General features: G+C 72.3%; 85 protein-coding genes, 1 tRNA gene and 3 pseudogenes (1 of these 89 running past the window's edge). 46 read left to right on the forward strand and 43 right to left on the reverse strand.

Going from position 1 to position 85,621, the window contains the following annotated elements; translation table 11 throughout:
* Positions 1-608 carry the 5' portion of a cytochrome P450 gene (locus B100_RS0120885; protein ID WP_024886365.1) on the reverse strand. Its footprint begins 607 nt before the window's first position, so 608 of the gene's 1,215 nt are visible here — the first part of the coding sequence; its start codon is at positions 606-608; the stop codon falls past the left edge of the window.
* A gap of 104 nt (positions 609-712) precedes the next feature.
* Between B100_RS0120885 and B100_RS34055 the strand changes: the two genes are divergently transcribed.
* The 3 genes from B100_RS34055 (at position 713) to B100_RS0120900 (ending at position 2,452) form a co-directional block, all read left to right on the forward strand.
* The gene (locus B100_RS34055) at positions 713-1,513 is read left to right on the forward strand and encodes a TetR/AcrR family transcriptional regulator (RefSeq protein ID WP_024886366.1); all 801 of its coding nucleotides are present in this window, start codon (positions 713-715) and stop codon (positions 1,511-1,513) included.
* 116 nt (positions 1,514-1,629) lie between these two features.
* Positions 1,630-2,010, forward strand: a complete 381-nt coding sequence (locus B100_RS0120895; protein ID WP_024886367.1) for a MerR family transcriptional regulator — start codon at positions 1,630-1,632, stop codon at positions 2,008-2,010.
* Between the two features lie 238 nt (positions 2,011-2,248).
* Complete coding sequence (locus B100_RS0120900; protein WP_004985680.1) at positions 2,249-2,452, forward strand: cold-shock protein; 204 nt, start codon at positions 2,249-2,251, stop codon at positions 2,450-2,452.
* Positions 2,453-2,587: 135 nt separating this feature from the next.
* Here the strand turns inward: B100_RS0120900 and B100_RS0120905 are convergent, their stop codons facing one another.
* Positions 2,588-3,475 (reverse strand): serine hydrolase, encoded by an 888-nt coding sequence (locus B100_RS0120905; protein ID WP_024886368.1) that lies wholly within the window; start codon positions 3,473-3,475, stop codon positions 2,588-2,590.
* Complete coding sequence (locus tag B100_RS0120910; RefSeq protein ID WP_486585666.1) at positions 3,472-4,410, reverse strand: LysR family transcriptional regulator; 939 nt, start codon at positions 4,408-4,410, stop codon at positions 3,472-3,474. The genes B100_RS0120905 and B100_RS0120910 overlap by 4 nt, the downstream gene beginning before the upstream one ends.
* Positions 4,411-4,525: 115 nt before the next feature.
* Here B100_RS0120910 and B100_RS0120915 point away from each other — a divergent pair, with 115 nt between their 5' ends.
* Positions 4,526-6,154, forward strand: a complete 1,629-nt coding sequence (locus tag B100_RS0120915) for a penicillin-binding transpeptidase domain-containing protein (RefSeq protein ID WP_024886370.1) — start codon at positions 4,526-4,528, stop codon at positions 6,152-6,154.
* A 33-nt stretch (positions 6,155-6,187) separates the two neighbouring features.
* Positions 6,188-7,108: a class A beta-lactamase gene (gene bla / locus B100_RS0120920; RefSeq protein ID WP_024886371.1), complete on the forward strand. Its 921-nt coding sequence runs from the start codon at positions 6,188-6,190 to the stop codon at positions 7,106-7,108.
* Positions 7,109-7,129: 21 nt separating this feature from the next.
* Here the strand turns inward: bla and B100_RS0120925 are convergent, their stop codons facing one another.
* Together B100_RS0120925 and B100_RS0120930 are read right to left on the reverse strand one after the other, a co-directional pair.
* Entirely contained in the window at positions 7,130-7,450 is a 321-nt protein-coding gene (locus tag B100_RS0120925; protein ID WP_024886372.1) for an antibiotic biosynthesis monooxygenase family protein, read from the reverse strand.
* A gap of 76 nt (positions 7,451-7,526) precedes the next feature.
* Positions 7,527-8,552 (reverse strand): SCO2400 family protein, encoded by a 1,026-nt coding sequence (locus B100_RS0120930; protein ID WP_024886373.1) that lies wholly within the window; start codon positions 8,550-8,552, stop codon positions 7,527-7,529.
* Between the two features lie 309 nt (positions 8,553-8,861).
* Between B100_RS0120930 and B100_RS0120935 the strand changes: the two genes are divergently transcribed.
* The 8 genes from B100_RS0120935 (at position 8,862) to B100_RS0120970 (ending at position 16,973) form a co-directional block, all read left to right on the forward strand.
* Complete coding sequence (locus B100_RS0120935; RefSeq protein ID WP_024886374.1) at positions 8,862-9,998, forward strand: substrate-binding domain-containing protein; 1,137 nt, start codon at positions 8,862-8,864, stop codon at positions 9,996-9,998.
* Between the two features lie 97 nt (positions 9,999-10,095).
* Positions 10,096-10,314 carry a DUF4287 domain-containing protein gene (locus B100_RS0120940; RefSeq protein ID WP_024886375.1) on the forward strand — a complete coding sequence of 73 codons (219 nt, stop codon included), beginning with the start codon at positions 10,096-10,098 and terminating at the stop codon, positions 10,312-10,314.
* A gap of 135 nt (positions 10,315-10,449) precedes the next feature.
* Positions 10,450-11,397, forward strand: a complete 948-nt coding sequence (locus tag B100_RS0120945) for an RNA polymerase sigma-70 factor (protein WP_024886376.1) — start codon at positions 10,450-10,452, stop codon at positions 11,395-11,397.
* A 98-nt stretch (positions 11,398-11,495) separates the two neighbouring features.
* Complete coding sequence (locus tag B100_RS0120950) at positions 11,496-12,707, forward strand: FAD-dependent oxidoreductase (RefSeq protein ID WP_024886377.1); 1,212 nt, start codon at positions 11,496-11,498, stop codon at positions 12,705-12,707.
* Between the two features lie 106 nt (positions 12,708-12,813).
* Positions 12,814-13,431 carry a GNAT family N-acetyltransferase gene (locus B100_RS34060; protein ID WP_486585667.1) on the forward strand — a complete coding sequence of 206 codons (618 nt, stop codon included), beginning with the start codon at positions 12,814-12,816 and terminating at the stop codon, positions 13,429-13,431.
* Positions 13,428-15,824: a histidine kinase gene (locus B100_RS0120960; protein ID WP_024886379.1), complete on the forward strand. Its 2,397-nt coding sequence runs from the start codon at positions 13,428-13,430 to the stop codon at positions 15,822-15,824. Before B100_RS34060 ends, B100_RS0120960 begins: the two co-directional genes overlap by 4 nt.
* Entirely contained in the window at positions 15,821-16,501 is a 681-nt protein-coding gene (locus B100_RS0120965; protein WP_024886380.1) for a response regulator transcription factor, read from the forward strand. Before B100_RS0120960 ends, B100_RS0120965 begins: the two co-directional genes overlap by 4 nt.
* Before the next feature lie 109 nt (positions 16,502-16,610).
* A complete protein-coding gene (locus B100_RS0120970; RefSeq protein WP_486585668.1) occupies positions 16,611-16,973 on the forward strand; it encodes an SCO4225 family membrane protein in 363 nt (120 codons plus the stop codon).
* 22 nt (positions 16,974-16,995) lie between these two features.
* Here the strand turns inward: B100_RS0120970 and B100_RS0120975 are convergent, their stop codons facing one another.
* A complete protein-coding gene (locus B100_RS0120975; protein ID WP_024886382.1) occupies positions 16,996-19,089 on the reverse strand; it encodes a SpoIIE family protein phosphatase in 2,094 nt (697 codons plus the stop codon).
* Between the two features lie 75 nt (positions 19,090-19,164).
* On the reverse strand, positions 19,165-21,204 hold the full coding sequence (locus B100_RS0120980; RefSeq protein WP_037723197.1) for a SpoIIE family protein phosphatase: 2,040 nt from the start codon (positions 21,202-21,204) through the stop codon (positions 19,165-19,167).
* Positions 21,205-21,575: 371 nt separating this feature from the next.
* Here B100_RS0120980 and B100_RS0120985 point away from each other — a divergent pair, with 371 nt between their 5' ends.
* The 3 genes from B100_RS0120985 (at position 21,576) to B100_RS0120995 (ending at position 23,575) form a co-directional block, all read left to right on the forward strand.
* On the forward strand, positions 21,576-22,184 hold the full coding sequence (locus B100_RS0120985; RefSeq protein WP_024886384.1) for a hypothetical protein: 609 nt from the start codon (positions 21,576-21,578) through the stop codon (positions 22,182-22,184).
* A gap of 78 nt (positions 22,185-22,262) precedes the next feature.
* Positions 22,263-22,817 (forward strand): SigE family RNA polymerase sigma factor, encoded by a 555-nt coding sequence (locus B100_RS0120990; protein WP_024886385.1) that lies wholly within the window; start codon positions 22,263-22,265, stop codon positions 22,815-22,817.
* On the forward strand, positions 22,814-23,575 hold the full coding sequence (locus B100_RS0120995; RefSeq protein ID WP_024886386.1) for a hypothetical protein: 762 nt from the start codon (positions 22,814-22,816) through the stop codon (positions 23,573-23,575). The genes B100_RS0120990 and B100_RS0120995 overlap by 4 nt, the downstream gene beginning before the upstream one ends.
* Before the next feature lie 116 nt (positions 23,576-23,691).
* Here B100_RS0120995 and B100_RS0121000 read toward each other — a convergent pair whose 3' ends face one another.
* The 3 genes from B100_RS0121000 to B100_RS0121010 all read right to left on the reverse strand — a co-directional run bounded on the left by B100_RS0121000 (position 23,692) and on the right by B100_RS0121010 (position 25,590).
* Positions 23,692-24,276, reverse strand: coding sequence for a TerD family protein (locus tag B100_RS0121000; RefSeq protein ID WP_024886387.1), 585 nt, complete (start codon positions 24,274-24,276; stop codon positions 23,692-23,694).
* A gap of 103 nt (positions 24,277-24,379) precedes the next feature.
* Positions 24,380-25,153, reverse strand: coding sequence for a polysaccharide deacetylase family protein (locus B100_RS0121005; RefSeq protein ID WP_024886388.1), 774 nt, complete (start codon positions 25,151-25,153; stop codon positions 24,380-24,382).
* A gap of 266 nt (positions 25,154-25,419) precedes the next feature.
* Positions 25,420-25,590, reverse strand: coding sequence for a hypothetical protein (locus B100_RS0121010; RefSeq protein WP_006134603.1), 171 nt, complete (start codon positions 25,588-25,590; stop codon positions 25,420-25,422).
* A gap of 137 nt (positions 25,591-25,727) precedes the next feature.
* Between B100_RS0121010 and B100_RS35715 the strand changes: the two genes are divergently transcribed.
* The gene (locus B100_RS35715) at positions 25,728-25,901 is read left to right on the forward strand and encodes a CsbD family protein (protein WP_078541056.1); all 174 of its coding nucleotides are present in this window, start codon (positions 25,728-25,730) and stop codon (positions 25,899-25,901) included.
* Between the two features lie 67 nt (positions 25,902-25,968).
* Here B100_RS35715 and B100_RS0121020 read toward each other — a convergent pair whose 3' ends face one another.
* Entirely contained in the window at positions 25,969-26,703 is a 735-nt protein-coding gene (locus B100_RS0121020; RefSeq protein WP_024886389.1) for a hypothetical protein, read from the reverse strand.
* 159 nt (positions 26,704-26,862) lie between these two features.
* Here B100_RS0121020 and B100_RS0121025 point away from each other — a divergent pair, with 159 nt between their 5' ends.
* A complete protein-coding gene (locus B100_RS0121025; RefSeq protein ID WP_024886390.1) occupies positions 26,863-27,426 on the forward strand; it encodes a DM13 domain-containing protein in 564 nt (187 codons plus the stop codon).
* Between the two features lie 29 nt (positions 27,427-27,455).
* Here B100_RS0121025 and B100_RS0121030 read toward each other — a convergent pair whose 3' ends face one another.
* Complete coding sequence (locus tag B100_RS0121030) at positions 27,456-28,340, reverse strand: DUF3152 domain-containing protein (protein WP_078541058.1); 885 nt, start codon at positions 28,338-28,340, stop codon at positions 27,456-27,458.
* Between the two features lie 163 nt (positions 28,341-28,503).
* Here B100_RS0121030 and B100_RS0121035 point away from each other — a divergent pair, with 163 nt between their 5' ends.
* The 3 genes from B100_RS0121035 (at position 28,504) to B100_RS0121045 (ending at position 31,402) form a co-directional block, all read left to right on the forward strand.
* Positions 28,504-29,202, forward strand: coding sequence for a response regulator transcription factor (locus tag B100_RS0121035; RefSeq protein ID WP_024886392.1), 699 nt, complete (start codon positions 28,504-28,506; stop codon positions 29,200-29,202).
* A 182-nt stretch (positions 29,203-29,384) separates the two neighbouring features.
* Positions 29,385-30,782 carry a sensor histidine kinase gene (locus B100_RS0121040; protein ID WP_486585672.1) on the forward strand — a complete coding sequence of 466 codons (1,398 nt, stop codon included), beginning with the start codon at positions 29,385-29,387 and terminating at the stop codon, positions 30,780-30,782.
* A complete protein-coding gene (locus B100_RS0121045; protein ID WP_024886394.1) occupies positions 30,779-31,402 on the forward strand; it encodes a hypothetical protein in 624 nt (207 codons plus the stop codon). The genes B100_RS0121040 and B100_RS0121045 overlap by 4 nt, the downstream gene beginning before the upstream one ends.
* A 227-nt stretch (positions 31,403-31,629) precedes the next feature.
* Here B100_RS0121045 and B100_RS0121050 read toward each other — a convergent pair whose 3' ends face one another.
* Together B100_RS0121050 and B100_RS0121055 are read right to left on the reverse strand one after the other, a co-directional pair.
* On the reverse strand, positions 31,630-31,890 hold the full coding sequence (locus B100_RS0121050; protein WP_024886395.1) for a hypothetical protein: 261 nt from the start codon (positions 31,888-31,890) through the stop codon (positions 31,630-31,632).
* Between the two features lie 119 nt (positions 31,891-32,009).
* Positions 32,010-32,228, reverse strand: a complete 219-nt coding sequence (locus B100_RS0121055) for a hypothetical protein (protein ID WP_024886396.1) — start codon at positions 32,226-32,228, stop codon at positions 32,010-32,012.
* A gap of 342 nt (positions 32,229-32,570) precedes the next feature.
* Between B100_RS0121055 and B100_RS0121060 the strand changes: the two genes are divergently transcribed.
* On the forward strand, positions 32,571-33,074 hold the full coding sequence (locus B100_RS0121060) for a lamin tail domain-containing protein (protein WP_024886397.1): 504 nt from the start codon (positions 32,571-32,573) through the stop codon (positions 33,072-33,074).
* Between the two features lie 279 nt (positions 33,075-33,353).
* Here the strand turns inward: B100_RS0121060 and B100_RS0121065 are convergent, their stop codons facing one another.
* From B100_RS0121065 to B100_RS0121085, 4 genes and pseudogenes are all read right to left on the reverse strand, one after another.
* Positions 33,354-34,187 (reverse strand): PIG-L family deacetylase, encoded by an 834-nt coding sequence (locus tag B100_RS0121065; RefSeq protein WP_024886398.1) that lies wholly within the window; start codon positions 34,185-34,187, stop codon positions 33,354-33,356.
* Between the two features lie 491 nt (positions 34,188-34,678).
* Positions 34,679-34,990: a hypothetical protein gene (locus tag B100_RS0121070; protein WP_024886399.1), complete on the reverse strand. Its 312-nt coding sequence runs from the start codon at positions 34,988-34,990 to the stop codon at positions 34,679-34,681.
* 51 nt (positions 34,991-35,041) lie between these two features.
* Positions 35,042-35,503 (reverse strand): annotated as a pseudogene (locus B100_RS0121075) (Uma2 family endonuclease); the annotation flags it as partial.
* Between the two features lie 126 nt (positions 35,504-35,629).
* Positions 35,630-36,439 carry a GntR family transcriptional regulator gene (locus B100_RS0121085; protein ID WP_024886401.1) on the reverse strand — a complete coding sequence of 270 codons (810 nt, stop codon included), beginning with the start codon at positions 36,437-36,439 and terminating at the stop codon, positions 35,630-35,632.
* A gap of 80 nt (positions 36,440-36,519) precedes the next feature.
* On the opposite strand from B100_RS0121085, the pseudogene B100_RS37660 reads away from it, so the two are divergent.
* From B100_RS37660 to B100_RS37670, 4 genes and pseudogenes are all read left to right on the forward strand, one after another.
* Positions 36,520-36,797 (forward strand): annotated as a pseudogene (locus B100_RS37660) (hypothetical protein).
* Between the two features lie 511 nt (positions 36,798-37,308).
* Positions 37,309-37,569 (forward strand): hypothetical protein, encoded by a 261-nt coding sequence (locus B100_RS37665; RefSeq protein ID WP_404129290.1) that lies wholly within the window; start codon positions 37,309-37,311, stop codon positions 37,567-37,569.
* Complete coding sequence (locus B100_RS0121100) at positions 37,538-38,263, forward strand: GntR family transcriptional regulator (protein WP_024886403.1); 726 nt, start codon at positions 37,538-37,540, stop codon at positions 38,261-38,263. Before B100_RS37665 ends, B100_RS0121100 begins: the two co-directional genes overlap by 32 nt.
* Positions 38,260-38,562, forward strand: coding sequence for a hypothetical protein (locus tag B100_RS37670; RefSeq protein ID WP_024886404.1), 303 nt, complete (start codon positions 38,260-38,262; stop codon positions 38,560-38,562). The genes B100_RS0121100 and B100_RS37670 overlap by 4 nt, the downstream gene beginning before the upstream one ends.
* 115 nt (positions 38,563-38,677) lie before the next feature.
* On the opposite strand, the pseudogene B100_RS35725 reads toward B100_RS37670, so the two are convergent.
* Positions 38,678-39,589: pseudogene (locus tag B100_RS35725) on the reverse strand (IS5 family transposase).
* A 36-nt stretch (positions 39,590-39,625) separates the two neighbouring features.
* Between B100_RS35725 and B100_RS0121120 the strand changes: the two are divergent.
* Positions 39,626-40,255, forward strand: coding sequence for a class I SAM-dependent methyltransferase (locus B100_RS0121120; protein ID WP_024886407.1), 630 nt, complete (start codon positions 39,626-39,628; stop codon positions 40,253-40,255).
* 132 nt (positions 40,256-40,387) lie between these two features.
* Here B100_RS0121120 and B100_RS0121125 read toward each other — a convergent pair whose 3' ends face one another.
* Entirely contained in the window at positions 40,388-40,714 is a 327-nt protein-coding gene (locus tag B100_RS0121125) for a hypothetical protein (RefSeq protein ID WP_486585669.1), read from the reverse strand.
* 1,183 nt (positions 40,715-41,897) lie between these two features.
* Between B100_RS0121125 and B100_RS0121130 the strand changes: the two genes are divergently transcribed.
* The 3 genes from B100_RS0121130 to B100_RS35735 all read left to right on the forward strand — a co-directional run bounded on the left by B100_RS0121130 (position 41,898) and on the right by B100_RS35735 (position 45,037).
* Complete coding sequence (locus B100_RS0121130) at positions 41,898-42,419, forward strand: toll/interleukin-1 receptor domain-containing protein (RefSeq protein WP_404129301.1); 522 nt, start codon at positions 41,898-41,900, stop codon at positions 42,417-42,419.
* A 698-nt stretch (positions 42,420-43,117) separates the two neighbouring features.
* The gene (locus B100_RS35730; RefSeq protein ID WP_078541062.1) at positions 43,118-44,578 is read left to right on the forward strand and encodes a toll/interleukin-1 receptor domain-containing protein; all 1,461 of its coding nucleotides are present in this window, start codon (positions 43,118-43,120) and stop codon (positions 44,576-44,578) included.
* Positions 44,579-44,617: 39 nt separating this feature from the next.
* Complete coding sequence (locus B100_RS35735; protein WP_024886410.1) at positions 44,618-45,037, forward strand: HIT domain-containing protein; 420 nt, start codon at positions 44,618-44,620, stop codon at positions 45,035-45,037.
* Here B100_RS35735 and B100_RS35740 read toward each other — a convergent pair.
* From B100_RS35740 to B100_RS0121160, 3 genes are all read right to left on the reverse strand, one after another.
* Positions 45,027-45,473 (reverse strand): hypothetical protein, encoded by a 447-nt coding sequence (locus tag B100_RS35740; protein ID WP_078541066.1) that lies wholly within the window; start codon positions 45,471-45,473, stop codon positions 45,027-45,029. The two genes, B100_RS35735 and B100_RS35740, sit on opposite strands and share 11 nt — an antisense overlap.
* Positions 45,474-45,586: 113 nt before the next feature.
* Complete coding sequence (locus B100_RS35745; RefSeq protein ID WP_078541064.1) at positions 45,587-46,528, reverse strand: toll/interleukin-1 receptor domain-containing protein; 942 nt, start codon at positions 46,526-46,528, stop codon at positions 45,587-45,589.
* A 390-nt stretch (positions 46,529-46,918) separates the two neighbouring features.
* Positions 46,919-47,383, reverse strand: a complete 465-nt coding sequence (locus tag B100_RS0121160) for an NUDIX hydrolase (RefSeq protein WP_024886412.1) — start codon at positions 47,381-47,383, stop codon at positions 46,919-46,921.
* Between the two features lie 18 nt (positions 47,384-47,401).
* Here B100_RS0121160 and B100_RS0121165 point away from each other — a divergent pair, with 18 nt between their 5' ends.
* The 10 genes from B100_RS0121165 to B100_RS0121210 all read left to right on the forward strand — a co-directional run bounded on the left by B100_RS0121165 (position 47,402) and on the right by B100_RS0121210 (position 54,352).
* Entirely contained in the window at positions 47,402-48,181 is a 780-nt protein-coding gene (locus B100_RS0121165; RefSeq protein WP_024886413.1) for a GntR family transcriptional regulator, read from the forward strand.
* Between the two features lie 139 nt (positions 48,182-48,320).
* Entirely contained in the window at positions 48,321-48,677 is a 357-nt protein-coding gene (locus B100_RS0121170) for an SCO3933 family regulatory protein (protein ID WP_024886414.1), read from the forward strand.
* Between the two features lie 3 nt (positions 48,678-48,680).
* On the forward strand, positions 48,681-50,036 hold the full coding sequence (locus tag B100_RS0121175) for an FtsK/SpoIIIE domain-containing protein (protein ID WP_024886415.1): 1,356 nt from the start codon (positions 48,681-48,683) through the stop codon (positions 50,034-50,036).
* Between the two features lie 80 nt (positions 50,037-50,116).
* The gene (locus B100_RS0121180) at positions 50,117-50,782 is read left to right on the forward strand and encodes a DUF2637 domain-containing protein (protein ID WP_024886416.1); all 666 of its coding nucleotides are present in this window, start codon (positions 50,117-50,119) and stop codon (positions 50,780-50,782) included.
* Positions 50,783-50,803: 21 nt separating this feature from the next.
* On the forward strand, positions 50,804-50,995 hold the full coding sequence (locus B100_RS0121185; protein WP_024886417.1) for a mobile element transfer protein: 192 nt from the start codon (positions 50,804-50,806) through the stop codon (positions 50,993-50,995).
* A gap of 12 nt (positions 50,996-51,007) precedes the next feature.
* Positions 51,008-51,163, forward strand: a complete 156-nt coding sequence (locus tag B100_RS36545) for a hypothetical protein (protein WP_106967052.1) — start codon at positions 51,008-51,010, stop codon at positions 51,161-51,163.
* 12 nt (positions 51,164-51,175) lie between these two features.
* Positions 51,176-51,487 (forward strand): hypothetical protein, encoded by a 312-nt coding sequence (locus B100_RS0121195; protein WP_024886418.1) that lies wholly within the window; start codon positions 51,176-51,178, stop codon positions 51,485-51,487.
* Positions 51,488-51,576: 89 nt separating this feature from the next.
* Positions 51,577-52,974 (forward strand): replication initiator protein RepSA, encoded by a 1,398-nt coding sequence (repSA, locus tag B100_RS0121200; protein WP_024886419.1) that lies wholly within the window; start codon positions 51,577-51,579, stop codon positions 52,972-52,974.
* Between the two features lie 2 nt (positions 52,975-52,976).
* Positions 52,977-53,186 carry an excisionase family DNA-binding protein gene (locus B100_RS0121205; protein ID WP_037723170.1) on the forward strand — a complete coding sequence of 70 codons (210 nt, stop codon included), beginning with the start codon at positions 52,977-52,979 and terminating at the stop codon, positions 53,184-53,186.
* Entirely contained in the window at positions 53,186-54,352 is a 1,167-nt protein-coding gene (locus B100_RS0121210) for a tyrosine-type recombinase/integrase (protein ID WP_024886421.1), read from the forward strand. The genes B100_RS0121205 and B100_RS0121210 overlap by 1 nt, the downstream gene beginning before the upstream one ends.
* Before the next feature lie 79 nt (positions 54,353-54,431).
* Here the strand turns inward: B100_RS0121210 and B100_RS0121215 are convergent.
* Positions 54,432-54,505, reverse strand: a tRNA-Gly gene (locus tag B100_RS0121215).
* Between the two features lie 268 nt (positions 54,506-54,773).
* Between B100_RS0121215 and B100_RS37265 the strand changes: the two genes are divergently transcribed.
* The 3 genes from B100_RS37265 (at position 54,774) to B100_RS0121230 (ending at position 56,149) form a co-directional block, all read left to right on the forward strand.
* Positions 54,774-54,932, forward strand: coding sequence for a hypothetical protein (locus tag B100_RS37265; RefSeq protein WP_167534416.1), 159 nt, complete (start codon positions 54,774-54,776; stop codon positions 54,930-54,932).
* Between the two features lie 135 nt (positions 54,933-55,067).
* On the forward strand, positions 55,068-55,643 hold the full coding sequence (dcd, locus tag B100_RS0121225) for a dCTP deaminase (protein ID WP_024886422.1): 576 nt from the start codon (positions 55,068-55,070) through the stop codon (positions 55,641-55,643).
* Complete coding sequence (locus B100_RS0121230; protein ID WP_024886423.1) at positions 55,640-56,149, forward strand: phosphoribosyltransferase; 510 nt, start codon at positions 55,640-55,642, stop codon at positions 56,147-56,149. Before dcd ends, B100_RS0121230 begins: the two co-directional genes overlap by 4 nt.
* 11 nt (positions 56,150-56,160) lie before the next feature.
* On the opposite strand, the gene B100_RS0121235 is transcribed toward B100_RS0121230, so the two are convergent.
* Positions 56,161-57,066 (reverse strand): NADP-dependent oxidoreductase, encoded by a 906-nt coding sequence (locus B100_RS0121235; RefSeq protein WP_024886424.1) that lies wholly within the window; start codon positions 57,064-57,066, stop codon positions 56,161-56,163.
* 121 nt (positions 57,067-57,187) lie between these two features.
* On the opposite strand from B100_RS0121235, the gene B100_RS0121240 reads away from it, so the two are divergent.
* Positions 57,188-57,556, forward strand: a complete 369-nt coding sequence (locus B100_RS0121240; protein WP_024886425.1) for a MerR family transcriptional regulator — start codon at positions 57,188-57,190, stop codon at positions 57,554-57,556.
* A gap of 113 nt (positions 57,557-57,669) precedes the next feature.
* Here the strand turns inward: B100_RS0121240 and B100_RS0121245 are convergent, their stop codons facing one another.
* The 14 genes from B100_RS0121245 to B100_RS0121315 form a co-directional block, all read right to left on the reverse strand.
* Positions 57,670-60,906 (reverse strand): FG-GAP-like repeat-containing protein, encoded by a 3,237-nt coding sequence (locus B100_RS0121245; protein ID WP_024886426.1) that lies wholly within the window; start codon positions 60,904-60,906, stop codon positions 57,670-57,672.
* Positions 60,907-61,062: 156 nt separating this feature from the next.
* A complete protein-coding gene (locus B100_RS0121250; RefSeq protein WP_064751479.1) occupies positions 61,063-62,079 on the reverse strand; it encodes a YIP1 family protein in 1,017 nt (338 codons plus the stop codon).
* A 95-nt stretch (positions 62,080-62,174) separates the two neighbouring features.
* Positions 62,175-63,563: an NADase-type glycan-binding domain-containing protein gene (locus B100_RS0121255; RefSeq protein ID WP_024886428.1), complete on the reverse strand. Its 1,389-nt coding sequence runs from the start codon at positions 63,561-63,563 to the stop codon at positions 62,175-62,177.
* On the reverse strand, positions 63,560-64,156 hold the full coding sequence (locus B100_RS0121260; protein WP_024886429.1) for a phage tail protein: 597 nt from the start codon (positions 64,154-64,156) through the stop codon (positions 63,560-63,562). The genes B100_RS0121255 and B100_RS0121260 overlap by 4 nt, the downstream gene beginning before the upstream one ends.
* Positions 64,153-66,111, reverse strand: a complete 1,959-nt coding sequence (locus tag B100_RS0121265) for a putative baseplate assembly protein (RefSeq protein ID WP_024886430.1) — start codon at positions 66,109-66,111, stop codon at positions 64,153-64,155. The genes B100_RS0121260 and B100_RS0121265 overlap by 4 nt, the downstream gene beginning before the upstream one ends.
* Positions 66,111-66,569: a GPW/gp25 family protein gene (locus tag B100_RS0121270; RefSeq protein WP_024886431.1), complete on the reverse strand. Its 459-nt coding sequence runs from the start codon at positions 66,567-66,569 to the stop codon at positions 66,111-66,113. Before B100_RS0121270 ends, B100_RS0121265 begins: the two co-directional genes overlap by 1 nt.
* A complete protein-coding gene (locus tag B100_RS0121275; RefSeq protein WP_024886432.1) occupies positions 66,569-68,479 on the reverse strand; it encodes a VgrG-related protein in 1,911 nt (636 codons plus the stop codon). Before B100_RS0121275 ends, B100_RS0121270 begins: the two co-directional genes overlap by 1 nt.
* Positions 68,479-69,216: a LysM peptidoglycan-binding domain-containing protein gene (locus B100_RS0121280; protein ID WP_024886433.1), complete on the reverse strand. Its 738-nt coding sequence runs from the start codon at positions 69,214-69,216 to the stop codon at positions 68,479-68,481. The genes B100_RS0121275 and B100_RS0121280 overlap by 1 nt, the downstream gene beginning before the upstream one ends.
* Before the next feature lie 73 nt (positions 69,217-69,289).
* Complete coding sequence (locus tag B100_RS0121285) at positions 69,290-69,715, reverse strand: phage tail protein (RefSeq protein ID WP_024886434.1); 426 nt, start codon at positions 69,713-69,715, stop codon at positions 69,290-69,292.
* Between the two features lie 52 nt (positions 69,716-69,767).
* The gene (locus B100_RS36985) at positions 69,768-70,700 is read right to left on the reverse strand and encodes a hypothetical protein (RefSeq protein WP_158686733.1); all 933 of its coding nucleotides are present in this window, start codon (positions 70,698-70,700) and stop codon (positions 69,768-69,770) included.
* A 2,487-nt stretch (positions 70,701-73,187) separates the two neighbouring features.
* Positions 73,188-73,346 carry a DUF6760 family protein gene (locus B100_RS37270; RefSeq protein WP_199785271.1) on the reverse strand — a complete coding sequence of 53 codons (159 nt, stop codon included), beginning with the start codon at positions 73,344-73,346 and terminating at the stop codon, positions 73,188-73,190.
* The gene (locus B100_RS0121305) at positions 73,343-73,897 is read right to left on the reverse strand and encodes a hypothetical protein (protein ID WP_024886437.1); all 555 of its coding nucleotides are present in this window, start codon (positions 73,895-73,897) and stop codon (positions 73,343-73,345) included. The genes B100_RS37270 and B100_RS0121305 overlap by 4 nt, the downstream gene beginning before the upstream one ends.
* Positions 73,897-74,340: a phage tail protein gene (locus tag B100_RS0121310; RefSeq protein ID WP_024886438.1), complete on the reverse strand. Its 444-nt coding sequence runs from the start codon at positions 74,338-74,340 to the stop codon at positions 73,897-73,899. The genes B100_RS0121305 and B100_RS0121310 overlap by 1 nt, the downstream gene beginning before the upstream one ends.
* A gap of 66 nt (positions 74,341-74,406) precedes the next feature.
* Positions 74,407-75,996 carry a phage tail sheath subtilisin-like domain-containing protein gene (locus B100_RS0121315; RefSeq protein ID WP_024886439.1) on the reverse strand — a complete coding sequence of 530 codons (1,590 nt, stop codon included), beginning with the start codon at positions 75,994-75,996 and terminating at the stop codon, positions 74,407-74,409.
* An 809-nt stretch (positions 75,997-76,805) separates the two neighbouring features.
* On the opposite strand from B100_RS0121315, the gene B100_RS0121320 reads away from it, so the two are divergent.
* Entirely contained in the window at positions 76,806-78,200 is a 1,395-nt protein-coding gene (locus B100_RS0121320) for a ricin-type beta-trefoil lectin domain protein (protein WP_024886440.1), read from the forward strand.
* 30 nt (positions 78,201-78,230) lie between these two features.
* On the opposite strand, the gene B100_RS0121325 is transcribed toward B100_RS0121320, so the two are convergent.
* From B100_RS0121325 to B100_RS0121335, 3 genes are all read right to left on the reverse strand, one after another.
* Entirely contained in the window at positions 78,231-80,282 is a 2,052-nt protein-coding gene (locus B100_RS0121325; RefSeq protein ID WP_024886441.1) for an AAA family ATPase, read from the reverse strand.
* Entirely contained in the window at positions 80,279-80,923 is a 645-nt protein-coding gene (locus tag B100_RS0121330) for a Pvc16 family protein (RefSeq protein ID WP_024886442.1), read from the reverse strand. The genes B100_RS0121325 and B100_RS0121330 overlap by 4 nt, the downstream gene beginning before the upstream one ends.
* A 154-nt stretch (positions 80,924-81,077) precedes the next feature.
* Positions 81,078-81,824 carry a helix-turn-helix transcriptional regulator gene (locus tag B100_RS0121335; RefSeq protein ID WP_486585670.1) on the reverse strand — a complete coding sequence of 249 codons (747 nt, stop codon included), beginning with the start codon at positions 81,822-81,824 and terminating at the stop codon, positions 81,078-81,080.
* 314 nt (positions 81,825-82,138) lie between these two features.
* Between B100_RS0121335 and B100_RS34085 the strand changes: the two genes are divergently transcribed.
* Entirely contained in the window at positions 82,139-85,081 is a 2,943-nt protein-coding gene (locus tag B100_RS34085) for an AAA family ATPase (protein WP_051490029.1), read from the forward strand.
* Positions 85,082-85,276: 195 nt separating this feature from the next.
* Here the strand turns inward: B100_RS34085 and B100_RS34090 are convergent.
* A partial coding sequence (locus B100_RS34090) for a heterodisulfide reductase-related iron-sulfur binding cluster (RefSeq protein WP_486585671.1) occupies positions 85,277-85,621 on the reverse strand: 345 nt, incomplete at its 5' end.

Here is an 85,621-nt window from a genome sequence, read left to right on the forward strand (position 1 = left end):
AGGGAGCCGTCGGGCGTACGGGCCTTCCGGGCGATCAGTTCGGTGAGGTAGCCGGCGAGCGCGGCGGCCGACGCGGCGGCGGCCTCCTCGCCGGTTGGCATGACCAGCTCGTTCGACCAGGTGTGGAAGGCCTCGCGGTCGGCCACGGGCACGCCGAGCAGGTCGCAGATCACGGTGACCGGCAGCGGCAGCGCGTACGCGCGCACCAGGTCGGCGGTGCCCGTCCGGGGCAGCCGGTCCAGCAGGTCGCGGGCCACGGCCTCGACGCCGGGCCGCAGGGCGGCGATCCGGCCCGGGGTGAAACGGCCCGCGACCAGCCCGCGCAGCCGGGTGTGGTGCGGCGGGTCGCTCTGCAGCATGTTGCGGCCCACGGCGTGCCCGCCGTCGGTCTCCCAGCCGGCCGAGTGCCGTAGGTCGTTGCGCAGCCGGGGATCGGTCAGCGCGGTGCGCACCGCGTCCCGCGTCACCACCAGCCAGGCGTCCCCGCTCCCGGGGACGTGCACCCGGTGCACCGGTCCCTCGGCGCGCAGCGCCGCGAGGCGGGCGAAGGGGAAGGGGACCGGGGCCCACTCCTCGGGGTCCGGTTCCTTCGGGGCGTCGGCGCACATGGTGTGTCCTCTCTGCCAACCCTAAGCGGGGAGTACTCCCCACTTCTCGCCGGGACGATAACATCCGGGCCGGGGAGCGCTCCCCGGTTCGTACGGAGGACGCCATGACTGTCGGTGAAGAGCCCATCGCCCGCGACCGAACCGCCCCGGACCCCGCCGCGTCCGGCCCGGCCCCGGCCGCAGCCGCAGCCGCAGCCGCAGCCGCAGCCGCACCGCCCCCCGCGCCCCGGCTGCGGCGGGACGCGCGGCGCAACCGTGAGCGGCTGGTGGAGGCGGCGCACGTGGTCTTCGCCGAGCAGGGACTCGACGCGCCGCTGGATGTGATCGCGCGGCGGGCCGGGGTCGGCAACGCGACCCTCTACCGGCACTTCCCCACCCGGGCGGCCCTGGTCGACGCCGTCTTCCACGACCAGCTCGCGGAGACCATGTCCGCCGGTGACCGCGCCCGAGGCGCACCCGACGCCTGGACCGGTCTGACCGACTACCTCGGCACCGTCTTCGCCACTCTCGCGGCCGATCGCGGCACCAACGACCTCATGACCACCCGTTTGCCGGACGTCGAGACGCTCCGCGCCGTGCACGCGCACAACCGCGAGACCGTCGACGTCCTGCTGGAGCGGGCACGCGCCCAGGGCGTCGTCCGCCCCGACGTCACCACCGAGGACCTGCTCTTCGCCCTTGCCGCGCTGGGCCGCGCCGTGCCGGCCCTGACGGCGGCCACCGGTTCCGACGGCTGGCGCCGCCCCCTCGCGCTGTTCCTCGAAGGGCTCCGCGCCCCTGTCGGCACCCCGCCTCCGCTGCCCGGACGGGCCCTCGGCGAGAGCGAACTCGGAAGAGTCCTCGGAGAGATGGGACCGCACCGGACCCGGCCCGACGGCGGGGCCGCGACGGCGGACGCGACATGATCCAAGGACATCTGTACGCGCCACCACAGATTTTCCGCCGAGGCGACTAGAGTTTGGAGGTGGGGAACCCGTCCCCGTGGCGGACCGTGCCCACTGTGGTCCGCGGAAAGGTGCGTATGCCTTCGGAAAGTCAGCCGTACGTCGACGGCCGGCAGCCGGACCAGGACCGGCCCCCCGTCGCCGACCGGCTCGACGACGACCACTTCCCGGCCTACACCATGGGCAGGGCCGCCGAACTGGTCGGAGCCACACCCGCGTTTCTCCGTGCGCTCGGCGACGCGCGGCTGATCACCCCGATGCGGTCGGACGGCGGTCACCGCCGTTACTCGCGCCATCAGCTCAGGCTCGCCGCCCGCGCCCGTGAGCTGGTCGACCAGGGCACCCCGGTCGACGCCGCGTGCCGCATCGTGAGCCTCGAGGAGCAGCTGGAACGGGCCGAACAGATGAACGAGGACCTGCGTCGTCAGGGTGCGGACCCGGTTCACGGACACCGTTGAAAACCTGCCCCGGCCGGCACAGAATTTCCGCTCCGCTCGCGAGAAACTCTTATCGCTAAACACGCCGTCCGGGTTTATTCCAGTGATTTTCCTCGCTTGCCGCGAATCAATGCCGTGCTAGGCTGACGTCAGTTGCAGTTGTGGTTGCCAGTTTGCTACCGGGTCTCCGGGCAGGTGATCATCGCGACGATGTAGGGATTCGTAAAGTGCGATTCCCGCACTGTCTCAGGAGATAGATATGGCCACCGGTACCGTGAAGTGGTTCAACTCGGAAAAGGGCTTCGGCTTCATCGAGCAGGACGGCGGCGGCGCTGACGTGTTCGCCCACTACTCGAACATCGCCACCTCGGGCTTCCGTGAGCTCCAGGAAGGCCAGAAGGTGACCTTCGACGTCACCCAGGGCCAGAAGGGCCCGCAGGCGGAGAACATCGTTCCCGCCTAACCTGCACGCAGGTTTTGAAGAGCGGGTGTTCGCACGTTCCGTGCGGGCACCCGCTCTTCGTCGTTCTCCGGCCCTATTCCGCTTGGTTTCCCGCCGCGAGCACCGGGGCCACCGGCATCAGCGCGATCACCGCCGTCACCGCGCGCGGAACGCCCTCGCGCGCAGGGCGTCCACCGCGATCCGCGCCGCCGTGCCGATCACCGCGTCGGCCGCCGGAAGAGTGGCCGCGGTGTGGGCGGTCCGGGTGAACACGGCGACCGCGTAACGGCCCCCGTCCGGATACTCGACCACGCCCACCTCGTTGCGCAGGGTCGGCAGGCTGCCCGTCTTACCGGCGACATGGACGTCGTCGAAGGGAAAACCCGAGGCCAGACGGTGCGGCCACACCTGGAGCCCCATGATGCGCCGCATCGCGGCGCCGTGCTCCGGCAGTCCCGCCTCGTCCCGCCACACCGCCCCCAGCAGCCGCGTCATGTCCCGGGGCGTGCTGCGGTTGGCGCGGGCCGGGTCCAGCGCCCGCAGCCGGCTCACCACCCGCGGATCGGCGAGCGCCCGGGCGCCGTCCGGTCCGGCGTCCTCCTTCACGGTGGCGAGCATCTCGCCGAAGGAGTGCACGGCCAGCGTCCGGGTGAGTCCCAGCCGGGCCGTGGTGGCGTTCACGGTGTCCAGACCCACCCGGCGCAGCAGCAGGTCGGCGGCCGCGTTGTCGCTGACCGCCATCATCAGATAGGCGAGGTCGCGCAGGGACATCCGGGCCGCGTCCAGCATGGCGGCCACCCCCGTGGGCCCCGCCGTGCGCTCCCCCGGCACGGTCTCCACCTGCTCGGTGAGGTCCAGCTCGCCCCGCGCCGCCCGCTCGTGCAGGGCGACCAGCAGGCACAGCTTGTGGACGCTGGCGGTGCACACCGGCTGGTCGGCCCCGGCGTCCAGCTGCTCACCCGAGTCGATGTCGAGCGCGTGCAGCCAGCCGGTGACCCCGGCGTCGGCGAGGGCCGCGTGGATGCGGGCGACGGCGTCCGTCACAGCCAGTACTCCGATGCCGGTCGCAGGTGCAGGGGACGGTCCGGCACGTCGGGGACCGCGCCGGCGGCGGCGCGCAGGGCGTGCGTGGCCGCCTCGGCGAAGGCCTGTACGGCGGCGTCGCCGCGCCCCTTCGGCCAGGCCGCGGAGTGCCGCAGGGCCGGGGCCCCGCCGGTGAGCGGACGCCACACCACGTCCGCCTCCCCGTTGACCGGGTCCGCGGGGGCGGCGTCGCGCGGGCACAGGGCGACGGCCCCGGAGGACAGCACCAGGCCGCGGACGAAGCTGGTGCCCTGGCCGTGGCGTACGGCGGCGGGGGCGAAACCGCCCCGGGCGCAGGTGGTCAGCAGGTCGTCGTAGAGGGCCGGGGCGGCCGTGCGGGGGAAGAGGATCAGGTCGCGGCCGGCCAGCGCGGGCAGCGGGACCGCGTCGGAGCCGGCCGCCGGGGTGCCGGCCGGCAGCAGCACGCCCAGCTCCCGCCGCAGCACCGGGCCCAGCTCCAGACCGGTCACGTCGCACGGATGGTGGACGACACCGACGTCCAGGTCGTGGGTCGCGAGCCGTTCCAGCTGCTGGGCGGTGGACAGCTCGTGCAGCTCCAGTTCCAGACCGGCGTGGCGGTCGCCGAAGCCGGCCAGCAGCGCGGCGACGGTCTCGCCGGAGAGGTCCGGGGGCAGGGCGGCACGCAGCAGTCCCGTCTCGCCGTCACGCACCCGGCGGGCGGTGGCACGGAACGACTCGGTGCGGGCGAGGACCTCCCGCGCCTCGGCCAGCAGCAACCGTCCCGCCTCGGTGATCCGCACCTGGCGGCTGGTGCGCTCGAACAGCCGTACGCCCAGCTCCCGTTCCAGACGCTGGATGCGCTGCGACAGGGGCGGCTGGGCGATGCCGAGACGGGCCGCGGCTCGGCCGAAGTGTGACTCTTCTGCAACAGCCACGAAGCACTCCAGGTGCCGCACCAGGTCCACGACCAGTCATCATATCGAGTGTTGATCGCTCCATGATTGATAGCGGACTTGGACGGACGGCCGTCCGCGCTGCTGTGGTCGGGGCATGCACACGTATCCCGACCTTCCCCCTTCCCGTTCCCGTCGGCGTCCGCGCAAGGCGGTCAGGGCCGCCGTCGCCGTGACCGCGGTGGCCGCGGTCGCCGTGGGCGGCGCCTGGGCGGCCGGCCTCGGTCCCTTCGCGGGCGAGAGCGGACCCGACCCCGACGCGGTGGCCGAGGCGCGCGCGTTCCTCGCCGACTGGTCCGCCGGACGGCTCCCGGACGCCGCCGCCCGCACCACGAGACCCGACCGCGCGGAGGAGGTGCTGCGCAGCTTCACCGCCGGGCTCGACATCAAGAAGCCGGTGCTCACGGCCGGAAAGCCCGAGGAGGACGAGGAGTCCGACGGGCACGCCGTCACCGTGCCGTTCACCGCGCGGATGCCCGTCACCGGTCTCGGCACCTGGACCTACGCCGCCGAGTTGCCGCTGCGCGAGCGGGGCGGCGAGTGGAAGGTGGACTGGCGGCTGTCGGTGGTGCATCCGCGGCTCAGCGGGACGGACAAGTTCCGCCTGGAGCGGGAGGAGGCCGAACCGGTCCGGGCGGACGACCGCGACGGCCGGACCCTGTCCGCGGCCGAACACCCCTCCCTCGGCCCGGTCCTCGCCCAGCTGGCCCGCCGGGGCGGCGGCGGACCACGGGGGGCCGTGCAGCTCGTCGACCGGGTCACCGGGGAGGTCCGGCGCACCGAGGCCGCCTTCGGGTCCACCGACGTCAGCGAGGACGACGGCCCCCTGCGCACCACCCTCGACGCCCGCTGGCAGGCGGCAGCCGAACGGGCCTTGAAGAGCTCCGGCGGCAGGAACGCGGCGCTCGTCGCCCTGCGCGTCGACGACGGCGAGATCCTCGCCGTGGCCAACTCCCCCGCCACCGGCTTCAACCGGGCCGTCTCCGGCACCTACGCCCCCGGCTCCACCTGGAAGATCGTCACCAGCAGCGCCCTGCTGCTGAAGGGCGCGGTCGCACCGGACGACGTCGTGGACTGCCCCCGCTACCTCACCGTCGGCAAGCGGTTCCAGAACGTCGAGACCTCCGCTCACCCGGGCGCGACCTTCCGCAAGGCCTTCACCGAGTCCTGCAACACCGCCTTCATCGGCCTGCGCGGCAAGCTCGGCGACAGCGAACTCGGGGACGTCGCGAAGACGTACTTCGGCGTCGGCCAGACCTGGCACGTGGGTGTCCCCTCCTACGACGGGTCCGTGCCGGTGCCGCGGGACGCGACGGAGAAGGCCGCGTCGATGATCGGCCAGGGCCGGGTGCAGGCCAACCCACTGATCATGGCGTCGGTCACCGCGACGGCCGTGTCCGGCACCTTCCACCAGCCCGCCCTCGTCGCCGGCACGGAGGACGGCACCGAGACGCGGGCGCTGCCGCCCGGGGTCGTGTCCCAGCTCCGGACGCTCCTGCGGGCCACCGTCACCGAGGGCACCGCGCGCGCCCTGGCCCCGCTGGCCGGTGAGGTCGGCGGCAAGACCGGCACCGCCGAGGTCTCCGACGACCAGGAGAACAACGGCTGGATGGTCGCCCACCGCGACGGCGTCGCCGTGGCCTGCGTGGTCGAGGAGGGCGTCACCGGCGGCGGCTCGGCCGGACCGGTGCTCCACGCCCTGCTGTCCGCCGCACCCCGCTCCTGACCGACCCGCCCCCCACCCGGAAGGAACCCCCTCGTGACCGCACGCCCCTCCCGCCGCGCCCTGCTGCTGACCGCGGCCCTCGCCCCCGTCGCGGGCTGCGCCACCGACGCCCCGGACCGCGCACCGGGCCGCGGCGCCCCCGCGACCCCGACCCACACCGCCCCGGCGCCCGTCAGCCCCCGCAACCTCGCCGCCCTGGAGCGCGAGTTCGGTGCCCGGCTCGGGGTGTTCGCCGTCGACACCGGCACCGGCGCCACCGTCGTCCACCGGGCCGACGAACGCTTCGCGCTGCTCTCCACCTTCAAGACCCTCGCCGCGGCCGCCGTCCTGGAGCGCCGCCCGGGCGCCCGCATGGACGAGCGGATCACCTACGGCGAGGCCGACCTCGTGCCGTACTCCCCGGTCACCGAGAAGCACCTGGCGACGGGCATGACCATGCGTCAGGTGTGCGACGCGGCCGTGCGGTACAGCGACAACACGGCCGGCAACCTGATGCTGCGTGACCTCGGCGGACCGCGCGCCCTCACCGCCTACGTGCGCGGGCTCGGCGACCGGGTGACCCGGCTGGACCACACCGAGCCCGAGCTGAACAACAACCCGCCCGGCGACCCGCGCGACACCACCACGCCCCGGGTGATCGCCGCCGACTACCGCGCCCTGGTCGTCGGCGACGCCCTGCCGGGCGCCGGGCGCGCCCAGCTCACCGACTGGCTGGTGCGCAACACCACCGGAGACCGGCGCATCCGGGCCGGCGTGCCGCGCGGCTGGAAGGTGGGGGACAAGACCGGCAGCGGCGAGTGGGGCCGGGCCAACGACGCGGCGGTGCTGTGGCCCGGGAACGGCCGCTCCCCGCTGGTGCTGTCCGTTCTCACCGAACGCCCCGACCGCGACGCGGCCGCCGCCGACGAGCTGGTGGCGGAGGCGACGCGGCGGGTGCTGGACGTACTGGCGTGACGCGGGGACCGGCCTGACGGGTCAGTCCTGGCGGGGCGCCGCCTGCTGGACCACCTCGAAGGACCACAGGGTGGCGTCGGTGGCCGCCGGACGGGGCTTGTCGCCCTGCGCGCCCGTGTGGGCGGCCTGGCCCCGGCCGGCCATCCAGCGCTGGAAGTCCTCCTCGGTCCGCCAGCGCGTGTAGACGAGGTAGGTGTCGGTGCCCTCGACCGGGCGCAGCAGCTCGAACCACTCGAACCCGTCCGAGCCCTCCACCGCCCCGGCCCGTGCGGCGAACCGCTTCTCCAGGGTCTCGCGCTGGTCCTCGGGAACCGTGAGTACGTTGATCTTGACGACGCTCATGTCCCGATTGTCCCGCAGGCTCCGTGAGGTGCGCCGGGCGGGGCGGGCGTCCGGACGGCCCGCCCCGGGCGCGCGGTCAGCCGATGCAGAGCAGCAGCAGGCAGAGCCGGGGGTCCTCCGGCTCGGCGGACGGCGGGGGCGTGCCGGGCGCGGGCTGCGTGGCGCCGTTACCGTTGCCACCGTCGTCCGCGTCGCCGGTCCCGCTCCCGCTCCCGGTCCCGCCGTCGTCGGCGGACGGCGGGGGTGAGGTGGGGCGGGTGGTCGTGCCGGAACCGCCCGTGCCGGACGTCGCTCCGCCGCCGGTGCCCTGGCTCGTCTCCGAGCGGGAGCCCGAGCGGGAGACGGACCCCGGTGCCTCGGACCGGGACCCGGTGGGGACTTCGGTGGTGGCGGTGCCGTCGGTGTGGGTGCGCGACGGCGGTGCGGTGGTGGCCGGTGCGGAGGCACGGGCCGGGCCGCGGCGGTCGTCGGCCGCCGGGGGAGCGGTCGTACGGTCCGGGGAGGCGGCCGGGGCGGTGGGGGTGTCGTCCGCGGTGCCCGTGATGCCGCCCATGCCGCGCAGGTCGGGCGCGGTGGCGGCCTGGGCGCGCTCGCCGCCGTCCCGGTCGGTCGAGGCGAGGGTGATGCCGCCGCCGACGAGGGCCACGGCCGTGGCGACCAGGGCGCGCCGCTGGGTCTTTCGCCACCGGGCCAACTGCCGCCGCCGCGCCGCCCGTCCGGTACCGGACCCCGAGGGGGCGGTGAGCGGTGCGCCGTCCGCGGGGCCTGTCCCGGTCTGCCGCCCGGCGTCGGCGGACCGTGGGGGAGCGGCCGGCCGTTCGGCGGCGGAGCGTGCGGGAGCGGCCAGGGGGACGGGGCCGGTGGAGCGTGCGGGAGCGGCCACGGGGACGGGGCCGGTGGAGCGTTCCGGAGCGGTGAACCACCCCGCGTCCGCCTGCGGTTCGTCACCGGCGCGGGGGGCCGTGCCGGGCGTCGTCGCCGCCGGTCCCGGCACGGGGTGACCGCCCACCACGCCGGGCGCGATGTCGGGGGCGTAGGCGCCGCAACCCGGGCAGACCAGGGCGCCGTTGAGGTGCCGGCGACACGTGGAGCAGTAGTCCATCCGCTGACTTCCTGAGGTGTCGTACCGGGCGACCGTGCGGGGACGGGCGGCCCGGTCCGGGCAGGGGAACAGCCACGCTAGCCACGCCCACGGCCCGCTGTGTGCAGCCGGTGTGCCGCTCCTGCGCACATTCGCGGCGCGCCTGGGGAGAAGGTCGTGAGCACGCGTGCCGCACCACCGCACAACGGACACACTGCGAAGCGACGTCCTGGGCCCGGCCGGACGCCGGCCCCGACGCCGTACGGAGTGCCGCGTCGGCCGTCCAGCCGCACCCCCATGCCGCATGTCCGCCCGGAAGGCGCCCCCACGTTGAAGACCCGTACCACCGCCCCGGCCGCCGCACGCCGTCGCGCCCTCGCGCTGACCGCGTCGCTGTCGGCCCTCTCCCTCACCGCTTGCGGCGTCCTCGGCGCGAGCGGCGACGACGGCGCGGACGCGCGCGCCAAGGACTACGACATCACCGTGGGCCTGCTGCTGCCCGACCGGGACACGGCGCGCTTCGAGAAGTTCGACTACCCGCTCATCAAGGAGCGGATCGCCTCCGAGACCGACCGGCAGGGCAAGGTCGTCTACGCCAACGCCGGGGGCAGCAAGGAGAAGCAGAGCGAGCAGTTCCGGCGGATGGTCACCGACCAGGTCGACGTGATCCTCGTGGACGCGGTCGACGCGCGGGCCGTCGCGCCCGACGTGCGCCGGGCCAAGGAGGCGGGCATACCCGTCATCGCCTACGACCGGCTGGCCGAGGGCCCGATCGACGCCTACGTCTCGCACGACAACGAACTCGTCGGCCAGGTGCAGGGCCGCGCCCTGGTCAACGCGCTCGGCGAGAAGGCCGAGACCAGCAAGGTCGTCATGATGCACGGCGAGCCCGCCGACCCGAACACGAAGCTGTTCAAGAAGGGCGCGATGGGTGAGCTGGACGGCAACGTGGACATCGCCGCGTCGTTCGACACGAAGAAGTGGCTGCCCGAGGTCGCGGCGGCCAACATGCGCAAGGCGATCAAGAAGGTCGGCGCCGGCAACGTCGCCGCCGTCTACTCGGCGAACGACGGCATGGCCGGTGCGGTCATCCAGGAGCTCCAGGACGCGGGCGTCACCGAGCTGCCACCGGTGACCGGGCAGGACGCAGACCTCGCGGCGGTGCGGCGGATCGTCGACGGCACGCAGTACATGAGCGTGTACAAGTCCTTCCTGCTGGAGGCGACCGGGGCGGCCGACATGGCGGTGGCCAAGGTGCAGGAGCGGGCGATCCAGTTCGACGCCCTGGCCCGGGACGTGATCGACAGCGGCTCGCAGAAGGACATCCCGGCGATGCTGGTCCCGGTGGTCGCCCTCACCCCGGAGAACATCGAGGACACGGTGATCGCGGACGGCGTCTACACCGTCCGGGAGATCTGCGCCCCGGACTACGAGGACGACTGCGCGAGGATCGGCCTCACGCCCTGACCGTGACGCAGGTCACATCCGACCGTCGCTGACTTCCGGTCCTTCCCCCGGTCAACCCTCCTGACAGTGGCCGCACGCGATGGAAGGACCGGTCGTCATGAGCGCACAGGTGAAGGGCCCCGCCAGCTATTTCCCCTCGATCGAGAAGAAGTACGGCCGGCCCGTCGACGAGTGGAAGGACCTCATCCGCTCGTCGCCGCTGACCCGCCACATGGAGCTCGTCGCCTGGCTCAAGACCGAGCACGGGCTGGGACACGGCCACGCCAACGCCCTCGTCGCCCACACCCTCGCCGAGCGGACCGCCCCCCGGTCCTAGCCGGACGGTCCCCGGGACCTGGCCGGACGGTCCCCGGGACCTGGCCGGACGGGCCCCCGGCCTGGCCGGACACTTCCCCGTCCCCGGAGGCGTGTCCGGCGGACGGGAGGGCGGAGCGCGCCTAGGATCGGCGGCATGGCCCGGCGTACGAGCGACGTGAACCGTTTCCTGGCTGCCAAGCCGCGGCTGGAGGCCATCGCCTACCGGCTGCTCGGCTCCGCGAGCGAGGCGGAGGACTTGGTGCAGGAGACGTATCTGCGCTGGCAGGACGCCGATCCCGATCGGATCGAGGTGCCCGAGGCATGGCTGACGAAGGTGCTCACCAACCTCTGCCTCAACCAGCTGACCTCGGCCCGCGCCCGACGCGAGACGTACGTGGGGCAGTGGCTTCCGGAGCCGCTGCTCGCCGGTGACCCCATGCTCGGGCCGGCCGACACCGCCGAACAGCGGGAGTCGGTGTCGTACGCGATGCTCGTGCTCCTGGAGCGGCTCTCACCGGACGAGCGGGCGGTGTACGTGCTGCGGGAGGCGTTCGGCTACCCGCACAAGGAGATCGCCGAGATCCTCGACGTCAGCGAGGCCGCCAGCCAGCAGATCCTGCACCGGGCCAGGAAGCATGTGGCCGCGGGCAGGGCTCGCCGGGAGATCGACGGGACGGCCGCGCGGCGGATCGTCGACGAGTTCATCGCGGCCGCCACCAGCGGGCGGACCGAGCCACTGGTCGCGCTGCTCACGCAGGACGTCGTCGCGGTCGGCGACGGTGGCGGGAAGGTCCCGGCCCGCGCCAAGGGTTTCGCCGGCGCCAAGGCGGTGGCCACCTTCCTGCGCGGCATGTTCACCCCGGGCAGGGCCAAGCGTGAGTTGGTGGGCGGGTCGCCCGCGATGTACGCGGCGACCGCGAACGGCGAACCGGCGGTCGTGGCGGTACTCGACGGCCGGGTGATCGGCGTGATGTGCCTGGAGGCCACCGAGGACGGCATCGTCGCCGTGCGCAGCCAGGCCAACCCCGACAAGCTGGAGCGCGTGACGAAGCGGTGGGCCACCGTCGACCACGGGGAGCCGTTGCTGCGGGACGTCTACTGAGGCGCACATGTCTCATATGGCGCAGTTCGCACTTTTCTGTCAGGAATCGGCGGGCTGCCCGGTTCAAGGGGCGAACCAGTCGACGACAGGAGCCTGCCATGCAGCACCGCATCATCGTCCTCGGAGCCGGATACGCCGGAACCTTCGCGGCCGGACGTCTGGCCAGGCGGCTGCACCGTGACGACGTCTCCCTCACCCTCGTCAACGCCGAGCCCGACTTCGTGGAGCGGATCCGCAACCACGAGCTGGCGACCGGGCGGAACCTCCCCCACCGGCCGCTGGCCGATGTGCTCGGCGGGCCCGGCGTCGAATTGAAGGTCGCCAAGGTCACCGCCGTGGACGTCGACCGCAAGACCGTCGCCGTCGCTGATGCCGATGGCGCGGAGGAGCTGACGTACGACACCCTCGTGTACGCCCTCGGCAGCGGCTGGAACGACCAGGGTGTGCCCGGTGCCGCCGAGCACGCGTACGAGATCGCCGGCCGGGCCGGCGCGCTGAAGGTGCGCGAGCGACTCGCCGGCCTGGGCGCGGGCGCGCCCGTGGTCGTGGTCGGCGGAGGCCTCACCGGTCTGGAGGCCGCGACCGAGTTCGCCGAGTCCCGTCCGGACCTGAAGGTCACCCTCGCCGCCCGGGCCGGCCTCGGGGACTGGCTGTCGCCCAAGGGCGCCAGGCACGTGCGGGAGGTCTTCGGCCGGCTGGGCATCACCGCGCGGGAGAACGCCGACGTCACGGCCGTCGAGGACGGCCGCGTCGTCACCGCCGACGGGACGGTCCTGCCGTCCGCGCTCACCGTGTGGACCGCCGGGTTCGCCGTCCACCCGATCGTGAAGGCCACCACGCTGGAGGCCGGCGACGACGGCCGCATCGTGGTCGACGACACCATGCGGTCGGTCTCGCACCCGGACGTGTACGCCGTCGGCGACGCGGCCCTCGTGCGAGGTCCCGGCGACAAGCCGCTGCGGATGTCGTGCGCGACCGGCCAGCCCACCGCGTGGCAGGCCGCCGACGCGATCGCCGCGCGGCTGACCGGAGGGAAGCTGCCGCACGTGCCGCTGCGCTACTTCAACCAGTGCGTCTCGCTGGGGCGCAAGGACGGACTCATCCAGTACGTCACCGCCGACGACCGCGCGGTGAACGCCGCCCTGACCGGACGGCTCGCGGCGTTCCACAAGGAGCTGATCTGCAAGGGCGCGGTGTGGGGTGTGGCCCACCCGACCCTCGGCATGCCGACCCGCCGCCGCCGGATGCCGCGCCCGGAGACAGCGCCGTCCGCCCCGTCGGCGGAGCCGGCCCCGGAAACAGCGGCCTGACCGACGCCACCGCCTGCCGCGGTCCGCCGGGCCGGCCCGAGGGAAGTGCCCCCGGGTCGGCCCGGCGGTGCGGAGCCGGTGGGGCGGGTTCTGGCATCGGGCCGTGATGATCACTGTGCGGCCGGCGGTCGCGGCGGACCTGCCGGCGTTGCCGGCGCTCTACGGCGAGTTGAATCCGGACGACGCCCCTCTGCCCGAGGCCACCGCGGATGCCGTCTGGGAGGCCATGCCGACGCAGCGGGGACGGACGCTCCTGGTGGCCGACGCCGACGGGACCGTGGCCGGAACGGCGGACTGCCTGGTGTTGCCGAACCTCACGCGCGGCGGCCGGGCCGTCCTGTTCGTGGAGAACGTGGTGGTGGCGGGCGCCTTCCAGCGGCGTGGTGTCGGCCGCCGGCTGATGGAGGCCGCCGTCGACGTGGGTGAGGCGGCCGGCTGCTACAAGGTCCAGTTGCTGGCCGCGGACGAGGCGTACGTCCACACCTTCTACGAGGCGCCCGGTTTCCGGGCCCTGGCGAAGGGGTTCCGCGGGTACGTCCCCGAGGAGCACGGCCGTTGCGGTGGCGCACGCCGTGCAGTGACCCGGGGGTGCCCGCGCCGATCCCCGGCACCCCGTCAGGAACGGCGCCCGGCCGCCCCCTCTGCACCCAGGGATAGAGAGCGGAATCCCCCTCCGGCCGGAGGGGGAGGCGGGGGTCCCGGACCTAGCCTGGTCACGTCATGAAACACAACGACGACCGGCTGGTACCGGTCCTGCTGCTGTGCGCCCAGGCCCTGGTGTGGCCCGGGGCGGCACTGGTGCGCGGCGACGTCCCGTCCGCGTCCGCCCTGCTGGTGGCGGCCCTCGTCGCCGGTTCCGTCACCGGCGTGCTCACGCTGCGCCGCAGCCGTCCGGTGGCCGCGCTCGTCGTGGTCACCGCCGCCTGCGCGCTGGGCGCCGGTCCGCTGCCCGCCGGGGCGACGGCGGTGCTCGGGACCGCCGGTGTCGCGCTCGCCCTGTGGACGGTGGCGACCTGGCGCGACACCTTCACCACTCTGCTGTGCGGCACGTCCCTCGCCGTCTGGCAGCTGGTGCACGGTCTCACCCTGCACCGGCTGAGCGACCGCGACGGACTCGACCTCGTCCTCACCGCCCTGCTGTACGCCACGACGTGCGGGGCCGGTCTGTTCGCTCGCCGCTCCCGTCGTACCCGCCAGGCGAACGAACACCTGCTGCACCGCGCCGAGTCCGAACGCCACCGGCTCCCGGCCGTCGAACGGCGCCGTATGGAGCGGGAGTTGCACGACGTCAGCGCCCATCACCTGACGGCCGTGGTGGTCACCGCCGGTGCCGCCCTGGGCCTGCGCGAGACCCGGCCCGAACTCGCCGACGAGGCACTGCGGTTCGCCGTGGAGACCGGTCAGGAGGTCACTCGGGCGCTGGGCGGGGTACGGGCCCCCGCCCCCTCGGCCGTCGGCCTGCCGTCGCCCGAGGCACGGCTGCTCGGCCTGGTCGCCGGGTTCCGGCGGATCGGCCAGCCGGTCGACTGCGAGATCGACCCGCTGCCGGAGGGCGCCGTCGCGGACGCGGCGTACGGCATCGTGCGCGAGGCGCTCACCAACGGGGCGCGGTACGCGCCCGGCGCGCCGACGCGGGTGCGCTGCCGGTACGGCGACGACCGCACGGACGTCGTGGTCACCAGCGGCGCCCCGCTGTCCGGCACCCCGGCGCACGGCGCGGACCTCGGCGGCGGACGCGGCCAGGGGATCCTGCGCTCCCGTGCCCGGGAGGCCGGCGGCACCCTGACCACCGGTCCGACGGCGGACGGCGGCTGGGAGGTGCGGGCGGTCCTGCCCGGCCGGACCGCGGGGCCCGCCGACCGGCCGGGCGCGCGCGGCTACCGCGTGGCGCAGGTGACGGCCGCGGCCGGACTCGTCCTGCAACCGTTGCTGCCGGTGGTGGCGATCCGGGCGGAGGACATGGAACCGGGGTCGTCCGTGTCGGCGGGCGTGCTGTTCGCGCTGCTCGCGGCGGCCCAGGCGGTCACACTCCTGTGGCTGCGGCGGACCCCGCGCACGGCGTACGGCGCCCTCGCGGTGCTGGCCCTGCTGTGGCCGGTGGCGGCGGCGGCCGGTGACTACGGCGGGCCGGTCCTGCTGCCGTCCGCGCTGGGCGCGGTCGCCACGTGCGTGGCGCTTGCCGCGGACGGTGCGGTGCGGGCCGGTGGGGGCTGGTCGCACAGTTCCCCGCGCCCTTTCAGGGCGCCGGTCGGACAGCCAACCCAGGGGCGCGGGGAACTGCGCGAACGGTCACTACGGTCCCGCGGCCGCCCTCCCACCTTCCCGCACCCCCTCGCGGGGGCGATCGCGGTGCACACGGCCGCCGTCACCACTGCCGTGCTGGAGCGGGGAACCGGGCTGCCCGTCTGGGCGGTCGTCGTCGCAGCCCTCGCCGGGACGGTCCCGGTGACGTACGCGGCCCACCGCGTCGGTACCGCCCGCGGACGCCGCGTCCAGGATGCCCGCACCGCCCGGGACGGCCGCCTCGGCGCGCTGACCGGGGAGGCGGTCCGCGACGCGTGGGCCGAGCGCCGCCGGATCGCCGGCGGTCTGGAGACCACCGTGCTGGCCCGCACCGCCGACATGGTCGCGGAGGCGGAGGCGGGCAGGCTGGACGCGACGGCCGAGCGTGCCCGGGAGGCGCTGGCCGCGATGCGCGCGCTGCTCGACGCGGTCCGCGACGATGAGGGGCGGCCCGCGCTGCGCCCGCAGCCCACGCTCCAGGCGCTGGACCTGCTGGCCCGCCAGTGCCGGGCCACCGGCCGCGAGGTGAACATACGCCTCACCGGGCGGGTGCCCGAGCGGCTGCCCGCCGCCGTGGACCTGGCCGCCTACCACGCAGCCGAGACGGTGCTCGCCACCGGCGGTAAGCATTCCACGGCACTCGAAGTGGACTCCGTGGACGGTACGTTGACGATCACGGCCACCGGGGTTCCGTCCGCCGCCCACCCGGCCGTACGGGAGCGGCTCGCGGCGCGGGTCGAGGCCCTCGACGGCACCTTGACCACCGGACCGGCGGACACCGTCCGTCTCCTGCTGCCCCTTGCACGGGGCGACGGGAAGGAGAGGGAACGATGAGCCTCAAGGTGCTGGTCGCCGACGACCAGGGCATCGTGCGGGCGGGATTCGCCGCCGTGATCGACGCCGAGCAGGACATGACGGTCGTCGGTGAGGCCGCCGACGGGGCCGCCGCGGTGCGGCTCGCGGACCAACTAGCGCCGGACGTCGTCGTGATGGACGTACGGATGCCCGAACTGGACGGCATCGCCGCGACCCGGGTCATCACCGGCCGCCCGGACGCGCCCAGAGTGCTGGTGCTGACCACCTTCGACCTCGACGCCTACGTCTTCGACGCCCTGCGGGCGGGCGCCTCCGGCTTCCTGCTCAAGGACGTGTACGCCGCCGAACTGCTGCGCGGAATCCGGGTGGTGGCGGCGGGCGAGAGCGTCCTCGCGCCCTCGGCGACCCGCCGGCTCATCGGCCACTACGCGGCCGCGGGCGCCGCCCCAGGGGCGGCCGGGCGGATCCCTGAGCTGTCCGGCCTGACCGACCGCGAGCACGGCGTCCTGACCCTGATCGCCGCCGGACTGACCAACGCGGAGATCGCCGAGCAGCTCGGCATCACCGTCGGCACCGTGAAGTCCCACGTCAACGCGTTGCTGCGGAAGCTGGGGCTGCGGGACCGGGTGCAGGCGACGATCCTCGCCTACGACCTCGGCCTCGCCCGCCCGACCCCTCCGGGCTCCGCCGTGTGACCGGCCCCGCCCGGCCCGCCCGCGTCCGACCCGGCGCGTCCCGCACGCCTCCGAGACCCCCGCACCGCACCTGTCCTGTACCAGCCGTACCGAACTGAGAATCATGAACATGACCAGTATCAGCACCGCCGGCAGCGCCTCCGAGGAGCCCACCACCATGACCGGACGACCCGACCGCCCCCTCCTCGGCCGCCTGCGCCACCTCTACGGCGACGTCTTCGCCCTCCTGTACCTCGCGGTCTGCGGGGGCCTCACCGTGTGGGCGATCGCGGTCAGCACCGGGGAGACCGAGGACGCGTCCTTCGCGGGCGTCATACCGGTGCTCGCCACCGCCCCGGCCAGTCTCGTCCTGCTGGCCCTGCCGGGAGGCGGCATCGCGTCCTTCGTCCTCGCGGTCGTCGTGGGCGCGCTGGTCAACGCGGCCGTCGTCGGCTGGTGCTCGCGCCGCCTGCGCCGGGGCCCGGCGGCCTGAACCGGCCCGGGGTGCGGAACCCTCACACCCCGACGGTGTCGAAGGCGTCCATCGCGTCCAGGACGTCCCCCGCATCCTCACCGAGCCGCTGCTCGGACCAGATGGTCTTGTCCTGGCGGCCGTGCCGCACACCCCAGTGGGCGCTGAGCCGCATCACGATGTACAGGCCCCGCCCGCCCTCGTCCCCCGCCCGCGCGTGCCGCAGGTGGGGGCCGGCGCTGTTGGCGTCGGTCACCTCCGCCAGCAGGCGCTCCTGGTCGTGGATGAGCCGCAGCCGGACCGGCCCCTCGCCGTGCAGGATGGCGTTGGTGACGAGCTCGCTGACGATGATCTCGGTGGTGAAGGCGCGTTCGTCGAGGTGCCACGCGGTGAGCTGCTGGCCGACCAGCCGGCGTGCCGTGCCGACCACGGAGGCGTCCGCGGGCAGCGTCCAGTCCGCGACCTGGTGCGGCGGCAGGCAGTCGGTGCGCGCGAGCAGCAGCACGGCGTCGTCGTACCGGGAGGGCGCCATGCGGTAGACGGCCGTGTCGCACAGCTCCTGAAGGGGCCGGGACGGCGTCGCGAGCACGTGTTCCAGGTGGTGCACGGCGGTCGCCTCACCGTCCCCTTCGCGGTCGCCCTCGGTACCGAGGAGACCGTTGGTGCAGTGGGCGATCAAGCTGCCCGGCGGAAGCTGCACCACGGCGGGCTGGAACGCCGCCCCGCCCTTCGCCCCCAGGGACGGCCCGAGCGGGACGTCCACGGCGAGCGGTGCCCCGTCCGGGTCGACGAGGATCGGGGCAGGGTGCCCGGCTCGCATCATGGTGCACCGCCGGGAGACCGGGTCGTAGACGGTGACCGCGCAGGTCGCCAGGTACGGGTGCGCGTTGCCGGCCCGGGAGTCGGCGGCCGCGAGCTGTCCCGCGACCTCGTCCAGGTGGGTCAGCACCTCGTCGGTCTCCAGGTCCTGCAGAGCCAGGGTGCGCAGCGCGACGCGGAGCTGGCCCATGGTGGCCGCCGCCTCGATGCCGTGACCGGCGACGTCCCCGACCACCAGCGCCACCCGGGTCCCGGAGAGCGGGATGACGTCGAACCACGCCCCGCCCGCGCCCTCCGGCAGGTACACGTGCGCGGTCTCCACGGCCGACAGACGCGGGGTGGCCCCCGGCTGCAGCCGGCGCTGGAGGGCGGAGGCCACCGCGTGCTCGCGGCGGTAGCTGCGCGCGTTGTCCAGGTGCGCGGCCGCGGTGGCGGCGGCCTGCCGGGCCACGTCCAGGTCGGCCTCCTCGAAGGCGTCCACCCGGCTGCGGTACAGCGTCAGCAGCCCCAGCACACCGCCCCGCGCCGTGAGCGGCGCGACGATCATGGAGTGGACCGTCCGCCCCAGCAGCGGGGCGAAGCCGTCCGGGTCCGTCTTCAGCCAGGGGTCGTCCGGCGTGACCTGCACCAGGCGCGCGTGGGAGTCGTTGAGCGCCTGCGTGTACGGCGTCGGATAGGGGAAGGGGCGGCTGTCACCGGTCTCCCTCAGCGGCCGCACGCTGTCGGGCGCGGCGAAGGCCACCCGGCGCAGGGGGACGGACGTCGGCAGGGGCCCGGACGGCGGCGCGGCCCCGGCGGGGTCGTCGTCCGCCAGGTCGACGGCGGCCGCGTCGGTGAAGGCGGGTACCAGCGCGGTCATCAGGGCGTCCGCCGTGGCCTGCACGTCGAGCGTGGCGCCGACCGTGCGGTGCACCGTGCTGAGGACGTCGAGACGGTCCGCCGCGGCCTGCCGCTCGGTCACGTCCTCCACCACGCCCACCAGGCCGGGGCCGTTCCGCAGCGGGAACAGCGACACCTGCACGGCGAGCGTGCGGTGCGGCTCGGACGGCGAGCGCCCGCGGACGAGGCGGTCACGCAGCGGCTCGCCGGTGGTGAGCACCTCGTCGATCAGGTGGCCGATCTCGTGCGTCCCGAGGTCGGGGGCGAAATCCTCCACGTAGTGCCCGAGGACGGCTTCGGCGGGCAGGGCGCGCACCCCACGTCCGGAGGGGTTGTAGCGGGTCACCTTGCGGTCGCCGTCGAGCAGGAACAAGCCCTGGGGTGAGCCGGCGAACAGCGCGTCCAGCACCGCGGCGTCGTCGACGGGACCGTCCGTCACCGCTTACTCCCTTCGGGGGCTCCCCTACTCACTTTCTCGCATCACCCGCGCACGGCAACTCGGCCGGTGTCCCGGTCACCGGGCGCGGAGGACGAGCAACGCCACGTCGTCACTGCGGTGCGCGCGGTGCCGTACGTCGTGGACCAGCACGTCGGCGAGGGCCTCGGCGTCCAGGTCGCCGGCGAGGGCCAGCCGGCCGGCGAGTGCGTGGACCGCGTCACCGAGGTCCACGCCGGGGACCTCGACCAGGCCGTCGGTGTAGAGGACCAGCACGGACCCGGGCGGCAGGGCGACGGCGGCGCACTCGTACTCGGCGTCGGCGTCGATGCCGAGCAGCAGGTTGGACGGCACGTCGACCACCTCGGCGCGCCCGTCGGGATGCCGCAGCACCGGCGGCGGATGGCCGGCGCAGGCCAGCCGTGCCTGGTGGCGCGCCAGGTCCAGGTGCACGTACAGGCAACTGGTGAACAGGCCTGGGTCGAGGTCGGTCAGCAGGCGGTTGGCGCGGGCGAGCACCTCCCCCGGCGGCGCCCCGGCCGTGGCGTGCACCGCGGTGCGCACCTGCCCCATCAGCGTGGCCGCCTGCACGCTGTGCCCCTGGACGTCGCCGATGGCGGCCGCGGCGTTGGTGTCGTCGAGGCGGATCAGGTCGTACAGGTCGCCGCCGACACCCGTGCCGCGGCCCGCGGGGAGGTAGCGGGCGGCGACCTCGAGCCCGGTCATCCGGGGCAGGGCGTGCGGCAGCAGCCCGGCCTGCAGGCTGTGGGCGAGGCGGTGGTTGGCGTCGTAGAGGCAGGCGCGGTCCAGGGCCTGGGCGACGAGACCGGCGAGGGAGGTGAACAGCGCGCGTTCGGCGGAGGCGAAGGCGCGCCGCTGGTCGTAGGCGAGGACGAGGGTGCCGACGGGGCGTCCGGAGGCGAGCAGCGGCAGGAAGCACCAGGCGGCCATGTGGTCCATGCGGACCGTGCTGGGATGGGCGCGCCGCAGGTCGGAGAAGGCGGAGAAGAACCCGGGCGTGCCGGTGGCCAGGCACTGCGCCGCGGGGGCGTCCGCGGTCAGCGGCATCCCGTCGAACTGGCCCATCAGGTCCTCCGTGTAACCACGGTGGCCGATGATCCGCAGCCGGCCCTCCTCGGTCGTCATCAGGGCCAGCGCCTGCGCCCCTGTGGCGGGCAGCACCAGGCCGGCGACCCGGTCGACCACGTCCTCCACGCCCACCGCCTCGGAGAGTGTCGCCGCCAGGTGCATCAGGTGGTACACCGCCGTGGCCCGGCCGACGGCGACGGGCTCGGGGGCCGGGGACTGACCCGGGTCCGGGACGCCCGGCGAGGCGACGGACGCGATGCGCACGCTGATGCCCGTGCCGTCCGGGTAGAGCCGGAAGGACAGCCACCGGCCCGGCGGGTGCAGCACGGTGAACGACGTGGCACGGCGGCTGAACACCGCGGCCCGGTAGTTGTCCTGCGCGACCGGGGTGTTCAGCCACGGCAGCGCCTCCCACGGCCGGACGCCCAGCAGCTCGGACGGTTCGGCGTCGAGGAGCCGGGCGGCGGTGTCGGTGACGAAGACGATCCGGCCGTCGGCGTTGAGGGAGCAGCACCCGCCGGGCAGGCGTTCGGCGAAGGCGGCCGCGGGCTCCAGGGGCGCACCGGTGAGCACGTCCGGCGGGGGCGTCAGCCGCGGGGCGCCGTCGGGCAGCACCGGGCTGTCACGGTCGGCGGCGGTGCTCAGCAGTCCGCCGAGGCGCCGGCACAGGGCGTCGATCGTGTCGCGTTCCGCGCCGCTCAGCTCCGGAGGGCGCGAGCCGGGCCACTGGAGCACGAGCCCGCCCCACACCGTGTCGTCGGCCGTGACGGCGGACGCGGCCAGCATGAACGGGTACGGCAGCACGACGGCCAGCTGCGGATACCGGCGCGCCACCTCCTCCGGCCCGCCGAGCCACACCAGCCGGCCCTCGCGCAGCGCGTCGGCGACCGGGGAGTGGTGGCCGAGCCCGACCTGGGCCCACGGCAGGGCGACGTCCCACGGGACGCCGCTCAGCACCGCCAGCCGCAGCGCCTGTTCCTCGGTGGCCAGCAGGTACAGGCCGGCGACGTTGGCCCCGGTGTCCCGCATGCCCTGCACCAGGGTGCGCTCCAGCACCTCCACGGCTGACTCCGTCCGGCGGGGGAGGCGGGCGTCCCCTGCGTCTCTCGGCGCCTCGACAGCGTGGACGCCCGGGTGGCCCGGAGCCGGGGGACCGCGGTCGCGGGGCCCTTCCGCCGCACCCGGCGCCCCTACCGGGACGATACGCCCGGCGGGCGGCGCGGGCACCCGGTGGACGGCCGGTCCCGGCCCGCCGCGGTCCACACCCGCCGCGAAGAAACTTCGCGGCGGGTGTCATCCGGCGGACGGAGGGCCGGGGTTTGTACGGGTGGAGAGGCGCCCTCCGTCCATCCGACCGACGGGTCCGCAAGGGCCCGCGCTGCACAAGGAGTTGCCCGTTCATGACACGGACGCTGAAGTACCTGGCCGGTGCGGCCGTCACGGCCGCGGTGGCCGGCATGGCCACGGTGTCGTACGCCGCGCCCGCCACGGCGCCGCACGAGACGGCCGGCCGGGCGGGGACGGCGCAGGTGCGGGCAGTCCAGGCGGCGCCCGCGGTGACCGCGAAGAAGCACGCCCCGACGCCGCGCATCGTCGCCCCCGGTGAGCACGTGAGCGCCGTTCCCGGCTTCGAGCTGTGGCTGACGCCCGAGGGCAAGCACTGGACGACCCCCGGCGACCCCGAGCCGCAGTTCCGCAGTGTGGTCGACGGCAACATCGACCCGAGCAGCCCGGGTGTCTCCATGCAGTCCGAGGGCACGGCGGAGCGCGTGTACCTCTCCGGTCTGTACTACGGCGGCAAGGGCACCGCCTCGACCGTCGAGATCGAGACCGTGGCCGGTACCGTGCGCGGGAAGCTCATCGAGCTGGCCGGCCGTCCCGGCTGGGGCGTCTGGTACGCCACCGCGGACGCCGTGCCGGCCGACGACGGGCCCTGGGCCTTCGCCTCCAAGGTGACGGTCCGCGACACCAAGGGCCGGGTCTACGCCTCGCTGGCGCTGCCGCGCTGACCTGACGGGCGGGACCGGCCCACCCGGACCGGTCCCGCCTCCGCTCCGCCCCCACACCCGACCCGGAGGAACCGGTCCGTGCCGCAGTACGAGACATCAGCACCCTTCCCGGCGAACCCCGACTTCGCCGCCTACGCGGGTGCCGCCTGGGGCCGTCTGGTGCGGACCGCCCTCCTGCTCACGGGGGACTTCCACGAAGCCGAGGATCTCGTGCAGACCACGCTGGCCAAGGTGTACGCCCGGTGGGGACGCATCCCCGCCGACGACGTCGACTTCTACGTACGGCGCGCACTGGTCAACAACAACATCAGCCGCACCCGCAGACGGCGGGTCACGCATCTGCTGATGCCGTTCCTGCCGGAGCGGGTGCACCAGGAGGACCGCGGCCACGCCGAGTCCGTGGAGCACCGCGCCGCGATCACCGAGGCACTCGGCGCGCTCTCCACCCGGCAGCGGACGGTGCTGGTGCTGCGCTACTGGGAGGACCTGCCCGAGACCGCCATCGCCGAGGTGCTCAACTGCTCGCCCGGCACGGTGAAGACGCATGCCCGGCGCGGTCTCGAAGCCCTGCGCTCCCATCCCGCGTTCGCCGTCGCCGAACGCTCGCACCCTCTTCCCGGAGCCCGTTCATGAACCACTCGCCGACCGAAGAAGAACCGGACGCCGGGCCCGCCGAGACGGGCCGGCTGCGCGAGGCGCTGGCCGCGGCGGCCTACGGCATCACGCCGTCCCGGGCGCCGCTGGCCGACGTGGAACGCCGGGGCCGGACGATCCGGCGCAGGCGGCGGACCACCGTGCTGGGCGCGGGCTGCGGTCTGCTGCTGGTGCCGCTGGCGTTCGTCGTCGTGCACGGCACGGACGACGACGCCGGCCGGACCACGCGCCCGGCCGCGGAGGTGTCCGCCTCGCCCAGCCCTACGCCCACGCCCACCGCCTCGCAGCGGACGCCCGCCCCGACACCCCGCGTCGTCGCCCCCGGTGAGCGGGTGACGGCGGCGCCGGGGTTCGTGCTGTGGCTGACGGAGGAGGGGAAGCACTGGACGACGCCGGACATGCCCGAGCTTCCCCAGTTCCGCAGTGTGGTCGACGGCAACATCGACCGGGGCACGCCCGCGGTGTCGATGCAGAGCACGGGAGGGGACGGCCGGGAGTACCTGTCCGGCCTCTACTACGGCGGCGAGGGCACGGCCTCCGTCGTCGAGGTCGGGACGGCGGACGGCGGCGTGGTCCGCGGCCATCTGCTGGAACTGCCCGGCCGTCCGGGGTGGGGCGTCTGGTACGCCGTCACCGACGCCGTCCCGCGCGACGACGACGATCCGTTCGCCTCGATGCCCTCCGTCACCGTGCGCGACACCGAGGGCCGCGTCTACGCCGAGCTCGGCAGGCCCTGACACGGACGCCCGCTCACGCGCCCTGACGCGTACGCCTGCGCCCAGGCCCCGGTACGACGGCGGCCACGGCGCCGGATCCCGGTGCCGTGGCCGGCTGGTGCCGCTCGTGCCGTGTGCTACTTGCTGACGGCGAACCGCATCAGGGCGTGCTCGTCACCCTGCTTGATCTTGCCGGTCTCGTTGATGACCTGGAGCTTCCAGCTGTTGCCCACGCGCAGGGCCTTGGCCACGGCGCAGCCGTTGTCCTGGCTGAGCATGCTCGGCCAGATGTCGGCCACCTGCTGGGTGCTGCCGCCGGTCGCGTCGTAGACCTTGAAGCTGATGTTGCGGGCCTTCTGGAAGGAGCTGCCCTTCTTGTAGGCGGCGGCGACGAAGACGACCGCGGTGATGGCGCCGGGCAGCCGGGAGAACTCGACGGTCACCGTCTCGTCGTCCCCGTCCCCGTGGCCGGTCTGGTTGTCACCGCTGTGCAGGAGGGAGCCGTTGCCCATCGGGTCGAGCGAGTCCAGGCCCGCGAGGCGCACCGGGTCGCCGCCCGACATGGCGACCGCGATCAGGTCGAGGTCCGTACCGGTCTTGCGGCGCAGCTTGCCGAGCACTCCGCCGCTGCTGCCGGCGGTCGGGTCCCAGGAGACGCCGATGGACAGGTGCGTGACCCCGTCCAGGTCCGCGGGGCCGTCTTCCTTGGTCAGCGTGATCATGAAGGAGCCATCCTTTGTCGACGGGTGTACGGCCCAGAGTCTGCCTGGCGACGCAACATCCTGAACAGCCGGGTCTGCCCTGAAACGGGATTGTTGCGGGCGCTCAGCGCACCGGGAAGCCGAAGGAGTAGCCCTCTTCCTTCAGCCAGGGCAGCACGCGGCGCAGGGCCTCGACGGTCTGCTGACGGTCGCCGCCGGCGTCGTGGAAGAGGATGGTCGGGCCGTTGGACAGCTCCTGCTGCACGGTGGCGACGATGGCGTCCGCGCCCGGCTGCTCGAAGTCCTTGGTGTCGACGTTCCAGCCCAGTGGGCGCATGCCCCGGGAGGCGGCCACCTGGCGGCTGTGCGGGGTGAACGCGCCGCCGGGCGCGCGGTAGTAGAGGGGCCGTACGCCTCCGGACGCCTCGGTGATCATGCGTTCGGCGTCGAGGATCTCCTTCGACTGGTAGGCCTCGGACTTCCGGTCCATGGCGGTGTCGTGCGAGACGGAGTGGTCGCACAGCCGGTGGCCGGCCGCGACGATCTCCTTCACCAGGTCCGGGTGGGTCCGCGCCTGGACGCCGGTCAGGCAGAAGGTGGCCTTCACCTCGTGCTCGCGCAGCAGGTCGAGCACCTCGGGCGTCCAGCGGGGGTCGGGGCCGTCGTCGATGGTGATGTTGACGCCGCGCGGGCCCGCGTCGGAGGCGTGCACGATCGTCGCCGAGACCCGCCGGGCCTCGCCGCCGGGCTTCGCGGGAGCGGACGCCTGCGGTGTCGCGCCGCCCACGACGCCGGCCTGCGCGGTGTACACCGAGGCGCCGACGGCCAGCATCGTCACACCGAGTGCCGCCCCGGCCACCTTGCCGTACCAGCTCCGTCCACCGCCGTGCCGCGCCATGGCCCGCCCCGCTTTCCTGCCGTCGCTCGTCGCCCGTGTCCCTGGCTCCCCTGGGAACCACTGGGCGAGACGACAGACGGACGTCCCCGGATGCGGCCGTTACCGATCACGGACACATCCGGGGACGTTCGCGGACAGAGCGGTGGGGGCGGTGGGGCGGCAGGCGTCATGGCCGCCGCCCCCGCCGCCCCGCCGCACGGACCGGGGGCCCGGTCACCGTGGTGACCGGGCCCCCGGGGGGTGGTGCGGTGTCGCGCGGTGGCGCGTCACCATCGGTACCAGCGGCCGCGACCACCGCCCGCGTTGGTGGAACGCATGACGAAGCCGAGCAGCCAGACGACGAGCACGGCGATGGCGATCCACCAGAGGATCTTCACCGCGAAGCCCGCGCCGAAAAGGATCAGGGCGAGAAGCAGAACCAGCAACAGGGGAACCATAGTTATCGACCTCCTGCCGCACCGTTTGCCCTCGGTCCGCACCCTCACACCTCACTGTTTCCTTGTTTGTGAAGGAGCGGTGGGGGCACCCGAGGGCCACGACGAGTTCGCCCGAACGCTATGAGGAGGCATGCTCCATGAGTGCCGGTGAGAAGGCCAAGGCGAAGACCGAGCAGGCGCAGGGCAAGGCCCAGGAGGCCCTGGGCAGCGCCGTCGGCAACGACCGCATGGCGGCCGAGGGCCAGGCCACGAAGAGCAAGGGCGACGCCCGCGAGGCCAAGGAAAAGACGAAGGACACCTTCAAGCACTGACCTCGCCCCCACCACCCCTGCGGGCCGCCCCGGACACCTCCCGGGCCGGCCCGCAGGGGTGTCCGCGTCAGTGCGGCGGGGGCAGGGGGTGGAGGGCGTTGTTGACGGAGCAGCCGCCTTCGCCGGGCATGCGCTGGATGCGGGAGGGCATCCAGACGTTCGTCCCGCCGGGGCCGACGACGGCCAGGACGCAGTCCACCGGCTCGTAGCGGTAGGACGGCGGGGACAGGAGGATGCCGACGCGTCCGTCCTCCGTCCTCACCTCCGTGGTGATCGCCGGATCCATGTCCAGTGCGGCGAGCACCCGCCGCACCTCGGCCTCGTCCACGCGGCCGCCCGCGGGGACGCGCGGCAGCTTCGCCTCGAGTGCCGCGTACGGCACCTGGGGCGGTTCGGGCGGTGGGGGGAAGCTGAGGGGCGGGCCCTCGGGGCAGTCGACGTCCCGGGCCTCCTCACCCCACTCCGCCCTCGGGGACACCCGTAGGGAGAAACAGCGCCGCACGGTCACCTGCTCGACGTCGAACCAGCCGTTGTACGCCGAGCCGGACGTGCGGACGATCACCTCGACACCGTCGCCGTCGTGCGTGGAGTCGCCCTCGACCCGCAGCACCTCCACCCCGTCCTGGTTCGACGCCGAGTAGCCCACCTCGTCGGCCGTGCGCGGGAGTTGACTGGAGAGCCGCTTGCCGGCCGTCGTCGCCACCTCCCGCGCGGAGTCGGTGGCCTCGTCCTCGGAGGACTGGATCACCCCGCAGCCGGCGAGGGCCAGCAACACCGGTGCGAGCAGCAGAAGTCGACGCATGCGCCCACCCTTTCCCATCCCCCGCCCGGTGCACATCCGTTCGGATACTCAGACCGGCCCGGGCGGGAGCCGTAAGGGTTTCGTCATGGCTCATGCGGCACGGCGCGCCCGGCCCTCCTGTTGACTGACGGAACCGAAGGAGCGCGGAGGTGGGGCGACATGGGACGCGTGCGTGACGGGCTGTTCAGGCCGTGGGCGGCCGTACTGCTGGTGGGGGTGACCGCCGTGGCGGGCTTCGGGCTGTACTGGTTCCAGCCATGGAAGCTGTGGCAGGACGAGACGGTGCGGGAGGCACTGCCTGGGACCGCGACGACCGCCCCGGGCGGAGCCCCGTCCGGCACAGCGCCCGCCGCGCCCCCGTCCGGCCCGGTGACCCTGGCGAGCGGTGAGCTGATCAGTCATGAGCACGCGACCACCGGCACGGTGAGCCTCGTGCGGCTGGCCGACGGCAGTCGAGTGGTGCGGTTGGAAGGGCTCGACACCAGCAACGGCCCCGACCTGCGCGTGTGGCTGACCGACGCGCCGGTGAAGGAGGGACGGGCCGGCTGGCACGTCTTCGACGACGGCCGGCACGTCGACCTCGGAGCGCTGAAGGGCAACAAGGGAAGCCAGAACTACGCCCTTCCCGAGGACGTGGACCTGTCCGCCTTGACCAGCGTCAGCATCTGGTGCGACCGCTTCGACGTCTCCTTCGGAGCGGCGGAACTCGCCCCGACGGCCTGACCCCGCCGGTCAGGCGGCGCCGGGGCCGGTCAGGCGGCCGGTCCGGTGACGAGGTCGCCGTTCTCGTCGTAGGGCCAGGCGTTGGCGACGCAGCCCTGCAGGCCCTTGATCTGCTGCATCATCACGGGGGCCGGCTGCCCCGGGCCGCCGCAGGTCATGTGCGTGTGGCCGAGGAAGTGGCCCATCTCGTGGTTGATGATCAGCGCCCGGTAGTCCTCGATCGGCCCGTCGAAGGTGGGGGACCCTTCGACCCAGCGCCGAAGGTTCACCACCACCCCGTCGGGGACCTCGCAGTTGTACTCGCCCCCGGTGTCCTGGTGGATGCCCTCCCAGCACAGGGCGTCCGCCGTCGCCGGGGTGGCGATCCGTATCCGCAGGTCGTGCGGCGATCCCGCGCCCACCAGCTGGAACGCGTTGTCCGGGTCGTGGGTCCAGCCGCGTGGGGCGGCGAGGATCCCGGCGATCTCCTGCGCCGCCCGGGACGGCGAGACGTCCAGTCCGGACTCGACCTCCACGACGTACCGCAGCGGCCGGGAACCCTCGCCCACGGTCCTCCCGCCGGCCTCGGCGGTGACGAACGTCCCGCTGCCCGCGGCCGGCACGTCGATCGTGGTCCGGGTGGCGGAGGGCGAGGCGGCGGCGGAGGGCTCCGTACGCGTAGGGGTGGGTGCGGGTGTGGGGGCGACGCGCGCGTCCGGGGTCCGCGGCGCGTGCCCGGCGGTGTCGTCCCGGCCGCCCGCGCGCAGGTACCCCGCCGTGCCCAGCAGGACGACCACCAGCAGGCCGAGCAGCAGGGCGCGTCCCCGGCGGCGCGGCCGTCCCCGGCGACGGGAGGACCGCCGCCGCGGGGAGCCGTGGCGAACGGCGCGGGTGCCGGCGGGGGGTGCGGGGTGCCTCTCTCGTACCGAACGCATGGGGTCAATCTGCGGACCTCAGATGATCGCGAGGAGCCCGCGACATCACGGAACGGCAACGACGTCCGGGTTCCCTCTCCCATGTGATCGTTGTGCAACAACGGTCGGAAAGCGGTCATCCATCGCTACCGAACCGGTCGTCCGGTCTGCTTAAACTGCCGCAATGCCACGGATTCTGATCGTCGAAGACGACTCCACCGTCCGCCAGGCCGTGCGGCTGGGCCTGCGGCACCAGGGGCACGAGGTCCTCGGGGTGGAGACGGGCGAGGAGGGGCTGGCGCAGCTCGGCCCCTTCCGGCCGGACGCCGTCGTCCTCGATCTCATGCTGCCCGGCATCTCCGGCCTGGACGTGTGCCGACGGATCCGTGAGCGCGACCAGGTGCCGATCATCATGGTGACGGCGCGCGGCGACGACATCGACGTGGTCCTGGGACTGGAGACCGGCGCGGACGACTACGTGGTGAAGCCGGTACAGGCGCGGGTCCTCGACGCGCGCATACGGGCCGTCCTGCGCCGGCAGGACGCGTCACCGCCGGACGGCACCCGCCCCCGCCCGGAGACGCACGGCGACCTGGTCGTCGACCGCGCCGGGCTGGTGGTGACGCACCGGGGCGAACCCGTCATCCTCGCCCCGTCCGAGCTGCGGCTGCTGCTGACCCTGTCGGCCTCGCCCGGCCAGGTCTTCAGCCGCCAGCAACTGCTGGAAGCGGTGTGGGAGCACAGCTACCACGGCGACATACGCCTCGTGGACGCCTGCGTGAAGCGCCTGCGCAACAAGCTGGGCGAGAGCGGGACCCCGCGGTACGTGCAGACCGTACGCGGCTTCGGCTACCGCTTCGGCACCGGCAGCGGCGCCGCGTGAACCGCCGGAGCACCGGCTCCCCGGCCCCGGCGGCGGGCGGGTCACGCACCGGCCCCCCGGTCCCCGCGGCGGGCGGGTCACGCACCGGCCCCTGCGGCGCCCTGCGCGCCGTCGTCGCCCGCGTCCCGCTTCCCCTGCGCGGCCTGCGCTCCCGGCTTCTCACGTCCTTCGTCCTGGTGGCCATGCTCAGCTCCCTCGGCACCGGGGCCCTCGCCTTCCGCGAGGCACGGACCGGGGTGCTGCAGCAGAGCCAGGACTCCGTCATCAACCGGTTCCGTGCGAGCGTCGACGCCGTCGCTCCGTACGTCCCGCCCTCCCCCGACGCCACCGACCTGCAGAAGGCGGTGGACCAGGTGCTCTACGCGAACCGTACGGCGGGCTGGCGGGTGATGGCCGCCTACGGCACCCACCGGGCCTACGCGCCGACCCCACGCTTCACCGAGCCGAGCGACGAGATGCTCACGTCCGTCGCGACGCGCCGGGCCGCGGTGTTCCAGCGGGTGGACGTCGACGGCAGCCCCCGTCTCCTCGTCGGCATGCCCGTCACCTACGCCCCGGAGAACGGCAAGGAGTTCCGCCTCTCCGGTCTGGTGATGTACCTGGAGGTCCCGCAGACCGCCGAGGAGGGGTACGTCGAGGCCATGGTCAGCGGCATCGAGCGGGCCACCTTGGTGGCGCTGTGCCTGGCCGTGGTGCTGGCGCTGCTCGCCGCGAGCGGGGTGCTGCGGCCGGTACGGGCACTGCGCCGGGCGACGCGCCGGATGGCCGAGGGACATCTCGACGTACGGCTCGACGTCACCGGCACCGACGAACTGGCCGACCTCTCCCGGTCGTTCAACGAGACGGCGGCCGAACTGGAGCGCACCGTCGCCGAGCTGCGCCGTCTGGAGGCGCGGGGCCGCCGCTTCGTGGCGGACGTCTCCCACGAACTGCGCACCCCGCTGGCGGCGATGTCGGCGGTCACCGACGTGCTGGACGTGGAGGCGGAGGGGGAGACGGGTGAGGCGCTGCGGCTCATCGGGGAGGGCACGAACCGGCTGAGCGTGCTGGTGAACGACCTGATGGAGATATCGCGCTTCGACGCGGGGGCCGCCGAGCTCAACCGGGACGAGATCGACCTGGCCGAGTCCGTGCGGCGCACGGTCGCCTCCCGCTGGCGGCAGGAGGAGGTGGAGCTGTGGCTGCCCGGCCCGGGGGAGCTGCGCGCACGGGTCGATCCGCGCCGGCTCGACGTGGTGACGGCCAACCTGGTCGGCAACGCCCTGCGGCACGGTGAGCCGCCGGTCCGGGTGAGGCTGGGCGTGCGGAAGGGCGGGCCCGGGGAGGCGGGGTGGGCGGTCCTCGAGGTGAGCGACAACGGTCCGGGGATCGCCCAGGAGGCCATGCCGCACATCTTCGAGCGGTTCTACAAGGCGAGCACGTCACGGGCGAGGAGCGAGAGCAGCGGGCTCGGCCTCGCGATCACGGCGGAGAACGTGCGCCTGCACGGCGGACGCATCCGGGCGGCGAACCGGCCCGGCGGCGGCGCCGTCTTCACGGTCGAGCTCCCGCTGCGCGGCGACGACGGAGGCACGACGTGAGGGGCGGGCGACAGGGCGGGCGAAGGGGCGGACGTACGGCGGCACTGCTGACGGGGCTGGTGGCGGCCGCGGTGACGGTCACGGGATGCGGGGTGCCCGCCTCCGACGTCATCGAGGCGGGGGCGCCGGCGAGCGGCATGGCCGACCCGAACCCGGCGCCGACGGAGGCACCCGCCACCGTCTCCCTCTTCTTCCTCGCCGACGGTGAGCCGACGGAGTACCCCCGCCTGGCCGCCGACGCCGGCGACCTCGAAGGCGTCGTACGCCTGCTCTTCGAGGGGCCGAACGTGAAGGAGGCGACCGTGGCCGTCACGGAGCTGCCCCGCCTGGAGGACGCCCCGCGGGTGTCGGTCGCCGGCGACGGCACCGTCACCGTGCGGCTCCCCGGCGAGACGGCGCCGCTGAGCCGGCAGGCGATGCTGCAGCTGACCTGCACGGTGGTGTACGCGGTCCCGTCGGCCGCCACGGCCGTCCCCCGCGCCGAATCGGACCCCGCCGAGCACCTCGCGCCGGGCGCCGTCCTGGTGAGCGGCAACGACTGGACGATGACCCAGCCCACCACGGCCTGCCCCGCCATCTACCCGACGGGCGGGGGCCCGGGGACCCAGCCCCCCGGGTAGTCCCAGGACTGACGGCCGCGTGCCGGGCGGCGGGCGCCGGCTCCCGTATGGCACACCGGTACATGTCCTGGGCTTGGTGCATGTCCATGAAGCGCACGAACGTCTACGCCGACCCCGGGCCGTCCGCCCGTTGGGACGGCACAAGGCGTTCCGCATCCTGCCGGACGTCCTCCCGCTCTGACGCCCGGCTCCCCGCTCGCTCAGAGGCAGAGGGGCCGTTCAGCTCATCACGGAGCCGGCCTCACGACATGCCCCAGGGCAATGAGGCCGACTCCGACGACGGTGACCGAAGGCTGGGCGAAGTTGCCTGCCGCTACGAGCAGAACGCCGGCTCCCCACAGCCGTGGCTGCCGGACGTGACGGCGGAGCCACCGCCCCGGCGCGCGCCCGAGAACCAGGCCGTACAGGCCGAGAACGGCGCAGGTGAGCCAGAGCGTCGCGAACACCAGGAACGACACCAGCACCAAGGTCGCAAACGCCGCCGACATGGCCCTCCCCCCGGCACGGGCCGGACGCCCGTCCGACTGCCTGCCCGCAGAAGTCTGGCACGTCGGGTGCCGTCCGCCCGCGCGCCGGCGGACGGCACCCGACCGGTGTCCGCGGCCGGCTACTTGGCCGCGTCGAGTGCCGCGAGGGCCTGGGCCCAGCGGACGTACTTCAGGTTCGCCAGGTCCGCGACGGTCTTCACGCCGAACGCCTCGTCGAGCAGTTCGCCGTCACGGTCGGAGACCCCCTTCAGTGCTCCGACGGGAGCGGCGAGGATCTCCGGCAGGCTCTTGTCCGCCCACGCCTTGTCCAGCACCTTGTCCAGGTCGATCGAGGCCATGCGTGTCGTCTCCAGGGGTGTGCGGCCCAGGGGCCCCGGGCCGGTTTGTTTCTACAGACGCGTAGAAGAATAGGGCCGCCCCGGCGGACGGAGGGCGCCTTGCGCCCCACCGCACCGGGAACGGCCGAAATACACTCCTGAGCTGGCCGAACGGCCTGCCGTCGCGCGGCGGACGTGGACCCGGACCGAGATCGTCGGCGCTGCGCCGCACACGCGCCCGCAGAAACCCCTGAAGCGGGATCGTGGTAGTCGACAATCACACATTCTTCACATCGACTTCATCATATGAACACCTTAGATATGCTCCGGATGCTCCATTCGCACCACTGAGGGGGGAACCTCATGCGCATCCGGCGCACTCTGACCATTGCCGCGACCGCCGCGGCCGTCGCCGCGCTCGGCTTCACGGGGGCCGTTCCGGCGCAGGCGGCCGAGTACTCCTCGGCCCTCAAGATCAAGGGCGTGCAGTACGACGCCCCCGGCCGGGACTCCAACAAGTGCTCGGGCGGGAACACCAGGAACGAGTACCTGACGATCAAGAACTACTCGAAGAAGTCGAAGGTGAACCTGAAGGGCTACAAGGTCAAGGACCGCGCCGGCAACACCTTCACCTTCAAGGCCAGCCACATCCTCGAGCCGGGTGACTACGTCCACCTGCGCGGCGGCCGGGGCGCCGACTCCGACGGCAAGAACGTCGTCCACCGCCAGAACTGCACCTTCATGTGGAACAACGACAAGGACACGATCTACTTCTACAAGCCGGGCGGTAAGCCTGCCGACATCCACGCCTACACCAAGAAGGCGCACGACAAGGACGGCAACGGCTACATCAAGTACCACGGCTGACGGGCGACGACCCGCGTCGAACGGCGGCGGGCCCGCCGCCGTTCGACGCGGCCCGCTCCGCCGGCACCCTCCGCACGGGCCGAGGTCCCCCGGTACCAGGACGGGCTGCTCGTCCCTGGCGAGAACCGTCCGGGCGACCCGCTGTTCCGACGCGCGCACCCCGCGGACAGGGAGCCGCATTCGTAGCCGACTGGGCCACCTGGAGGCGGCGCGGCCCGGCGAAGTGCCCGTGGCAGCCGTGCGCCGCCGTGCTGCCGATCGCCGGGCCGGACGGGCGGATCAGCGCAGTCCGGCGAAGAGATCGTTCTCGGGGACGGCCGCGCCGGTGGCGTCCTGGACCCGCACGAAGGTCTCGATGCCCATCAACTCGCCGAACCTCTCCTTGCCCATCTTGAGGAAGAAGATGTTCTCGCCCTGGCTGGCGTGCGCGGCCAGAGCGTCGAACTTCTGACCGCTGAACGCGGTGGTGTCCACCCACGTGGTGATCTCGTCGTCGGGAAGACCGATCTCGGCCATCGCGGCGGCCTCGGCAGGATCGGGCTCCGGCATGTCCTCCTGGAATTCGCTCATGATCTCGTCGAACCGCTGCATGGCCGAGCGGGGCATCGTGGTCCAGTACACCTTCGGTGCCAGGGCGGTCATGTCCAGCGCCGCCATCGTGATGCGGTGGGCCTGGATGTGGTCGGGGTGGCCGTAGAAGCCGTTCTCGTCGTAGGTGACGACCACGTCGGGCCGGTAGTGCCGCATGAGTTCCGCGAGCCGGGCGGCGCCTTCCTCGACGGGGGTCCGCCAGAAGGATCCGGGGGTGTCGTTGGTCGGCCAGCCCATCATCCCGGAGTCGGCGTAGTCCAGTGTTTCCAGATCGCTGACCTTCAGGACGCCACAGCTCGCCTCGAGTTCGCGGCGGCGCATCAGGGCGACGGCTGCCGGATCGTGCCCGGGATCGCCCGGCTTGACACCCCCCGGTCCGTCGCCACAGCCGCCGTCGGTACACGTCACGAGAACCGTGCGGATGCCTTCCGCGGCGTACCGCGCGAGGATTCCTCCGGTTCCGGTGGCCTCGTCGTCGGGGTGGGCGTGCACCGCCATGAGTGTCAAGGGCCGGTCAGTCATGGGAAGTCCTCCTGTGGAGATGTGTCCTTGATTCGAGCAGATCGGCGGGCCTACCGGCCTTCCGGCCTTCCGAGGTCGGGCCTGGTGCGCCCGGGATCCCGTGGTCCTCGTGTCCCCCGCCTGTGGTGCCGCTGCCTCGGTCGGTGCAACAGCGCCGCCGGGACCTGCTGTTCCCGGCCGGACCGCTCAATCCAGACGCCGGCGGCCCGACGCCGAACGGATCCGGACGCGACGCGCACGCACCGGCGCCGCGTAGGGTGCGCGCTTCCCCACCCGGCACCGTCACCGGTGCCGCGTCAATACCACGGCTGACCGGGCGGCGACCGCTCCGTCGAACGGCTGGGCCCGCCCCCCGGATGCCCCCATCGGGCCCCCGGCCTCCGAAGCGGCCCGTCCTCGTGTCACCCTCCGCCCGTGCTGAAGAGGTGCTTCCCCTGATACGAGGGGCCGCCCCGGTGTCGCCTCACTCGTCGGGACCGACAAGACGGTGGTCAGATGCCGGCGAATGCGGACAGCAGAGTGTCGGTTCGGAGCTGGAGCTCAGGCGTCTCGACTCCGGTGACGCTGACGGACATCACCTCGCTGCCGACAGAGCGGGCGAGGCCGACTTCCAGGGTGGCGCTCGTGCCGGCGAGCGGATACGAGTACCAGCCGTCGGACTTCTCGTCGTCGGTGTCCCGTACACCGGTTTCGATGGTGTCCCAGTCGGTGTCGTCGAACGCATAGCCGACATATCGGGACAGCAGCTCCAGGAAGGCACGCAGGTTGCGATCCATGATCCATCCGGCGATCTGCTTGCTCATGCCCTCCCCCGACGCAGGGTCACGTTCTCAGGCGAAAGGTGGACGGGCGGCTCAGCGGAGGTACTGCTTGAGGATCTCCGTCTCCAGGGTGATGCCGAGGTCGGCGATCCCAAAGGTGGCGCCGAAGGGATGGGAACGTGCGGCGCGGTATTTCCCGTCCTCCGGTTCGCTGTGGACCACGGTCTCGCAGGTGTCGCGGTCGATGAGCACGTAGACGGGGATGCCGGCCTCGGCGTATGCGACAGGCTTCTCCACCCGGTCACGCCGGTCGGTGTCGCGGTTGTACGAGGTGACCTCGGCGACCATGACAGTACCGCTGGGGTCCGCCCACTCGCCCTGGCCTGCGAAGTGGGCGATGGGGGCGAGCACCCCGTCCGGCCGGGCGTGCCCCGAGCGGTACCGGTCGACACGGAGGCCCTGCTCCACATGGAGGTCCAGTTCGGGGCGGGCCTGCATGCACTGGCGCAGCAGCCACATGATGATCGCGCCGTGGTCGCCGTCGGGCGCAGTTTCGCTCTGGAGCGGGTGACGAGAATCGAACTCGCGCTCTCAGCTTGGGAAGCTGCGATCATTCGCGGCTGACTCGGCCGCTGACCTGCGCGAACGGTATGGCTGCCGCCTCGTCGGCCTCGGCGGCTTTCACCGTGGTTCCCCGCTGTTTCCCGCTCCGTCTGGTGCGCTTGTGGTGCGCGGCTGGCGACTGATCGGGATCTCGTAGACGATCTCGCAGAGTGCGGCGGGCACGACGATGTCCGCGGTCTCCACGGGCCGCCCCTGGTCGCTGTAGTACGTCCGCCGGATGTGCGTGACGAGCGCGCCCTTCTGGACGCCCAGGAGTGAGGCCTCCTCGGTGGTCGCCTGCCTCGGCTCCGGCTGTTCCACGGCGTGGGTGACGGTGATGCCGATCTCCGCCATGCGGTTCACGACCCCTGCCCCGGCGTGCGGCCCTCCCTCGGGGAGGACGACGAGCGTGCCGGCGGTGAGGTCGTACGGCTCCCAGCTCGTCGACAGCTGCACCGGCCTGCCGTCAGCGAGGAACTCGTACGCCGTCCGCACGCACAGCTCACCTTCAGCGATACCGAGACGCGTGGAGATCTCCGCCGGTGCCGGAACCTTGGCCTCGGTCCGGCTCTCCCAGTCGCCCTGCCTGCCCACGGCCTTCATATCCGCCCGGAACGGTGAGCCGCTGGGCTGCTCACGCGCCGACGACCGGACCACCCGTACGCGCTTCCGTGGCTCGGCGACGTAGGTGCCAGAACCGGCGCGCCCCTCCAGCACGCCTTGGGAGATCAGCAACTCCTGCGCCCGGCGCACCACGTTGTCGCCGACGCCGTACTCCTGGCCGATCTGGGCGCGGGAGGGAAGCCGGTCCCCCGGCTCCCACTCGTGCTCCGCAATCCGTCGCCGGAGCTCGTCGGCGATGCGGAGATAGGGCGGTTGCTCAGGCATATGGAAAATCTAGTCCACTAGCTCTAATCTAGTTAACTAGCTTTACTCAAAGTGATCGCCGCTAACCGGAGGGCTGCCCTGTGCCTGCTTCCAAGGTGCGCGCGGAGGCCATCGCGGCCCGGTTATCGGCCGTCGGGCTCGCCACGCGTGTGGAGGAGCGCGACGACTGCACGGCCATCGAGGCGGAGGTGCCGGAACCACTCTCCGCACAGTCATGGCGGGAGGTCCTGGAGGCGGTGGCTACGGCCGACCGCTTCGGCCTCCTAGCCACCAGTTCGAATGACCGCACCCTCTGGGCGGTCGTACGCAAACGGTCCCCGCGACGGGCGATGTCGGGGGACCGGGTCATCAGCGATAGGGGCTGAATGCCGTGCTCGATCGTATCCGCCGTACCGCCTCGCACCTCAGGGAGCGGTACCTCTACAAGGGCCGGCACCGCCGGTCTGCAACGCCTGTGCGGCCGGTGGCACCGGCCTTTGAAGTAGCCCATGGAGCGGTGCTGTTCCTGCGCCGCCACCGCGAACACAGGGGCGTTCTCGTGGGCGAGGAGACGGCGCTCGTCCGCCCGTACGTCCTGGCCAGTGAGGCCCCCGCACGGCACCGCTCGGCACCCGTGAGCGGCACTCCCCTCGCTGGCCCTTGGTACGCCCCGGCAGGTGACCGCTGATGCCGCCCCGCCAACAACTCCGCGCACCGGGGCCCGACTCCTACCGGTCGGCCTCCTGCCGGATCGGGACGCATCACGCCTGTTCGGAGTCGTCCCCGGCCACTGCACCGGTCGACGTGCCGGTGATCTACGAAGTCTGCGACTGCTCGTGCCACACCATCGCCAATCGCCCGGCACGGACGGAGGCGGCACGGTGAAGGTAATGGCACCCAGTGGGGCGGTGCTCTCCCCGGTCGAGATCACCTCGGCGAGCGTGCAGCGCGGCGACGTCATTCAGGTCGGGGGTCAGCAGTGTCGAGTGGCTGACCTCTTCCAGCTGCCTGGCGGAGCGAAGCGACTCGTGTTCGACTCGGGCGAGTTGCTGACCATCCACACGATGACCCGGCTCGTGGCCCTGCGGCTCGTGCGAGTGAGAGGCGGTGATCCCGCCCATGCCCTCGCGACGCGACACCATCGCCGATGACCTCCGGGACCGGATCACTTCTGGCCGACTCAAGCCCGGCGACCCCCTGCCCTCTGAGGCGCACTTGGCCACCCAGTACAGGGTGAGCACATCGACGCTGCGGAACGCCCTCGCCGTGCTCCAGGCGGAAGGCCTCGTCGAGAAGGTCCACGGCAAGGGGAACTTCGTTCGCCGTCCGGTCCGCAGGATCACGTACGTGGGAGGGGCCCGCACACCGGACACGCCCGTCACGGACCTCGCACCCCTGAGCGTCACTGCCCGCACCACCAAGGTTAGGGCCCGCGGGCATCTGGCGGCCTTGCTGAAGGTGCCGACCGGCAGTCCTCTGACGGAGATCCTCTGTCTCGGCCATGAGGGCGAGAGGCCCCACAGCCTGGCTCGTATCTACGTCCCGTGCGACCTGGCGCCGGCCGCCCGCGAGTCACTCCCGTACGAGGCGGTGCTGCGGCGACTGATGGAACTCCGCCCACCGTTGGCTGAAGTCCGGGAGGAGATCAGCGTTCGCCTCCCGACATCGCAGGAGGCATCCACCCTCCGGATCAGCTCCGCCCTGGCAGTCCTCGCCGTCACTCGCCAGACGGCCGACACCGTCGGCCGCGTGGTCGAGGCGGCGCTCCTGGTGTTGCCGGGGGACCGCGCCGACGCGGTGTTCACCACTCACCACGTGCAGGACGAAAGGCCGGCGGAAGCATGACGACGTCAAAGAGGCTCCTCCCCTGGACGGGCCCCGACGGCAAGCCGTGCTTCCTAAGCACTGATGACAACGGCGGCCCCATGTCCCGCCTGGCCGACAATATGGAGTCAGTGCAACTCGGCATGGCAACCGAGCTCCTGGGCCAGGCGGTAGGGATCCTCGCCGAGGCCGATACGGACCCGGACGACCTGCGACTCCTGACGAAGGACCTGACCGGAGCTCTACGAGACACGCTCCGCGTGGCGGCGAGTCGAGGTCACCGCCTGGATAGCCGGTCTTATGATCACTGGTGCCGCTGACCAGCGAGAATGAAGAAGCCCACGGCATCCGACCAGTTCGGATGCCGTGGGCTTCTATCGTTGTCGGTCGGCGTCGGCTGGCCTTGTACGGCCCAGAGACGGCCCGGACTGGCCACTAGAGCCTGTCTGACAAATGATCACCTGGCCGTTTCGCGGAGCCAGAGAATCAGGGAGGCTAGGACGACTCCCGCGCGGTAGCGGTCCGCGAGCTTGTCGAACCTAGTTGCGATCGCACGGAACTGCTTGAGGCGAGCGAAGCCTCGTTCGACCACGTTGCGGTCGCGATAGATCTCCCTGTCAAAGGCGGGTGGCCGGCCACCGAAGCGCCCCCTGCGTCGACGGTTGGCCACCTGGTCGCGGCGCTCGGGGATCGTGGCGGCGATGCCCCGACGCCTCAGCAGATGACGGATGGCCCTGCTGGAGTAGGCCTTGTCACCCAGCACACGGTCCGGTGTCGTGCGCGGGCGGCCCGTGCCGACGCGCGGGGTGCGGACCCCGTCGAGGACGTCGGCGAACGCGGTGGCGTCGTTGACGTTTCCGGGTGTGAGCACGATCGACAGCGGCAGTCCCCGGCCGTCGACGGCGAGATGGACCTTGGTGGTCAGCCCGCCCCGGGACCGACCGAGTGCCTGATGCGCCTGCGAGCGGCCCGGATCTTCCAGTTTGTCCCTGTCTGCGTCCCCCTTTTACGGGCGCCCGCGGCGTGCTGGTGGGCCCGGTTGATCGTGGAGTCAACGGCGACGATCCACTCCACCCGGCCCCCCGCGTCATCATGGACCTGGACATGCTCCAGCAGCTTCGCCCACGTGCCATCGGCCTCCCAGCGGGCGAACCGCTCGTAGACGGTCTGCCACGGCCCATACCGCTCGGGCAGGTCGTGCCAAGGAGCCCCGGTCCGTAGCCGCCACAGCACGCCGTGGACCACCTGCCGGTGATCACGCCACGGACGGCCCCGTCCGTCCACCTGGGGCAAAAGGGGCTCTATCCGCCCCCATGCCGCATCCGTCAACTCACCTCGACTTACCACAAGATCAATTATCAGACCGGCTATAGAGTCCTGCCCGTGGTGAATCATCAGGACGAGACCAGGACGGCCTACGACGGAGTCGTCGAGCTGTACGCATCGCTGTTCGCAAACCGGCTGGAGACACAGCCTTTCTCCCGGACCATGATCGGCACCTTCGCCGAACTGGTGCGCGCGACGGGCAACCCGCGGGCAGCGGACGTCGGGTGCGGTCCCGGACATCTGACAGCCATGCTGCACGAACTGGGCCTGGACGCCTTCGGACTCGACCTCGCCCCCGGCATGATCGACCACGCCCGGCAGGCCCATCCGGCGCTGCGCTTCCAGGAGGCGCGGATGGAATCCCTGCCGATCGAGGACGCCGCGCTCGGCGGCGTACTGGCCCACTACTCGATGATCCACACTCCTCCGGGAGAACTGCCGGAGCTGCTCGCCGAGCAGGCACGCGTCCTGGCGCCGGATGGCCTGCTCCTGGTCTCCTTCTTCGGGACCGACGAACAAGAACCGGTCCGCTTCGACCACAAGGTGGCGCCTGCCTACAGCTGGCCGGCGGATTGCCTGGCCGAACTGCTGGCCGACGCCGAGCTCGTTCCCTTCGCCCGGTTACTCCACGATCCAGCCTCCGAAAGGGGCTTCCTCGACGCCCATCTGCTGGCCCGCCGTTCGTAGGCCCTGCCCGGTAATCCCCGCCGGACGGTCGGCGCACCTCCCGATTGCCAACTCAGCCGAACCTCGCTGATTGGACGGGAATTGTCAGACAGGCTCTAGGCCGTCGCCCCTTCCCTGAGTGGACTGACAGGCCTACAGGTCAACACTGGACTCGATGTTGCCCCGCCCGAGAACGACGTGCGCCGGCCTGAACGGCAGACTCCGCAGAGTCGGCTCCATGACCTTGAAGAGGGCATCTGCGTTCGGGCCATAGGCGTAGAGCACGACTTCGCCACTTCCGAACTCGTTGCCGTCGATTTCCCCGGCTCCGTTGCTCTCGACTGCGGCTGCCATCACCTTCTCAGCCTCGTAGACCCGCTCTCGCTGGTCGGCGTCGCCGAAACCGTGAGCGGCAAGCCGGAAGTGGGCGATGACGGCGTGCTCCTCATCCCCGTTGTCCGGACCCATGAGTGTCTCCATGCCGGACACACTCTCATCGGGTTCTGACATCGTCCGGGCTGATGTCACCGCTGCCGAAACACGGGCAGCGGTGACCTCTTCGTCCCGAAGCAACTGGGACGGTGGTGCTGCCTTGGGCTGCTGCGCGTCTCACCTGCGCTGATGGTCCGCAGACGTTCGTGCTCGTCCGCCGATGTTCGTCGGCGTTGTCACGCAGTTAGACACTCACCCTGAGGTTGGCGTGGCTCCTGCAGAGAGCCTGTCCTCAGTCGTCCTCGCCGAAGCCGTATCGGATGTTCTCCTGCTTGCAGGATGGGCAGACGATGTAAGCGTGTGAGTTGCTGCCATCTTCATAGGGCAAGTAGCTCGTTCCACCTGAGAGCGATGACTGACACCCCTGGCAGGTGCCACCGCCGCGGTTCTTGGCACGGGTCGGCGGGTCAAGAAGCATGCCATCTACGTCGAAGTAGACCCTGAACCCAAAGCAACTGTCGTTGTGGCATTCGTACCGGCCAGCAAGTTCGTCTGAGTCGGCCCACAAAACTTCCCCGCAGTCAGGACACGCTCGCCCCAAGGCGCCACTGTTGCTGCTCGCGGAATTGGCGAAGACGCCCATGGTTACCCCCTGGATGCGGTTCTTGCGGTGGTGGTCGCCCTTGCGAAGGATATTGCCAGATAGCGAGCTCTCCTGAGCTCTGCCGACGCCTACCCGGACGAGTCGGCCCTCCTCGCGGCGACCTGGCCGGTGGCCCCTTCGTCGCGGACCAACTTAGAGGGCTCCACCCCCAGGGCGGTGTGGCGCCTCCGGCGTCGACGCCGTCGCACACCGAAGTCCGCTGGCCGCAGGCGAACAGACAGTCACGTTGCCTGGGAGCGGTCTCGATCGTCTTTCCACTTCGGGGATCGAATCCGCCGGATGTGCTGGCGACCCCGGGCTATGTGTAAACGAGGTGGCTCCAGGGGCCGCGTGGACTACCTTGTAGTTATGAGTCGTTGTACAGCCCCACGCCTGGGGCACCGGACCGCCAGCGGACGGGCGGCGTGCCCCGCGTGCGGCGGCGGAGACTACGGGTACTCGTCGTCCCGGTCCTACTTCTCGCCGCCGGCTTACACGTCGCGGAGCAGTGGCGGGACCAGCGTGACCAGCAGTGGCAGCTCCACCAGCGGTAGAACGCGGGCGCCTTGGTCACCGAGCACTTCGTCAGTGACTTACACACCTGCCGAGGTGAAGGGGCTGGCTCCTGTTCGCGACGCCGCCGTGTTGCGCGCGCGTCAACAACCAGACCTTCGCGATGTCTTCCTCTGCCACGCATGGGATGACCGGCGCGGTGCTGCCAGAAAGTTGTGCGACCTGCTGGAGGCCGAGGGCGTGTCGGTCTGGTTCAGCGAGAAGGACATCCCATACGGCCTGCCGTTCATGCGGGAAATCGACAGGGGTCTGGCGAAGTCGCGTACGGGTCTCGTCCTGGTTACCCCTGCGCTACTGACACGCCTTGAGCACGGTGGCGTTTCTGACAAGGAGCTCTCGGAGCTCCTTGCACGTGACCTGCTGCTCCCTGTCGTGCATGAGACGACATACGGCGAACTCCGGGAAATTAGCCCCCTGCTTGCCTCCCGAAATGGGCTGGACACGGCTGACGATTCGATGGCAGTGATTGCCGCGAAGATCGCCGAGCTGGTCGCCGTCGAGGACGACCTGACCGCACCGCCCACATCGGCGAACTAGCCGTCCGGAGGCGTGCCCGAGCGTCGCTCCCAATCGCTGGCGCCAAGCCCAAGGCACGCGAGTCGGTGGCACGTGCTGCTGCACAAAGGCTTCAGACCGAGATCGGTCCGAGGCCTTTGCTCTGGTTGGCCTAGACAGGATCCGAACCTGTGACCCCGCTTTAAGAGTTCAATCCGACCGCGGTCACGCAGCGCTAGAGTCGGACATGCCGGGCCGTGCATGGACACCTGCGTCCGACCCCGTTGATGTCAGCCGAAGCTAGCGCCTCTTGCGAATCTTGCGCTTCTTCTCCTTGGCTTCCTTCTCCTTGCGCTGGGCCACACCGTACGCGGACCACGGTCCCTGATGGACCGGGCACCGGGACGTGCCGGCCACCACCGCCCGTTGGCACCGCCCGCCGGCCTTGGTCGGGGCGCCACACCTCGCCATGCTGATTCCCCCTCTAGTCTCGTCATGCAGTACGTGATTCCTGATGCACCGTGGCTCGGCATCTGCTGACAGGGAAGGCGCACGCTGCCACTGACGGGCGCACGCGGGCGCAAGTCCCGGTGCAATCAGCCTGGGAGGCTTAGGCTTTCTAGAGGCCGTAGCTGTTCTGACCTGCGGCGGACTTGGACCAGAGTCCGGGTTGTGGTGGCCGAATTGCTCTGGAGCGCGGCTCCCGATTCTCTGCGGCCCGGCATGGCCGCCAACAGCAAGTGGATGACCTGTATCCGACCGACGTTATAAGCTTCACATCTCGCATCGCGATCTCGGCCTACGGCTCGACTGGGGGATACATGACTCGCGACACGTCCCGCACTCGCACACTTATCTCTTATTCACATGACAGCGAAGTACACAGGGAGACAATTCGGCGTCTCGCGGAACGCCTCCGTCAGGCTGGTGTCGATGCGTGGATAGATCAGTTCGATGAGCACAACCCGCCGGAGTCATGGCCGGACTGGATGCGGCGTGAGATCGAGAAGTCAGACGTTGTAATTGTGGTCATCACTGAAAACTACGTCCGGCGCTTTAACCGCGAGACAGGGCCAGGTGTCGGATCTGGAGTCCGCTGGGAAGGTGCGCTCATTACGGCAGACCTGTACCACAGTCGAAGGGAGCGCGCCAAGTTCATCCCGGTGGTTCTTCGATCAGAGGACGTCAGCCTCATCCCCTCACCTCTAAACCTGACAAGTTGGTTCGTAATTGGCGAAGCGGCAGATGCCGATATCGTCCGACTAGTGAAGGTACTGCTACGCGATCCTGGGGAACTCCCCAGCGAACTCGGAGTGCCCAACCCAGCCCCCGGCACATCTTTTCATTTCGATGGGATTCACCCGAACCCGGATGTGGATAAAGCGTTCGGCATTGCGGCCGGAGGTGACACACAGGAAGCTATTCGTCAACTTGATGCGCTACTCCAAGACGCCTACACAGATGAGCGAGCCTACATCTTGTTCCTGCAAGGCGTCCTGCACCACAAGATCGGCGAAGTAACGCAAGCCAAGGCGTGCTTTGAAAGAGTAATCGAAACTACCGGGCACCCCGGCCTACTGGAATCTGCAATTCAAAGATTGCAAGTTTTGCATGCCGAACTACAAGCGCATTTCGGCGAAAACGGCCCCGTGGTCGCGGCCACAAACTGGCTTATGAGCGTAAAGCGCGGCAAGAAGCGCGACGTGTGGAAGTCGCTGACGCGCGAACTGAGGCTCTGCCTCGCCCAGGACTGGATCACCGCCAATGCTGGGCACCCAAATCTAGCGCCTTATGACCGCGATGAACTTGCTGAGGCCCTGGCAACTAAAAATCCCACTCACCCGCTCGGTAAGCACTGCCTGCGAAGCAAGCTGGAAGTGCTTCAAGATCATTACCGACGCTGGGACATTGAAGGCTGGGGCGCAGCCGGCAATCCACGTAGGATTGGCCTAGATTATGAATTGATCGTCATGGCGCCGGCTGATGAAGGTATCTTGGTGGCGAACGATGGAGAACTGCTGCCCGTCTATCCAATCCTGATGAGAAAGATTGGACCTGACTGGATGGTAGCGAACGTCGGCGCCGCCTACCCTATTCCCGGCTGGCCGCCGGGGGCGGAGGAGATCCCTGCGTCCTTGGTAGGGTACAAGCGGTTCGTCACTGAAGCCGAGATTGCTGACCCATCGCCAGCAGCGGAGTAGCGGAGTGCATTCCGAGGCTGCTTACGACGAGAGGTAAGTATGCGAAAGTGCGACTTCTGCGCCATCGTAGAGGAAAGAGCACCAGCGGCTACCGTATGGGAAGACGGGAGCAATATGGCCTTCTTTCCTCTCCGGCCTGCTGCGTTGGGTCACACTCTCGTGATCCCTAAGGCTCATTATGCCGACCTGTTCGAGGTGCCCGATCCGGCATTGTGCGATCTAATGCAAGCGGTGGCTGTAGTGGGTCGGGGCATTCGTGCAGCCCTACGCCCGGACGGTATCAATGTTATTAATTCTTCAGGTAAGGCCGCTTCCCAAACTGTTTTCCATGTCCATGTGCATCTCGTGCCGCGATGGACGGGAGATCGGTTTGGTAATATTTGGCCTCCGAGTGAAATTCAGTCAAATGAAATGAAAGTGGAAGTGGTCGAAATGTTGAGGACCCAACTCAACTCCTAGTTGAACTGATAATGCCGCCGACCACAAAGGCAATGTCTACGAGAGCCAACGTGCCGTAGAAGTTGATCATTGTGTGCGAGAAAATCACTCTCTTCCAAGGCGCAACCGCATGATAGGGTTGTACGTTCATCGAGAATAGCTCGACATCAACGGCGGGTTTCCGTACGTCATCGTAGAGCTTACGGAAAAGCCTTTCCTGCCTCAAGAAGTAGCCATCAAGCAGCCAGAAACCCGTGATCGGAATCAACCCTGCGGCTGCGACCTTCCAACTAGGGTTATTTGCAGAGACTCCGAAGAAGACGACGGCAACCGTCATCGTCCACCCTTTAATCAGGAACGATCCGTTTCCGAGCCGAGTCACAACTGCTTGAATGAACTCAAGATGCTTGATTTCTTCCTGTGAAATGGAAGAGCCGCCAGAGTTGCTGGAAGACACACAGGCCCCTAGGTGTGATGCCGATGATGCGACATCATACAGAAGCCTCGAGGCCTCCGGGAAGATGGGGTGCTGGCGGCCGGACGAGACCATGCCAGAGCCGACGGCCTGATTTATTCAGTAGCGCTAGAAAGATTCGAAAAATCCAAGTACTCGATACAGTTTTTGAAGCAAGTGGTGCAGCCGTCCCCTGTACCCACGTCTAGAACCTTATCCGCCACGAGCGTGGAGTATTCTTCGGCAAAGGGGTCACCCTCCGACGCTATCGACCTGTCCTCCCAGGCGACGGCAACGATAAGCTCGGAATCGTGCTCGAGCCCTTCACGAGTTTCAATGTTGAACCCAAGGGCTGACAGTCGGCGCAGCTTTTCAATCGTCTCCTGGAATGGCAGGCTGAGGTCGCGGCGCACTATCTCCAACTCGATGTGCATGTTTTCGGGCATCTGGCTAGGGCATCCATTGAGAAATATGTGGGCCACGAGTTCGCGTTCATCTAACGTCATCCTTTGCAATGACTGCACGAACGAACGGGAAACTGTGATAGCAGACTCTTCCTCTTTAGCAGTTGAGATTTCAAGCGCCGTCAGCAGCTTGTCTGGATAGGGTGGGAAGAAATTAGATCGCACGCGAGGGCCAAGCTTCTCACGAACAAGGTTTGCAAGCTCTGCAGGTGTCAGGGATGACGCGTTAACAAAGCCAACCGTTGGCCGCAGCCCAGGAATTTCAGTTTCGTCGAACCGGACAGGAAGCATATACTCTCGGTTTTCCGAAATGGCCCGCGCTTGAGCACTTCTACGCTCATGATTTGTCCACACTTTATCTGCATAGTCGCTTGACGCAAAAAGTATGCAGTAGCGAGCTGCCCGACTGTAGATGTAGTCGAGGTGCTCGTACAGGTCTTTCCCCCAAAGAGCCACCTTCTCGTAGTCGTCGTAAAAGACTCGCACGCCATTCTCTTTTAGGATACTCGCAACTTCTTGCACGTATATGCGTTGCTCCCCTGCGAAGGACAAGCAGACGTCGTAGTCATAGTCAGGCGATGGTGACATGGTCATGCGGTAATGGTAGTGCGCAAGGCCGTTCGTACGAGGAGTACGAACGAAGGAGGTCGGTGGAGCGGCTTTGGGCTGGAGCTGCTTTGGCGCGAGTGATCATGGCCCCGTAAGCTTCCGGCGCGTCGGGCAGTCTGTGGACCTGCCCGGCAAAGCACGACGTTGGGGCCATGATCTTCGAGGCTCGCGCCAAAGTGGCTGCCTAAAGCCGTGGAGCCGACCGCCCCAGCCACGACGTACCCCTTCTCTGACTTCAAGTGGCTGATCGCTGTAGAGCGCGGCACGGGCGCCGGCCGGGCTGGAGCGGGGCGGAGACAGGAGCGCAGGCCCGGCCGGGGGCCGGGCCGCGCGCGGGGAGCGAAGCGAGCCGCCTTGATGAATGTAGGGAAAGTCTTACCCCGCTGGGATGAGTTGCTTGCCGTCGTGGCTTCGTACGTGGGGGCCGTTGCCGTCCAAGGCGTCCAAGAGCCTGACCGCGTAGACCTCGGCCATGCGCTCGCTGACCTCGTCGGGGGTGAGCCATGAGACGGCTGTCGACTCGTCAGAGGTGCGTTCGGTGCCGCCGGAGGGCTTGCAGCGGAAGACCAGTGCCACGATGCCTCGGGTCGTGTTCTTGTAGACGCCGGTGAGTTCGTCCACCTCGACGTGGATGCCGGTCTCCTCCAGGACCTCGCGGGCTACGCCGGCCTCCGGGGTCTCGTTGAGTTCGAGCACTCCGCCGGGGAGCTCCCAGGTGCCGTTGTCGGCTCGGCGGATCGCCAGGAGGCGGCCGTCCTCGCGCACCACGACTCCGGCCACGGATACGGAGTGCAGGGGTGAGGGCGTTGCTTCCTGTGATTGACTCATGTACAGGAGCATAGGAGGCGGAGAGCGGCTATGGGAACTGCGGTAGAGGGGGGCAGGTCGGGGCCTCGGTACGTGCAGATCGCCGATGAGATCGTGCGGCAGATCCGGGCCGGTGTGCTCAAGCCCGGCGACATGGTGCCGAGTGAATCGGAGCTGGTGGAGCGCTACGGCGTGTCCGGCGGCACGATCCGTAAGGCGATGGTCGAGGTGCGGGCGAGCGGGCTCGTCGAGACTCGGCACGGCAAGGGCTCGATCGTGAAGGACCGGCCGCCGGTGCGGCATCGGTCGTCGGATCGGTTCCGGCGGTCCCTTCGGCAGGGTGGGAAGGCTGCGTATCTCGCGGAGTCGGCGCAGTCCGGCGCCACGGCGAAGGTGAGCGTCCTCTATATCGGGCCGATGGAGGCTCCCGAGGATGCCGCCCGACGGCTCGGTGTTCCCGTCGGTACTCAGGTGCTCGCGCGCCGGCGTCTCTACTTCCGCAACGGCACCCCGGTCGAGACCGCCTCCTCGTACCTCCCGTGGGATGTCGTCAAGGAGATCCCGGAACTGTTCGCCGAGAACCCCGGCGGCGGTGGCATCTACGCCCGACTCGAGGACCACGGGCATGAGTTCGCCGAGTTCGTCGAGACGCTGCAAGCGCGGCCAGCTTCGAAGGTGGAGGCGTCCGAGCTGGCGCTCAGCCCCGGTGCGCCGGTGGTTCACCTGATCCGTGAGGCTCGTACGACGGCCGGTCTCGTGGTCGAGGTCTGTGACACGCTCATGGCCGCTGACCAGTTCGTTTTCGAGTACCGGATTCCTGCTGCCGACTGACGCCCGCTCAACTCCTCGCAACCCGTCGTGACTTCGTAGCCGCGGCGGGTTGACTCATGTACAGGAGTCAGGCACTCTTCTTCCCATCACTCATATACATGAGTGGCGGAGTTCAGCATCTATAGAGGAGTGATCTGCTGTGCGTCAGATTCCCGTGGAGACGTCCGGTGCCACCGTGATGGTCGCCAAGGCCCCGCAGCCCAAGGTTCGTGACCGCCGTACCGGGGAGATCGCCACCGACATGGAGACCGGCGTCAAGCTGATGACGGTCGACGTGATGTTCGCGGCGAACGACGAGGTGGAGATCCTTTCCATCACCGTTCCGGAGACCGGTTTCTCCGGTGAGCTGGCCATGGGGACTCCGGTCGTGCTCACCGGCCTGGTCGCCCGGCCGTGGGAGAACGAGTTCAACGGCCAGAAGCGGCACGGGATCGCCTTCCGCGCGGTCGCCGTCACCTCGCTGGTCGACGTCGACTCGGCCTCGAAGGCGGCCTGAGCCATGACGTGGCCCACGGTCTTACTGCTGGTGGTCGTCGCCGCTGCGGGTCTCCTGCGGTGGCGGCGCCCCGCCTGGTACTGGCTGACCTTCGGGGTCACCCTCGCCGTCCTGCGGGTCCTGGTCCGGTACGGATCGGTCATGGACGCCTGCGGCCTGACGGTCCCGCCCTCGCGCTGGCGTCTGACGCTGGCCCGGATGACCAACCGCCCAGCTCCGGAGTCCCGCGCACCGCGCATCCTGCGGCTGCGGCCCACCCGTACGGGACTGGTCCTGCGGCTCAAACTCCGCCCCGGACAGGACGCGTTCGACGTCGCTGCCGCTTCGGACCGGTTGCGCCACTCCTTCGGGATGTACGGCGTCACCTCTCGTGAGCTGCGCTCGGGCGTCGTCGAGATCCGGATGACCGGCTACGACGTACTCAAGCGGGTGCAGATGCCTGCCAAGATCGACGCTCGCCCGATGCGAGTTCCGGTGGCGCTGCGGGAGGACGGTTCGGTCCACTACCGCGACTACCGCGCCGTGCCACACGGGCTGACCCTCGGCGCGACGGAGTCCGGCAAGTCGGTCTATCAGCGCAACCTCGTCGCCGGGCTCGCCCCGCAGCACGTCGCTCTGGTCGGCATCGACTGCAAGCAAGGAGTGGAGCTGTTCCCGTTGGCACGCCGGTTCTCCGCGCTCGCCGACAATCCCGATACCGCGTTGGAGCTGCTGGAGGCGTTGGTCTCCCACATGGGGGACGTGTATCAGCTCATCCGGGCTGAGCAGCGTGTCAGCGTCGCCGTGCCGGATGCGGAGATCGCCGCCGACATCTGGGACCTGCCCGAAGACCTACGGCCGGTGCCGGTCGTGGTCCTGGTCGACGAGGTCGCCGAACTCGCCCTCTTCGCCAGCAAGGAAGAGGAGAAGCGCCGGGACCGGATCATCACCGCCCTGGTCCGCCTCGCCCAGCTCGGCCGCGCGGCCGGCATCTACCTGGAGATCTGCGGGCAGCGCTTCGGCTCCGAACTCGGCAAGGCCATCACCATGCTCCGCGCCCAGCTCACCGGCCGTACCGCACACCGCGTCAACGACGAAACCTCGGCGAACATGGCCTTCGGCGACATCGCCCCGGACGCGGTCCTCGCCGCGATCCAGATTCCCGCCGAGACGCGCGGGCTCGCCATCGCCGGGGACTCCACCGGCGGTTGGCACCGCATCCGCGCCCCGCGCACCTCGCTACGGCACGCCGTGAACACCTGCAACAAGCACGCCGAGCGCACCCCGGAACTCCCGGCCCTGGCCGCGTTCCGGCCCTCGGTCGCTGCGCTGCCCTCCGCCCGTGTGCCGCTGTCCAAGGCAGCCCCCGCCACCGCCTGACCCCCGCCCCCACGGTTGGCGCGACCGCCCTCCGCGCCGGGTCCCTATCCCCGCCATGCCTGATCACAGGAGGAGCCGTCATGACCTGCTCTGCCCTCCGCGTGGACGCCGTGCTTGTTCAGGCCGTCATCGCCGGGGCACTGTCCTTCGCCCACCTTCACGACCTCGCCGCCGCTGCTGGACAGGACGGCTGGAAGGCTTGGGCCTATCCGGTCTCCGTAGACCTGCTCCTCGTCGCCGCCTGGCGTCGACTGCGTACGGACGGGCCGTCCCGGCTGGCCTGGTGCTGGTTCCTCACCGCCCTGGTCGCCTCGCTCGGTGCGAACGTCGCCACCGCCGGACTCCTCGACCTGGACGACGTACCGGCCTGGTTGCGCATCCTCGTCGCCGCCTGGCCCGCCCTCGCCTTCATGGGCGGCACTCTCCTCGCCCACTCGTCCGCGGGGCACACCTCGGCTTCGCCGGCCCCGGATGCCGTGGTCGAGGTGGAGCCCGCACCGGCCCCCGCCGTCGAGCCGGAACCGGCCCCGGTCGACTCCGCCGACGGTGCTCCGTCCCTCCCGCCGGTCCACCCCGCTCCTGCGCCGCCGGCCGTTGCCGTCCCGGCCGCGCTGGTCGACCACGCCCGCAAGGTCGCCGCCGACCACGAACAACGGACCGGTGCACGTATCGACGCCGACACCCTGCGCGCCCGCCTCGGCGTACCGCCGCACCTGGCCGACGCAATCGCCGCCCAACTCACCTGACCTGAACGGAGACCGACTGACATGCCCGCCCGCGACTTCTTCCACTCCGTCATGCGGATCGGCCCCGTGCAGATCGGCACCCACCGCGACCGCAACGGCACCACTAAGCACGCCGCTGTGTGCGGCTCGGACGGCTGCGGCTGGTCCGCCGACTACTCCACGCGCTCCGCCGCCCAGCTCGCCGCCCGCACTCACCGCTGCCGCGTCCGCTAGGAGGCCACCGTCATGGACGTCCCGCTCTGGTTCGCCCTGATCGTCGTCGGCTGGCTCGGCGTCAAGCTCGTCCGCCCGCCCTGGTGGCTGATCGCCGTGCTGCTCCTCGGTGGCTTCCTTCTCGCCGACAGCGTGTTCGCCCCGCTCATCGACTCCGCCGTGAAGTAAGGAGATCCGCTGATGTTCCGGCCCAAGCTCCCGACCATGCCCCAGCCCACCGGCACGGTCACCCCGCCCGCCGTCTTCGAGCCGACCACGATCACCCCTGGTACCCCCGCCCCGCCGGCCATCGTCCCGGCCCCGTCCCGGCCCACGGTCCAGCTCACCCCCGGCACCGCGCTCGCCCTGGTCGGCGGCAGCACCGCCGTCGTCCTGGTCGTCGGCGCCGTCCTGGTCTCCATGCTCCTCGCGGTCGCCATCACGGGCGCCTCGGTCGCTGTCTGCGCCCTGGTGATCCGCTCGCTCGTCAACGCTGACGCGAAGCGTCGCTGACCGGCCCCCGGGCGGCCTCGATACCGCCAAGCATCCGCCGCCCGGGAGCCGTCCCTGTTCGATCTCTCAACCGGAAGGAAGCACCCAGCATGGCGCATCGCGCCTCACTCGCGCCTGAGCCTCTGCTCGACCCGGTCGTCCTCGGCGATTTGCTGCGGGTGGCCTCGGCCGACGACTACACCCGATGGGAAGACCAGATCCGCCGTACCGGCGGCTGCTCCGACCCCGTCCACCTCACCGGCTGGACCCTCCACAAGGACAAGACCACCGGCGAGACCCTGCACCACTACACCACCGCTGATGAACCCGGCGGACGCCTCCGCCTCGCCTGCGGCAACCGCCGCGCTTCCCGTTGCCCGGCCTGCGCCTGGACCTACGCGGGCGACACCTATCACCTCATCCGCGCCGGCCTCGCCGGTGACGACCGCCGCGACATTCCCGCCACCGTCCGGGATCACCCTCGGGTCTTCGCCACTCTCACCGCGCCCTCGTTCGGCCCGGTCCACAACCGGCCCGATCACGGCGTCTGCCGATGCGGCACCCGCCACGCCCCCGACGCCCCCGAGCTGGGCACCGCCCTCGACCCGACGACGTACGACTACGCAGGCGCCGTCCTCTTCAACAACCACGCCGGGCAGCTCTGGCAGCGCTTCACCACTCGGCTCCGCCGCGAACTCGCCGCTCGCGGTGGCCTTCCCCGCCGGGAACTCGCCGATCACGTCCGCCTCTCGTACGGCAAGGTCGCCGAGTTCCAGAAGCGGGGTGCCCTGCACTTCCATGCGGTGATCCGGCTGGACGGGCCGGAGGGTCCTAGAACACCGCCGCCCGCGTGGGCCACGGTCGGTGTTCTCGCCGATGCGATCGGTGCGGCTGCGGCGCACTCCTACACGTCGGTCTCGGTGCCGGCCGCTGGGGACCAGCCGACCCGGTTGTTCCGCTGGGGCACACAGCTCGACGTCCGGCCGGTGAAGGCGTTCGGGGACGGCTCCGACATCACCGAACAGGCCGTCGCCTCGTACGTCGCTAAGTACTCCACCAAGGCCGCGGAGAGCACCGGCACCCTCGACCGCCGTATCGGGGAGATCCCCGAGCTCGACCGCCACGGCGTCCCCGACCACACCCGCCGCCTCATCATCGCCTGCCGCGACCTCGACCCGCTGTATCCGGACCGGCGGCTGTGGGCCTGGGCTCACATGCTCGGCTTCCGCGGCCACTTCTCCTCGAAGTCCCGCCGCTACTCCACCACCCTCGGCGCACTCCGCCAGGCACGCGCCGACTACCGCGCCGCACAGGACGCCGGAGCCCTCGGCCTGGACGACCGCGAGCCGGAGACGGTCCTCGTCCTGGCGGACTGGCAGTACGCCGGACACGGCCACACCCCCGGTGAATCCGCCCTCGCCGCCACCATCGCCCGGGACATCCGGCTCAACCGTGAAACCGCCCGCGAAGCACTACGCGACCAAGCCGGGGCCGAGGGGGAGTGGTGACCATGGAGCGACTCCTCACCGTGGACCAGGTCGCCGAACGCCTCGGCACGGGCGTCCGTTTCGCGCGGCGGCTCATCGAGGAGCGGCGCATCCGGTACGTGAAGGTCGGTCGGCACGTCCGCATCCCCGAGAGCGCCGTTCGCGACTACCTCGCCGCCCACACCGTGGAACCGGTGAGGCTCCGTCGCGCCGGACTGCGGAGGGCTGCCTGATGGCCAACAAGAAGGGCAGACGCCGGCGCTTCGGTGCGGTGCGGCAGTACCGGTCCGGCCGGTGGACGGCTTCGTACCTCGGGCCCGACGGTGAGCGCATCCGTGCGGACGAGACCTTCGAGACCAAGAAGGACGGCGAGATCTGGCTCTCCCAGGTCGAGGCGGACCTCAGCCGCGGGGACTGGCGCGCTCCTGATGCCGGGGCCGTCAACTTCGGTGTCTACGCCGAGAAGTGGGTCGAGGAGCGGGAGTTGGCTGTTCGGACCGAGGACCTGTACCGGCACCTGCTGCGCCTGTACATCCTCCCGGCGTTCGGCGGGCTCGACCTGGACGAGATCACGGCTCCGCGGGTACGTGAGTGGCGCGCCGAACGGCTCCGCGCCACCAAGGCCAAGACCACCGTTGCCAAGGCGTACCGCCTCCTCAAGGGCATCTTCGAGACGGCCGTCGACGACGACCTGATCACTCGCAACCCGTGCCGGATCAAGGGGGCGGGCAAGGAGTCGGCGGCGGAACGGCGCATCGCCACCGTTGCCCAGGTCGACGCGCTCGCCGACGCGATCGGCATCCGCTGGCGGCTCATGGTCTACCTCGGCGCCTACGGTCCGATGCGGCCGGAGGAGCTGGCAGGCCTCCGCCGTCGGGATGTCGACGTCGACAACCTCGTGATCCGCGTGCGGGTCGCCGAGCCGGAGCGGACCAACGGCAAGCGGGCCCCCGGGCCGACCAAGTCCGACGCGGGGGCTCGCGTGGTCGTCCTCCCGCCCTTCCTCCGGAAGGAGGTGAAGCGGCACCTCGACTGGTTCGCCGAGAAGGGCCCGGACGGGTTGGTCTTCGTGGGGGAGAAGGGCGCGGCCTTCCGGCGTACGACCTTCGGGCGGAAGTGGCGGCGGGCTCGCGAGGTCGCTGGTCTCCCGGACGGCTTCCGCTTCTACGACCTTCGCCACACCGGGCACACCCTGTCGACCCGTTCGGGCGCCACTCTCCGGGACACGATGGTGCGCGCCGGACAGTCCTCCGAGAAGGCGGCGCTGATCTATCAGCACTCCGACGAGGACCGGCAGCGGGAGGTCGCCGCCGGGCTCGACGATCTCGTACGCGCCGAGCGTGCGAAGCACCACACCGGCGACCGTGCGCACCACAGGGAGGAGCCGTCGGCGGGCTAATGGTGCGGTTGTGGTGCGGCAGCCGCTCGCCGGTCTGGACAACAAGAAACCCCCGGGCCGATGACCTGGGGGTTTCGCATGGAGCGGGTGACGAGAATCGAACTCGCGCTCTCAGCTTGGGAAGCTGATGTTCTACCATTAAACTACACCCGCGCAAGATCCAGATGCTCCCCATCGGGAGTGATCCGGACGCTCGCTCACTCTACCTCATGGCAGGCCCCCGGTGTCCAAGACCCGGGGGCCTGGCCGTGTTTCAGGGTGTGGAAGCGGCTGCGGCGGGCACACGGCGGGGCGTACCGTGAGGCCGTGGCGTGCGTCCGGGGTGCCGCCTGGAGGGCCGTTCCTTTCATCCCGTAACGTGGCTTTTGTCGTCAGGGCAGCAAGCCAGACGCGGCTCTTGGGGAAGGGACTCTTGGACTTGATGGAGCGCACCGTCGTCCGCTGTGCCGATGGGCACGTGTTCACCGCCACCTCGTTCCCGATGCAGCAGGCCGAGCGCCTCGGCCCCGGCCGGCTGCTGCGGTGTCCGCGCTGTGCGCGGCTTCGCAGCGTCGTGCCGGTGACCTTGCAGAAGCGGTAACCGGGAGAGGCAGCCGGAAGCGGCGGCCGGCAGGCAGCCGAAGCAGGAGCGGCAGCGGAAAGTCGCAGACAGAGGGCGTGGGCGCGCGGGGCGGCCGGATTCGGCCGCCGCGCGCGCCTTGCGTATTCTCGGGGCGTGCTTCTCTCTGACAAGGACATCCGGGCCGAGATCGACGCCGGGCGGGTGCGGATCGATCCCTACGACGAATCCATGGTGCAGCCGTCCAGCATCGACGTACGTCTCGACCGCTACTTCCGGGTGTTCGAGAACCACCGCTACCCGCACATCGACCCGTCGGTCGAGCAGGCGGACCTGACCCGGCTCGTGGAGCCGGACGGGGACGAGCCGTTCATCCTGCACCCCGGTGAGTTCGTGCTGGCCAGCACCTACGAGGTGATCTCCCTGCCGGTGGACCTGGCGTCCCGGCTGGAGGGCAAGAGCTCGCTCGGGCGGCTCGGTTTGGTCACCCACTCGACGGCCGGTTTCATCGACCCCGGCTTCTCCGGGCACGTCACCCTGGAGCTGAGTAACCTCGCCACGCTCCCCATCAAGCTCTGGCCCGGCATGAAGATCGGCCAGCTCTGCATGTTCCGGCTCAGCTCGCCCGCCGAGCACCCGTACGGCAGTGAGCGGTACGGCTCCCGCTACCAGGGGCAGCGCGGGCCCACGGCCTCGCGGTCCTTCCTCAACTTCCACCGGACGCAGGTGTGAGCGGCATGCGCGAGAACCTCAGCTACGAGCAGTTCGGCGTCGCCGTCCGCGAGCTCGCCCAGACCATCGCCGACGACGGTTACCAGCCGGACGTGGTGCTCAGTATCGCCCGCGGCGGTGTGTTCGTCGCCGGCGGCCTCGCCTACGCGCTCGACTGCAAGAACATCCACCTGGTCAACGTGGAGTTCTACACCGGGGTCGGCACCACGCTCGAGATGCCCGTCATGCTCGCGCCCGTCCCCAACGCGATCGACTTCACCGACAAGAAGGTGCTGATCGCCGACGACGTCGCCGACACCGGCAAGACCCTCAAGCTGGTCCGCGACTTCTGCCTCGACGCCGTCGCCGAGGTGCGCAGCGCCGTCATCTACGAGAAGGCGCAGTCGCTGGTGAAGTGCGAGTACGTGTGGAAGCGAACCGACGAGTGGATCAACTTCCCGTGGAGCGTCCAGGCGCCCGTCACGCCCTCCGGTGAGGCCCCCGCCGTGAACCGGGAAGCCCTCTAAGGCAGCACCGGTCACAGCAGCACCACGATCTTTCCGCGCACGTGCCCGCCCTCCGAGTGGGCGTGCGCCTTCGCGATCTCTTCCAGCGGGTACGTCCGCTCGACGCGCGGTGTGTAGCGACCCCGTTCGCCGAGGTCGGCCGCTTCGGCGAGCCAGGCCGAGTCGTTCACCGCGTTGGCCACCCGCACGCCCAGACGCTCCGCGTTGCGGTGATCGGTGACCGTGACCACCCGCGCCGGGTCGCCGGTGATCTCCACGAGTGCGTCCAGCGAGCCGGAGCCGGCCGCGTCGAGGACCAGGTCGATCCCGTTCGGTGCCAGGACGGCCAGACGCTCGGCGAGGCCCGTGCCGTACGTCGTCGGCACGGCCCCCAGGGCGGTGAGGAACGCGTGGTTGTGCTCGCCGGCCGTGCCGATCACGGTGGCGCCTTGGGCCGCCGCGATCTCGACCGCCGCGCTGCCCACTCCTCCGGCGGCGCCCTCGATCAGGAGCGTACGGCCGGACAGCGGGCCGAGCGTCTTCAGTCCGCTGAGCGCCGTCACCGCGGCCAGGGCCGCCCCGGCCGCCTCCTCGTCGCTCCACGCCGCGGGCGCCGGTGCCCAGGCGGACAGCACCGCCAGCTCAGCCGTCGCGCCCGTCACCCCGCCGAGCCCGAAGACGCGGTCGCCGATGCTCACGCCCTCCACTCCGGCGCCGATCCGGTCCACCACGCCCACGGCGTCGCGGCCGGGGATCGCCGGCAGGTCCACGGGGAGGACGTCACGCACGGCGCCGCTGCGCACCTTCCAGTCGACCGGGTTGACGCTCGCCGCGGCGACCCGGATCCGGATCTCGCCGGGGCCCGGTGCCGGGTCGGGAGCCTCCTGGACGGTGAGCACCGTCGTGTCGCCGTACTCGTGGTAGCGGGCTGCGCGCATGCTGATCTGCCTCCTGGGCCGGAGAAGCCGGAATGACTTCGACACCCGCGACGCTAGGACCTGACGTCGGCGTCAGATGCAAGTGGCACGTCGTACGAACGACGGCAGTCGGAGGACGCGTATGCGGATCGGTGAGGTGGCGCGGAGGGCCGGGGTGAGTGTCCGGGCGCTCCGCTACTACGAGGAGCAGGGGCTGCTGCCCGCCGAGCGCGGCCCCGGAGGCCAGCGGCACTACCCCAGCTCCGCCGTCGATCGGGTCGGCCTGATCCGGCAGCTGTTCGCCGCCGGGCTGGCCAGCCGCTCCGTGCGCGAGGTGCTGCCGAGCGTGTACTCCGGCTCGGTCCCGCCGGGGCTCGTGGAGCATCTGGAGAACGAACGGGTGCGGATCAGCGAGCGGATCGCGGAGCTGTCCGAGGCCCGCGAGCGGCTCGACGCCGTCATCGTCAACACCCGTAATCCGCCGCCGGAATGCCGCCATCCACGGGAGTAGTCCCAAGAGAGGGGCTCCCCCCAGGGCGCCTCACACCACCACGTCCGTCAGAACGGGGACGGCACCCGGCGGGAAGTCCACGCCGGGGCCGCCCCCGTCTTTCCGCGATCGGCTCAGTACAGGCCCTTGAACGAGTTCCAGCCGCCCGAGCCGACCAGCACCCGGCTGCTGTACGTGCCGGTTCCCGTGGACGCGTACCGCCACAGCTTCCCGGCGGTGTCGCGGGCCAGCAGGTCGGTGCGGCCGTCACCGGAGAGGTCGCCGGTGCCGACGAGGGCGGAGTAGGCGTTCCAGCCGCTGCCGACCCGCTCCCGCTTGGTCACGCTGCCGGCGGCGGTGCCGTAGTACCGCCACAGGACACCGGCGGAGTCCTGGCCCAGCAGGTCGCCGCGCCCGTCGCCGTTCAGGTCACCGGCGCCGGTGATCCACTTGTACAGTTTCCAGTTCGCCTGGATCCGCACCCGGGTCTTGAGGTGATGGTCCGCCGTGCCCGCGTAGAAGTAGATGTCGCCGGTCGTGGTCTGGCGGGCGATCAGGTCGGTGTGGCCGTCGCCGTTGAGGTCGCCGGGTGACGTCAGCTGGTCGTACTGCCCCCACCCCTGGCCGATCACCGTGTACGGCGACGAGGCGCCGACGACCTTGCCGCAGCCGGGGCGGTAGGCCCGCAGCTCGTTGCCCAACCGGACCAGCACGTCGGCGCACCGGTCGCTGTCCACGTCCCCGACAGGCACGAACACCGCGCCGGCGGGAAACGCCCCGGCGGTCCCGGCGGTGCGGGAGTTCACCCCGCCGGTCCCGGTACCCCGGTACATCCACACGACCCCGGCGGAGTCCGTCGTCAGCAGGTCGCCGAAGCCGTCGTCGCCCGCCATGTCCCGCCACACGGCGGCGCCTCCGGTGACCGGCACGGTCCCGGAGACCGACAGGTCGGCGCCGGCGCCGTCGGCGGGCTTCGCGGTCAGGGCCCAGGTGTAGGCGCCGTTCGGGACGTACCGGCCGGCCGCGTCCTTGCCGTCCCAGGAGGCCGACAGGAGGCCGCGGGCCTCGCCGCCGGACAGGGTGCGCACGGCCTTGCCGCTCGCCTTGTTCTTCCAGGTCAGCGTCCAGGAGGCGGCGGGCTTCGACAGCCACCAGCGCGACGTCCAGGTCTTCCCGGCCTTGATGTCCAGGGCGGACGACGACGTCTCCGCGTCGATGAGGGCGATGCGGGAGGCCGGGACGCCCGAGGGGACGATCCGCACCCGGCGGTCCGCGCCCGCGTAGGCGACGTGTCCGCCGAAGCGGTCCACGGTCCATCCGGCCCGGGGCACGGTCCGGTCGCCCAGTTCCGCCGCGGTGACGATGACGCGCTGGGGCAGGTCCGCCTCGGTGGCACCGGCCTGGAGGCCCTCGTGCAGGTCGACGAGGGTGAGGCCGGTCGTGTCCGACTGGCGGACCAGGTAGCCGTCCCCGAGGAGCGCCTTGTCGGTGCCGACCTTCAGGGAGCGCTTGGCCTGCCGGTCGTAGACGCCGCCGCCCCGGTAGTTGGGCCAGGAGTCGTCGCACTGCCAGTACACCCAGCGCCCCACGGCCTGCAGTTCCCGGGGGACGCACCCGGCGTCGAAGGTCTCGCCCGCGGCGCCCGTCGACAGGTTCTTCGCCGTCACCGTGGTCGGGAGGTTCTGACCGGGGTCGTCCCAGCTGCTGGTGGCGCTCCACAGTTGGTTGCCCCAGACGGCCGACGCGACGATCTCCCGCTTCTCCAGGACGCTTCCGGTGTCGCCGTCCTCGAAGCGCAGGACGGCCTGCGAGCCGCCCCAGGCCTGATTCACCACGCCGTACCGGCCGGACAGGTCGACGAGTTCGGGGCCGCCGAGCCCGGAGGTCACCCGCGGGCCCCGGGCGGAGTCGCCGTTGCGGTGGAGCATGGTGACGTCCTGCTCGGTACCGGCCTCACGGCCGTGGTGCCCGTCGCCGGAGGCGAACATGGTCACGCAGTAGCCGTTCTCGCTGTTGCCGCAGTCGCTGTCGCCGCCGCCGACGAGGCCGTCGACGGTCGAGTTCAGCTCCTCGGGGCGGCCGGAGGTCTTCAGCCAGGTGCTGCGGTAGGCGCCGACGTAGGTGTGCGGCATGAAGAGCTTGGAGTCGTCGGCCGTGGTGAGGATGCCGCTGCCCAGCGAGATGCCGAACGGTTCGGCCTCCCGGTCCTCGATGTCCGCGACGCGCCTGCGGGTGACGGTGCCGTCGGCGGCGGGCGTGAGGAGGTGGTACCCCCAGTCGAGCGGGCCGTAGTCGGTGTCCTTCTCGGCGCCGGCCACCAGCAGCGAGCCGTCGGGCGTGCGGTGCACCGAGGGGGAGGCGACGGTCAGCAGGGACTTCCAGTTGCCCTCGGTGTCCTCCAGGGCGAGGTGGTTGCCGCGGTACTCGTTGTCGCCGGGGTTGGGCGGGGTCACGGTGGCGAAGCCGCCGGCGAAGGGCAGGATCGTGTCGTTGTACGCGCCGACGTCCCGCAGGTCGAGGGTGGTCGGCTCCGCGTCCAGGTCGTCGCGGCGGTACACCTGGGCGGCGTAGGGCTGCGGGGCGCCGAGGTGGAAGACGGTGTCCTGGTCGAAGGCGACGCTCTCGCCGTGGGGGGAGAGTGTCTTCACCGTGCCGGTGGCGAGGTCGACGACCCACCACCCCTGGTGCATCGTGGTGTCGTCCCACTTGATCGCGCGGACGGCCACGGACCGGGAGTCGCCGGTGCTGATGGTGAGGTTCCAGCCTTCCGGCAGGCCCTCCAGCTTCTGGTCCCGCACCTGGCCGTTCTCCGTGCGCAGCAGGTGCAGGCTCGTTTCGGCGTCCTCGGCGCCGGTGCGGGTGATGACGGTGTCGCCGTAGGTGGCGACGTACGACTGGTCCTCCGGGATCGGGACCGTGACCGTCGGTCCGTCGCCCGCCCGCTGCTGGAGCGTCACGTGCGGGGACGGGGACGCCGCGTAGAGGGCGACGGTGTCGGAGCCGTGGCCGAAGTCGCCGGGGTACCGGTCGAAGCGGAAGTCGTCGACGTCGTAGGCGAGTGGCTTGGGCAGCCGGTGGTCGAGGACGGTCGTCGTGCCGGTGGCGTAGTCGATCCAGCGCAGGCGGTCGTCGCCCTCCTGCGCGGTGAGGAAGCCGGTCTCGCCGGTGTTGAGGACGAGGGTGGCGCGGGGCACGAAGCGGGCGCCGGGGCTGATGACGACGGGTTCGGTGGACGCCGTGGTCGTGTCGGCGGCGGTGGCCGTCCCCGTGGCGGCGCCGATGCCGGCGGTCACGGCGAGCGCGACGGTGAGAGCTGTACGGCCGAGCGCACGCCGACGGCGCACGGCCCGCTTGTCCAGCGGACGATTCACGTGTGAAGTCCCTCCCCAGGGCGCCGCGCAGGGGGGCGTATCACGATGTCGCCACTCGTCCTGCGCGAGCAGGGGCGACAGTAACAGGAAAGGATCACGGCGCGGCAGGGGTGGGCCCCGGGCGTGACGTGCACCCCGGGGCCCGACCGGGCCGGACTAGAACGTGCCGAGCTTCACGATCGACAGCAGGGCGATCAGCTGGATCGACGACGCGCCCAGGGCCTTCGGCCAGGGCAGGTCGTGGGAGCGGCCGACCATCATCGTGAGCAGGGCGCCGCCCGCGACCCACGTGGCCCAGCCGAGGACCTGGACGAACATGGCGTCACCGCCCGCGAACATGGCGAAGACCAGGCGCGGGGCGTCCGTGAGGGACATGATCAGCATCGACAGGCCGACCGTGGGCTGCCAGGCGCCGTTGCCGCCGAGCTGGCGGGCCAGCGTGTGGGTGACCACACCGAGGACGAACGCGCTGATCACCATCGCCACGGCCGTCGTCAGCACGATCGGGATCGCGTTGGACAGCGTCGCGTTGATGGCGTCCTCGCGGGCGCCGTCGAAGCCGAAGACGGCGAGCAGGCCGTAGAGGAAGGTGACGACGAGGGCGGGGCCCCACATCGTGTAGTCGCGCATCTGCAGGAACGTCTGCTGCGGGGACAGGACGATGCCCTTCAGCAGGGCCTTCCAGTGCAGCCGGGGCCCGACCGGCCCGGCCGGCGCCGCGCCCGCGTGGTACGTCTCACCCTGGCTGTAGGGGTCGTCGATCGAGAACGCCTGCGTGTGGCCGGGGTTGTTGGCCGCGTACGGGTCGTGCGGGACGCCGGGCGGGTAGCCGCCGTCGCCGAAGTACTCCGGCTCGCCGTGGCCCCCGTGACCGCCCTGCCCGCCGTAGCCGCCCGGGCCGCCGGGGCCGGGGTGCGGCTGCGGCCAGGGGCTGCCGCCGCTCCCGCCCTGCCCGTAGGCGGGCGGCTGCGGGGCCTGCGGGTAGCCGTACGCCGGCCCCGGCGGTGTCTGCTGCCCGTGCGGGGGGTGTTGCGGTCGCGCGTGTGGCGCACCGTTGTTGTTCCGTCCGCGTCCCATCCTGAATCCAGCCACGTCCTTGAAGCTACCTGGTCCCGGGCGGCCGTGTGCCGGGCCCCGGCCACGGGGTGGGGCATTGCTGCCGAGCTGTGACATCCCTTAAGGGGCGCACTCCGGGGTCCCCTCGGGGCCGCCCCGGGGGTCACCTCAGGGCCGCCCCGGGAGCCACCCCGAGGCGGGCCCGGCGGGCGTCAGCTGTTGTTGTTCGACGGGCCGAAGAACTCGATCTCGGCGATCGCCACCTGCTTGCCGGGACCGGCGTTGTAGGCCGAGCGCAGGACGAAGCGCACGGCCGTCACCTCGCCCACCCGGAACTTCCGGCGCTGGCCGCCCGCACCCTGGTCGAGGGTGAGGGTGCGGGTGATCTTCTTGCCGTCGGCGAGGGTGACGAGCGTGTCGATCCGGCGCGGCAGCGCCGACTCCGAGAGCTGGTCCGCACGGGTGGAGGTGCCCGGGGTGATCACGAGGTCCAGCAGGCGGGTCGGCTGGTCGAAGGTGACCTCCAGCCACTCGCCTTCCGCGGACTGCTCGATGCCGGGACCCCACCACGTGTTGTTGAGCTTGTCGAAGGCGAGGCCCGCGTCGTGCCCGGTGTAGGAGCGGGACGCCTTGACGCCGGACGGGCCGATCGGGGCCCGCTTGGCGAAGTGGTCGCGGGTGGCCTGGATCATCGTGCCCAGGTTCATGACCAGGGCGATGACCAGTCCGACGACGACGGCGCCGACGACCCAGTTCCAGACGCGCCCGAATCCCCGGCGCAGGCGGGGGCGTTCACCCGCCCAGGCCGACGCGGCGCCGCGGTCGGCGAACATCCGGCGCCACCAGGGCAGCCGGGCCGGGGCGTCGTCGCCGCGCGTCATCGACATGGCGCAGCGGGAGCAGAAGTGGCGCTCGGGGCGGTTGAGGGTGGAGCACCAGGGGCACGGGACGCCGCCCTCCGCGTCGGCCTGCGGGCCCACGGCGCGGACCTGGGGGCGCCGGACCGCGGTGCGTCCGGGCAGGACCGGTGCGACGGCGGGGTCCTCCGGGGCGTGCGGCTCCGCGTCGGCGACCGGGACGAGGAGGGACCGGGCGCGCTCGGCGGCCTCGGCGTCGGGGCCCGGGCCGCTGTCGTCGTCGGGACCTTCGTCGGAGGTGCCGGCGCTGTGGTGCGGGCGCTGCGGGCCGTCGTCGGCGTTCCCGCCACTGTGGTGCGGGCGCTGCGGGCGCTGCGGGCCGTCGTCGGCGTCCCCAACGCCGTGCTGCGGGTCGGCGGTGGCCGGGACGTGGGGGAGGGGCTCGGTGTCGTCCTCCGGGGCGGTGGTGGCGGAGGGGGAGTCGTCCGCCCGGGCCGTGGCCGGGGCGGACGTGCGGGAGGCGGTGGCCGCCGGCGCGGAGCCGCCCGGGGCGGCGGAGTCCTCCGGAGCCGCACCGGCCGCCGCGGTCCGCGCGGCCGGCTCGGTGCGGCCCGGGCGGCCCTCGCCGGCCCAGCCGAGGACCGCGCCGCAGGAGTCGCAGAACGACTGGCCGGGTTCCGCCGGGGTGCCGCACTCGGCGCAGCTGGAGGCGGTCCGGCCGGGGCCGGAGGACGGGCTGGTCATCTGTCGGTGGTCCTTTCGGCGGCGGTCGCGGCGATGACCTCGACCGTGTAGGGCATGTGGGCGGGGCGTGCGGCGGCGACCAGGGTGTCCAGCCGGTGCGTGTCGGCGGGGGTCGGGCCCGGCAGCGTGAGCGAGACGTGCAGGTGCGGGCGGCGGTCGCCGGGGACCGGGCCGAGGGGGCGGGCGTGCCAGTCGGCGGCGCCGCTCTCCGTGATCCGCGGGGTCACGCCGAAGACCAGGCGCACCGCCTCGGACAGGCCGAGCCGGGTGCCGCGCACCCGGTGCAGCCGGGCCGCGGCGGCCACGGCGGCCCGCAGCCGCCGCTCCACCGAGGGGGCGCCGGCCGGGCTGTCGTCGGTCTCGATGCCGTCGGTCTCGGCGCCGACCCAGTCGGCCAGCCAGCGGGTGAAGTCGATGGGGGTGAGCGCCGGGTCGAAGTAGGAGTCCAGGTTGTCGAGGACGACCAGGAACGGCGCGAGCACCTCGTCGAGCCCGGCGACGAAGCGCTGCGCCAGGTCGTCGTCGGCGAAGATCGCGGGCAGCATCGCGCCGATCGGCGCGGAGGAGCCCAGCCCGTCGACGGAGCCCCTCATGCGCCGTCCCCGATCACGCGGACCCGGTGGTCGAAGGAGAACACCAGGGACGGGGCGGACAGGTCGATCCGGTCGGTGGCCTCGCCGCGCTTGCCGGTGATCGGGTCGGCGGGGTGCAGCAGCACCTGGTCGACGAGTTCGACGCCGGGCACGCGCTGCAGCACGGCGAAGATCTCGCCGGCCTGGACGGGCCGGCCGAACGGCCAGCCGGTGCCGTCGGCGCCGCCGGTGAGCGGGTCGAGGTGCCGGTAGAGGGCGTCGTGGGCCTGGCGGCGGACCCGGTCGGTGTCGGTGCCGCGGAAGGCGTGCACGGTCGCGACGACGGTGACGCCCTGGTAGAACGGCGGGCCGACGGCCAGACGTGTGCCGATCAGCCGGCGTTCGTCGAGGTAGCGGGTGATGCGGGTGAGCAGCGCGTCGCCGGGCACGAGCTGTTCGAAGCGCAGCCGGCCGCCCGGGTCCGGCACGGCCTGCGGGACGACCAGGACCCGCACCGCGTAGGCGCCGTGCTCGCTCTCCTCGCCCTCCAGGCAGGTGATGCGGGCGGTGTCGGGGGCGGCGCGGCGGGCGAGCTCCTCGTAGTCGCGCAGGGTGACCGCGCGTTCCTGGGCGCGCAGGGTGATGGGCGCCCGGCGCTTCGCCTCCTCGACGGTCTCGCCGTCGACGCCGCCGCGCGCGGCCTCACGGTTGACGACCTCGGAGACGTACGGCACGGAGCGGCGCAGGACGCGGACGGCGCCGCGGGCGACGTTGCCCGCCCTGCCGCCGCCGGTGCGGTAGCGGCGGGCGCGGATGACGGCGCCCTTCGGGGGGACGGCGCCGAACTGGCGCAGGCCGCCGTCGGGTTCGCGGACCGCGGGCCCGAAGGCGATCTCGCCGGTGGTGGCGTCCAGGGTGATGTGCCGGTCGTGCGGGCGGGAGGCGGCGAAGTGCGGGACGACGTCCCAGTCGGTCCAGCCGTCGTGCTCGGCGGTCTGCAGCAGCACGGGCGGGGTGTCGCCGACGACGGGCGCGTGGGCCAGGCGCAGCCGCTGCCCGGGCAGGCCGGTGGACTCGCCGAGCGCCTCGTCGTGCACCGTCTCGGCGTGCACGGCGGAGGTGGTGCCGCCGAGGGTGTAGACCTCGGCGGCCCGCACGGACGGGGAGGTGGTGTAGAAGGGCTGGCCGGGGAGGGGTTCGGTGACCCGGCAGCGCAGCCAGCCGCCCTCGTGGCCGCCGTTGCGGGACAGTACGTGGCCGCCTGGGACGTGCAGGACGACCTCGCCGGGCCGGTTGAGGCCGCCGGTGACGTCCCGGTCGACCTCGCACTCGGTCCAGCCGTCCTCGGTCCACGCCTCCCACACCAGCGGGGGCTGGCGCGGGTCGACGCCGACGCCGTCGACGCGGCTGTCGAGCTCCAGGGCGACGGCGCAGTGCGGGACGGCGGCGCTCAGCCCGAACAGCATGCAGTCGCCGGGCCGGGGCGACTCGTCGAAGCAGAGGACGTCCTTGCCCTCGGTGAGGTCGTCGGTGCGGTCGGCGGCCGGCTCCCCCTGGTGCTGCACGGCCAGCCGGCCGAGTGACGTGGGGACGACGGTGAGTTCGCGTTCGGTGGCGAAGACCACGGCCTCCTCGCGCTCGGTGCGGGTGGTGGCCACCTCGGTGCCCTCGGGCAGCACCACCGGCTCGTCCTGCGGCGCGGACAGCCAGAAGGTGACGTCGGTCCGGGCCGCGGTGGGCGGGAACAGGGTGATGCCGACGAGGTCCAGGAAGGCCAGGTGGTTCTTCTCGGGCACCCGGTTGAGGCGGTAGACGATCTGGTCGGCCATGTGCGCGACCGCCTCGATCAGGGTCACTCCGGGGTCGGAGACGTTGTGGTCGGTCCACTCCGGGGCGCGCTGCTGGATGTAGCGCTTGGCGTCGTCGACGAACTGCTGGAAGCGGCGGTCGTCGAGGTTGGGGGAGGGAAGGGCCATCAGCGGTCGCTTTCGGGGTGGGGGCCCCACTCGCCCGCACCGGCCGTGCCGCTCGTGCCGGGCTCGTCGTGGGAGGGGATGACGTAGAACGGGAAGACGAGGCTGCGCGGGTTGTTGGTGCCGCGCACGGAGTAGCGGACGTCGATGTGCAGCACGCCTTCGCCGGGTCCCGCGGTGACCTGCACCTCCTCGACCTCGATGCGCGGTTCCCAGCGGTCGAGGCTCGTGTACACCTCGTGCTGGATGCGGCCGGCGGTGGCCTCGTTGACGGGGGCGAAGACCATCTCGTGGATGGCGCAGCCGAACTCCGGGCGCATCGGCCGCTCACCGGGCGCGGTGGCCAGGATGAGCCGGATGGCCTCCTCGATCTCCTTCTCGCCGCTGACCAGGGCGATGCCCCCGGTGGGCCCGATGCGCAGGGGGAACGCCCAGCCGGACCCGACGAACTGCTCGGCCATCAGATCACCGGCTTTCCGTTGGCGGTGAGCAGGCCCATGATCGGTACGGTGGCGGCCCGGATGCCCACGGCGGCCGCCGCGTTGATCTGCACGCTGCCCATCGCGGTGAGCGTGGCCAGGCCCATCGCCTTGAGGGAGAGGGCGCCCTTGGCGTCGACGTTCACCGCGCCGACGGACGAGCTGAGGCTGACCGCGCCGCGGCCCTGGAGGGTGAGCGGGCCGCCGCTTCTGATGGTCACCGAGCGTTTGCCGTTCAGGGTGAGGTCGGTGCCCGCCTCGACGGAGACGGAGCGTCCGCCCTTGATGACGACGGTGCCCTCGCTGTCGACGGTGATCTCCGTCTTGGTGCGGTCCAGGTTGATGACCAGCTTGTCGTCGCCGGACGCGACGCGGACGCCCTGCTTGCGGGCGCCGGTGGTCTGGCTGAGCAGGTCCACGCGGTTGGCGTCGCGGTCGGACAGGGTGTGCCGGATCGCCCGCCGCTTCACGCCGTCGTGCAGCGGCACGTCCCGCACCGGGGACGGCTTGTCCACGCCGTTGTAGAGCCCGCCGACGACGAACGGGTGGTCGAGGGCGCCCCGGTCGAACGCCACCAGCACCTCGTCGCCCACGTCGAGCGGGAAGATGCCCCCGCCGCGCTTGCCGCCGAGCTGCACGGTGCGGGTCCAGTCGGAGACGTAGGTGTCGTCCAGCCACGGGAAGCGCAGCTTGACCCTGCCCTGCTTCAGCGGGTCCTGCACGTCGGTGACCAGGGCGTTGGCGACGCCGGGCAGCCGGGGCGCGGCGGCCGCTGCGCCGCTTCCGCCGCCGCCGGAGGTGAGTCCGAACAGGGAGCGCCACTGGCGGCCGCTGACGGTGATCCAGGTCTCGTAGTGCTTGCCGTCGCCGAACACGTGCCGGGCGGACGTCACCGTGTACTTGCCCTCGAAGGGGGCGCCGACGTCGGTGAGGGTGACGGGCACGCCGGGGCGCAGCTTGGGGTTGCCGCGCACGACGACCTCCAGCTCGGCGAAGGACGAGGTGACGTCGTCGGCGAGGGAGTCGGCGGCGTACTTCACCTCGTTCTGCCGGTCGTACGGCTTCTCCGTCTCCACCAGGGTGACGGTGCCGAAGGCGGAGGCGGCCTTCTGCGGGGTGGTGCCGATGTCGATGCCGGGGTGGGTGGCGGTGGGCGCGGTCGCGGTCAGCTCCTTCTTCGCGACGACGTCCCAGCCGCGCGCCTCGACCCGCCCGTACTGGTCGGCGGCGGTCACCGCGGCCCGGCAGCGCAGCACGTCGGTTCCGGCCTGGAGGACGTACGGGCTCTTCTCGCCCGGGGTGCTGGTGGGCGGGGCGCCGGAGGCGGGGTCGGGGCTGACGAACTGGAAGCGTCCCTTGGCGTCGAGGGACATCACCATGTCGTTCTCGTCGGCGAGCCGGGACAGGAAGTCCCAGTCGGTGACGTTGGCCTGGCTGACGAACTCGTAGACCGTCTTCGTGCCCTGCACGGTGCCGACGGTGACGTTGTCCTGGGCGGCCAGGGTGCGGGCGATGTCGGACGCCGTCTGGTTGCGGTAGGCGGCGACCCGGCGGCGGCGCATCATGCGGTGCCCGCGGTCGTAGCCGCGGATCACGGTGAAGGTGCCGGTGCCGTCGTAGTCGGTCTCCATGCCGGTGACCTCGCCGGTCAGCAGCGGGTCGCCGGCGCCCTTGCCGTGGGCGACGGGGGAGATCACCACCTCGGTGCCGAACGTGATGCCGAGTTTGCCGAGCACCAGCCCGTGCGCGTCGCGGAACGTCACCCGGAAGGCGCCCGGCACACCCGCGCCCAGGTCCACCCAGCCGCCGACCAGCAGCGGGGCGAAGTAGGGCGGGACCGGCTTCCCGTCGAAGGTGACGTCGACGATGTTGGAGAAGGAGGGCTTGACCATCAGTGCGCGACCTCCCCGGCCGCCGGAAGGATCAGTTCGGTGCCGTTGGGCAGCCGGGACGGGTCGTCGATGTCGTTGGCCTCGGCGATCGCCCGCCAGGCCGAGGCCTCCCCGTACTCCCGCCAGGCCAGCGACTGCAGGGTGTCGCCCGCCACGACCCGGTGCACGCGGCGCGCGGTGAGCGCGCCCGACGTCGGGTTCTGGCCCTTGGTCTGGCTCGGGATCTCGTTCAGCTCCACCTGGCAGGTCGCCCTGACAGGGACTCCCGTGGTGCCGAACAGCGTGTACGTCGCCCCGACGCTGCCGATGTACGCGGTGAACCGCGCCGTCGAGAACGACCCCCATTCGAACACCACCCACGGCGTGGACGGCTGGTCCGCCGCGATGCTCTTGGCGGTCACCTCGCAGCAGGAGAACAGCGCCTCGACCTTCTTCAGCACGCTGCTGTCGCCCGGGTCGCCGGAGGAGTCGAGGAAGATCTCCATCGACAGGCTCCGCCCCTCGGCGCCCATGAACTCGGGCAGCGGGCCGTCGCGCAGGGCGGCGGACGGGGTGCTCTTCCACTGGGCGCGCCGGGTGAGGGTCAGCTGCCCCGGGTTGAAGTCGAAGTCGAAGGTCCTGATCAGACCGCCCGGTGTGGTGCTGTCGCCGATGGGGGGCTCGTGGATGGCGAGCGTGGCGCGCACCAGGCTCTTGCCCGCGCCACCCGTGGAGCCCTTGCCTCCCTTGCCTGCCATGGTCCTTCGTCTCCGTCCTCGGTGCTGGGGTGCGTGTGTCGTGCGTGCGGGGTGGGGGTGTGGGCCGTCGTGGTCAGTCCGTGAAGCCGTGGTGGGCGATCTCCAGGACCTCCGTGGCCACGCCCGGGTTCGCCGGGTCCAGCGAGGGCCCCTGCCAGCTCACCGGCAGCACGTCGATCAGCCCCCAGCGCGCCACCTCCGAACCGTCGGCGCGCAGCGCCGAGATCTGGGCGGTGGGGCGGGTGACGCCGGTCGTCACGGACGAGATCCAGGCGGCGACCTTCGAGGTGTCCGGGGTGAGCGGGCGGGTCAGCCGGATGGTGGAGAAGGTGACCCGGGTCGGCAGCTGCCACACGAACCCGTTGTTGCCGCCCTCCTGGTACTGCTCGACCTCCACCGTCGACGCCAGCCCCTCGCAGCCGTTGAACGCGCCGAGGCTCTCACCGTCGATGGTGAGGGTGAAGAAGATGGTGGATCCCGGATCGAGATCGCTGGGCATCGGAGGGCCTTTCGGGGCGGGCGGGTGCGAGGTGCGGGGTGCCGGTCGCGGGTCAGGCGCGGGGGTCGCGGAGTCTGCCGATGCGCTCCCGGTCCATCCGCAGCTCGGTGCGCAGGAGACGGGTGAGCGGGCCGACCAGGCGGTGCGTCAGCTCGTCGAGCTGCCCGTCGGTCAGCGCGCGGGGATCGAACGGCGGCCCGCCGCGCGGGCCCCCCGCGCCCGGGTGCGGGTCATGGGCGCTGTACGGCGGGGGCGGACCCGGGTCGTACGGCGGGGGCGGCCCCTGCGGGGGCGGGGTGACGGGGGCCGGCGGCTTGGGGGCGGCCGGGTGCGCGGTGGTGGGCGCGGAGGTGCGCTGGATCGGGGGTGATGGGGGCGACGGGGGTGTGGAGGGGGCTGACGCCGGGGCGGGGGGCGTCGGCGTCGCGCGCTGCACGGGGAGGGCGGGTCGTGCGGGTCGTGCGTGCGGTGCGGGGTGGGTGGCGGGTGCGGAGGCAGCGGCCGGCGCCGGGAGGACCGGGGCGGCTGTGACGGGAGCGCGGAGCGGGACGGGCGAGGCGGCTGCGGGACGCGGGGGCGTCGGGGTCGGGGTCGGGGTCGGCGGCAGCGCGGGCGTGGGTGCCGGGGCCGGCGTGGTGGCGCGCTGGAGCGGGGTGGTGGTGGGCGCGGTGGCGACGCGCTGGACGGGGGTGGTGGTGCCCGGCTGGGTGGCGGCGGGCGCCTGCGGGGCCGGTGGCAGGGGGTGCCGGGGGGTGGAACTGGGCAGCGGCGGTGCGGGCTTCGCCGGGGGCGCGGAGAGGGGGGTGGTCGGGGCGCTCGCAGGGGTGGGGGTCGGCTCGGGTGCCGGTGCCGGTGCCGGTGCGGGCGTGGGTGCAGGTGCGGTGCTGCGTTGCACGGGGGCGCCGAGTCCGGGGCGTACGGCGGGGGTGGCGCCGGTGCGTGGGGCGGCGGGAGCGGGGGTGGGCGTCGCCGTGCGGGGCTGCACGGCAGCGCTCGTCGCCTCGGTACGGGGAGCCGGTGCGGGGGCGGCGGAGCGCTGGGGCACGGGCGGGGTGGGCGCGGACGGTGCCGGAGCGGTGGGCCGTCCTGCCGCGAGCCGCTGGATGGGGGGTCCGACAGGCGCGGGGGCAGGGGCGGGCATGGCGGGCGACGGGGCGGTACCGCCGGGCCTCGGTACGGCGACGGAGGTGGAGCCGAGCGGCGGCAGCACGGTACGGCCGGTCGCGGGCTTCGGCGCTTCCACGGAGGGCGTACGGCGTGGCGGAGCCGGGCTGTTGAGAGGAGCCGCGGGCACGGAGGCGGCCCGGGGCCGGGTCCCGGGGGCCGCCCGCTTGGTCACGGTAGGGGCGGCTTGGGGAGCGGTCGTAACGGGAGCGGACGGAGCCGTGCCCGGAACGCCGGCCCGCTGGACGGGGACGGCATCGGGAGCCGGGACAGGGGCGGGCCGAGGGGCGCCGGACGCGGCCGGAACCTCGCTCACGGAGGGAGCGGTGGGGAGGGACGGAACGGAGGGCGCGGGCGCGGCACCTGGAGTCGCGGCGGCGTCCGTGGCCCTCGGCGCCGGTGCCGTCGGAATCCGCCGCAGCGGGGCGACGGGTGCGGTGGAGCCGGGCCGGGCGAGCCGCTGAACGGCGGTCACGGGAGCCGGAGTCACGGGGGCGGGCGTCGGCGTGGGCGCGGGTGTGCCGCCCCCGACGCCGGAAGCCTGCCCGGTGCTCGCGGGCGGCCCGACCGGCACGCGCTGCACGGTCGGAGCCCCGGCCGACGGCACCGGCGTGACGGAAGGACGCGCGGACGGCGCCGGCGCGACAGGGGCCGCTGGGCCGCCGGACGGGCCGGAAGACTCGGATTGCCGTGCGCCCGGAGCACCCCCGCCGGACCGGGCCGCCCGTCGCTGCACGGCGGGCGCGGTCTGCCGCAGGGGCACGGCCGCGGGCGCGGGCCGAAGATGCGGGGCCACCGGGGACAGCGCGGACGGCGCGGAGGGAGCCAGCGCCCGGGTCGGCGTCAGGGGCCGCACCGCGGGTGCCGGGGCGGGAGACACCGGTACCGGTGCCGCTCCCTCCGGTGCCGCCACGGCACTCTCGTGCGGTACGGACGTACGGGACGGCGACGGGGCGGACGGGACGGCGGCCCGCTGGACCACGGGCTCGTTCCCACCTGCACGGCTGCCGGACTCCGGGGGCGCCGGCCTCACCGAGGAGGACGGGCGGACCGGAGATCCCGAGGACGCGGGGCGGGCGGACGACGTCGAGGACGGCGAGAGGGCCGAAGACACCGGCGTGGACGGGCTCACCGGAGGAACCGGCGCCGCCTTCGAAGAAGCTGAAGAAGGAGAGGAAGCTGAAGAAGCCGAGGCAACCGGCGGCTCCGAAGCAGCCGCCGACACCGACGGAACCGAGGGAGCAGCCTGCACCGACGGAGCCGCCTGCACCGAGGGCCCCGTGCCCCCCGCAGCCCTTGAGCCCGCCGTGCTCCGAGGCTCGGCCGCCGCCGACGGCGGAGCCGTCAACGGCGCCCCCAGCAACGGCCGACGACGCGGCGTGGAGGACGTACCGCCCTGACCGGACCGGCCATCCGGTACCTCGGCCGGAACCGGCCGAGGAGCAGCCGAAACCGAAGGAGTAGCCGCCAGACCGGCCGGAGCGGCAGCCGGACCGGCGGCCGGAGAGGCGGCCGGACCGGACGACGCGACAGCCTGACCGGACGGAGCGGCCGCCGAACTGGCCGGAGAGGCAGCCCGAGGGGAGGCAGAGACAGCCGGGCCGGACGAAGAGACGGCCGGTGTGCCGGCCACCCCCGCACCGGAGCCCCCCGTGCTCCGGCCCGGGGCGACCGGCAGGGACCGCCGCTGCACCGCTGCCACCGGGGCCGGCGTCCTGGTCAGCGATGCGGACCGCCGGGGGGCCGGGGCGGGTGCGGGGGTCACCGACGGGCCCGCGGGGCGGGTGACGGTGAAGGGCACCGCCGCGCGCTGCACCGGCGGCAGGTCCGCGCCGTCGCCCGAAGGACCGGGACCCGGCTCGCCGGGGGGAGCGGCGACGGGCAGGGAGAGCGCGGGCAGCTCAAGGCCCGGCGAGGGACGCGCCGAGGTGGTGAGGACGCCCTCGACCAGCCCGCCGGGCGCGCCGTCGAGCACGGCGTGGGAGAGCGTGCCGGCGAAGGCCGGGTTCTGCCAGGTGCTCAGCCTGCCGCCGAAGCCCGCGTCGGCGACCGGCCATGACGGCCGGGCGGTGGCCCGCTGGATCGGCGGCAGCCCGGGCCACGCGGCCGTACGCGCCGGCGCCCCGGACACGGCCGTAGCGCCCCCGGCGCGTCCGGCGCCCCCGTCGTCCACGGAGTGTGAGGACCCCGTGGGCGCGACGGACCCGGGCGTCGCGGCCGGAGCGGGAGCGGCATCCGTGCCTCGCCGCCCCGCCGCGTTCGCGTGGTTCGCGTTCCTCCGCAACCGGTCGAGGAATCCCATGACCCGTCAGCCCTCCGCCGAGGCGCGGGTGACGAGTGCGGTGATCTGCTCCGTGTACCGGCGGCGGTCACCGTGTTCGAGGTCCAGGATGTTCTCCAGGCTCCAGTGGAAGTGGTAGGCGATGTACGCGATCTCCTCGTGCAGCCGGTCGGTCGCGTACGTCACGATTCCCCCAGGCGGCTCCCGCCGAGTTCGACCTCGAACGGCTGCTCGCAGTGGGGGCAGGTCACGCCGGCCCGGGTGTGGCCCTCGGCGTTGACCTGCCGGTAGAAGTCCTGGAGGAACGCCAGGTCGGAGGCGAACATGTTCTCCACGACCCCGTCGTGCACCATCGGGAGCGTGCCCAGCCGGGTGATGACCCGGCCGAGCAGCACCACCGACAGGTACGCCGGGTTCTCCTGCACCCGTATGTCGCGCAGCGGCACCAGCTCGTCCCGGGCGGTCGCCAGCCGCATCACCCCGTGCCGGTGCACGGTCCCGGACTCGTCGACGTAGCCGCGGGGCAGCTCGAAGGGGAACTCGGTGCGCAGCGCCTGGCCGCCCGCGGGGGCGGCGGACGCCGCCGGGCCCGCGCCGACGGGGCTCACGAGGCCGTCCGCGACCTGCTCCGGCTGCCCCGGGGCGTCCGTGGACGACGGCCCCTGGGCCGCGACGGCGCCGTCGGCGGGCGCGGGGCCGGCCGGGAGGGTTCCCGGCCGGGCGGTGGTGCGGCGCATTACTCGATGACCAGTTCTTCGAACGTGATGGTCACCGTCTCGGTCAGCGCGGAGGCCTCGCCGGCCTTCACGGTGCTGGTGTCGATCTTGCTGCACCAGGCGTTGCGCATGTTGTACCGCTTGACCGGATTGTTCTGGTAGTCCATCACCATGATGGTGGCGTTCTTGCGGGCCGTGCCCATCGCGCCGTTGACCGACTCGTTGATCCACTGGTTGAACGCGGCGGACTGCGTCATGCCGCGCACGACCGTGCAGGTGCCGGCCTTCTTCACGCCCGGCATCTTCTTGGTGACGGGCTTGCCCTGGGCGGAGACCTGCTGGTACTCGATCACGTCCTGCTCGATGCTGAGGCCGCTGACCTCGGCGAGGTACTCGACCATCACACCGTCGATCTGGAGGCCGAAGTTGTGTGACGTGAGGGCGTCACCCGGCTGCAGACTCATCTGTCGTTACTTCTTTCGCAAGGAGGGGCGGAGTTCGCGGGGGAGAGCGGAGTGCGGGGGGTCCCCCTACTCCTCCAGCTCGCCGTTGCCGCTGGAGAACTGGGCCAGCCGGAAGATGACGAACTCGGCGGGCTTGACCGGCGCGATGCCGATCTCGCAGATGACCCGGCCGAGGTCGACGGACTCCGGCGGGTTGGTCTCCTCGTCGCACTTGACGTAGAACGCCTCCTCCGGACGGGCGCCGAAGAGGGCGCCCGAGCGCCACTCGTTGACGAGGAAGGCGGAGACGTTGCGCCGGATCCTGGCCCACAGCTGGTGGTCGTTGGGCTCGAACACCACCCACTGGGTGCCGATCAGGATCGACTCCTCCAGGTAGTTGAAGTACCGGCGGACGTTCAGGTAGCGCCAGGCCGGGTCCGAGGCCAGGGTGCGCGCGCCCCACACGCGGATGCCGCGGCCGGGGAAGGCGCGGATGCAGTTGACGCCCACCGGGTTGAGCAGGTCCTGCTCGCCGCGGGTGATCTGGAGCTCCAGGTCGACGGCGCCCCGCACCACCTCGTTGGCGGGCGCCTTGTGCACCCCGCGCTCGAAGTCGTTGCGGGCCCAGATGCCGGCGATGTGACCGCTCGGCGGGACGGTACGGCTCTGGCCGCTGGCCGGGTCGAAGACCTTGATCCACGGGTAGTACAGCGCCGCGTACTTGGAGTCGTAGCCGGCGGTCTCCTGGCGCCACACGCGGATGTCGCGGGCGTTGAGGCCGGGCGGCGGGTCGATGACGGCGACGCGGTCGCCCATCAGCTCGCAGTGCGCGATCAGGCCGAGCTGGACGGCCTTGACAGCCTCCAGGTCGATGTCGCCGCGCTGGTAGGCGGCCATCAGGTCGGGGACGGCGACCATGGAGATCTCGTCCACGGCCTCAAGGCCGCCGAAGCCGGTGCGGTCCGCCGAGTCACCGACGTACTGGGCGGGGCCGGGCCGGCCGGCGTCCTCGGTGGCGGCCGGGACGGCGGGCGCGGGCGCCGGGGCGGCGAGCGCCACGGTCTGGTTCTCCGGGCGCGCGAGCTGAGCGGCGGGGGCCGCCTCCTGCACGGTGATGAGCTTGGAGCGCTCCTTCACCTGCGTGACGACGTAGGTGCGGCTGCTCTTCTTGGCGCTGACGTCGAAGGTCTCGACGGGCCGGTCGCCGTCCTTGACGGTGAGCCGGAACCGCTCGGCGGGGCCCTCGCCCTCGGGGTCGGAGACCTCGACGCTGAGCGCACCGGACCCGGCGGCCACCGCGGTCACGGTGAAGGTGCCGAGCTGCTGCGGTGTCCCGGAGGGCAGGGCGGCCCGCGGGGCCGAGCCGTCCACCTCGGCGGGCGCGCCGGACGCCTCGCCCGACACACCGCCGGGGGCGCCGCCGACGCGGACCACGTAGGCCGCGCTGCCGCCGTTGTTGAAGAAGCCGTAGACGGAGTGCGCGAGGTAGTACCCGTCGGTGAAGGCACCGAAGGCGGCGACGAACTGGGTCCAGTTGGTGACCAGGGTCGGCTCGTTCAGCGGGCCGGTCGGGGCGAGCCCCACGAAGGCCGCCACCGATGTGCCCACTCCTTCGATGGGGCGCGAGCCGCTGGCCACCTCCTCGACGTAGACGCCCGGCGACAGGTAGGACGGCATGCTCTGCTCTCCTCGGGGTACGAGTCAGGTCTGTACGCACCTTCGCGCGCGCAGCGCGCCGACCGGAACGGCTGCGAGTGCCGTGCCCGGGGCACCACTGCTGCCCGGAAGGGCAAGGTGCGGCGTGGCTGCCCGCCAGTTCACAGCCCGTCCCGCGACGGCCCGGCAGCCTGCGAACCGACGTGTGTCCGCCGTCGGAGCCGGCCGCCGAGGGACCGCCCGAGGCCCGGCTGCTCGCCCCGCGGCGCGCGGCGGGGACGCGGCGGTGCCGGACCGGGCCGTGGCGCGGCGAAACCCGCCACCGGCATGACGCGCACCGCGACCACGCCCGGCCGTGCGGTGAGGTTCCCTGGTGCACGAGGGGCGGCGCGCCCCCGGCCGGCCCCTGGTCGCGCCGGTGCCGGACCGGACCGTGCGGCGGGCGCCGTCGTCCGGTGCCGGACCGGCGGGCGGGTGACCGGGTTCGCCGGCCGCTTCGCGCTCGGTGCCCAGGGCAGGGGAGTTGGCTGCGACTCCGGCACCTGAGCCCGGGGACGGGGCCGGTGCCGGGCCGGCGGGCGGGTGAGCAGGTTCGCCGGCTGCACCGCGCTCGGTGCTCAGGGCAGGGGGGAGGCGGCTCCGGCTCCGGTGGCTGCCGACGCCCGCTCCGCTCCCCCCCAGGGCAGGGGAGCCGACTCCGACTCCCGCGCCTGAGCCGGTGACCGGCGGCTGCCGACACGCGGCCGGGGGCAAGAAGAGGGCCTGGCAGGGCACTTGACGCTGCCCCCGGGGCTCCTGACGGTCGCCGGGGAAGCCCGTAGCGTCGACGCGTGAGCCTTTGGACTTCTCTTGAGCCGGCGTCGACGACGGTCGACCCCGGCGCCGGCACGACGGTGCGGCTGCGCGTGCGCAACACCGGTGACGTGGTGGACGAGTACCGGTTCGAGCCGGTGGGCGACCTCGCGCCGTGGGCGCGGGTGGAGCCGCCGTCGCTGCGGCTGTACCCGGGCACCACGGGGACGGTCGAGGTGTCCTTCACCATCCCGCGGACCCCGGACGCGGCGGCGGGACCGCACCCGTACGCGGTGCGGATCACGCCGACGGAGCACCCCGAGGCGACCACCGTCCCTGAGGGGAACGTGACGGTCACGCCGTTCACCGAGGTGCGGGCCGAGCTGGTGCCGCCGGTGGTGAAGGGGCGGCTGCGGGGCAAGCCGGTGCTCGCGGTGGACAACGTCGGCAACACCAAGGTGACCGCGTCGCTCAGCGGGAGCGACAACGGCGACCAGCTGTCGTTCGACCTGGACCCGGGCAACGTGCAGATCGAGCCCGGGCGCGCGGCGTTCGTCAAGGCGCGGCTGAAGCCCCGGGAGATCATCTGGTTCGGTTCGAAGCAGGAGCGCCCCTACACGCTGACCGTGCAGCGGTCGGGCGTCGACCCGCTGGGCGTGGAGGGCACGTTCGTCCAGCGCGGCTTCCTGCCCGGCTGGCTGGCCACCGTGCTGGGGATGACGGTGGCGCTGGCCGTCGCGTTCGTCGTGATCTGGCTGACGTACAAGCCGGACGTGCGGTCCCTGGCCACCGAGAAGACGGCGCAGACCGACGCCGCCGCGATCCCCGCCCCCGACCCCTCGGCGTCCGCGCCGATCACCCTGCCGAGCGCCGGGGCGTCCCAGCCGGAGCAGCCGCCCCAGCAGGAGAAGCCCGCCGACACCGGCGGGGCCCCGGACAGCGGCGGCTCCGGTGAGAAGGAGGAGGAGGAGAAGCCCGCCTCCGGTGGTGGCGGCGGAGGCGGACAGAAGCAGCAGTCCCAGTCGCAGCCGCTGGTCGGCAACTTCATCGTGGGTGTCGGGTCCGACCGGTGCGTCACCGTCCCGCTGAAGAAGGGCAAGGCGCAGGACGGCACCGGTCTGGTGCTGCAGGACTGCGACCCGAAGGCCCCCAACCAGCGGTGGGAGTTCATGGACGACGCGAGCGTGCGCTCCATGGGCATGTGCATGGACGTGGCCTGGGGCTCCCGGGACGACGGCGCCCTGATCCAGCTCGCCCGGTGCACCACCAATCCCGCGCAGGACTTCGTGATGAGCGGTGCGGCGGACCTCGTCAACCCGCAGGCGGACAAGTGCGTGGACGCCATGTGGAGCGGCACCGCCAACGGCACCGGCCTGCACCTGTGGACGTGCGGGGGCACGCCCAACCAGAAGTGGACGGTGCGCACGCCCTGACCGGGCGCCGCACCCCGGCGGCCGGGGCGGCTACCAGGTGCCCTCGCCCGGCACCAGCCGCCCCGCCTTGCGGTACTCCCGGCGCGCCCCCTCCAGCAGGTCGGCCGTGGTGACCGGCCCGCTCCGGTCCGCCGCCGCGTAGGCGGCGGTGACCACGGCGCTGCGGATGGAACCGCCGGCCAGCTCGAAGTCCCGTGCCACCTGCCGGGCGTCGATGTCGTCCGCGCACGGCACGCGGGAGAGGCTGTGCCGCCACAGCGCGAGCCGCTGGTCGGGGTCCGGGAACGGGAAGTCGACCACCAGGTCGAGCCGCCGGGTGAACGCCTCGTCGATGTTGGCGCGCAGGTTGGTGGTGAGCAGCGCGATGCCGTCGAAGGACTCCAGACGCTGGAGCAGGTAGGCGCTCTCCATGTTGGCGTACCGGTCGTGCGCGTCCTTGACCTCGGAGCGCTTGCCGAACACCGCGTCCGCCTCGTCGAAGAGCAGGACCGCGTCGGTGCGGTCCGCCTCGGAGAAGACGCGCTCCAGGTTCTTCTCGGTCTCGCCGACGTACTTGTCCACGACCGAGGACAGCCGTACGACGTAGAGGTCCAGGCCCAGTTCGGCGGCGACGACCTCGGCGGACAGGGTCTTGCCGGTGCCCGAGTCGCCCGCGAACAGGCCCAGCACACCGTGCCCCCGGCCGCCGCCGGCGCTCAGCCGCCAGTCGCCGAGCACCCGGTCGCGCAGCCGGGCCCGCCGGGCCAGCTCCCGCAGCTGCGCGAGGGGGGCCTCGGGCAGCACCAGGTCGTCCCAGGTCACCGCGGGGCGGATGCGCCGGGCGTGCTGTTCCAGACCGGAGGTCGACTGCTGGCGCGCCGCGAGCCGGAGGTGGGCGGGGGCGAGGGCGGTGCCGTCGAACGCGGCGAGGCCCCGGGCGGCCCGCACGGCCCGCGCCACCCGGTCGGTGCTCAGGTGGTAGGAGGCGACGGTGGCGGCGAGGTCGAAGCCGAGGGTGTCCGTCCGGGCGGCGGAGCGATCCGCGCCGTCCCCGTCGTCCAGGGCGGCGGAGCGGTCCGCGCCGTCGCTGTCGTCCAGGGCGGCGGCCCAGGTGCGCACGGCGTCCGCGCCCAGCCGGGGGGCGTCCAGGACGAGCGGGTCGTGGTCGCACCACTGCGGGTCGTACGGCCGGGGGCCGGTGAACACCACGGTCACATCGGGCACCGACAGTGCCCGCACGAGTGCCCCGGGGTCGTCCGGCAGCGCGGAGACGACCACGGCGAGGTTCCGCAGCCGGGCCTCGCGCACCAGGGCGGCCAGCGGCTCGTCGGCGTGCGGGCCCCTGGGCGTGTAGTGCAGGGCGCCGCCGGGCAGGGCGCGCGCCGCGTGCGCGAGGCCCTCGCCCTCGCGGTGCTCGCGCAGGTAGACGGTGAGGGGTTCCTCGGCCAGCCGCGCGGCGAGCCGCCCGGTGAAGGTGTCGTCGCCGGGCGTTCCGGCGGTGGCCGGGAGGGTGAGCGGGCGGACCCGTACGGTGAGGGACGCGTCGGGGGTGTCGTCGCCGAGGAGATGGGCGACGAGCCGTCCCGGGACGCGCAGCGAGCGGCTGAGGAACGGGCGTTCCGGCTCCTCGACCTCCAGCAGGGCCAGCGCGCGCAGGGGTGCGCAGGGGTGGAAGACGGCACGCGCCTCGGGACGGTGCACGGGGGCGCCGCACAGGTCGAGCGCGAGCCCGGTGGTGGCGCGGCGGCGGCCCACGTCGTCGTTGAGGTAGCCGTACAGCGGCTCGAAGGAGCGGTCGAGGTCCGGGGCGAGCGCCGCGACCAGCACGGCGGTCTCCAGCGGGCGCAGGCCGAGCCGTCGCGCGAGCGGGCCGAGCCGGTCGCCGGGGGGCTCGTCGTCGGCGGGTTCGTCGGGCGCGGCCGGCGCGGGGGCGGCGTTCAGGTGGTGCCGTACGGCGTTCTCGTCGAGGTAGAGGCCGCGGAGCGGGTCGCCGGCGGTCGGGTCGCCGGCGGAGCGGTCCCCGACCAGCCGGGCGACGCGTTCGCGGAGCCGGGTGACGCGGGTGAGGAGCGCCTCGGCCGGGTCGTGGAGCGGGCCGTTCACCGGGTGCGCCGCCCCCGCTCGACGTGGTGCGGACGGTGGTGGCGGCCGGGTGCGTCGTCCTGGACGCCGTCGACGGAGCGGACCCGGACGACCGCGCCCTCGGTGACCGGCGGTCCGGCGTCGTACTCGGGGTAGGACGGGAAGGGCACCAGCACCACCAGGTCGAGGGACGGCTTGAGTTCCCCGCCGAGCGCGGACCAGATCTCGGCGAGCGACCGCGACTCGGTCTGCGTGCCGGCCACGGACAGGGAGATGGACAGGCCCAAGGACGCCAAGGTGGGCGGCAGTTCGTCGGGCGGCAGGATCTCGCGGGGGAGCAGCGTGGCGATGCAGGCCGCCAACAGGCGGTGTTCGTCCTGGGGTTGCCGGGTCCAGGCGGTGACCAGGTACGACAGCCGGAACCAGCGCGGGGGCATCCGGCGCTTCACCACCTGGCCGCTGCCGTCGGTGACCGGGACGGTGCCGCGTTCGCGCCGGGAGACCTCCTCACGGATGTCGTAGAGGTAGGCGTTGAGGGTGGGCGCGTTGCGGCGGGCCGCCCAGTCCCGGGTCGGGGCGTCCAGGGACACCTCGATGCCGGAGCCGGTCAGGGCGCCGCTCGTCAGGAGGCCCTTGAGGACCTCGTCCACCTCGTGGATCACCGTCGTACTCCTGCTCTGCCGTTGCGCGGCTCACCGGCCGCCGGACCGCCGGGCTCCCCCGATGGTGCCCAGGCGCGCGCGAGGCCGTGCCCCGGCCCGCACGGGGCCGGGGCACGGCGGTCTGCCCGAGGGGTCAATTCGGCTGCCTGTACGGTCAGATGTAACCTTCCCGAAGGGCGTACGCGACGGCGTGCGCCCGGTTGCGGAGGTGCAGCCGGGTGGTGATTCCGTGCAACACGTTCTTGACCGTCCGCTCGGAGTACGAGAGCTTGCCGGCGATCTCGCCCGTGTCCAGCCCCTCGGAGACCAGTCGCAGGACGTCCACCTCACGTGCCGTCAGGCCGGTCGCGGGACCGCCGGCGTGACCCGCCGAGGTGCGGTGCATGGTGCCCACGCGGTTGATCAGCCGGCCCAGCAGGTCGCCGGGGAGGTCCCCGTCGCCCCGGGACGCCGCGACGACGGCCCGCACCAGCCGGTGGGCGGTGGCCTCGTGCCGCCAGACGATCGCGCCGACCCCGCACTCCACCACGTCGAGCAGTTCGTTCTCCCGGATCGCGCCCACCACCAGCACGGCACGGCTGCCGTCGCTGCGCACGAGCTTGCGCATGCGGGTCAACAGGTCTTCGTCGAGGTGGTCGTTGACGAGCAGGGCGACGGTTCCGGGACCGGGGCGTCCGTCCTCCACCAGTTCGATGACCGGGTGGCGGCGCAGTTCGCTGGCCGCGCCGGCCCGGGAGATGGGGTCCTGGGCCTCGACCAGCACGGGGATGCGGCTGCCGGGCCCGGTGGGCGTGAGCGTGGGTGTGGCCGTCTCCGGGTTCCCGAACGAGCTGTGCAACCGATTCCCCATACCCGACCGTGCGGGCACCACCGGGGCGACCGCGTCCGACGCTTCGCTCACACACTCCTGTGGCGGGTGGGACGCGGGCAATCGTGGAGAACCACGAGACGCACCACGAGATCACGCGGTGCCCCGCGCGCCGGGACGGTGGCCGGGCCGTGGCTCGGCGGGAGTGGATCACGCCCCGGTGCGTCCCGTCCATACCCGTGGCGGGGATTCACACCTTCTTACCGTTCCTTGCCTCAACAGGCCGTCGACCTCGGCCCGTCGGGGCACCTGAGGGGCCCGGCGCGCGTCCTTCAGGAGGGGAGCGGCTGCCCCGCCGCCGTCCCCCGACCACGATCCGCCCGGCCCAGGAGGAACCGTTGCCCTTAGTGGACCCCCTCAGCGAACGGGACGACGCCCTGCGCCTGCTGGCCGCCGAGGCCGAACGGGCCCGCGCGGGATCGGGCCGGCTGGTCCTGCTGCGCGGCGCCACCGGCACCGGACGCACCGCCCTCCTCAGGGCCGCGGCGCAGCAGGCTTCGGGCCGGGGGATGCGGGTGCTGCGGGCCCGTTGCACCCCTGAGGACCGGGGCACGGACTGGGGCGTCGCCCGTCAGCTCTTCGGTGAGGAGGCGGACTTCCTGCAGGACGCCCCGGCGGCGTCCGCCCAGGCACCGGCGGCCCACGCCCCGTCGGGGCACGCCCATACCCAGGCGGAGCCCGGTCCCACCCCGGCCGAGCGGCGCCGGACCCGGGGGGCGCTGCTGTGGCGGCTGCTGGAGACGTACGCGCGGCGGACGCCGCTGTTCGTGGCGGTCGACGACGTGCACGCCGCCGACCCGTCCTCACGCCGCTGGCTGACCGAGGCGGCCCGGCTGGCCGACAGTCTGCCGGTGCTGCTGGTGGTCACCGAGCGCAGTCAGTACGACATCGACCCGGCCGCCCCCGGCCTGGCGCACGGGCTGTCCCCGGCCTTCGTGCACACCCACACCCTCGCCCCGCTGAGCGCGGACGCCGCCACGGGCCTGGTGCGGGCCGCCTTCCCGCAGGCCGCGCCGGACCGGGTGACCGACTGCGTACGGGCCGGGGCGGGCAATCCGCTGCTGCTGCGCGCCCTGCTGCACGACCTGTCGTCCTGGAACGCCGACGACGACTCCGCCCGGCCGGCCGCGCTGCCGGACACCTGCGCGGCGCTGTACCCGGGCGCCTACCCGGACGTCGTCTCGTGGTGGCTGGCCGGCGCGGGCGGGGCCACGGCCAGGGTCGCCCGCTGCCTGGCCGTGCTGGAGAGCGCGGAGTCGGACGCGGCGGCCGTGCGTCCCCCGGCCGCGGACGGTACGGCGCCCGCGCGGGACTGGTGCCCGGGGTACTGCCCCGACGAGCGCCGCGACACCCAGGCACGGATCGCCGCCAGGATGGCCCAGGCGGACCCGGACCGGGTCACCGGCTGGCTCACCGCGATGACCCGCCTCGGCCTGCTGCGGCGAGGGGAGGACGGCCTGCACCGGTACGCGCACCCGCTGCTGCGGGACGCCGTGCTCAGCGGCTGGACCAGCGGCCGGCGCCGGGAGGCGCACCGCTCGGCGGCCGAGGAGCTGATGGGCGAGGGCGCCCCGGCCGGCGTGGTCGCCGGGCACCTGTTCCACGGCTCCGCGGTGGCCGAGCCCTGGGCGGTCGACGTCCTGGTCGAGGCGGCGGGGGAGGAGGTGCGGGCGGGCCGGCCGCGCTGCGCCGTGGCGTACCTGCGGCGCGCCCTGGACGAACCCATGGCGCCGGTGCGCCGGGCCACCGTGCTGATCCAGCTCGGTTCCCTGGAGTGCGCCGCGCACCCGTCCGGCGGCCTCGCCCGGCTGGCACAGGCCGTACGGCTGCCGGGCGAGTCCCGGGACCGGGTGCAGGCGATGGTGGCCCTGGCCACGGCGCTCGCCCGCAGCGGGGAGACCGGGGCGGCGCTGCGGATGCTCCGCGAGGAGGAGCAGCGGCTCGCGGGCCGGCCCGGCCTGGTGCGTACGCTGCGCGCGGTCGCCGTGCTGATGTCCGACGCCACGCCGGACGCGCTGCGCCCGGAGCACGAGGCGCCGCTGCCCGAGCCCGAGGGGGACGGCCCGGACCTGCTGGACGCGGCCCGGCGGATGCTGGCCGTACGGCACGGGGCGACGGCCGGGCTGATCTCCTCGCGGGACGCGATGGACCGGATCCGCGCGCTCACCGACGCACCCGCCGACCCGCTCGCCGTGCCGTTCCTGTTCGGGATGGCGGCGCTGGTGGCGCACTGGGCGGACGAACTCGACGAGGCCGAGCAGCTGGTGCGGCGGGCGCTGGATCCGCTGGGGTCCTTCCTGCTGCACCCGATGCACCACATCCTGACCGACGTACGGGTGGACCTCGCGGCGGCCCGCGCCGACCACGACGCCGTGCTGGCCGAACCGAGCGCACGGACCCCCCGGATCCGCTCCTCCGGGCCCGGGCCCACGAGCGCGCACACGCAGGCCGTGATCGCCCTGGTGGAGACGGGACGGCTGGAGGAGGCCGCCCGGCTCGTGGACGGCTTCGAGCTGCCGACCGCCCCGGACTCCTGGCGCACGCACCGCTTCCTGTACGCGCGGGGGGTGCTGCGCGCGGCGGCCGGGGAGCCGGCGGCGGCGCTGGAGGACTTCGAGGAGTGCGGCCGGCGGCAGGCGTCCCGCGAGGCGTACCTGTCCGTGGCCTCCCCCTGGCGGGTGGGCGCCGCCGAGTGCCTGCTCGCGCTCGGCAGGCCGCACGAGGCGCTGGCGCACGCCGAGGAGGAGGCGCGGCTCGCCGAGGTCTGGCACACCCCGAGGGTGCGGGGGCGCGCGCTGCGGGTGCTGGGCGAGGCGACGGGCGGCCGGCGCGGGCTGCGGCTCACCGGCAGGGCGGTCGCGCTGTTGCGCGGGACACCGGCCGACGCCGAGCTGATCGCCGCGCTGATCGCCCACGGACGACTGCTGCTCGCCTCTCGGGAGCGCTCCCAAGCGCGGGAGACGCTGTACGAGGCGGTGGAGCGGGCCGAGCGCCTGGGCGCGGTCCGGCTGCGCGGGGTGGCCGAGGAGCTGCTGCACGAGGGCGGCGCCCGGCGCGCCGGGGCCCCGCGTACGGGTCCGGCCGCGCTGACCGACAGCGAGCGCCGCATCGCGGGCCTGGCGGCGGAGGGCCGTACGAACGCGGAGATAGCGGCGTCCCTGCACCTGGCCCGCCGCACAGTGGAGACCCACCTGACGGCGGCCTACCGCAAACTGGGCATAACCCGCCGCACAGAACTCCCCGCAGCCCTCCCCCCGTCCCCCTACGGCCCCCCGGCCCGGGCGAGCTGACGACGACGCCGGGCGTGGCCCCTCGACGGGCCGTGGTCCGCTCAGGGTTCGGAGAGCCGGCCGGCAGCCGGCCGCAGCGGGGGCGCGGGGCGCGGGCGGCCCGGGCGGCGCACCCGGCCCGGGCGACTTGACGGAGGTCCGGGATGCCGAAAGGGCCGCCCCTTCCGGGGCGGCCCTTTCAGTGCGTGCGGGGCGTTACTTCACCGGTTCCGGTTCGGGAGCCGGCTCCGTCTCTTCCTCGCCCGCCGGGTCGATCGGCGTCTTGACGGACTCCAGCAGCAGCTGGGCGACGTCGACGACCTGGATGGACTCCTTGGCCTTGCCGCCCGCGGCGGAGCCGTTTTCGGCCGCGGCCTTCTTGCCGTTGACCGAGTCGGTCAGCATGACCAGGCAGAACGGGCAGGCCGTGGAGATGATGTCCGGGTCGAGGGAGAGGGCCTCGTCGACGCGCTCGTTGTTGATGCGCTTGCCGATCCGCTCCTCCATCCACATCCGGGCGCCGCCCGCGCCGCAGCAGAAGCCGCGCTCCTTGTGGCGGTG

This window comes from Streptomyces sp. CNH189 (genome assembly GCF_000527195.1).

Bases quoted from the DNA above. Each gene is read 5' to 3' on its own strand.
- B100_RS34055 (WP_024886366.1), top strand. From the start codon at position 713: ATGACTGTCGGTGAAGAGCCCATCGCCCGCGACCGAACCGCCCCGGAC.
- B100_RS0120895 (WP_024886367.1), top strand. From the start codon at position 1,630: ATGCCTTCGGAAAGTCAGCCGTACGTCGACGGCCGGCAGCCGGACCAG.
- B100_RS0120900 (WP_004985680.1), top strand. From the start codon at position 2,249: ATGGCCACCGGTACCGTGAAGTGGTTCAACTCGGAAAAGGGCTTCGGC.
- B100_RS0120915 (WP_024886370.1), top strand. From the start codon at position 4,526: ATGCACACGTATCCCGACCTTCCCCCTTCCCGTTCCCGTCGGCGTCCG.
- B100_RS0120925 (WP_024886372.1), bottom strand. From the start codon at position 7,450: ATGAGCGTCGTCAAGATCAACGTACTCACGGTTCCCGAGGACCAGCGC.
- B100_RS0120930 (WP_024886373.1), bottom strand. From the start codon at position 8,552: ATGGACTACTGCTCCACGTGTCGCCGGCACCTCAACGGCGCCCTGGTC.
- B100_RS0120940 (WP_024886375.1), top strand. From the start codon at position 10,096: ATGAGCGCACAGGTGAAGGGCCCCGCCAGCTATTTCCCCTCGATCGAG.
- B100_RS0120945 (WP_024886376.1), top strand. From the start codon at position 10,450: ATGGCCCGGCGTACGAGCGACGTGAACCGTTTCCTGGCTGCCAAGCCG.
- B100_RS0120950 (WP_024886377.1), top strand. From the start codon at position 11,496: ATGCAGCACCGCATCATCGTCCTCGGAGCCGGATACGCCGGAACCTTC.
- B100_RS34060 (WP_486585667.1), top strand. From the start codon at position 12,814: ATGATCACTGTGCGGCCGGCGGTCGCGGCGGACCTGCCGGCGTTGCCG.
- B100_RS0120960 (WP_024886379.1), top strand. From the start codon at position 13,428: ATGAAACACAACGACGACCGGCTGGTACCGGTCCTGCTGCTGTGCGCC.
- B100_RS0120965 (WP_024886380.1), top strand. From the start codon at position 15,821: ATGAGCCTCAAGGTGCTGGTCGCCGACGACCAGGGCATCGTGCGGGCG.
- B100_RS0120970 (WP_486585668.1), top strand. From the start codon at position 16,611: ATGACCAGTATCAGCACCGCCGGCAGCGCCTCCGAGGAGCCCACCACC.
- B100_RS0120980 (WP_037723197.1), bottom strand. From the start codon at position 21,204: ATGCGGGACACCGGGGCCAACGTCGCCGGCCTGTACCTGCTGGCCACC.
- B100_RS0120985 (WP_024886384.1), top strand. From the start codon at position 21,576: ATGACACGGACGCTGAAGTACCTGGCCGGTGCGGCCGTCACGGCCGCG.
- B100_RS0120995 (WP_024886386.1), top strand. From the start codon at position 22,814: ATGAACCACTCGCCGACCGAAGAAGAACCGGACGCCGGGCCCGCCGAG.
- B100_RS0121000 (WP_024886387.1), bottom strand. From the start codon at position 24,276: ATGATCACGCTGACCAAGGAAGACGGCCCCGCGGACCTGGACGGGGTC.
- B100_RS0121005 (WP_024886388.1), bottom strand. From the start codon at position 25,153: ATGGCGCGGCACGGCGGTGGACGGAGCTGGTACGGCAAGGTGGCCGGG.
- B100_RS0121010 (WP_006134603.1), bottom strand. From the start codon at position 25,590: ATGGTTCCCCTGTTGCTGGTTCTGCTTCTCGCCCTGATCCTTTTCGGC.
- B100_RS35715 (WP_078541056.1), top strand. From the start codon at position 25,728: ATGAGTGCCGGTGAGAAGGCCAAGGCGAAGACCGAGCAGGCGCAGGGC.
- B100_RS0121020 (WP_024886389.1), bottom strand. From the start codon at position 26,703: ATGCGTCGACTTCTGCTGCTCGCACCGGTGTTGCTGGCCCTCGCCGGC.
- B100_RS0121025 (WP_024886390.1), top strand. From the start codon at position 26,863: ATGGGACGCGTGCGTGACGGGCTGTTCAGGCCGTGGGCGGCCGTACTG.
- B100_RS0121030 (WP_078541058.1), bottom strand. From the start codon at position 28,340: ATGCGTTCGGTACGAGAGAGGCACCCCGCACCCCCCGCCGGCACCCGC.
- B100_RS0121035 (WP_024886392.1), top strand. From the start codon at position 28,504: ATGCCACGGATTCTGATCGTCGAAGACGACTCCACCGTCCGCCAGGCC.
- B100_RS0121040 (WP_486585672.1), top strand. From the start codon at position 29,385: ATGCTCAGCTCCCTCGGCACCGGGGCCCTCGCCTTCCGCGAGGCACGG.
- B100_RS0121050 (WP_024886395.1), bottom strand. From the start codon at position 31,890: ATGTCGGCGGCGTTTGCGACCTTGGTGCTGGTGTCGTTCCTGGTGTTC.
- B100_RS0121055 (WP_024886396.1), bottom strand. From the start codon at position 32,228: ATGGCCTCGATCGACCTGGACAAGGTGCTGGACAAGGCGTGGGCGGAC.
- B100_RS0121060 (WP_024886397.1), top strand. From the start codon at position 32,571: ATGCGCATCCGGCGCACTCTGACCATTGCCGCGACCGCCGCGGCCGTC.
- B100_RS0121065 (WP_024886398.1), bottom strand. From the start codon at position 34,187: ATGACTGACCGGCCCTTGACACTCATGGCGGTGCACGCCCACCCCGAC.
- B100_RS0121070 (WP_024886399.1), bottom strand. From the start codon at position 34,990: ATGAGCAAGCAGATCGCCGGATGGATCATGGATCGCAACCTGCGTGCC.
- B100_RS0121085 (WP_024886401.1), bottom strand. From the start codon at position 36,439: ATGCCTGAGCAACCGCCCTATCTCCGCATCGCCGACGAGCTCCGGCGA.
- B100_RS37665 (WP_404129290.1), top strand. From the start codon at position 37,309: ATGGCACCCAGTGGGGCGGTGCTCTCCCCGGTCGAGATCACCTCGGCG.
- B100_RS0121100 (WP_024886403.1), top strand. From the start codon at position 37,538: ATGCCCTCGCGACGCGACACCATCGCCGATGACCTCCGGGACCGGATC.
- B100_RS37670 (WP_024886404.1), top strand. From the start codon at position 38,260: ATGACGACGTCAAAGAGGCTCCTCCCCTGGACGGGCCCCGACGGCAAG.
- B100_RS0121125 (WP_486585669.1), bottom strand. From the start codon at position 40,714: ATGGAGACACTCATGGGTCCGGACAACGGGGATGAGGAGCACGCCGTC.
- B100_RS35735 (WP_024886410.1), top strand. From the start codon at position 44,618: ATGCGAAAGTGCGACTTCTGCGCCATCGTAGAGGAAAGAGCACCAGCG.
- B100_RS35745 (WP_078541064.1), bottom strand. From the start codon at position 46,528: ATGACCATGTCACCATCGCCTGACTATGACTACGACGTCTGCTTGTCC.
- B100_RS0121160 (WP_024886412.1), bottom strand. From the start codon at position 47,383: ATGCTCCTGTACATGAGTCAATCACAGGAAGCAACGCCCTCACCCCTG.
- B100_RS0121165 (WP_024886413.1), top strand. From the start codon at position 47,402: ATGGGAACTGCGGTAGAGGGGGGCAGGTCGGGGCCTCGGTACGTGCAG.
- B100_RS0121175 (WP_024886415.1), top strand. From the start codon at position 48,681: ATGACGTGGCCCACGGTCTTACTGCTGGTGGTCGTCGCCGCTGCGGGT.
- B100_RS0121180 (WP_024886416.1), top strand. From the start codon at position 50,117: ATGACCTGCTCTGCCCTCCGCGTGGACGCCGTGCTTGTTCAGGCCGTC.
- B100_RS0121185 (WP_024886417.1), top strand. From the start codon at position 50,804: ATGCCCGCCCGCGACTTCTTCCACTCCGTCATGCGGATCGGCCCCGTG.
- B100_RS36545 (WP_106967052.1), top strand. From the start codon at position 51,008: ATGGACGTCCCGCTCTGGTTCGCCCTGATCGTCGTCGGCTGGCTCGGC.
- B100_RS0121195 (WP_024886418.1), top strand. From the start codon at position 51,176: ATGTTCCGGCCCAAGCTCCCGACCATGCCCCAGCCCACCGGCACGGTC.
- repSA (WP_024886419.1), top strand. From the start codon at position 51,577: ATGGCGCATCGCGCCTCACTCGCGCCTGAGCCTCTGCTCGACCCGGTC.
- B100_RS0121205 (WP_037723170.1), top strand. From the start codon at position 52,977: ATGGAGCGACTCCTCACCGTGGACCAGGTCGCCGAACGCCTCGGCACG.
- B100_RS0121210 (WP_024886421.1), top strand. From the start codon at position 53,186: ATGGCCAACAAGAAGGGCAGACGCCGGCGCTTCGGTGCGGTGCGGCAG.
- B100_RS37265 (WP_167534416.1), top strand. From the start codon at position 54,774: ATGGAGCGCACCGTCGTCCGCTGTGCCGATGGGCACGTGTTCACCGCC.
- B100_RS0121235 (WP_024886424.1), bottom strand. From the start codon at position 57,066: ATGCGCGCAGCCCGCTACCACGAGTACGGCGACACGACGGTGCTCACC.
- B100_RS0121240 (WP_024886425.1), top strand. From the start codon at position 57,188: ATGCGGATCGGTGAGGTGGCGCGGAGGGCCGGGGTGAGTGTCCGGGCG.
- B100_RS0121250 (WP_064751479.1), bottom strand. From the start codon at position 62,079: ATGTCACAGCTCGGCAGCAATGCCCCACCCCGTGGCCGGGGCCCGGCA.
- B100_RS0121255 (WP_024886428.1), bottom strand. From the start codon at position 63,563: ATGACCAGCCCGTCCTCCGGCCCCGGCCGGACCGCCTCCAGCTGCGCC.
- B100_RS0121260 (WP_024886429.1), bottom strand. From the start codon at position 64,156: ATGAGGGGCTCCGTCGACGGGCTGGGCTCCTCCGCGCCGATCGGCGCG.
- B100_RS0121265 (WP_024886430.1), bottom strand. From the start codon at position 66,111: ATGGCCCTTCCCTCCCCCAACCTCGACGACCGCCGCTTCCAGCAGTTC.
- B100_RS0121270 (WP_024886431.1), bottom strand. From the start codon at position 66,569: ATGGCCGAGCAGTTCGTCGGGTCCGGCTGGGCGTTCCCCCTGCGCATC.
- B100_RS0121275 (WP_024886432.1), bottom strand. From the start codon at position 68,479: ATGGTCAAGCCCTCCTTCTCCAACATCGTCGACGTCACCTTCGACGGG.
- B100_RS0121280 (WP_024886433.1), bottom strand. From the start codon at position 69,216: ATGGCAGGCAAGGGAGGCAAGGGCTCCACGGGTGGCGCGGGCAAGAGC.
- B100_RS0121285 (WP_024886434.1), bottom strand. From the start codon at position 69,715: ATGCCCAGCGATCTCGATCCGGGATCCACCATCTTCTTCACCCTCACC.
- B100_RS0121305 (WP_024886437.1), bottom strand. From the start codon at position 73,897: ATGCGCCGCACCACCGCCCGGCCGGGAACCCTCCCGGCCGGCCCCGCG.
- B100_RS0121310 (WP_024886438.1), bottom strand. From the start codon at position 74,340: ATGAGTCTGCAGCCGGGTGACGCCCTCACGTCACACAACTTCGGCCTC.
- B100_RS0121315 (WP_024886439.1), bottom strand. From the start codon at position 75,996: ATGCCGTCCTACCTGTCGCCGGGCGTCTACGTCGAGGAGGTGGCCAGC.